This is a genomic window from Lacrimispora sp. BS-2 (assembly GCF_040207125.1).
Taxonomy (GTDB): Bacteria; Bacillota; Clostridia; order Lachnospirales; family Lachnospiraceae; genus Lacrimispora.
The window spans coordinates 3,052,774-3,168,116 of sequence record NZ_CP157940.1; the positions used below are offsets into that span (position 1 = coordinate 3,052,774).

The 115,343-nt window shown below is 44.4% G+C and carries 104 protein-coding genes, 1 pseudogene and 1 riboswitch (2 of these 106 only partly in view); of the genes and pseudogenes, 26 read left to right on the forward strand and 79 right to left on the reverse strand.

Annotated features, from left to right (window positions below; genetic code table 11):
* Together rpoC and ABFV83_RS14395 are read right to left on the reverse strand one after the other, a co-directional pair.
* On the reverse strand, positions 1 to 2,362 hold the 5' portion of the coding sequence (rpoC, locus tag ABFV83_RS14390; protein ID WP_349944741.1) for a DNA-directed RNA polymerase subunit beta'. The gene continues 1,298 nt to the left of window position 1, outside the view; only the first 2,362 of its 3,660 coding nucleotides appear in the window; its start codon is at positions 2,360 to 2,362; the stop codon falls past the left edge of the window.
* A gap of 18 nt (positions 2,363 to 2,380) precedes the next feature.
* Complete coding sequence (locus ABFV83_RS14395; protein WP_349944742.1) at positions 2,381 to 6,277, reverse strand: DNA-directed RNA polymerase subunit beta; 3,897 nt, start codon at positions 6,275 to 6,277, stop codon at positions 2,381 to 2,383.
* Positions 6,278 to 6,487: 210 nt separating this feature from the next.
* On the opposite strand from ABFV83_RS14395, the gene ABFV83_RS14400 reads away from it, so the two are divergent.
* From ABFV83_RS14400 to ABFV83_RS14410, 3 genes are all read left to right on the forward strand, one after another.
* The gene (locus ABFV83_RS14400; protein WP_349944744.1) at positions 6,488 to 6,937 is read left to right on the forward strand and encodes a hypothetical protein; all 450 of its coding nucleotides are present in this window, start codon (positions 6,488 to 6,490) and stop codon (positions 6,935 to 6,937) included.
* 546 nt (positions 6,938 to 7,483) lie between these two features.
* On the forward strand, positions 7,484 to 8,104 hold the full coding sequence (locus tag ABFV83_RS14405) for a superoxide dismutase (protein WP_349944746.1): 621 nt from the start codon (positions 7,484 to 7,486) through the stop codon (positions 8,102 to 8,104).
* A 16-nt stretch (positions 8,105 to 8,120) separates the two neighbouring features.
* Positions 8,121 to 8,561: a DNA starvation/stationary phase protection protein gene (locus ABFV83_RS14410; protein ID WP_349944748.1), complete on the forward strand. Its 441-nt coding sequence runs from the start codon at positions 8,121 to 8,123 to the stop codon at positions 8,559 to 8,561.
* Positions 8,562 to 8,730: 169 nt separating this feature from the next.
* Here the strand turns inward: ABFV83_RS14410 and ABFV83_RS14415 are convergent, their stop codons facing one another.
* The gene (locus tag ABFV83_RS14415; protein ID WP_349944750.1) at positions 8,731 to 10,443 is read right to left on the reverse strand and encodes a cell wall-binding protein; all 1,713 of its coding nucleotides are present in this window, start codon (positions 10,441 to 10,443) and stop codon (positions 8,731 to 8,733) included.
* A 229-nt stretch (positions 10,444 to 10,672) separates the two neighbouring features.
* On the opposite strand from ABFV83_RS14415, the gene ABFV83_RS14420 reads away from it, so the two are divergent.
* From ABFV83_RS14420 to ABFV83_RS14430, 3 genes are all read left to right on the forward strand, one after another.
* Positions 10,673 to 11,536, forward strand: coding sequence for a tyrosine-type recombinase/integrase (locus tag ABFV83_RS14420; RefSeq protein WP_349944752.1), 864 nt, complete (start codon positions 10,673 to 10,675; stop codon positions 11,534 to 11,536).
* Between the two features lie 6 nt (positions 11,537 to 11,542).
* Complete coding sequence (locus ABFV83_RS14425; RefSeq protein ID WP_349944754.1) at positions 11,543 to 12,388, forward strand: tyrosine-type recombinase/integrase; 846 nt, start codon at positions 11,543 to 11,545, stop codon at positions 12,386 to 12,388.
* Between the two features lie 72 nt (positions 12,389 to 12,460).
* A complete protein-coding gene (locus tag ABFV83_RS14430) occupies positions 12,461 to 13,684 on the forward strand; it encodes an ATP-binding protein (protein ID WP_349944756.1) in 1,224 nt (407 codons plus the stop codon).
* 110 nt (positions 13,685 to 13,794) lie between these two features.
* On the opposite strand, the gene ABFV83_RS14435 is transcribed toward ABFV83_RS14430, so the two are convergent.
* From ABFV83_RS14435 to ABFV83_RS14445, 3 genes are read right to left on the reverse strand one after another with little or no spacing between them, the layout of a single operon-like run.
* Positions 13,795 to 14,241 carry a DUF1934 domain-containing protein gene (locus tag ABFV83_RS14435; RefSeq protein ID WP_349944758.1) on the reverse strand — a complete coding sequence of 149 codons (447 nt, stop codon included), beginning with the start codon at positions 14,239 to 14,241 and terminating at the stop codon, positions 13,795 to 13,797.
* 13 nt (positions 14,242 to 14,254) lie between these two features.
* Entirely contained in the window at positions 14,255 to 15,073 is an 819-nt protein-coding gene (murI, locus tag ABFV83_RS14440) for a glutamate racemase (protein ID WP_349944760.1), read from the reverse strand.
* Between the two features lie 23 nt (positions 15,074 to 15,096).
* On the reverse strand, positions 15,097 to 16,161 hold the full coding sequence (locus ABFV83_RS14445) for a D-alanine--D-alanine ligase family protein (protein WP_349944762.1): 1,065 nt from the start codon (positions 16,159 to 16,161) through the stop codon (positions 15,097 to 15,099).
* A 97-nt stretch (positions 16,162 to 16,258) separates the two neighbouring features.
* On the opposite strand from ABFV83_RS14445, the gene spoIIR reads away from it, so the two are divergent.
* Positions 16,259 to 16,915, forward strand: a complete 657-nt coding sequence (spoIIR, locus tag ABFV83_RS14450; RefSeq protein WP_349944764.1) for a stage II sporulation protein R — start codon at positions 16,259 to 16,261, stop codon at positions 16,913 to 16,915.
* Here spoIIR and ABFV83_RS14455 read toward each other — a convergent pair.
* The 10 genes from ABFV83_RS14455 to ABFV83_RS14500 form a co-directional block, all read right to left on the reverse strand.
* Positions 16,884 to 18,080, reverse strand: coding sequence for a TolC family protein (locus tag ABFV83_RS14455; protein ID WP_349944765.1), 1,197 nt, complete (start codon positions 18,078 to 18,080; stop codon positions 16,884 to 16,886). The two genes, spoIIR and ABFV83_RS14455, sit on opposite strands and share 32 nt — an antisense overlap.
* A gap of 3 nt (positions 18,081 to 18,083) precedes the next feature.
* The gene (locus ABFV83_RS14460; RefSeq protein WP_349944766.1) at positions 18,084 to 19,235 is read right to left on the reverse strand and encodes a TolC family protein; all 1,152 of its coding nucleotides are present in this window, start codon (positions 19,233 to 19,235) and stop codon (positions 18,084 to 18,086) included.
* A gap of 133 nt (positions 19,236 to 19,368) precedes the next feature.
* Entirely contained in the window at positions 19,369 to 22,410 is a 3,042-nt protein-coding gene (locus ABFV83_RS14465) for an efflux RND transporter permease subunit (RefSeq protein WP_349944767.1), read from the reverse strand.
* A gap of 12 nt (positions 22,411 to 22,422) precedes the next feature.
* Positions 22,423 to 23,562 (reverse strand): efflux RND transporter periplasmic adaptor subunit, encoded by a 1,140-nt coding sequence (locus ABFV83_RS14470; protein WP_349944768.1) that lies wholly within the window; start codon positions 23,560 to 23,562, stop codon positions 22,423 to 22,425.
* 22 nt (positions 23,563 to 23,584) lie between these two features.
* Positions 23,585 to 24,208 (reverse strand): TetR family transcriptional regulator, encoded by a 624-nt coding sequence (locus ABFV83_RS14475; protein ID WP_349944769.1) that lies wholly within the window; start codon positions 24,206 to 24,208, stop codon positions 23,585 to 23,587.
* Positions 24,209 to 24,355: 147 nt separating this feature from the next.
* A complete protein-coding gene (locus tag ABFV83_RS14480) occupies positions 24,356 to 24,544 on the reverse strand; it encodes a hypothetical protein (protein ID WP_349944771.1) in 189 nt (62 codons plus the stop codon).
* A 15-nt stretch (positions 24,545 to 24,559) separates the two neighbouring features.
* A complete protein-coding gene (locus ABFV83_RS14485) occupies positions 24,560 to 25,234 on the reverse strand; it encodes an FCD domain-containing protein (RefSeq protein WP_054742247.1) in 675 nt (224 codons plus the stop codon).
* The gene (gene ispE, locus ABFV83_RS14490; protein ID WP_349944772.1) at positions 25,224 to 26,129 is read right to left on the reverse strand and encodes a 4-(cytidine 5'-diphospho)-2-C-methyl-D-erythritol kinase; all 906 of its coding nucleotides are present in this window, start codon (positions 26,127 to 26,129) and stop codon (positions 25,224 to 25,226) included. The genes ABFV83_RS14485 and ispE overlap by 11 nt, the downstream gene beginning before the upstream one ends.
* Positions 26,130 to 26,368: 239 nt before the next feature.
* Positions 26,369 to 26,947 carry a (p)ppGpp synthetase gene (locus ABFV83_RS14495; protein ID WP_349944774.1) on the reverse strand — a complete coding sequence of 193 codons (579 nt, stop codon included), beginning with the start codon at positions 26,945 to 26,947 and terminating at the stop codon, positions 26,369 to 26,371.
* A gap of 212 nt (positions 26,948 to 27,159) precedes the next feature.
* Positions 27,160 to 27,942: a DUF624 domain-containing protein gene (locus ABFV83_RS14500; RefSeq protein ID WP_349944776.1), complete on the reverse strand. Its 783-nt coding sequence runs from the start codon at positions 27,940 to 27,942 to the stop codon at positions 27,160 to 27,162.
* 231 nt (positions 27,943 to 28,173) lie between these two features.
* Here ABFV83_RS14500 and ABFV83_RS14505 point away from each other — a divergent pair, with 231 nt between their 5' ends.
* Complete coding sequence (locus tag ABFV83_RS14505; protein WP_349944778.1) at positions 28,174 to 28,875, forward strand: hypothetical protein; 702 nt, start codon at positions 28,174 to 28,176, stop codon at positions 28,873 to 28,875.
* Here ABFV83_RS14505 and ABFV83_RS14510 read toward each other — a convergent pair.
* The 13 genes from ABFV83_RS14510 to ABFV83_RS14570 form a co-directional block, all read right to left on the reverse strand.
* Positions 28,811 to 29,560, reverse strand: a complete 750-nt coding sequence (locus tag ABFV83_RS14510) for a GNAT family N-acetyltransferase (protein WP_349944780.1) — start codon at positions 29,558 to 29,560, stop codon at positions 28,811 to 28,813. The genes ABFV83_RS14505 and ABFV83_RS14510 overlap by 65 nt on opposite strands.
* Positions 29,561 to 29,564: 4 nt before the next feature.
* Positions 29,565 to 30,083, reverse strand: a complete 519-nt coding sequence (locus ABFV83_RS14515; RefSeq protein WP_349944781.1) for a peptidylprolyl isomerase — start codon at positions 30,081 to 30,083, stop codon at positions 29,565 to 29,567.
* 141 nt (positions 30,084 to 30,224) lie between these two features.
* On the reverse strand, positions 30,225 to 32,942 hold the full coding sequence (gene mgtA, locus ABFV83_RS14520) for a magnesium-translocating P-type ATPase (RefSeq protein ID WP_349944783.1): 2,718 nt from the start codon (positions 32,940 to 32,942) through the stop codon (positions 30,225 to 30,227).
* Positions 32,943 to 33,251: 309 nt separating this feature from the next.
* The gene (locus ABFV83_RS14525; RefSeq protein WP_349944784.1) at positions 33,252 to 33,380 is read right to left on the reverse strand and encodes a hypothetical protein; all 129 of its coding nucleotides are present in this window, start codon (positions 33,378 to 33,380) and stop codon (positions 33,252 to 33,254) included.
* A 105-nt stretch (positions 33,381 to 33,485) separates the two neighbouring features.
* A riboswitch (M-box (ykoK) riboswitch) is annotated at positions 33,486 to 33,645 on the reverse strand.
* A gap of 385 nt (positions 33,646 to 34,030) precedes the next feature.
* Positions 34,031 to 34,996, reverse strand: coding sequence for a choloylglycine hydrolase family protein (locus ABFV83_RS14530; RefSeq protein WP_349944786.1), 966 nt, complete (start codon positions 34,994 to 34,996; stop codon positions 34,031 to 34,033).
* A gap of 241 nt (positions 34,997 to 35,237) precedes the next feature.
* On the reverse strand, positions 35,238 to 37,097 hold the full coding sequence (locus tag ABFV83_RS14535; protein ID WP_349944787.1) for a thioredoxin domain-containing protein: 1,860 nt from the start codon (positions 37,095 to 37,097) through the stop codon (positions 35,238 to 35,240).
* Between the two features lie 38 nt (positions 37,098 to 37,135).
* A complete protein-coding gene (locus ABFV83_RS14540) occupies positions 37,136 to 37,300 on the reverse strand; it encodes a DUF255 domain-containing protein (RefSeq protein WP_349944789.1) in 165 nt (54 codons plus the stop codon).
* Positions 37,301 to 37,443: 143 nt separating this feature from the next.
* Complete coding sequence (locus ABFV83_RS14545) at positions 37,444 to 37,980, reverse strand: sigma-70 family RNA polymerase sigma factor (protein ID WP_349944790.1); 537 nt, start codon at positions 37,978 to 37,980, stop codon at positions 37,444 to 37,446.
* A 553-nt stretch (positions 37,981 to 38,533) separates the two neighbouring features.
* On the reverse strand, positions 38,534 to 39,472 hold the full coding sequence (locus ABFV83_RS14550; protein WP_349944791.1) for a zf-HC2 domain-containing protein: 939 nt from the start codon (positions 39,470 to 39,472) through the stop codon (positions 38,534 to 38,536).
* Entirely contained in the window at positions 39,462 to 39,980 is a 519-nt protein-coding gene (locus ABFV83_RS14555) for an RNA polymerase sigma factor (RefSeq protein ID WP_349944792.1), read from the reverse strand. The genes ABFV83_RS14550 and ABFV83_RS14555 overlap by 11 nt, the downstream gene beginning before the upstream one ends.
* A gap of 33 nt (positions 39,981 to 40,013) precedes the next feature.
* Positions 40,014 to 40,448, reverse strand: a complete 435-nt coding sequence (locus ABFV83_RS14560) for a cysteine peptidase family C39 domain-containing protein (RefSeq protein WP_349944794.1) — start codon at positions 40,446 to 40,448, stop codon at positions 40,014 to 40,016.
* A gap of 196 nt (positions 40,449 to 40,644) precedes the next feature.
* A complete protein-coding gene (locus ABFV83_RS14565; RefSeq protein WP_349944796.1) occupies positions 40,645 to 40,998 on the reverse strand; it encodes a hypothetical protein in 354 nt (117 codons plus the stop codon).
* Positions 40,999 to 41,137: 139 nt separating this feature from the next.
* The gene (locus ABFV83_RS14570; protein WP_349944798.1) at positions 41,138 to 41,608 is read right to left on the reverse strand and encodes a phage holin family protein; all 471 of its coding nucleotides are present in this window, start codon (positions 41,606 to 41,608) and stop codon (positions 41,138 to 41,140) included.
* A 289-nt stretch (positions 41,609 to 41,897) separates the two neighbouring features.
* On the opposite strand from ABFV83_RS14570, the gene ABFV83_RS14575 reads away from it, so the two are divergent.
* Complete coding sequence (locus tag ABFV83_RS14575; protein WP_349944799.1) at positions 41,898 to 42,767, forward strand: hypothetical protein; 870 nt, start codon at positions 41,898 to 41,900, stop codon at positions 42,765 to 42,767.
* 64 nt (positions 42,768 to 42,831) lie between these two features.
* Here the strand turns inward: ABFV83_RS14575 and ABFV83_RS14580 are convergent, their stop codons facing one another.
* The 6 genes from ABFV83_RS14580 to ABFV83_RS14605 form a co-directional block, all read right to left on the reverse strand.
* Positions 42,832 to 43,755: a phage tail tip lysozyme gene (locus ABFV83_RS14580; RefSeq protein WP_349944800.1), complete on the reverse strand. Its 924-nt coding sequence runs from the start codon at positions 43,753 to 43,755 to the stop codon at positions 42,832 to 42,834.
* 317 nt (positions 43,756 to 44,072) lie between these two features.
* The gene (locus ABFV83_RS14585; RefSeq protein ID WP_349944802.1) at positions 44,073 to 44,639 is read right to left on the reverse strand and encodes an accessory gene regulator B family protein; all 567 of its coding nucleotides are present in this window, start codon (positions 44,637 to 44,639) and stop codon (positions 44,073 to 44,075) included.
* A gap of 1 nt (position 44,640) precedes the next feature.
* Positions 44,641 to 44,790: a cyclic lactone autoinducer peptide gene (locus ABFV83_RS14590; protein ID WP_349944804.1), complete on the reverse strand. Its 150-nt coding sequence runs from the start codon at positions 44,788 to 44,790 to the stop codon at positions 44,641 to 44,643.
* A gap of 118 nt (positions 44,791 to 44,908) precedes the next feature.
* Entirely contained in the window at positions 44,909 to 46,198 is a 1,290-nt protein-coding gene (locus ABFV83_RS14595; RefSeq protein WP_349944805.1) for a GHKL domain-containing protein, read from the reverse strand.
* On the reverse strand, positions 46,182 to 46,949 hold the full coding sequence (locus tag ABFV83_RS14600) for a LytTR family DNA-binding domain-containing protein (RefSeq protein ID WP_349944806.1): 768 nt from the start codon (positions 46,947 to 46,949) through the stop codon (positions 46,182 to 46,184). Before ABFV83_RS14600 ends, ABFV83_RS14595 begins: the two co-directional genes overlap by 17 nt.
* A gap of 442 nt (positions 46,950 to 47,391) precedes the next feature.
* Positions 47,392 to 48,552: an MFS transporter gene (locus tag ABFV83_RS14605; RefSeq protein ID WP_349944808.1), complete on the reverse strand. Its 1,161-nt coding sequence runs from the start codon at positions 48,550 to 48,552 to the stop codon at positions 47,392 to 47,394.
* A gap of 185 nt (positions 48,553 to 48,737) precedes the next feature.
* Here ABFV83_RS14605 and ABFV83_RS14610 point away from each other — a divergent pair, with 185 nt between their 5' ends.
* Positions 48,738 to 49,625 (forward strand): AraC family transcriptional regulator, encoded by an 888-nt coding sequence (locus ABFV83_RS14610; RefSeq protein ID WP_349944809.1) that lies wholly within the window; start codon positions 48,738 to 48,740, stop codon positions 49,623 to 49,625.
* A 100-nt stretch (positions 49,626 to 49,725) separates the two neighbouring features.
* Here ABFV83_RS14610 and ABFV83_RS14615 read toward each other — a convergent pair whose 3' ends face one another.
* Both ABFV83_RS14615 and ABFV83_RS14620 read right to left on the reverse strand, forming a co-directional pair.
* Positions 49,726 to 50,319, reverse strand: coding sequence for an ATP-dependent Clp protease proteolytic subunit (locus ABFV83_RS14615; RefSeq protein ID WP_349944811.1), 594 nt, complete (start codon positions 50,317 to 50,319; stop codon positions 49,726 to 49,728).
* A 16-nt stretch (positions 50,320 to 50,335) separates the two neighbouring features.
* Complete coding sequence (locus ABFV83_RS14620) at positions 50,336 to 50,728, reverse strand: helix-turn-helix transcriptional regulator (protein ID WP_349944812.1); 393 nt, start codon at positions 50,726 to 50,728, stop codon at positions 50,336 to 50,338.
* Positions 50,729 to 50,939: 211 nt separating this feature from the next.
* On the opposite strand from ABFV83_RS14620, the gene ABFV83_RS14625 reads away from it, so the two are divergent.
* From ABFV83_RS14625 to ABFV83_RS14635, 3 genes are all read left to right on the forward strand, one after another.
* Complete coding sequence (locus ABFV83_RS14625) at positions 50,940 to 51,353, forward strand: GNAT family N-acetyltransferase (RefSeq protein ID WP_349944813.1); 414 nt, start codon at positions 50,940 to 50,942, stop codon at positions 51,351 to 51,353.
* A 51-nt stretch (positions 51,354 to 51,404) separates the two neighbouring features.
* A complete protein-coding gene (locus tag ABFV83_RS14630; protein ID WP_349944814.1) occupies positions 51,405 to 52,316 on the forward strand; it encodes an AraC family transcriptional regulator in 912 nt (303 codons plus the stop codon).
* 134 nt (positions 52,317 to 52,450) lie between these two features.
* Positions 52,451 to 52,690 (forward strand): ribonuclease HII, encoded by a 240-nt coding sequence (locus tag ABFV83_RS14635; protein WP_349944816.1) that lies wholly within the window; start codon positions 52,451 to 52,453, stop codon positions 52,688 to 52,690.
* 67 nt (positions 52,691 to 52,757) lie between these two features.
* Here the strand turns inward: ABFV83_RS14635 and ABFV83_RS14640 are convergent, their stop codons facing one another.
* On the reverse strand, positions 52,758 to 54,143 hold the full coding sequence (locus ABFV83_RS14640) for a sodium:alanine symporter family protein (RefSeq protein ID WP_349944818.1): 1,386 nt from the start codon (positions 54,141 to 54,143) through the stop codon (positions 52,758 to 52,760).
* Positions 54,144 to 54,547: 404 nt separating this feature from the next.
* Here ABFV83_RS14640 and ABFV83_RS14645 point away from each other — a divergent pair, with 404 nt between their 5' ends.
* The gene (locus ABFV83_RS14645) at positions 54,548 to 55,528 is read left to right on the forward strand and encodes a zinc dependent phospholipase C family protein (protein ID WP_349944820.1); all 981 of its coding nucleotides are present in this window, start codon (positions 54,548 to 54,550) and stop codon (positions 55,526 to 55,528) included.
* A 92-nt stretch (positions 55,529 to 55,620) separates the two neighbouring features.
* Here the strand turns inward: ABFV83_RS14645 and ABFV83_RS14650 are convergent, their stop codons facing one another.
* Complete coding sequence (locus ABFV83_RS14650; protein ID WP_349944822.1) at positions 55,621 to 56,205, reverse strand: hypothetical protein; 585 nt, start codon at positions 56,203 to 56,205, stop codon at positions 55,621 to 55,623.
* A gap of 343 nt (positions 56,206 to 56,548) precedes the next feature.
* Here ABFV83_RS14650 and ABFV83_RS14655 point away from each other — a divergent pair, with 343 nt between their 5' ends.
* The gene (locus tag ABFV83_RS14655) at positions 56,549 to 58,072 is read left to right on the forward strand and encodes a BCCT family transporter (protein ID WP_349944823.1); all 1,524 of its coding nucleotides are present in this window, start codon (positions 56,549 to 56,551) and stop codon (positions 58,070 to 58,072) included.
* A 102-nt stretch (positions 58,073 to 58,174) separates the two neighbouring features.
* On the opposite strand, the gene ABFV83_RS14660 is transcribed toward ABFV83_RS14655, so the two are convergent.
* The 5 genes from ABFV83_RS14660 to ABFV83_RS14680 form a co-directional block, all read right to left on the reverse strand.
* Entirely contained in the window at positions 58,175 to 59,014 is an 840-nt protein-coding gene (locus tag ABFV83_RS14660) for a LicD family protein (RefSeq protein ID WP_349944825.1), read from the reverse strand.
* Between the two features lie 101 nt (positions 59,015 to 59,115).
* Entirely contained in the window at positions 59,116 to 60,456 is a 1,341-nt protein-coding gene (rfbH, locus tag ABFV83_RS14665) for a lipopolysaccharide biosynthesis protein RfbH (protein ID WP_349944827.1), read from the reverse strand.
* A 47-nt stretch (positions 60,457 to 60,503) separates the two neighbouring features.
* The gene (gene rfbG, locus ABFV83_RS14670; RefSeq protein WP_349944829.1) at positions 60,504 to 61,580 is read right to left on the reverse strand and encodes a CDP-glucose 4,6-dehydratase; all 1,077 of its coding nucleotides are present in this window, start codon (positions 61,578 to 61,580) and stop codon (positions 60,504 to 60,506) included.
* 1 nt (position 61,581) lies between these two features.
* Positions 61,582 to 62,358 (reverse strand): glucose-1-phosphate cytidylyltransferase, encoded by a 777-nt coding sequence (rfbF, locus tag ABFV83_RS14675; RefSeq protein ID WP_349944830.1) that lies wholly within the window; start codon positions 62,356 to 62,358, stop codon positions 61,582 to 61,584.
* Between the two features lie 23 nt (positions 62,359 to 62,381).
* Complete coding sequence (locus tag ABFV83_RS14680; protein WP_349944832.1) at positions 62,382 to 63,164, reverse strand: glycosyltransferase family A protein; 783 nt, start codon at positions 63,162 to 63,164, stop codon at positions 62,382 to 62,384.
* 378 nt (positions 63,165 to 63,542) lie between these two features.
* Here ABFV83_RS14680 and ABFV83_RS14685 point away from each other — a divergent pair, with 378 nt between their 5' ends.
* Positions 63,543 to 64,415: a Cof-type HAD-IIB family hydrolase gene (locus ABFV83_RS14685; protein ID WP_349944834.1), complete on the forward strand. Its 873-nt coding sequence runs from the start codon at positions 63,543 to 63,545 to the stop codon at positions 64,413 to 64,415.
* A 68-nt stretch (positions 64,416 to 64,483) separates the two neighbouring features.
* Here the strand turns inward: ABFV83_RS14685 and ABFV83_RS14690 are convergent, their stop codons facing one another.
* The 11 genes from ABFV83_RS14690 to ABFV83_RS14740 form a co-directional block, all read right to left on the reverse strand.
* Positions 64,484 to 65,578 carry a MupG family TIM beta-alpha barrel fold protein gene (locus ABFV83_RS14690; protein WP_349948932.1) on the reverse strand — a complete coding sequence of 365 codons (1,095 nt, stop codon included), beginning with the start codon at positions 65,576 to 65,578 and terminating at the stop codon, positions 64,484 to 64,486.
* Between the two features lie 65 nt (positions 65,579 to 65,643).
* Positions 65,644 to 66,318, reverse strand: coding sequence for a GntR family transcriptional regulator (locus tag ABFV83_RS14695; protein WP_349948933.1), 675 nt, complete (start codon positions 66,316 to 66,318; stop codon positions 65,644 to 65,646).
* A gap of 20 nt (positions 66,319 to 66,338) precedes the next feature.
* Positions 66,339 to 66,791, reverse strand: a complete 453-nt coding sequence (locus ABFV83_RS14700) for a DUF3284 domain-containing protein (RefSeq protein WP_349944835.1) — start codon at positions 66,789 to 66,791, stop codon at positions 66,339 to 66,341.
* A 9-nt stretch (positions 66,792 to 66,800) separates the two neighbouring features.
* Positions 66,801 to 68,192: a glycoside hydrolase family 1 protein gene (locus tag ABFV83_RS14705; protein WP_349944837.1), complete on the reverse strand. Its 1,392-nt coding sequence runs from the start codon at positions 68,190 to 68,192 to the stop codon at positions 66,801 to 66,803.
* Positions 68,193 to 68,205: 13 nt separating this feature from the next.
* Positions 68,206 to 68,352 (reverse strand): multidrug transporter, encoded by a 147-nt coding sequence (locus ABFV83_RS14710; RefSeq protein ID WP_115639883.1) that lies wholly within the window; start codon positions 68,350 to 68,352, stop codon positions 68,206 to 68,208.
* Between the two features lie 103 nt (positions 68,353 to 68,455).
* On the reverse strand, positions 68,456 to 69,847 hold the full coding sequence (locus ABFV83_RS14715) for a PTS sugar transporter subunit IIC (RefSeq protein WP_349944838.1): 1,392 nt from the start codon (positions 69,845 to 69,847) through the stop codon (positions 68,456 to 68,458).
* A gap of 62 nt (positions 69,848 to 69,909) precedes the next feature.
* Positions 69,910 to 70,215 carry a PTS sugar transporter subunit IIB gene (locus ABFV83_RS14720; protein ID WP_349944839.1) on the reverse strand — a complete coding sequence of 102 codons (306 nt, stop codon included), beginning with the start codon at positions 70,213 to 70,215 and terminating at the stop codon, positions 69,910 to 69,912.
* Positions 70,216 to 70,422: 207 nt separating this feature from the next.
* Complete coding sequence (locus ABFV83_RS14725) at positions 70,423 to 71,757, reverse strand: 6-phospho-beta-glucosidase (protein WP_349944840.1); 1,335 nt, start codon at positions 71,755 to 71,757, stop codon at positions 70,423 to 70,425.
* A gap of 90 nt (positions 71,758 to 71,847) precedes the next feature.
* Positions 71,848 to 72,180, reverse strand: coding sequence for a PTS lactose/cellobiose transporter subunit IIA (locus ABFV83_RS14730; RefSeq protein ID WP_054740234.1), 333 nt, complete (start codon positions 72,178 to 72,180; stop codon positions 71,848 to 71,850).
* A 94-nt stretch (positions 72,181 to 72,274) separates the two neighbouring features.
* The gene (locus tag ABFV83_RS14735) at positions 72,275 to 73,318 is read right to left on the reverse strand and encodes a M42 family metallopeptidase (protein ID WP_349944841.1); all 1,044 of its coding nucleotides are present in this window, start codon (positions 73,316 to 73,318) and stop codon (positions 72,275 to 72,277) included.
* Between the two features lie 50 nt (positions 73,319 to 73,368).
* Entirely contained in the window at positions 73,369 to 74,256 is an 888-nt protein-coding gene (locus tag ABFV83_RS14740; protein WP_349944842.1) for an AraC family transcriptional regulator, read from the reverse strand.
* A 169-nt stretch (positions 74,257 to 74,425) separates the two neighbouring features.
* Here ABFV83_RS14740 and ABFV83_RS14745 point away from each other — a divergent pair, with 169 nt between their 5' ends.
* A complete protein-coding gene (locus ABFV83_RS14745; RefSeq protein ID WP_349944844.1) occupies positions 74,426 to 75,211 on the forward strand; it encodes a histidinol-phosphatase HisJ family protein in 786 nt (261 codons plus the stop codon).
* A gap of 57 nt (positions 75,212 to 75,268) precedes the next feature.
* Here ABFV83_RS14745 and ABFV83_RS14750 read toward each other — a convergent pair whose 3' ends face one another.
* Together ABFV83_RS14750 and fba are read right to left on the reverse strand one after the other, a co-directional pair.
* Positions 75,269 to 77,386 (reverse strand): glutamine synthetase III, encoded by a 2,118-nt coding sequence (locus ABFV83_RS14750; RefSeq protein WP_349944845.1) that lies wholly within the window; start codon positions 77,384 to 77,386, stop codon positions 75,269 to 75,271.
* Between the two features lie 179 nt (positions 77,387 to 77,565).
* Positions 77,566 to 78,429 (reverse strand): class II fructose-1,6-bisphosphate aldolase, encoded by an 864-nt coding sequence (fba, locus tag ABFV83_RS14755; protein WP_349944847.1) that lies wholly within the window; start codon positions 78,427 to 78,429, stop codon positions 77,566 to 77,568.
* A gap of 178 nt (positions 78,430 to 78,607) precedes the next feature.
* Here fba and ABFV83_RS14760 point away from each other — a divergent pair, with 178 nt between their 5' ends.
* Entirely contained in the window at positions 78,608 to 80,017 is a 1,410-nt protein-coding gene (locus tag ABFV83_RS14760) for an MATE family efflux transporter (protein WP_349944849.1), read from the forward strand.
* On the opposite strand, the gene thrC is transcribed toward ABFV83_RS14760, so the two are convergent.
* A complete protein-coding gene (gene thrC, locus ABFV83_RS14765) occupies positions 80,014 to 81,498 on the reverse strand; it encodes a threonine synthase (protein WP_349944850.1) in 1,485 nt (494 codons plus the stop codon). The two genes, ABFV83_RS14760 and thrC, sit on opposite strands and share 4 nt — an antisense overlap.
* A 302-nt stretch (positions 81,499 to 81,800) precedes the next feature.
* Here thrC and ABFV83_RS14770 point away from each other — a divergent pair, with 302 nt between their 5' ends.
* On the forward strand, positions 81,801 to 82,601 hold the full coding sequence (locus ABFV83_RS14770) for a DNA/RNA nuclease SfsA (RefSeq protein ID WP_349944852.1): 801 nt from the start codon (positions 81,801 to 81,803) through the stop codon (positions 82,599 to 82,601).
* 144 nt (positions 82,602 to 82,745) lie between these two features.
* Here the strand turns inward: ABFV83_RS14770 and ABFV83_RS14775 are convergent, their stop codons facing one another.
* The 17 genes and pseudogenes from ABFV83_RS14775 to ABFV83_RS14855 all read right to left on the reverse strand — a co-directional run bounded on the left by ABFV83_RS14775 (position 82,746) and on the right by ABFV83_RS14855 (position 103,010).
* Positions 82,746 to 83,657 (reverse strand): TPM domain-containing protein, encoded by a 912-nt coding sequence (locus ABFV83_RS14775; RefSeq protein WP_349944854.1) that lies wholly within the window; start codon positions 83,655 to 83,657, stop codon positions 82,746 to 82,748.
* On the reverse strand, positions 83,654 to 84,694 hold the full coding sequence (locus ABFV83_RS14780) for a zinc ribbon domain-containing protein (protein WP_349944855.1): 1,041 nt from the start codon (positions 84,692 to 84,694) through the stop codon (positions 83,654 to 83,656). Before ABFV83_RS14780 ends, ABFV83_RS14775 begins: the two co-directional genes overlap by 4 nt.
* Positions 84,691 to 85,905 carry an SPFH domain-containing protein gene (locus tag ABFV83_RS14785; RefSeq protein ID WP_349944857.1) on the reverse strand — a complete coding sequence of 405 codons (1,215 nt, stop codon included), beginning with the start codon at positions 85,903 to 85,905 and terminating at the stop codon, positions 84,691 to 84,693. The genes ABFV83_RS14780 and ABFV83_RS14785 overlap by 4 nt, the downstream gene beginning before the upstream one ends.
* Positions 85,906 to 86,094: 189 nt before the next feature.
* A complete protein-coding gene (locus ABFV83_RS14790; protein WP_349944858.1) occupies positions 86,095 to 86,919 on the reverse strand; it encodes a deoxyribonuclease IV in 825 nt (274 codons plus the stop codon).
* A gap of 12 nt (positions 86,920 to 86,931) precedes the next feature.
* Entirely contained in the window at positions 86,932 to 87,846 is a 915-nt protein-coding gene (locus ABFV83_RS14795; protein ID WP_349944860.1) for an ABC transporter permease subunit, read from the reverse strand.
* Positions 87,824 to 88,786 (reverse strand): ABC transporter ATP-binding protein, encoded by a 963-nt coding sequence (locus tag ABFV83_RS14800; RefSeq protein ID WP_349948934.1) that lies wholly within the window; start codon positions 88,784 to 88,786, stop codon positions 87,824 to 87,826. Before ABFV83_RS14800 ends, ABFV83_RS14795 begins: the two co-directional genes overlap by 23 nt.
* A complete protein-coding gene (locus tag ABFV83_RS14805; protein WP_349944862.1) occupies positions 88,786 to 91,275 on the reverse strand; it encodes a hypothetical protein in 2,490 nt (829 codons plus the stop codon). Before ABFV83_RS14805 ends, ABFV83_RS14800 begins: the two co-directional genes overlap by 1 nt.
* 5 nt (positions 91,276 to 91,280) lie before the next feature.
* Positions 91,281 to 92,417 carry an ATP-binding protein gene (locus ABFV83_RS14810; RefSeq protein WP_054740242.1) on the reverse strand — a complete coding sequence of 379 codons (1,137 nt, stop codon included), beginning with the start codon at positions 92,415 to 92,417 and terminating at the stop codon, positions 91,281 to 91,283.
* The gene (locus ABFV83_RS14815; protein ID WP_349944864.1) at positions 92,407 to 93,114 is read right to left on the reverse strand and encodes a response regulator transcription factor; all 708 of its coding nucleotides are present in this window, start codon (positions 93,112 to 93,114) and stop codon (positions 92,407 to 92,409) included. The genes ABFV83_RS14810 and ABFV83_RS14815 overlap by 11 nt, the downstream gene beginning before the upstream one ends.
* A gap of 270 nt (positions 93,115 to 93,384) precedes the next feature.
* Positions 93,385 to 95,527, reverse strand: a pseudogene (locus ABFV83_RS14820) (RNA degradosome polyphosphate kinase).
* Positions 95,527 to 97,095: an exopolyphosphatase gene (locus ABFV83_RS14825; protein ID WP_349944866.1), complete on the reverse strand. Its 1,569-nt coding sequence runs from the start codon at positions 97,093 to 97,095 to the stop codon at positions 95,527 to 95,529. The pseudogene ABFV83_RS14820 and the gene ABFV83_RS14825 overlap by 1 nt, the downstream one beginning before the upstream one ends.
* A 59-nt stretch (positions 97,096 to 97,154) precedes the next feature.
* Positions 97,155 to 98,447 (reverse strand): ATP-binding protein, encoded by a 1,293-nt coding sequence (locus ABFV83_RS14830; RefSeq protein ID WP_349944867.1) that lies wholly within the window; start codon positions 98,445 to 98,447, stop codon positions 97,155 to 97,157.
* A gap of 242 nt (positions 98,448 to 98,689) precedes the next feature.
* Positions 98,690 to 99,826, reverse strand: a complete 1,137-nt coding sequence (gene pheA / locus ABFV83_RS14835) for a prephenate dehydratase (protein ID WP_349944869.1) — start codon at positions 99,824 to 99,826, stop codon at positions 98,690 to 98,692.
* A gap of 37 nt (positions 99,827 to 99,863) precedes the next feature.
* Positions 99,864 to 100,625 carry a lysophospholipid acyltransferase family protein gene (locus ABFV83_RS14840; protein WP_349944871.1) on the reverse strand — a complete coding sequence of 254 codons (762 nt, stop codon included), beginning with the start codon at positions 100,623 to 100,625 and terminating at the stop codon, positions 99,864 to 99,866.
* A gap of 54 nt (positions 100,626 to 100,679) precedes the next feature.
* Positions 100,680 to 101,150: a hypothetical protein gene (locus ABFV83_RS14845; protein ID WP_349944872.1), complete on the reverse strand. Its 471-nt coding sequence runs from the start codon at positions 101,148 to 101,150 to the stop codon at positions 100,680 to 100,682.
* A gap of 44 nt (positions 101,151 to 101,194) precedes the next feature.
* Positions 101,195 to 102,706: a cardiolipin synthase gene (gene cls / locus ABFV83_RS14850; protein WP_349944874.1), complete on the reverse strand. Its 1,512-nt coding sequence runs from the start codon at positions 102,704 to 102,706 to the stop codon at positions 101,195 to 101,197.
* A 124-nt stretch (positions 102,707 to 102,830) separates the two neighbouring features.
* On the reverse strand, positions 102,831 to 103,010 hold the full coding sequence (locus tag ABFV83_RS14855; RefSeq protein ID WP_054740247.1) for a DUF4250 family protein: 180 nt from the start codon (positions 103,008 to 103,010) through the stop codon (positions 102,831 to 102,833).
* 406 nt (positions 103,011 to 103,416) lie between these two features.
* On the opposite strand from ABFV83_RS14855, the gene ABFV83_RS14860 reads away from it, so the two are divergent.
* From ABFV83_RS14860 to ABFV83_RS14880, 5 genes are all read left to right on the forward strand, one after another.
* Positions 103,417 to 104,481, forward strand: a complete 1,065-nt coding sequence (locus ABFV83_RS14860) for an ABC transporter substrate-binding protein (RefSeq protein ID WP_349944876.1) — start codon at positions 103,417 to 103,419, stop codon at positions 104,479 to 104,481.
* A 33-nt stretch (positions 104,482 to 104,514) separates the two neighbouring features.
* Positions 104,515 to 105,261: an ABC transporter permease subunit gene (locus tag ABFV83_RS14865; protein ID WP_349944877.1), complete on the forward strand. Its 747-nt coding sequence runs from the start codon at positions 104,515 to 104,517 to the stop codon at positions 105,259 to 105,261.
* Positions 105,254 to 105,835 (forward strand): ATP-binding cassette domain-containing protein, encoded by a 582-nt coding sequence (locus ABFV83_RS14870; RefSeq protein ID WP_349944879.1) that lies wholly within the window; start codon positions 105,254 to 105,256, stop codon positions 105,833 to 105,835. Before ABFV83_RS14865 ends, ABFV83_RS14870 begins: the two co-directional genes overlap by 8 nt.
* A 13-nt stretch (positions 105,836 to 105,848) precedes the next feature.
* Positions 105,849 to 106,697, forward strand: coding sequence for a ModD protein (modD, locus tag ABFV83_RS14875; RefSeq protein WP_349944881.1), 849 nt, complete (start codon positions 105,849 to 105,851; stop codon positions 106,695 to 106,697).
* Positions 106,698 to 106,773: 76 nt separating this feature from the next.
* A complete protein-coding gene (locus ABFV83_RS14880; RefSeq protein ID WP_349944882.1) occupies positions 106,774 to 107,778 on the forward strand; it encodes an asparaginase in 1,005 nt (334 codons plus the stop codon).
* Between the two features lie 78 nt (positions 107,779 to 107,856).
* On the opposite strand, the gene clpB is transcribed toward ABFV83_RS14880, so the two are convergent.
* Complete coding sequence (clpB, locus tag ABFV83_RS14885) at positions 107,857 to 110,445, reverse strand: ATP-dependent chaperone ClpB (protein WP_349944884.1); 2,589 nt, start codon at positions 110,443 to 110,445, stop codon at positions 107,857 to 107,859.
* A 221-nt stretch (positions 110,446 to 110,666) separates the two neighbouring features.
* On the opposite strand from clpB, the gene ABFV83_RS14890 reads away from it, so the two are divergent.
* Positions 110,667 to 110,885, forward strand: a complete 219-nt coding sequence (locus ABFV83_RS14890; protein WP_349944886.1) for a hypothetical protein — start codon at positions 110,667 to 110,669, stop codon at positions 110,883 to 110,885.
* Positions 110,886 to 111,071: 186 nt separating this feature from the next.
* Here the strand turns inward: ABFV83_RS14890 and ABFV83_RS14895 are convergent, their stop codons facing one another.
* Entirely contained in the window at positions 111,072 to 111,995 is a 924-nt protein-coding gene (locus tag ABFV83_RS14895; protein WP_349948935.1) for a LysR family transcriptional regulator, read from the reverse strand.
* Positions 111,996 to 112,166: 171 nt separating this feature from the next.
* Here ABFV83_RS14895 and ABFV83_RS14900 point away from each other — a divergent pair, with 171 nt between their 5' ends.
* Entirely contained in the window at positions 112,167 to 113,441 is a 1,275-nt protein-coding gene (locus ABFV83_RS14900) for an L-serine ammonia-lyase, iron-sulfur-dependent, subunit alpha (RefSeq protein ID WP_349944887.1), read from the forward strand.
* A gap of 425 nt (positions 113,442 to 113,866) precedes the next feature.
* Here ABFV83_RS14900 and prfA read toward each other — a convergent pair whose 3' ends face one another.
* Positions 113,867 to 114,943, reverse strand: coding sequence for a peptide chain release factor 1 (gene prfA / locus ABFV83_RS14905; RefSeq protein ID WP_349944888.1), 1,077 nt, complete (start codon positions 114,941 to 114,943; stop codon positions 113,867 to 113,869).
* Positions 114,944 to 114,992: 49 nt separating this feature from the next.
* On the reverse strand, positions 114,993 to 115,343 hold the final stretch of the coding sequence (prmC, locus tag ABFV83_RS14910) for a peptide chain release factor N(5)-glutamine methyltransferase (RefSeq protein WP_349944890.1). It continues 516 nt past the right edge of the window; 351 of the gene's 867 nt are visible here — the last part of the coding sequence; its start codon lies off the right edge, out of view — the gene reads right to left on this strand; the stop codon is at positions 114,993 to 114,995.

A 115,343-nucleotide genomic window follows, 5' to 3' on the forward strand; every position in this document is an offset into this window, starting at 1 on the left:
GACGTCTGGTCAAATAACCGGAGTCAGCGGTACGCAGAGCCGTATCGGAAAGTCCTTTACGTGCACCGTGAGCGGAGATAAAGTACTCCAATACGTCAAGACCTTCACGGAAGTTGGACTTGATAGGAAGTTCAATGGTGTGGCCAGTTGTATCGGCCATAAGTCCACGCATACCTGCCAGCTGTTTGATCTGCTTATCGGAACCACGGGCTCCGGAATCGGCCATCATGTAGATGTTGTTGTACTTATCAAGCCCGGTCAGCAGGTCATGGGTCAACTGGTCATCAGTAACTTTCCATGTGTCAATAACTTCTTTATAACGCTCTTCCTCCGTAATAAGTCCGCGGCGGAAGTTCTTTGCAATCTGGTCAACCGTTGCCTGCGCGTCAGCAATCAGCTTCGGTTTGCTCTCCGGCACTGTCATGTCGGAAATGGAAACAGTCATAGCAGCTCTGGTAGAGTACTTATAACCGATAGCCTTAATGTCATCCAGGGTTTCCGCAGTCTGAACTGCACCATGAACGTTAATGACCTTTTCAAGGATCTGCTTTAACTGCTTCTTTCCTACATGGAAATCAACTTCCATCAAAAGCTCGTTGCCTGGAACAGACCGGTCAACAAAGCCAAGATCCTGAGGAACGATCTCATTGAAAATGAAACGGCCTACAGTTGATTCTACTGCTCCGGTTTTTACGGTTCCATCAGCCATTTTTTTGCTCACTCTGGCCTTAATTCTGGAATGAAGGGTAACTGCCTGATTTTCATAGGCAAGAATCGCTTCATTCACGCTCTTAAATACCATTCCCTCGCCCTTGGCTCCCGGTCTTTCCTGGGTCAGGTAGTAAATTCCCAGAACCATATCCTGAGAAGGAACTGCCACAGGGCCGCCGTCTGAGGGCTTTAATAAGTTGTTAGGTGATAACAGAAGGAAACGGCATTCTGCCTGGGCTTCCACGGAAAGAGGCAGATGGACCGCCATCTGGTCACCGTCAAAGTCAGCGTTGAACGCGGTACAAACCAGAGGGTGAAGCTTAATGGCTTTACCTTCTACCAGAATCGGCTCAAATGCCTGGATACCAAGTCTGTGAAGGGTAGGCGCACGGTTTAACATAACCGGATGTTCCTTGATTACATCTTCCAGCACATCCCAGACCTCTGTCTGAAGACGTTCCACCATCTTTTTTGCATTCTTTATATTGTGAGCGGTTCCGTTGGAAACCAGCTCTTTCATAACAAAAGGCTTGAACAGCTCGATTGCCATTTCTTTTGGCAGACCGCACTGGTAAATCTTAAGTTCCGGTCCTACTACGATAACGGAACGGCCGGAATAGTCCACACGCTTTCCTAAAAGGTTCTGACGGAAACGGCCCTGTTTACCCTTTAACATATCGGAAAGGGACTTTAAGGCACGGTTTCCTGGTCCTGTTACCGGTCTTCCTCTTCTGCCGTTGTCAATGAGGGCATCTACCGCTTCCTGAAGCATACGCTTTTCGTTGCGGACAATGATATCCGGAGCGCCTAACTCCAAAAGACGCGCAAGACGGTTGTTACGGTTTATGATCCTTCTGTATAAATCATTTAAGTCAGAAGTTGCAAAACGGCCGCCGTCAAGCTGTACCATAGGACGGATATCCGGCGGAATTACCGGAACAACAGTCATGATCATCCACTCAGGCAAGTTGCCGGAATTGCGGAATGCCTCCACAACCTCCAGCCTCTTGATAATTCTCGCACGTTTCTGCCCGGTAGCTTCCTTTAACCCTTTCTTTAACTCCTCAGAGTCCTTTTCAAGGTCAATGGAATGTAAAAGCTCCAGAATAGCTTCTGCTCCCATACCTACACGGAAAGCGCCGTAGCCATATTTTTCTATTTCTTCCCGGTATTCTTTTTCCGATAAGACCTGCTTATACTGCAGTCCTGTATTCCCGGCATCAAGCACCACATAAGATGCGAAATAAAGCACCTTTTCCAGGGTTCTTGGAGAAATGTCCAGGATCAGGCCCATTCGGCTGGGGATCCCTTTAAAATACCAGATATGAGAAACAGGAGCTGCAAGCTGGATATGGCCCATGCGCTCTCTGCGGACACTGGCCTTGGTTACTTCAACGCCGCATCGGTCACAGATAACGCCTTTGTACCGGATTTTCTTATATTTACCACAATGGCATTCCCAGTCCTTGCTGGGTCCGAAGATCCGTTCACAGAACAAACCGTCTTTTTCCGGCTTTAAGGTCCTGTAGTTGATTGTCTCAGGCTTTTTTACCTCACCATGGGACCATTCCAGAATCTTCTCCGGAGATGCCAAACCGATCTTTATGGCATCAAATGTCATTGGGTGGTAAGTTTCATTATTTTCAGGCATGAGCGGTTCTCCCTTCTATTATTCTTCGTCTGAATCTTCAAATTCTGCGTCATCGAACTCCTCAAAAGAATCGTCGATACCGTCTGCTTCTACATCTTCTACTTCCTCTACTTCCTCTACTTCCTCTTCTTCCACAGCTACCAGCTCTGCATCCTTAAATTCCTGCTTCTGGTAACCGTAGCTGCCAAAGGATTCTTCATCCCGGTAGCGTCTGTCACCTTCAATGATGGACCTTAAATCAGTTTCTTCATATTCGGTGCTTTCTGCAATCTGAACCTCTGTATTGTCGTCACGCAGCACTCTTACATCCAGTGCCAGAGACTGAAGTTCTTTTAACAATACCTTAAAGGATTCCGGAATTCCCGGCTCAGGAATATTATCACCCTTGATAATGGCCTCGTAGGTCTTCACACGTCCTACCACGTCATCGGATTTCACGGTCATGATTTCCTGCAGCGTGTAGGAAGCGCCATAAGCCTCCAGAGCCCAAACCTCCATCTCTCCGAAACGCTGGCCGCCGAACTGGGCTTTACCGCCGAGAGGCTGCTGGGTAACCAGAGAGTATGGTCCTGTGGAACGGGCATGGATCTTATCATCAACCAGATGGTGAAGCTTCAGATAATGCATGTGGCCGATGGTAACCGGGCTGTCAAAATACTCGCCGGTACGTCCGTCACGGAGGCGGACCTTACCGTCACGGTTCAAGGGAACGCCCTTCCACAATTCCTTGTGATCCAGATGATCGCCCAGATAATCGATAACTTCAGGCTTTAAGGTTTCTTTATATTTTTCCTGGAAATCCTCCCACTCCATGTTTACATAGTCGTTGGCTACATCCAGGGTATCCATAATGTCGATTTCGTTTGCACCGTCAAATACCGGGGTAGATACGTTAAATCCAAGAGCCCTTGCTGCAAGGCTTAAATGGATCTCAAGCACCTGCCCGATGTTCATACGTGACGGCACGCCCAGAGGGTTTAATACGATATCAAGAGGGCGGCCATTAGGAAGGAACGGCATATCTTCTACAGGAAGCACGCGGGAAACAACACCCTTGTTTCCGTGACGGCCCGCCATCTTATCACCTACAGAGATTTTTCTCTTCTGGGCAATGTAAATGCGGACAGTCTGGTTCACACCTGGAGAAAGCTCGTCACCATTTTCTCTTGTAAATACTTTTGCATCCACGATAATACCGTAGGCACCGTGAGGAACCTTTAAAGAGGTATCGCGGACTTCTCTTGCCTTCTCACCGAAGATGGCACGTAACAGCCGCTCTTCTGCGGTCAGCTCAGTCTCTCCCTTGGGAGTAACCTTTCCAACCAGAATATCACCGGCACGAACTTCCGCACCGATTCTTATGATTCCTCTCTCATCAAGATCCTTTAAGGCATCCTCGCCCACGCCAGGAACATCCCTTGTGATCTCTTCCGGTCCTAACTTGGTATCACGGGCTTCCGCCTCATATTCTTCGATATGGACAGAGGTATAAACATCCTCCTGTACCAGCTTCTCACTTAAGAGAACCGCATCCTCGTAGTTATAACCTTCCCAGGTCATGAATCCGATCAGCGGGTTCTTACCGAGAGCGATCTCACCGTTCTGAGTGGATGGGCCGTCTGCAATAACTTCTCCCTTTTCCACATGGTTGTTCTTAAATACGATCGGCTTCTGGTTATAACAGTTAGACTGGTTGCTTCTCTTAAATTTGGTCAGACGGTAAACATCTTTTCCGCCGTCGGAATCTCTCTTAATGATAATTTCATTGGAAGCAGAACGCTCCACAACGCCGGAATTCTTGGCAACAACACAAACACCGGAGTCTACGGCTGCCTTGGATTCCATACCGGTTCCTACCACAGGAGTCTCTGTTGTCAAGAGCGGCACGGCCTGACGCTGCATGTTGGATCCCATGAGGGCACGGTTGGCATCGTCGTTCTCAAGGAAAGGAATCATGGCAGTTGCAACGGAAAATACCATCTTCGGAGAAACGTCCATAAGGTCGATGTTTTTCCTCTGGAATTCGGAGGTTTCTTCACGGAAACGTCCGGAAATATTCTTATGGATGAAATGGCCTTCGTCATCAAGAGGCTCATTCGCCTGTGCAACCACGAAATTATCTTCTTCGTCAGCAGTCAGGTAAACAACTTCATCAGTAACCACCGGATTCTGGGCATTGGTCTTATCTACCACCCGGTAAGGAGCTTCTACAAATCCGTACTGATTTACTCTCGCGTAAGTTGCAAGGGAGTTGATCAGACCGATGTTAGGACCTTCCGGTGTCTCAATCGGGCACATACGTCCATAATGGGTATAGTGAACGTCTCGGACCTCAAATCCGGCACGATCTCTGGAAAGACCGCCAGGTCCCAATGCGGATAAACGTCTCTTATGGGTCAGCTCTGCCAGCGGGTTATTCTGATCCATGAACTGTGACAGCTGGGAACTTCCAAAGAATTCCTTTACTGCTGCAGTAACAGGCTTGATATTGATCAGGGATTGAGGTGTGATGCCATCCATATCCTGTGTTGTCATACGTTCCCTGACCACACGTTCCATTCTGGAAAGACCGATGCGGTACTGGTTCTGCAAAAGCTCGCCAACAGCACGGATTCTACGGTTTCCCAAATGGTCGATATCATCGGCCGCTCCCACTTCTTCTTCCAGGTGCATGTTGTAATTGATGGAAGCCAGAATATCTTCCTTTGTAATATGCTTTGGAATCAGTTCATTTATATTTCTGTGAAGGGCTTTCTTAAGGGTTTCTTCATCCTCGCTGCCAGCTTCTGCCAGGATTTTTTCAAGTGCAGGATAGAATACTAACTCTGTAATACCCGCTTCCTTTGGATCAAAATTCACAAAAGAAGCCAGATCAACCATTAAGTTAGAAAGAACTTTTTGCTTGCGCTCCACTCCTTCCAGCCAGACAAAAGGAACAGCCGCATTCTGAATATCGGTTGCAAGCTGCTTGTCTACTGTGGTTCCAGCCTCTGCCAGAATTTCCCCGGTTGTGGTGTCAACCACATCCTCAGCAAGAACATGGCCTGTAATGCGGTTTTTGAAATGAAGCTTTTTATTGAACTTATATCTTCCGACCTTTGCAAGATCGTATCTTCTGGGGTCAAAAAACATACTATTTAACAAACTTTCAGCACTATCAACAGATAAAGGCTCACCTGGGCGGATCTTCTTATATAACTCCAATAAGCCATCCTGGTAATTATCGGAAGTATCCTTACCAAAGCTGGCTAATAATTTTGGTTCTTCACCGAACAGTTCAATGATCTCTGCGTTGGTACCAAAGCCCAGAGCACGGATCAGCACGGTTACAGGAACCTTTCTGGTTCTGTCTACACGTACGTAGAAGATGTCGTTGGAGTCTGTTTCGTACTCCAGCCATGCACCCCTGTTGGGGATTACCGTGCAGGCATAAAGCTCCTTCCCTACCTTGTCATGTTCAATGCCATAATATATACCTGGGGAACGTACCAACTGGCTAACAATAACTCGCTCGGCACCGTTGATCACAAAGGAACCGGTATCTGTCATAAGCGGAAGATCGCCCATGAAGATCTCATGTTCATTAATCTCATCTTTATCTTTATTGCAAAGCCTTACCTTTACCTTTAAAGGAGCCGCATAAGTTGCATCTCTTTCCTTGCATTCTTCTATTGTGTACTTGATATCATCTTTACATAATGTAAAGTTGACAAACTCAAGACTTAAGTGTCCTGCAAAGTCTGCAATCGGAGAGATGTCTTCAAAGACTTCCTTTAATCCTTCATCAAGGAACCACTGATAGGAATTCTTTTGAATCTCAATCAGGTTAGGCATCTCAAGCACTTCTTTTTGTCTTGAGAAGCTCATTCTCAGGCTCTTACCGGCTGGGACCGGACGCATTCTGCTTTTCTCCATTGACGTTTCACCCCTGTTTTCTTTCTAATCGTTTCTGTTTTTGGGCATAAATGTGCCTTCAAGGCACACAAATCCACAATAGTGCACATTCCATAATATCATGGGACTGTCAACGTGTCAAGCATTTTTTGCTTGTATTTTCCAAGAAAATGTGTTATACTATTGCAGATAGGCCCAATTTTACAAAATGAACTATTGGAGGTATTCCCGGTGAGCACATTTTTAAACGTATTATTAGTGATTCTTTTCATCGCAGCCGTGGCTCTGGCAATCCTTTATTTTCTCGGAAGAAAGCTGGAAAAGCGTCAGGTGGAACAGCAGCAGGCATTGGAAGCTGCGGCACAGTCCGTATCCATGCTGGTAATCGATAAAAAGAAGATGAAGCTAAAGGATGCAGGGCTTCCTAAGATCGTGTACGAACAAACCCCATGGTATATGCGCCGTACAAAGCTGCCCATTGTAAAGGCAAAGGTTGGCCCAAAGGTTATGACACTGATCGCTGACGCCAAGGTATTCGACGTGCTTCCGGTCAAAACAGAAGCTAAGGTTGTGGTAAGCGGTATCTACATAACCGAGATCAAGAGCCTTCGCGGCAAAGCGGTTCCTCCGGCGCCAAAAAAGAAGAAATTCCTGGACAGGTTTAAAAAGGGCGGTAAGTAAGATATCTGGTTTCTGTATTTACGAATACATCAATACCCGATTTTTAGAAAATGATCTGTATCATAATAAGATCTGTGCAGAATGCCGGAGCGCGATTATAATCGCACTTCGGCATTTTTTGTTAATAAAAATAGAGTTTTCGGTTATGAGATATTATTTTGTCAGTTCTTTGCAGAAAATGGGTTCATGAAAAAGACCTGTCCTGCTTCCTTATATATTAGGAAGAAGTACCGATTGCAATAAGGCCTTTATGAGCATTTATATAATTGCTATTATTTAAAAATTTTTATCAATATCATCCTGTTAATGATATAAAAATATAGATTGCGAGTTTCTTTCAATTTAGTCTTAATCTCACATTAATCTCAATTTAAAAACATATTTTTGGTTAATATAACTACAACAGTTGTTTTCAATTAAATTTTAAAAAACCTATTGACAAACTCATTTTTATAATATACAATTAAGCCACAAGATAGTTAGTTAAAACTAACCAACTATATGATAACCTTTACCAGATAAATTAGCAACGAAAGGAGAATTACTATGTTTAATCAAATACAATTACCCTACGCATATAACGCTTTAGAACCCTACATCGATGCTCTCACAATGGAGACCCATTATTCCAAACATCATGCAGCTTACACCAAAAACTTAAATGACGCTGCTCAGAAGGCCGGTGTTGCAGATAAAGAAATCACCTCCCTGCTCTCTTCTCTGGACAGCATATCCGATGAAGCTCTCAGAAAGGCCATCCGCAACAATGGTGGCGGCTTCTACAATCATAACCTGTATTTTTCAACCATGAGCCCTGACGGCGGCGGAGAACCTGAAGGCCCCCTCAAAGATGCCCTGGAAAAAGCTTTTGGCAGCTTTTCCGACTTTCAGAATCAGTTGAGCGGTCTGGCTGCCGGCCAGTTTGGGTCCGGATGGGGCTGGCTGTCGGCAAACCGGGATGGCAGGCTGGTTCTTTCCGCCAGTGCTAATCAGGACAATCCCCTCATGGAAGGCAAAGGTTTTGTTCCTATTCTGGGCATTGATGTTTGGGAACATGCCTACTATCTGAAATATAAGAATCTCAGAGCTGACTATATTAAAGCATTTTTCAATGTGATTGATTGGAAAGCTGTTGCTTCAAACTATGAAAATATAATAAACAACTAAGAAAAGGAGAAATATAATGAGCAAAAATTTATTTGAAAAACTTAATGAGTATTTGGCCAACCAGCAGGTCATGTATATCAAACTTCATAACCTGCACTGGTATGTGAAGGGTCGCAGTTTCTTTACACTCCATGCAAAGCTGGAGGAATTATATGACCAGACCGCCCAGATCATGGATGAGGTTGCGGAGCGGCTGCTGGCTTTGGGCGGTTCCCCTGTTGCCAGCTTAAAAAAGGCACTGGCTCTCACTTCCGTCAAGGAACTGGAGGATGTTCCTATTTCCTCAGATGAAACCATTAACAGCCTGATTTCGGATGTGGAATATTGGATCCGGGATACAAAGGAAATCGTTAAGCTGGCCGAGGATAATGACGATGGAGCAACCGCAGATCAATTTAACGGTTATCTGGCCGAATACCAGAAGCTTTTGTGGATGCTGAAGTCATATATCAGCTAAATCTTCATAAATCTGAAAATAAAATGCCGCTTCCTAATGTAATTATTTAGGAAGCGGCATTTTTACATTGGATTTCTCATAAAAGAGGGGCCGCTGCCCCAGGTTGATTCCTCAACAATGGTACAGCGGCCCTTGTAAGGCAACTGAAATTATTTCATTCAATAATGAATTAATTCTCTACAAATACATTTTCGATTATCTTGCTGCTGCTAACTTTATAGCAACGGTCATCTCCGTCTTTTGCTTTGGTCTTGCCCTTCTGAACTGTACCAGATGTGTTAACTAATCTGTATTTTGTCTCTACAATACCCTTTTCAGTTTCTGCTTTTTTATCTTTAGCATCAAATTTATAGAATTCGGCAAATGACTTGTCGTTTACTTTCTCAGCTTTGACATCATCCAGGAACTTCTCTGTTGTCAGAAGCTTAATTTCTGTATATTCTCCATTGACTGTTGTAGCCTTGACTACAGAATATTTATCGTCCTTATCAGCCTTTAACAGCATACCTCCAAGGTAATACTTGTCATCATCTACCCCAAATTTACCCTGGCCTTTTGTGCTTCCGGACTTATTGAATAAGAACTGGAAATTATCTCCATCAATGCTAACATTCTGCTTGCCGGTCTTCATAGCACCGTCATTTTCGCCGCCAAAATAGTACATCCTGTATTCTGCTTCCGTGTACAGGCCAGATACATTTTCTTTGAATTCATCTTCTGTATCAAAGTTGTAGTCAGCTAAGTCGTCATCACCTGCAACATATTCAATGTCCGTTGTGCTGTTTCCAACAAACTTAATAGCAACCAGGCCATCCTTCATTACACCATAGGAATCAAACGCATATTTCTTTCCATTAATGGTCTTGATTTCAGATGCAACTAATTTACCATCCTTATCAGCATAGTACCAGTTGTTTTCATCATCATCATAATCATCTTTGTTCAGATAAGAATCAGGCACAACCTGGAACCAACCCTTGGTTACTCTGGCGCCATCTTCCGGGCTTCCATAATATCTGAACCCTCTTGTATATACAGCATTACCCTGGCTGGTAGTAGCAGTGCTGTTTGTTGCTACCGTCTCAGTAGGACTAGCCGACCAGTTAACCCATTCAGCATTCATACGGCCATCTACATCAAAGCTGTATTTTCTGCCGTTAATGGTCTTACCGTTTTCATCCGTCATCTTCTTACCGTTGGTTTTAAAATAGAACCAACGTGTCTGGTCTTCATCATCGAATAAGTTATCGCTGGAAACACCAGGATCATGCACGCCATCATAGCTATTATCAACGATATCCAGATACTCCCACTGTCCAACTCTCTGGGCGCCATCATTTTCATCACCGCAATAATAAAGACCGTCACGCCACTTGTCATCACCAGTTACTCTATCTCCGCTGTCATCAATCCAACCATACAGCATCTTTGCTTCATCATCAAAGATATATTTCTTTCCGTTAATTGTCTTGAAAGAAGCAGTGTTTCCGGTACTAGAGCTCTTATAAGCTCTTCCGTTAGATCCAAAGTAATACCAGTGATTCAGCGGTTCTTCATCATCATCATCGCCGCCGTCATAATCGTCATTCTCAACGGAAACCCACTTATTGGCTACCATAGCACCATTCTCATCTACATAATAGTAGTTGTCATTGTACTCAACAACCATATCGGTAGCCATCTCGCCATCTTCATTAAGATAGAACCAGTTATCTCCTGATTTCTCCCACTTCTCTGTCTCTAAGTCGCCGCTCTTACTGTAGTACACCCATGTACCATTTTCTTCCTGCCAGCCGGTTGCTGCGAAAGAGGACATGGAAGCACCTAAAGCCAGCAGTGCTGCTGTGGATAATACAGCAACTAATTTTGTCTGCTTTCTCATAATTAATGCACTCTCCTTTTTTTCTTTTTGAAATACTCTTCGAAATTCCTAATTGCATTACGAGGTAATTATACTTCTAATATTGGAAATTATCGTAAGCAACATGTACTTTACATGCATTTATTCACTATTTAATGCAGTTTTTTCGAAATTTTCTTGATTTTTTTCTACGTAACATATATACTTATATAAAACTGTTTTTGCATCATTAAACAAGGAGGAAAAAGATATGATAAAAGAAGAAACTGTAACCGGTTCAGAAGCAGAAAATAAAAGTGTCGTCGAGCAAAGCCTTGATGATTTTCAAAGCTATCTGGAATTTAACAACATGTCCTCTAATACCATTCATGTGTATTTATTCGCAGTAAAACAATTTCTTGGTTTATATCATGTGATCAGCCATGATAATCTCATGCTTTATAAATGTTACCTTATGGAACATTATAAGCCCCAGACAGTCAACTTAAGAATCAGAGCTCTTAATTGTTACACAGAGTCTTTACAGCTTTCTTCCTCCAAAATGCTGATGATACGAGTCCAACAGAAAACATTTCTGGAAAACGTTATCAGCCAGGCAGATTACGAATACTTAAAAAAATGTCTGATACGTTCCGGAAACATGCTGTATTATTTTGTCATACGTTTTATGGCAGCCACAGGCGTCCGGGTCAGCGAGCTGGTCCAGATCAAGGTAGAGCACGTAAAACGCGGTTATATGGATATTTACTCCAAGGATAATAAAATAAGAAGAATCTACATACCAAAAAGCCTCCGTGAGGATGCGATGAAATGGCTGCGGCAGATTGACCGGGTGAGCGGATACGTGTTTTTAAACCGCTACGGTGATCCCATTACACCTGCCGGAATCCGGGGCCAGCTTAAAAAATTTACCGTCCTATATGATCTGGATCCAAAAGTGGTTTATCCTCATTCCTTCCGTCACCGTTTTGCAAAGAATTTTATTGAAACCTGCGGGGATATTTCCATGCTTTCCGATATTTTAGGGCATGAAAGCATTGAAACCACAAGAATCTATCTTCATCGAAGCAGCACGGAACAAAAACAGATTGTTAATCAAATTGTGAATTGGTAGGATATTATGTTAAATGAAGAATTGCTGAATGATTTTAAGAAATTTTTGAAGAAAAAGAATTTATCAAGTAATACCATTACGGCCTATGCGGGCAGCGTCCGACTTTTTTTTAGCATGTATAAAGAAATCACACCGGAGAGCCTTCAGCATTATAAAAGCTACCTGATCACCCGCTACCGGCCTGCAACAGTCAACCAGCGGATCTATGCCATGAATCACTTTTCCCGCTTTTTGGCAGAAACTAATGGAGAGGAATATATTTTAGTCGCCTCTTACCATCTGCCTTCCGTGAAAGTCCAGCAAAAGACATTTCTGGATACTGTTATTTCAAATGAAGATTATGAGCTGTTTAAAACGAAATTAAAAGAAGAGAAAAATTATTTCTGGTATTTTATCGTCCGCTTTCTGGCAGCAACAGGCGCCAGGGTCAGTGAACTGATCCAGATCAAGGTGGAGCATTTAAACCTGGGATATCTGGACCTTTATTCCAAGGGCGGAAAGGTGCGCCGCATTTATTTCCCGGATTCTTTATGCAAAGAGGCACTGGAATGGTGCCACGGCATGGGCAAGAAAAGCGGTTTCCTCTTTTTAAATAAAGAAGGACGGCTGATCACCCCACGGGGGATCAATTTTCAGCTAAAGCATCTGGCCAAACGCTATGGGATAGATCCTGATACCGTCTATCCCCATTCCTTCCGCCACCGTTTTGCCAAAAACTTTTTGGCCTGCTTTAACGATATTTCTCTTTTAGCGGATTTAATGGGACATGAAAGCATTGAGACTACAAGAATTTATCTCACCCGTTCCAGCCAGGAGCAGCAGCAGATTCTCGACGAAATTATCACATGGTAGACAATTTTTTAGCTTTCTTATTTATTTTTACAGATTTTTACAGTATAATCTCGAAAAGGAGGATAATATACCATGATAATTTCATTTCGTTTTAGAAACTTCCGTTCCTTTCTGGATGAAACTTTTATTGATATGAAGGCAGTTAATTACAAGGAACACCCAAACCACCTGGTAATGTCAGGAAACAAAAAACTGATCAAGACTCTGGCTATATACGGAGCAAACTCCAGCGGGAAAACCAATCTTTTTCTCGCTTTTGCCAGTTTTCATTCTTTTATTTTCTGGCAGCTCTTTTCAATGGAGGACATTCCCAGGAAACATTTTATGTCGCTGCTGCAGATCAGCTCTTTGGACAAAATCCTTCCATTCCTGGAGGAGGACTCCAATTCCCAGCCCACGGAAATGGAACTTTCCTTTATCAGCGGGGAGCGGGTCTATGAATACGGCTTTTCTGTCCTCAAAGGGAAAATTCTCTCGGAAAATCTGGCAGTGGATAACCATGTGGTATACACACGTAATGCCGATGAGATTACCATTGGACGCCAGTACGAAAAAGTTTTACGTCAAAAGGCAGGAATCCTCCCTCGCGAGGATCGGTTATTCTGTTCTATTTTATCATGCCTGGATATACCCGAAATCACCGCATTCATGGAACCTTTTGAAACCTTTTTTTCGAAGCAGATCGCTTATTACTGTGATTTCCTTGAACCATTCCAGCTTGCAGGTCATCTGATCATGGATGGAAGGGCATACAAAGCCCTCGAAAACCCGGAGGCCCTTAATTATGCATTGGCACAGCTAAGAAAGCTTGGAATCCCGGCTGTAGAATTTATTGTTGAAAAGGGACTTCCTAAGCTTGGATACCAGGTAAAATCCCGGGAAACCGGCCAGTTCCAGATACACTATAGGGACTACACAAAGGTTTCCATGGGCACAATGAAATACCTTCAATTTTTTATACAGGTTTATCATCTGTCCCAAAAAGGTGGTGGTATTCTGATTATTGATAACATATCAAATGAATTTCATCCGACTGTTACAAAATTCTTTATTGATACTTTTCAGCAGGATAAAAACTCAAACATACAGATTATTTTCACGACCTATGATATCTCCATATTAAATAATCAGCAGTTCCGCCGGGATGAAGTAGCTTTTGTGGATATGAACGAATATCAGGAGTCCAGGCTATACACCTTAGCAGACATAAAAGTCCGGTCTGATGCCAGCTTTTCCAAGGACTATCTTTTAGGCAAATATGGGGCAATTCCGCTTCTTAAAGAATGTATTTTCTAAAATAACTGAAAAAGGCATACTGCCAATGGTGATATGATACCTCCAAAGTATTAGTTTTTATATTTAAACTGTATACTTTGGAGGTATCATGTCAATGGCATATGTCTTTTTTAATTTAAAAGGCGAATATCCGCTGTGGCTTTGGAATGAATATCCAACACAATATTGCATTCCGATACATGCTGGTAATTGATATCAAGGGAATAGGCCACCCGCACCTTTAAGCGGTCCTCTTCCTCATTAATCTGGATATCCTTTGTGTTGATCCCGATCATCAGTTCTCCAAAAGGCGTGGCATAGCAGGACATATTTTTTTTATCCTTTTCAAATGTCATGTGAACGCTGGAGCTTCCGCGTTTGATGATATCCAGTCCGGACCCGTGGATCTTAATGGTGTTCTTGGTCACTCCCCCTGTGTCCTCCTGGATCTCGTCATACAGGATATAGTGATTGCCATTTTTCAGGAAATAATCGCCGGCTGTTATCATCTCAACCGAATTGCTGTCATCTTCTGCAATCTGCATCCCCCTGATACTGATGAGAACATCTCTTGTCATAGTAAGAACTCCTTTAGTAATCCTCAATGTTGATTTGTTTTGTCTCTTTCACCTGTCCCGGAAGAATCGAAGCGGCAAAGCTGCTAAACTTCTCTGCCAGGTCACTGACATAGAAACGGTACTTTTCCAGATCACTGCTTTCCTGCCCGCATAAAAGGCCGTTTTCTTCCAAAACCTGCTTTAACTCCAAGGCAGTTTCATAGGCAGGATTTACCAATGTCACCTCCGGCCCCATAAGTCTTCCCACGGTGGAACGTAAAAGGGGGTAATGGGTACAGCCCAGTACCAGTGTGTCAATATATTTTCCTTTTAATTCACTTAAATATCTGGAAGCGATCTCATCAGTAACGGAATCGTGCAATAACCCTTCTTCCACCAGAGGTACCAGAAGAGGGCATGGCTTTCCGGTCACTTCAATATCCTCTTTCATTTCCTTCATCACTCTGGTATATACTCCGCTCCGTATGGTGCCTTCGGTTCCAATGATACCGATCTTCCCGTTTTTGGTGGCCTCTACGGCGGTTCTGGCCCCTGCATGGATCACACCAAGAATGGGAATGTCCACTTCCTTTTCCACAGCCTCAAGAGCGCAGGCAGTGGCCGTATTGCAGGCTATCACGATTGCTTTCACATCCTGGGTCATGAGAAAACGGATGATCTGTCTGGTAAAACGGACCACCGTGCTGCAGGATTTACTGCCATAGGGCACTCTTGCCGTATCACCAAAATATACAATTCTTTCATCAGGCATCTGCCGCATGATCTCGCGGGCCACCGTAAGCCCGCCTACGCCGGAATCAAATACTCCTATGGGGGAATTTCTGTCTGCCATTAACTTTCCTCTTTCCTGCCCTGCTATACCCGGTTGCGGCCCATTGCATGCTCCAACAGCCGGTCAACCAGTTGGTCCTTATTTATTCCAGACGCTTCCCAAAGCATGGGATACATGCTGATTGCAGTAAATCCGGGCATAGTATTGATCTCATTGAATACCACAACGCCGTCCTTTTTCACAAAAAAGTCGACCCTTGCCAGGCCATAGCCGTCTACTGCCTGGAAAATGGCCTTAGCGGCTTCTCTTACCCGCTCTGCTGCCCCCTCCGGCAGAACCGGATCTACAACCGTTCTGGAATCAGAGTTATAATACTTTGCATCAAAATCATAGAATTCCGCTGCCGCAAGGATCTCTCCTACTCCGGAAGCTTCCACCGGCACGTTTCCGCCTCCAAATACGGCACATTCGATTTCCCGTCCGACAATCATCTCTTCTACCAGAATCTTGCGGTCATGCTTTGCGGCCTCTACCAGTGCCTCCCTGAGCTCTTTGCCGTCATTTGCCCGGCTTACTCCCTTGGAGGAGCCTGCATTGGAGGGTTTCACAAACACCGGGTAAGAGAATTTTTCCTCTACCTTTCCAACAACTGCTTCTATATCCTTTAAGTCATGGCGCATCACCGGCACATAAGCTGCCTGAGTGACTCCTAAATCCTCTACAACGATCTTTGTATATAATTTATCCATGGAAATTGCAGAAGCCAGTACTCCGCAGCCCACATATGGTATTCCCGCCAGTTCAAACAGCCCCTGAACGGTCCCATCCTCTCCAAACAATCCATGAAGCACCGGGAATACCACATCAACCCTGACGATTTCCGTCTTTTCCCCATCGATCAGGATAACGCCACCCATGGTTGCATCAGGAGAGATAACAGCAGAGACCGGGCCCTCTTTCCATGTGCCTTTTTCTATATCTTCTACTGAGTCTGTCTTAATCCAGCGGCCCTCTTCTGTAATCCCAATTAAAACTATATTGTATTTTTCTATATTAATATGGTTAATAACATTGACCACCGACATACAGGATACAATATGCTCCGATGACTGGCCGCCGAATAGTACAACCGCAGTTTTTCTGTCCATTTTGCTCTCCTTATTAATTTCTCAAATTTACAGTGTTTATATTATAGCACATATGGTAACAATTACAAATAGATTCCAGAAAAAAGGAGGAACCCCAATGAAACAGAAACGCGATTTATTTCTATGTATTACCTGTCTTCTGATTGCATTTTTGCTTACCTTATCAGACGGAAGGCAAAAGGATGAAGCTCTGGCCGCACGGATCGCACCGGAAATCCTGCGCTTTCACGTGCTTGCAAACAGCGACAGCTCAGAAGATCAAACCCTGAAATTAAAAGTGCGCACCATGCTGCTCAATTCAATATATGAGGACCTTGGCGAAAAAGCATCCCTTGAGGAAACAAAAGACTATGTTCTTTCCCATAAGAACAGCCTGGAAAGACAGGCAGAACACTACATGAAAAAACTGGGATATGATTATCCCGCACATATGGAACTGACCAATTGTTACTTTCCTACCAAAACCTACGGAGATATGGTATTTCCCTGCGGCAATTACGAGGCTGTCCGGGTAAAAATAGGGGAAGGAAAAGGACGCAACTGGTGGTGCGTCCTTTATCCTCCGCTTTGTTTCACAGATTCTTCTTATGCGGTTGTACCGGATACTTCCAAAACAATACTGAAAAGCTCCATGGTTGAATCTGATTATAAGAAAATCAGCCAGGAAAATCCGAAGATCCATATCCGTTTCAAGCTGGCTGATCTGCTTTCCAAGCCGGAACCTACTGCTCAGAAGACGTTACAAGCCCCTTAACCGCCCACTGGTAGGTATTATATGCCTGATACAGGGTGTTATAAGCGCTTTGCTTTTCTCCCTCTGCCTGTGAAAATGCCATCTGGGCCTGCAGATAGTTTATTTTGCTCAGCATGCCCAGCTGATAGGAACGGTCTGCCTTTTCCTTTTCCAGCACCGCCTTTTCATAAGCGGTGGAGGCAGCATCATAGGCGGTTTTCGCCTGAAGGATTTCCTGATAATAGGACTGCATGGTAACCGTAAGATTCTGCTCTTCCTCTGAAACGCTGGCTTCCTTATTCTTTACGCCGGTGGTGGTCTTGCCCGAAGCCCCATGGCGTTTATCGATCAGGTCGTAATTATTTCCCATGGCCTTTGCCGTATCTGCTGCCAGATCCAGGGTAGAAATTACGGAAAGATCTAACTGAGGGACTGCTCCGATCTGGACTTCCCCATCCGCCGGATACCCGGTCATCAGGCATAAGGAACGCTTCAGTCCGTCAATGGTGTTATCAAGCTGGTCAAGAGCTGCCTGGGCTGCCAGTACCCCTTTATTGGCTGCCAGAACATCTGCTTCTGTGGCCATGCCCTGTTTCAGGCTTAAGGACTGGGCCTCATAGCCTGCCACGCTTAAATCCAGCGCTTTTTGAACCATGGCGCGGTTAGCCAGAGCGCTGTTATAGCCTATCATGATCTGATCTGCAGCAGAAGAAAAGGTCTTTGAATAGCGGTCAACGCTTTTATTAACTCCTGAGTTAATGCGTTTGATTCCGTTATTCAGCATCTCGGCCCTGCCATCCAACATCTTAACCGTGGCCTTTAAGGCTTCGTATCTCTCCTGCCCTTCCTTACTGTCTGCGGCACCTGAATCTTTCATCGCCTGGGCTTCGTCATTAAGATCACGGATTTGCCTTCTCATTTCGTCATAGACATACTGCTGATTGCTTAACTCATTTCCTGCCGAATCGGCAATGTTCTTAACATCAGGGTTAAAATACCTTACCAAATCGGAAAGCTCATCAAATTCTATGGTCTGATCGTGGAGCCTGTTCCATGTTTCCTCTGCCATCCCGTCAGGAATGACAGTTCCCGTACTGCCGGGTCCGGCTGCCCCGTAAGCCGGCAGAGCAGCGGTAAGGGTGAAGGCCACTGCCATGCAGGCAGATAAGTAACCTTTCTTTCTCATATCTTATAAACCTCCTGCCGAAGCCAGTCCGTTCACTGCATTATCATAATTCTGTACCGCCTGGAACAAGGCAAGCTCTGCTGTCTTTATGGCAAGACTTTTTGTGTCATATGCATTTTTCTGCTTCAGATAATCCAGTCTGCTTAAGGCACCAAGGTCATATTTCCTCTGGGCAGTATCCATATTTTTGCTTTCCAGGGCAAGCTCTGCTCCTGCCTGGTCATATGATGCCTTTGCCTGCAGAACCGCCCGGTAGCGCTTTGTTAAATCGGAACCAATATTCTGCTCATTGTTTGCAATCGTCCGGTTCAAAGTCTGTTTCGTCACATCCCCGACGGCATTTTCCAGCTTTCTCTTATTGATTTTTAAGGTATAGCTGTTACCCAGGGCAGATTCCTTATCAGTGTCCGGGTTCATGGCGGTAATGCGTTCCATATTTACAGCCGGAATTTCAAGAATCTCCGGTACATCGTTGTATTTCCAGCCCAGCATGACGCAAAGCTTCTGCCTGGTTTCTTCAACAGAAGACGTCAGCTTATCAATGGAAGCCTGGGTGCTCTGAACACTCTCTAAGGCTCCCAGCACATCCGCCTGGGTTGCCATACCTGCATTTTGCCTTACCAGAGTGGACTGGTAAACAGCCTCTAAAAACTCCAGGCTGCTCTTTGCGCTTTCCAGCTCATATTTCTGCTGAAAATAGGCAACCATAGAGGACTGGGCCGTTGCCACCAGATTGGCTTCCTCCTGGTCATAGGTCAGCTGATATACCTTTAAATCCTCCACATTGGTATCTGCCGAGGCTTCCGCCCGGTTGGCACTGGCCGCACCGCTTGCATCAGTCATCGGGTCATCTCCGGTAATCATGTTTCTGTAATCGTTTGCCGCATCACGGTAATATTGGGCATTCTGGTCACTGGTGATCCGGTCATCCTTTTTCTTGTCATTAATATCCAGCTGGTTTTTCTGGACCGTCACATTATATTCACGGATCAGGCCAGCCAGTTCATCATATTCCATTACATTGTCCCTAAGCCTTGCCCACTCTTCAGGGGTTCTTGCAAACTCCGGGCTGCCGGCCCAGGCTGTTGCAGCCGGTCCGGAAACAGTCAATGCTGCTGCAAGGCAGTATGCAAAAATATGTTTCCATTTTCTCATCCTTAATCCTCCTTAACTGGGATTTTTATGCTATATACCTGTCATTATTTTATCATATCACGCTTTGAGCATGAAATCCACTTTCTTCCAGAAGGGAACCGGATTTTCCGAAGGTCCGGCCCCCTGCTGACTTTTAATCCGGCAATATACTCTTATCCGTCTTACCGCTCATAAGGGAATAATATATTGGAAGCATGAGCAGTGACAGGATGGTGGAAGCTGTCAGACCGCCCACATTTACTAATGCAAGCCCCTGCATGGTCTCCCCATTCTTTCCGATGGCCATTGCCATAGGAACCATGGACACTACTGTAGTAAGTGTTGTCATGAGAATAGGGCGGAGTCTGGTAGCTCCTGCTTCGATCAGGGCAGTGCGTTTATCCATGGTTGTGCGGTACTGGTTCACCGTATCCACATAAAGGATTCCTGAGTTCACCACCGTACCGATGAGCATCAAAAAACCAAGAAGTGACGGCATGCTGATAGCAACTCCTGCAGCCGCCAGGAATCCAAAGGAACCGATCAGGCTGAAGGGGATGGTCGTCATGACCATCAGTGAGAATTTGGGAGACTCAAACTGGGCCGCCATAACAATGAAGATCAGGAATACAGCCGTAGCGATCGCTTTAAACAGGCTGGTAAACTCCTCCTGCATGGATTCATCCTCACTATTCTTTGCCCTTGTAACGATATCATTCAAATACTTATTTACAATCTTTTCATCAATATCCTTTTTTGCGGCTTCCTTATCCTTTTTCGTTTTAACTACATCGGTAAAGGAGCCTGTAATGGTAACCATGTATTGTTTGTTCTTCCTGTTAATTGCGGAAGGACTGTCTTCATAACCGATATCAGCAATATCTGTAAGTGCCACAGAGCCGCCGGAATTGTTTGGAACCATGATTCCCTCCACCTTATCAAGGGTATCATAGGAATCCTTAGGGTATTCCACTTTAATATCAACTTCCTGGCCTGACACCTCCATGGTGGCCGCCTTGGTACCGCTCAGCATGCTGTTTAATAAGCTGCCCACACTGGCGGGAACAACGCCTTCTGCAGCTGCCTTTATAGGGTCAATCCGGACCTTTAATACAGGTGCTGCATTCTCTAAGTCTGAATGGACTTTGATCAGCTGGGGGCTATCGATCAGCTCCTCTACCATCTGATTTGAAACACTTTTCAGTTTATCCAGCTGGGAGCTTTGAAGGATTACCTCAAAATCACTTTTGCTGCTCATCTCGCTCATGGAGGAGGTGGACTCTACCGTAACATTGCAGTCAGGAAGCTGGTTCATCTCCTTTTTCCACTTGTTTACAACCTCCTTGGTGGACAGCTTACGGTCCCCCTTTAAGTAAGCGGTCAAGGTTCCCTTCTTACCTCCGCTAAAGCTTAGGCCGCTCCCTCCATAGCTTACCATATAGGACTTTAAATCTTCCTCACTGGTAACAATATCTTCCAGCCTCTTTAGGATTTTATCCGCCTCTTCCACCTTAAGCCCAGGCTTCATTTCCGCAGAAATGGTGACCGTTCCCTGATCTACCTCGGGCATCAGTTCAAACCCAAGCCTGGCAGCCAGGGCAATGGAAGCGATCAGAAGCAGAACCGATACGATCATAACCATGGCACGTCTGTTAAGCAGCCTATCCACAATCCTGCGGTAACCATTCTGCATTGCTTTTACAATTCCTCCCATGGGAGAATTTTGCTTTTCAACAGGGCGGAACCGGCTGTAGCACAGGGGGACAATGGTAATGGCTGAAAGCAGAGATGCCAGCATACAAAATACAATCGTATAGCCCAGAGGCTTAAAGAGCTGGCCTGTAAGGCCTTCCAAAAGCGCCAGAGGAATAAATACGACACAGGTGGTAATCGTGCCTCCAAGAATGGACTGCAGCACAACTCCGGTTCCTTCCAGCGCCGCCTGAATATATTCCCTAAATCCGGTGCCTTTTTGGGATCGGAAGCAGCTCTCCATAACCACAATTGAGTTATCTACCATCATACCTACACCAAGAACAATACTGCTCATGGTGATAACGTTTAAGGAAAAGCCCATGGCCGCCATTAAGATCAGCGACACCAGAATGGATACCGGAATGGAGCTTCCTACAATGAGAGATGCCTTGATATCTCCAAAGAACAGGAAAATAATAATCATGGAAATGATAACCGCCATGATCATGGTATTCTTAACACTGTTAAGAGCTGATGTAATCTGCTCACTGCTATCGTCAACAACTATGATATCCAGGTTGGGATATTCCCTTTTTAAAGTTTCAATGGTCTTTGTCATTGCCCTGGAAACATCCACCGCACTGTTTTTCTGCTGTTTATTTATGGATAAGGTAATGGTATCCTCCCCATTATACCGTCCGATGGCTTCCTGTTTTTCTGAGGTTTCCGAAATATCGGCAATGTCCTCCATATAAATGGTCTTTCCCTCGCCAGCCACGACCGGGACCTTTTTAAGGCTTTCAATGTTCCCTACTTCTACACCGGTACTGACAGATAAATCACGCTTGCCCACTCCCGTATTTCCTGCCGGGTATGTAAAATCAGCTGCTTTGATGGCCTGGCTGATGGAATTCATGGTAAGATGATATTGGTTCATCTTTTCCGGAATCAGCCGGACGCTCACATAGCCCTTCTGGCCTCCGCTTACACCTATGCTTGCAACGGAAGATATTTTCTCAAATTCCGGTACGATCTTATCGTTCACATAGTTGTAAAGATTATTCTGGGATGGGTCCTTTACAGCCAGAGTCACCACCGGCATTTCATTGATATTGAATTCCATAACGCTGGGAGTTTCCACATCGTCAGGGAGCTTAACATTATCCATCTTCTTTTTCAGATCCGAATACGCCTTATTCATATCCGTACCATATTCATACTCCAGCAGCACGATGGAGACATTCTCCTGGGAGCTGGACTGAACATTTTTAATACCGGACAGGGTACCTACGGCCTCTTCCACCGGCCTGGTGACCAGGTCATTCACATCCTCCGGGTTGGCTCCGGCATAAACGCTGCTGATCAGCAGCATTGGAAAGTTCATTTCCGGCGTCAGCTCCATTTTAGAAGACAAAACAGAGGACAAACCGAATACAAGCAGGCACAATACTGCTAAGACGGTGGTTACGGGCCGCTTTAAAACGCCTTTTGTGATTCCCATTTTACCGCCTCCTTACTGTGCAGGGCCGGAAGGCTCTGCTCCAGTTCCTTCTTCTGCCGTATCTTGTGCTGTCTGGGAATCGCTTTCATTCCCGCCTGCAAGGGTAACCTTGGAACCATCATACAATTCACTGGTCCATGTGGTCACTACCTGATCCTCGGCAGTAATGCCGCTTTGGACCTCCATGTACTCATTGTCCGCCAGTCCTACGGTCACTGCATTCTTCTTAAGTGATCCATCTGCATATGTATAAATGAACGGGTTCCCGCCCTCATAATAAACGCTGTCAACCGGAACTGTCAGTACATTCTCTGCTCTTTGGGCGATTACATAAAGCTTTACGGAAGTACCCGTAGCCAGCGCATCTCCATCCGGAATGGAAGCTTTTACTTTAAACAGGCCGCTTGCCTGATCAATCATTGTGCTCACTTCCGTAATGGAAGCCTCATGATCGGTTCCATTCTTTTCTACCCTTATGGAATCTCCTGCCTTCAATCCTCCTACAATGCGTTCCGAAACATAAAAGGTCAGGGATTTCCCGCCTTCCCCTGAAATAACGCAAAGGGTGGTCTGAGGGGAGACCATATCATGAACGCTGATGTTAAAGCTTTCCACACGTCCTGCAATGGGAGCCGTCACCTGGCTGCTTTCCATCTGGATCTTATATGCGATCTTGGCATTTTCATATTGAAGCCTTGCCATCTCCACTTTATCAGACAGAGACTGATAATCGGCTTCCGCCACATCACCGGCTGCATAAAGAACCGAATAACGGTCCAGATTTTTCTTGGCGTCTTCATAGGTAATTCTGGCAGTTTCCGTAGCGATCCGTGTGCTTTCCACCTGCTTTGTGTCAATAACACAGAGAAGCTGGCCCGCAGATACTACATCGCCGGTCTTAACTCCTACACTTGTAACTTCCCCCGCTCCAAGAGGCGTAATATGGACAATGCTGTCCGGCTCAATTGTTCCGATCAGCTCATTGCTTATCTCAATGGTCCTGGTCTCAGGTTCTTCCACAGTTACTGCCGGCGGAACCTCTGCCACAAGCTCTTCCTTCTTTCTTTCCAATATTCTAGGAAGAGTCAGCCCTGCCACGGCTGCTACAACCACAACCGCCCCTGCAATGATGAATGCTTTTTTCTTAGTCATAGTAACTCCTTATCTGGCCATATTAAGATTGTAATGGTTGTTTACGAATTCCATATTGCAAAATTTCTAATTTTTCCTGGAAAAGTTTCTTAATTTTTTCTTCATCCTCCGGATGATGGTAGTACCAGCCCATGCAATGAACCAGTTCAAAGAAAATCATGGACACCAGTTTTCCAAAAGTCTCAATGCCCTGATCTTTAAAATCAGATGTATCGATGGAGCGATACATGACCTCCTGCAATTCCCGTTGGGCCTGAGTATTTTCATGACATAAGCAGTGAGTTGTACCAAACATTTTTTCACTGTCAACAATGTTCTTGACCAGCCGTAATACATTTTCCTTCGTACTTGCTATGCTGTATTGCAAAAATGATTCCGCAGTCTTCCATATATCGCCGTTATTTCTTTCGGCGCAGTTCACCCAGCCATTCTGAAATTTTTCAGTAGCATCTTCAAAAATATATCCAAGGACATCACGCTTATCTTCAAAATAAGTATAAAAGCTTCCCCTTGATATTCCTGCAGTCTGGATTATCTTGTTAATAGAAACCTTTTCAAACGGTACCCTCGTGAACTCTCCCACCGCGGCATCGCGGATCGTTTTCTTTTTCGCTGCCGGAAGATTATAAAACCGCTCCGTTGGCATTTTTTCTTCTCTCCTTTCCCTTTTCTATGTGAATCTTTCGTCCACACAAAAAGGTGACAATATGTCACTTATTATAATGACACGTTGTCACCTTGTCAAGAAAGGTTATATTTATTTAATAATTTTTCCAATTCTGTTTATGATTAACTATTTCCTGTCCAGAAGCTCCTTTAAGGCTTCATCACTCTCTTCAATCCATACATCCTCTTCCTCTCCATTGAGACCGAGAAACTGGGCAAGAGTTTCGTTTGTGCTGCTGTTATTCCATTCTTCAATAAAATCATCAATGGCTTCAAATTCTATCTCACCGGCCAGATACTTTTCCTTAAATGCCATAAAATACCTCTCTTCTTAATCCTGTTCTTTGATATTCTTTGATACGGTAATCTCCTGATTATCAATATGCTCCCGCATTGCTTCCTTGGCTTCCTGTACCTTCCGCTGTCTGACTGCCTTTAATATGTTGTCATGTTCCAGCAGAAGAATCTGGCGTTTGTCCTCATCCTTGATATATTCCAGGCGGTAACGGTACATCTGCTCTCTTAAATTATTGATCATCTGCACCAGCCTGTCATTGCAGGTACCTTTATAAATCACATCATGATACGCTTCATCCGTCTCCGCAATATCCATGGCATTGCCCTCTTCAACGGCCGTCTTAAATTCCTCCTGCTTTCTTTCAAGTTCCTCTACGGCCTCCGGGGTCATTCGCTGGCAGGCCAGTTCAATGGCCAGCTCCTCTAAGGATCTGCGGACCTCAAGTACATCCCTTAAGCTCTTTTCCGAAATCTTTGCAACCTCGGCTCCCTTTCTGGGCACCATTAATACAAGCCCTTCCAGTTCCAGCTTCCGGATGGCTTCCCGGATAGGGGTGCGGCTGACTCCAAGGCGTTCCGCAAGCTGAATCTCCATAAGGCGCTCTCCCGGTGCCAGTTCTCCTTTTAAAATCGCCTGGCGCAGCGTGTTAAACACTACGTCCCGAAGCGGCAGATATTCATTCATATTAACCTTTAAATCATTGCTCATTTGTAACCTCCCTGGTATTATAAAAATTCGTCAGATAAACCTGTTTTGCAAGGCTCTTTGCCTCGCCGTATCTCAATTCCTCATAAGCCCTTTCTGCGGCTCTGGGACTGGTAAAAATGCCAAAAACCGTGGGACCGCTTCCGCTCATTAAAGCATTTACAGCTCCCAATTCTTTAATTTTGTCCTTAATCTGTGCAATCACCGGATATTCCGGAATCGTAACCGTTTCAAGCACATTTCCCAGCCGCTCTGATATCTGGTATATGTTGTGGTTTCCAATGGCTTCGATTATTCCGTCAATATCCGGATGGTCCTCTTGACCTAATGCGGATAAATCCAGATGTTCATAAACGAACTTCGTGGATACGCTGACCCCGGGCTTTACTATGAGCACCTGGCACTGGGGCATATCAGGAAGGGGAGTTAATATTTCCCCGATTCCTTCGCTCAGCGCAGTTCCTCTCATCAGACAATAGGGAACATCTGCTCCGATCTTTACCCCCCGTTCCATCAGCTCTTCTCTTGTCAGGCCAAGCTGGAACATCTTATTGACTCCGAATAAAACTGCCGCCGCATCGCTGCTGCCTCCGGCCATGCCTGCAGAAACAGGAATGAATTTATTTAAGTGAACACGGATGCCGTGAAGGACGTGAAACTCCTCCATAAGAAGCTTGGCGGCCTTATAAACCAGGTTGTTTTCATTCACCGGAAGATAATACAGATTTGTCACAACCTCAATTCCCGGAGTCTCTTTTAAGTAAATATCGATCTTATCATAAAGGCCTACGGTCTGCATGATCATTCGTACCTCATGGTATCCGTCTTCCCGTTTTCTCAAAACATCAAGTCCCAGATTAACCTTTCCATATGCTTTTAACCCCAGATGTCTTATCATAGGCAAACATCCCTCACTTTTTATTCTTTAGGATTGTATTTTTGCATTATTTTGTATACAGTATTTAGTATATAACGAAATCAGAAAAAGTACAAGAGGTTTATTCCCTAATATGTTTCCTGCATTGTTAAATTTTCATAAACAATGTTAATAGCCGCTTGCTCCTTTTTTTGAACAAACGGCTATGTAAAATTCTGTGGCAGTGCTGCTCTTCTTCTTATAGCTCTCTCATTTTTATTTCAGAGAAATTCCTCCATCTCTTTCTCCATCCGTCTTAAGGCTATGGCATACTTCTTAAATTCCTCTGCTGCCAGTTCCTTCTTCTCTCCCTTATAGCAGATACGGTGCTCCATACTGGCCCATAAGTCCATGGACATGGTGCGGAGCTGAATTTCTACCGGATAGTATTCCATGCCATCGGTGTGATAGACAGGAACTCCAAAAACAATGTGAAAGCTTCTATATCCATTGGGCTTTGGATTGGCAATATAATCACTTTCTTTAATAATCACAATATCCGACTGCTTCTTTAACAGGCAGACAATGTCATAGATATTCTTCACAAAATAGCAGATGACCCTGATTCCTGCAACATCCGTCAGACAGTCTCTGGCCGAATCCACGCTGGTCTCATATCCGTTCTTTTCCAGCTTGTTCTCAATGCTTTCCTTTTGCTTGATTCTGTGCTGGATATGATGGATGGGGTAATTCTGGTTCTTTCTCCTGTAATCATTATTCAGCACATCCACTCTCACACGGATGTTTTTAAGCGCATCCTCATAGGGCTGAATAAAACAGAGATACTCTTCTTCAGTCATATTCCACCTCCCAGGCATTTCCCTGTCACAGTTATTAAGTATATCTTTTTTTTGTGTCTATATGGTGTCCATAGTATATCTTTTTAGAAATCGCTTTTCAGATTTCTGATAAAAGGCAGTGCTCTTTACTGCCGTCCATAAAAATTTCCTCATACGCAAAAAACAGCCGGCCGGGGATACATGGGCGATCCCCGGCCGGCTGTTGGCAGGAATTATTCCTGCCCTTCTTGCGTTTCTTTTACATTTGTTTCCTCGTTCTCAGGCATCTCTTCCCCATGCTCATCACCCTTTGCCATCAAAATGCTGCTCACAGATTCTTCCTCATCTGAAAACAACGGCCTTAGCTCGTCCCTCTTTTCCTCCTCCTTAGGAATATACTGATCAAATACAGGAGTCAGGATATAGGAATTGATAAACGCCAGCAGCGGAAACCCGAACAGCATGAATATCATCAGCATCGGCGGTATCATAAATACGAATCCTGCCGCCAGCAGCACCCCATCAATGGCAATCAGCCCAATGGTGCGGAATAAATGGCGCAGGGACATAAAAAAGGCATTGAAAAAGGTGCGTTTTACTGTGTTGAAAAATCTGGCCTGAAGCGGGAAAATATACGTAAAAATAGCCGCATAAATAAGAGCCATTGCCAGGAATACGGTAACCATTACCGTCCGTAAGGACCCGGATCCTGTATACAGTCTGGTAAAGAAGTACATATCGACCCCAAGGATCATTCCCACTGCTAAAAGGATAAGCCATATTGCCGTGGACTGTTTAAAATTCTCTTTAAATGACTTAAAAAAAGAACGGATGGTATATCCATCGTCATCTCTTGCAAGCTTCAGGGTTACATAATATACGGCTGTAGTAGAAGCTCCTATGGTAAAAATAGGAATGCTGCATATCAGCCACAGAATATTTAAAATGATCAAATCTCCAAATTTACCGATAAACCGCCATACCGGATTATCATAGTTAAAAAAGCCAGAAAACATATGTTCTTCCCCTTCTCATAGTGGCATTAAAGGATATTATAGCGGATTTGCCCTTAAAAAGCAAACGTTCTTTCTTTTTTCACCAAAATTTCATTTTTATTTTAATGAAAATCCGTCGTTGTGTGATATAATGAGCTTGCTCATCGGCGTGAACGGTGAATGTTGATCATGAACCGCAGGTTCATGATATAATTAAAAAAGTACCTGCAATAACAAAGAAAGAGGTAAATTATGACCCCATACGAAGACAAAACCCTGAAAGACTCCCTGCGGGAGGAACGGGACAAACTAAAAAATATGAGCCTAAAAGACAGGCTCTGGTACATCTGGGAATATTACAAGATCCCTATCATCATTGCCGTAGTGGCCGTAGTCCTTATCTCTTCCATCGGATCAGCCGTGTATAACAACCGGTTTGAAACCGCTCTTTCCTGCGTCATTTTAAACAGCAGCCCTGCAGGTGAAGCCGATTCCGTAGATGATTATTTTAATCAGGGCTTCCGCCAGTACATTGACCTTAAGGAGGATGTAAAGATCGATGTGGACTACTCCATGTCCCCCACCTTTGATGAATCCTCCATGAATGAGTTTACCTATGCCCAGCTGGCTAAAATTACCGCCATGATATCCAGCAAGAGCCTGGATGTTATGATTGGGAAGCCGGATACCATAGACCACTTCGGCGAAATGGGCGGATTTATTGATTTAAAGGAAATCCTCCCTGCCGACGTTTACGACAAGGTAGAGGAGAACCTCTATTTTGTAACCAATCAGGAGACCGGTGAAAAAACGGCCTGCGGAATTTTCATCAGCAGTACTGATTTCCGCGAAAAAACCGGTCTTATTATAGATGATCCGGTTCTTTCGGTCATGAGCAATTCCACTCATACAGACACAGCCGTGGAACTGATCCGCTATGTGTTCGGGCAATAAGCCGGAACCCCAGATCTTCTGCCAGTTTTATTGACGCAAGGTTCCGTTCATCAATCCTTGCATAGATTCTTTCTGAAATAGCCAGAGCAGCATAGGAAAGGATTGCCATACAGGCTTCCTTCCCATATCCCTGCTGCCTGTATGAGGAAAAAATGTGATATCCCAGTTCCACCGGGGTATCATTATTTTTTATTGCGCTTAAAAACTCTTCCTGCCCGGTAAGCTCCATGTTGGATATCCCTGCCTTTCCCACAAGCCGTCCTGTAACATGGTCAACTATGGCCCAGATACCGTACTCATAAAAAACGTATTGATGTCTGATATAATCATTCAGGGTTTCTTCCTTTAAAAAAAGAGCTCCCGACTTCCCGGCCTCAGGCTCATCCGGTATATCGGCAAAGTCCCGGGAGACAAATTCCCGGATTGTCAGGCGCGGGGTTTTGACAATATTCCACGGAAGTCCCTCTCTTCTCCGGACGACCCGTTCTAAAAACACATCGTCAATGTCCTTAAGATCCTCCACCACATAGGCGGCAGGCGCAAGGTTCTGGTCCGTCCGCCTACTGTCCCATAAACCAACAACGGCCCTGCCTTCCGCAAAAGCAGAACGCAGGGCCTCATGATCGTCGGATATGGTCACCTGGAAAATCTTTCCTTCTACTGTGATTTCCCGTTCCCAGTTCATTGGTTTAGCAGGTCTCTGGTTCCGGATATTCTTCCCCAAAGGTTTCCACTGCCATGGACTGGATCTTCTGCTCTTTCATGGGGCGGTCATTGTAATCTGTTTTCACTTCGGCGATTTTGTTTACAATATCCATGCCCTCAGTGATCTTACCAAATGCAGCATAGGAACCATCCAAATGCGGCGCATCCTTGTGCATGATGAAGAACTGGGAACCTGCAGAATCGGGATGCATGGCTCTTGCCATGGAAAGCACTCCCGCTGAATGCTTGAAAGCATTGGAAACGCCGTTCTGGCTGAATTCTCCCTTAACGGAATAGCCAGGGCCTCCCGTTCCGCTTCCTTCCGGGCATCCGCCCTGAATCATAAATCCATTGATAACCCTGTGGAAGATCAGCCCGTTATAAAAGCCTTTCTTTACCAGACTGATAAAATTATTTACTGTGTTTGGTGCAATTTCCGGATAAAGCTCTGCTTTCATCACATCGCCGTTTTCCATTGTAATCGTTATAACCGGATTTTTCATGTTTTTCTCCCTTTCTACTTTCCTGCCCATGTTCTTTGGGCATAAAGGTATGCCTGACGCATGTTGCGCCAGACTCCGCATATGGCTATATTTTATCAAATCCTTATGCGTTTGTATAGCCCTATTTCAATGCTAAAAATCCTAAAGCAGTTCCCCATATCTTCTGACAAAAAGCTTTTTAAAAATAGTCACCAGAACCATATACAGGAGTATGGTCAGCACCAGCCAGGCAAAGTATACGGGCGGCAGCGCAGCCAGACCAATTGACAGACCAAGACCGGTAAAGGGGATGATGGTCAGAACAGCAATTCCGGTAAAAGTGAGCAGCGTCACCGGCAGCGACGCACAGCTCTGGATAAACGGTATTTTCGGCGTACGGATCATGTGTATGACAAGGGTTTGGCTCCACATGGATTCCACGAACCAGCCTGCCTGGAAAACGGCAATATAGTACGCCTGCATCGCCGGGTCAGTAAGCTGGTGGAACAACTGCCCGCCGCTCATGGCCGGGCATATGATGAAATACATCAGCAAGTATGTTGTGACATCAAATACTGAGCTTGTGGGGCCTATCCATACCATGAACTTGCCTATAGAGGAAGCATCCCACTTTCTCGGCACAGCAAGAAATTCTTTATCCACATTGTCCCACGGAATCGCTGTACAGCTTAAATCATAAATCAGGTTAAGCAGTATCAGATGAATCGGCATCATCGGCAGAAAGGGCAGAAAGGCGCTGGCCGCCAGCACTGAGAACATATTTCCGAAATTGGAGCTTGCCGTCATCTTGATGTACTTGATCATGTTGGCATAGGTTATGCGGCCTTCGATAATCCCTTTTTCCAGCACCATCAGATCTTTTTCCAACAGGATAACATCGGCAGATTCCTTGGCAATGTCCACGGCCGTATCCACTGAAATGCCTACATCGGAAGCCTTCATAGCCGCTGCGTCATTTATGCCGTCGCCCATATAGCCGACACCGTGGCCGTTATTCCGTAAAACTGTAATGACGCGCGCCTTTTGCTGTGGAGACAGCTTAGCAAAAACACTTACTTTTTCAGCAGCTTTCCCTAAGGCTTCGTCAGTCATGTTCTCCAAATCAGAGCCAAGCAAAATGCGGTCAACCGAAATGCCCACCTGGCGGCAGACACAGCGCGTCACCTTGTCGTTATCCCCGGTAAGGATTTTCACATCTACCCCATGGGCGTTCAAGGCTTTTACCGCTGCAGCCGTAGATTCCTTCGGCGGGTCAAGAAACGCCAGATAACCCATCAATACCATTTCCGATTCATCGGCTACAGAGAACGCGCCTACGGGAGATGGATTGGTCTTTTGTGCCACGGCGATGACACGCATCCCATCCTCATTGAGTTCATCCACCTTTTTGAGAATATATGCCCGGATATCATCGGTCAGCGGCAGAACCTTTCCCTCATATTCAGCAAAGCTGCAAATCGACAGCATTTCCTCTACCGCACCCTTTGTTATCATCTGCGTTTTGCCGTTTTGCACCACTACGCTCATGCGGCGGCGTTCAAAATCGAAGGGAATCTCATCCACCTTTGTAAATCTGTCCGTAAGGCCGCGCAGCTCCTCCACGGCATCCTGTTCCTGCTGTGTCCGCTCAATGATAGCAATGTCCATGAGGTTTTTAAGCCCTGTCTGGTAATAGCTGTTAAGGAACGCATGGCGCAGTACCCGCGCATCTTCCTGGCCATGGATGTTTAAATGGTACTCAAGCACTACCTTATCTTGTGTCAGCGTACCCGTTTTGTCTGTGCATAAAATGTCTATGGAACCGATGTTCTGTATGGAGTTTAAATTCTTGATAATTGTCTTTTCCTTAGACATAGCCACCGCACCTTTGGCAAGACAGGTGGTGACAATCATCGGCAGCATTTCAGGTGTAAGCCCCACCGCAATGGAAAGAGCAAACAGGACGGCTTCCATCCAGTCGCCTTTGGTAAAGCCGTTAATAAACAATACCACCGGCACCATCACCAGCATAAAGCGGATGAGCAGCCATGATACCGAATTTACACCTTTTTCAAAACTGGTTTGAACAGATTCTTCGCTGACATTTTTCGCCATGCTGCCAAAAATTGTATCATCACCCGTTGCTACTACTACACCAATTGCGCTGCCGCTGATAACGTTAGAACCCATAAAGGCAAGGTTCGGGCATTCGGTCACAGTATCGTAACCGTCTCTGCCGGATTCAGGAAGTTTCTCCACCGCCTCGCTTTCACCGGTCAGGGCCGACTGGCTGACGAATAAGTCTTTGGCATGCAGGATACGCATATCAGCAGGAATCATATCGCCTGCCGCAAGATGCACAATGTCACCCACCACTGCATCTTCAAGAGGAATTTCCTCTTTTCCGGCCTCCTGCCTCTGGACGCAGATGGTGGTCTTAATCATTTTCAACAGGCTCTCTGCCGAGTTTCCGCTTCTTGTTTCCTGAACCAGCCGTAAAACACCTGATATCATCACCATTGTCATAATAATAATGACGGTCATGGGGTCGGCATCTCCCGGCTCCGCTAAAATAATATCAGTGAAAGCCGATACCGCCGCCAGCCCGATGAGGATAGCGGTAAATGGATTGATAAATGCGGTGCAGATGCGATGAAACAGGGACTTCTTTTTACCATGGGTAACCTTATTATCACCATATTTCTCGCGGGAAGCCTCCACAAGGGCATCATTTAACCCCTCTTGAGCCGTCCCCAGCTTGTTCAGCAGAATATCCGTTTTAGAAGCGGCGGCAAAGGTAAGTCTGTCGCTCACCTCATTGCGGCGTACCATTTCTGCGAGCATTTTTTTTGTTTCTATACGATTGTTTTTGTTATTCATTGGTCTGTACCTCCATTTCTTGATTTTAAAAAGATGGTTGGAAGCACAGCCCATAACTGATGAGCTACATCACTTTTTATGGTAACGGAACAGAAACCACGTTTTCATTCCATAACCTTATATGTTGCTGCCCGTCAGGATCAGGGCTGCCTTGACTTCCGGTTTCCATTCCGTTCACCTCGCTTATCTTTGAAATATCTATATAAAACCCTAACAGGGTGTTGCCGAGTATCTTAACGCCCAAAAAAGGGCATGAAAAAACCACCGTTCAGAAAACGAAACGATGGCATAAGGAGATATCCGGCCGGCCTAAATGCCAGCAGGTGTATCAATTTTAAGGCGGCCGCGGACACGCAGCTGCCATGCGCCCTCATAAAAAAGCGCCTTCCTAATATTGCCATCATTTAGATATTGTTTATAACTACTGCCACTGTCCATGACCTCACCTCCTTACAAAAAAAAATCCTCTGTTAACGTTTCATAATGACAACGATAACAGAGGATATATCCTCATACATACAACGCCTGACTGCTCGAAAAGCGTTTTCTCGCCATCGTTCAAGTTTTAGCTTCACAGGGCGATGAAGTTACGTTATTCCATGCCTTGGATTCGACATGGACTGTTTAACCTTCTCATAGTGTCTCCACTACTTTGCGGCAGCAACCCGTATCCCTGTGGTAGCCTCACCTACCGAAACGGAAAAAATTATTCCAAAAACAGTATATTTCCATAGTTCTGATTTGTCAACCCTTTTTTTACAACAAGCATTGCCTGATTTTCTGCAAAAATATCAAAACCCATTTGTCCCATCGTTCATACTTTGTTTAAATTTCATTCAAAAACCTTTTACATAAACAACATGATTTCTTCATGTTTCATGGATATACTTAAAACATGAAATACAAATTGCTTATAAGATTTTTTTCATAATACTCGAGCTGGTAATTTATTATCAGCTCTCCTCCCTTTTTGAAATAACTTTTGCATGGCGTATTGCATGACTGGGTCTTTAGATCAGTCATGCAATACGCCTTTTTTCTTTGGCCATGCCTTTTATCAATTAAGCTTTTGCTGTTCCGGCTTGCTTCTATAATCCTCCCAGATTCACAAGCTCCGGAAATTGGTTGCAATTCCCAAAAAGGCTTGCTGATTCTACCTGTATATTGTCATAGGTTTTAAAAAAATATTCACAGGTGGTCGTATTGATAAAGGCCGTATATTTGGTGTAATCATAAGAATTCCGGCTTGTTACGACTGCTCCTTTTGGTATGGAAACGCTCTCCATAATATGAACGCATGAAACAACCGCTTCCGTACGGCTTTCAGGTGTTGGAATAAATGATTTTAAATAAGCGATCCTTACAAAACGCTCTGGAGATGTATACCCTCCCGGCAGAGACTGGGTACCTCCTGCCTGTCCAAATGGAGTCAGTCGGACGCTCCCCCAGACAGCCTCTTCGGACTGATAGGGAGAGGCCTCCATGTAATTTCTTAAGTTCGTCATATGCCACTTGAAATCAGGACTGTTAGACATGACACCAATCGGATTTGTTATTACTTCCATTCCTCTTTCTGTCTGCTCTATGACAACGCATTCCCCGCTGCGGTCTACCGCCATCCAGTGCAGCGGAGCTACCGTCTGTGTCAACGGATCTTCAAGGCCAACGATTGAGATGGTCTTCAGTAATTGCCGTAAATCATCTATATCCGCGCATCTTCCCAAAATATAATGAAGGAAATCTTTTGAAGCGATTTGTTCTCCTGTCCCTGAGTCCCTCCCGGCATCATATTGGGCATAGCCTGCAAAATAAAGAACGACTGCCGCAAACCCCATTTCATTGACCCCGTCAAAAAATCCAAGTTCCCCCTCCAGTTCCTGTCCAATGCCGATAAAACAGTAGATATTACGGATTTTTTCCTTGCTTAATGCATTATCCCATTCATAATTCTTTGGAACAATGTAAAGATGAGGATCAATATCATAAGAAAAATCCATATTTCTTCCCAAAAAGGTTTCCCCTTGCCGGGATCTCAAGGTAAATGCCGTGCACATATAAACTACCTCCCATATTGTAAATTGCTTACTTATTTATATGGGGGCCTGTGGTTTTTATGTATGTAAAATAGGGTGAAGATCAAAGGGACTGCCATAAATAGTCTTACTGGAAAAGATGTACAAAAAATGAGCTTTGATTGGTTTTAAAATTCATTTTCAAAGCTCATCTTCTGCCAAAAGCACTATTTTATTATATAATCTGCCATCACAAATTTCTTTTGCAGTTCCAATTTACAGGCTACAGGGATTGCATTACTTTTTTTAATTCAGCCATGCCTTTTACAGGCTTCAAACAAGCCCCATTGCGGCATACATAATAGCTGGTTCCCTCAGACGGAATCGGATAATCCGCTGTAAACGGAGCGGCTTCTGCCAGGGCTTCCTGGTTCAGAGAAGTTTTTAATATTACACTTACATCAGGCGTCCGGCTTCTTTGCAGCCCCTGTATTTCTTTTAATATAGAATCCTCACCGGAAACACATACAATTTCCGTAGACGGATAAAGGAGGCTTTGGAATGCCAGCAGGGAAAAGCAGTAGTTTGCAGAGCTTTTCTCCACTTCCTGCGTCAGATAAGAAACCTGCTTTTCAAGGGTGGTCTGCCATTTGATTTTCCCGGTCAGATGATAAAGCCTGCTTAGGACATAAGCCGCCACAGAATTTCCTGAAGGAAGCGCGCCGTCATAAAGCTCCTTTGGACGGCTGATCAGCTTATCCCTGTCGTGGGCATACATATAAAAGCCTCCCTGAGCTTCATCGAAAAATAGTTCTAGCATCTTTTCTGAGATTTCAGAGGCAATGTTTAGATACCTGATATCAAAGGAAGCTTCATAAAGCTCCAGCAGGCCAAAGGCATAAAACGCATAATCATCAAGCTGCCCGTCGTGAACTGCCTGGCCCTCCCTGTAGCGGATAAAGAGCCTGCCCTTATCAGAGGTCAGATACTTCTCGATAAACGCCTGCGCATTTTTTGCCGCATCGAGGCACCAGTCATCTCCCAAAACCTCATATGATTTTGCAAGTGCTCCGATCATAAGTCCGTTCCAGGAAGTCAATATCTTATCATCCGTATGAAGGGTTGTCCTTGTTATCCGGTAATCATAAAGCTTTTTACACAGATTTTCCAACTTTTCACTGCTAATGCCGTAATTTTCATTTTCAATGAGATTGGGAATATTCTTTCCCTCAAAATTGCCCTTTTCCGAAATTCCAAACCATTTGCAGAATTCATCTGCATCGTCCTTAAGGACCTGCTCGATCTCTTCCTTCCGGAACGTATAAAACTTCCCTTCCACCCCTTCGCTGTCAGCGTCCTGACCACAGTAAAATCCACCCTGCTCATCAGTCAGCACCTCCCGGACGTATCGAAGGATTCCCCTGGATACTCTGGCATAAAGGCTGTCTTCCGTTATGGCAAAAGCTTCCGCATAGGCATACAGCAAGAGCGCATTGTCATACAGCATTTTCTCAAAATGAGGTACCAGCCATTTTTCATCGGTGGAATAGCGGGAAAAGCCGCCTCCAATGTGGTCATAAATACCGCCCCGGTACATCTGCCTAAGAGTCTTTTCCGCAGCAAGAAGAGCGTCTTTATCTTTTTCAAAAAAGTGATGTCTTAAAAGGAAAAGAAGATTGTGAGGCATGGGAAATTTAGGCGCCCTTCCAAAACCTCCCCATCTCTTATCAAAGGACCGTTTTAGCAGATCCGCAGCTGACAGAAACATTTCCTTTGCAGGTTCCCTGCCCTCATTATTAACAGAAGTCTCTTCTTTGTTTAAATATCCGGTTATCTCATCTCCCGCTTCCAGAAGCTTATGTTTCTCATTTTCCCAAAGCTTCCGGATAGAGGTCAAAACATCCAGAAGACCGGCGGAACCCCATCTTGAATATTTTGGCAAATAAGTCCCGGCATAAAATGGTTTTTGTTCCGGCGTCATAATGATCGTAAGAGGCCATCCACCGGAACCGGTGAGCGCCTGGCAGACCGACATGTATACGGAATCAATATCCGGCCGCTCTTCCCTGTCAACCTTTATGGCCACATAATACCTGTTAAGAATTTCCGCTGCTTCCTGGTCCTCAAAGGACTCATGAGCCATGACATGACACCAATGACAAGTCAACTATTGCAGACAAGTTACGAATACCCAATAGATAGGAAAACAGGCTTGTCTTCTTGCCTTGCTTTCTCAAATGCTTCCTCTCCCCATGGATACCAGTTCACTGGATTATAGGCATGCTGCATCAGGTAAGGGGATTTTTCTTTGATTAATCTATTGGGTATTTCTTTATGATTGTCCACGTGGCCACCTCCTTTCAAAATTACATATATTTTTTAGCGTCCTGTATGAAATTTATTTTTATTCTGATATCGTCTCCATTTTCATATTATATTATACTTTCCAAAATGGTACGGTGCAAGCTGCTTCTATTCTGTTTATTTACCTAAAAATACTCATCTTTAAGTAACTTAATTAACTTTTTCCTTATACGATTTACATATTGCCTGGATATCCCGAACTTCTTAGCTATCTCAGCATCTGTTTCTTCATTAAATATCATGGAATAAAATATTTGATATTGTTTCCCGTTTACCTTTAATAGTAATTTACTTAAATCTTCTTTAATCACAATATCTTCATATTCCGATTGTTTGCAATATAGACTGTCAAAATATTCTTCCTCTACTTCAACCTTATTATCAAAATTTCTTCTACTTTTTTTATACAATTCATAAAACCTGTTTTTTATGGCTTGACTCAAAAAACGCACACATTGACCCTCATCCTCGTAATATTCCATCTTGTTTACGGACTCAAGAAGACAAAGTACCAACTCTGCATATGTATCCTCTTTTTCATCTTTATATAAAAGACGAACGTACTTTTTAAGTATAGGTTCCATCTTGTCTAAAATTAATAGAAATTTTTCTTTGTCACCGCCTTTAAATTCTTGTATTAGTGTACTTAGTTTATCTCCCATATTTTTCTTCCTCCTAAAAGGAAAAAAGAAAAAAAGGAAGTAAATGTAAACCTCGACAGGATTAAATATTTTTGATAACGATTTAATTGTATATGAAAAAAACAACTAATTTTTTTTGATGTAAAAAATAGACTTATTACTGACAAAATTCCGTCATTATATACAAACTAATTAGATTTAAATCTATATTTTTCACTTATAATTCATATTTTTTCTTGTTTTTTCGTTAAACTTTTCTTGTTTTTTTAAAAACACACGAATGTTTAACCAGATAATGCTTTATCCAGGTCTATGGATCAACAAAAAAACTCCTGTATGTCAACATGCAGACAGGAGTAAAGAACAGTTATGTCGTCGAATTTAATAGCCATTCTATTAGGCCGAATTAAACAAGTATTTTTAATATGAAGTTCCTGGAGAAACGCTTAGGAGGCGTATGAAAATATTTGTTCTGAAAAAGGCGTTTTTTATGCATCATAAAATTTCCACCAAAAAAAGAGAATGCCTTCGGGGGCATCCTCTTCCTTGTCAAGATATAAAGACCATAGATTACTTAATTATCATCTAAATATAAATTATAAATTAATTTTTTACTTATATCATCAAATCTAAATTCTAATTTAATTTTACCTGGATACCTTACTCCATGCAGTGTAATATCAAAGGCATTTTCTTCTCCTGTAATCGGGGCTGCATTATTTTCTAACACCCTGTCTTTTTCAGTTAAGTACTCCATTTCAGGCAGTACCATAGAAAATTGTATTTGAACATTGGTATTAATTAGATTACTGTATTTCTTATAATGATATTCTAAATTTTCTGCAGCTTTCGGAATTTCTGCTGGGAAGAAATTGTTATAAACAGCTTCATACTTTATTATATCCCTATCCACATCTAAATATTTTTTTATCTTATTTGTTTGAGACTCTAATGGGGGAACAATTAAAAATATTGTAATAGTTATAATTAAACTCAAAAGCAATGCTGTGATTTGCAGTAGGATATTAAAAATGAATTTCCGGATATAATGTTGTGTATTATCTTTTTTAATAATACTATATAGCTGTAATATTGCTATAAGGACAGGTGATAATCCTATAATAAAACAAATAAGATAGAAAAAGCTAATGCCAGGTGTATAATGAAGCATTGGGTACTTTATTGAATATTCTTTAAACATAAAAATAACACTTATAATTATAGCAAGAACTGTTATTGCGATTGAAATAATATTAAATGCCGTTAGTATCTTTTTCAAAATATTATTTTGTATGCTTTGTTTACTTTTAGACAGCAGATCTTTTTCAAACATTCTTTTTTTGATTTCCGCTTCAGAAGGAATAAGGGGCTCTATTTTTTTTGTAATACTATCCAGATATTTTCTGCAATCGCTGCATGTACTTATATGTTCATTAACAATTATCTTACTTTCTTCGCTGCACAAATCTTCTGCATATAATGGCAGTAAATCCTTAATAACTTCACATTTCATTACCAACATCCTCCATTTCACTAATCATATCATGCAGTTTATTTTTGGCTCTGTAAAAATTTACACGAACCCAATTCTCCGTTTTTCCAAACTGTTCTCCAATCTCAGAGTAATCTAATTCTAAAAAAAGCCTTTGAATAATTATTGTTTGATAGGGTTCCTTTAAATGCTGAATCATATGAACAATCTTTAAAAGCTCCTCTTTTTCTATAAGATCATCGATTAGGCTGTTTTTCTCCATATCTGTGTAATTTTCTTCAATGAATTCTAAAGGTACAACATTTTTACTCCTTTTTAAATAATCAAAAAAGAGATTTTTAGCAATTTGGCAAAGCCATACCTTAAGCTGGCAGTCCCCTCTGAAGCCAGCTAATGAAATATACGCCTTTACAAATGTCTCTTGTGTCAATTCTTCTGAAACATGATAATTCCCTGATAGCTTCAATAAAAATCTGAAAACTTCTCGAACATACTTTTGGTATAATACTTCGAATTCTTTATTTTCCATATAATCACCCTTATGCTGATATGACGATAAAAATCAAAGTTTGTTACACTGATTTATAAATTTTTTAATAATCAATAAATTACCCGTAAATATATTCATAAATACAGCTTTATTAATCTTGACCATGCCTTTGGCCGGATCGGCTGCTACGATATATTTTTTTCGTATTTTATATATTACAACAAAATGAAAAATATTTTCTGAAATTTCTAATTGTACTATGCATGGCAACATTGTTTTATTAATTTCATTAATATTATCTACACAATATGCTTCTACATCGTAATTTAAGAAATTTGCAGTTTCATACATTTGAAGAAATGACGTTCCTGACTGATTATTATAATCCATTAATTTTTTTAGGCCATTCAGATTATATATATTACCATAAAATTGAAAAATTGCAGATAATGACGCAACGCCGCAGTCCATCTCTTCTTCTTGTTTTACTAAAATATACTTTTTCATAATAGTCTCCACTTCGCTGCCTCATTACGCTTGTATTCTCTATAATTATACTACAGGCTTATTCAAAGCGTTATGATTTGAAATTAAATAATTTAAGAAGCGCATCGTAATGATGCGCTAATGTAGTCAATAAATCATTTGGTTATAAACAAAGAGTCAAGCGGATATTCACAATCCGCTTCGCTACTTGATTCGGTTAAATTGATGAGCCGGTAAAATTCCAGATAGCTGTATAAGCAGCTTTTCTAACAGGAGTATCTCCACCATCCATGATATCAATTATGCTGGCGTGAGAAATAAGATAGTTCTTTACATCATCACCTATGAAAGGAATGATCTTACTTAAAATATCAGCCTTATAATAAGCAACTGCATGAGCAAAAATTTCCTGTCCAATCTCTAATTCCGTCATACCCGTAACAATTCCTCTCTGAATCTGAGCCTGCGCTTCACCTAAGCAATTAGCCTTCTTACGGTATTTGGGATCCATTTTTAAGTGTGCGTTTCCGCCTTTTATTTTGCACATTTCCTGAATTGATAATTTTTTCATTGTATAATTCTCCTTTCGTGTTATTGACTACACTATTTAGAAAGAAAAACTATTATATATTGTAAACCAAACATATAAGTTATTAAAAAATGAGCAATGTCAAGCGGATATTCACAATCCGCTTCGCTACTTGATTCGGTTAAAATCCGGATTTATTATCAATATCATTCTGCAATTCGGTTAAAATCTTTTTAAGAAAATTAGGTAATTTTGCCCCCATGCGTCCAGCGTTTTCCAAAATTGACAATAGCTCATTAATAATTAACCAGACAGAAACCAGGAGTGTAAATATTGATGTATATTTATAATTGACCCCAATCTCACCGGCAAATTTATGTAACATAAAGTCAGTACTAATTGACACCAGAATTATTAGGATATAACTGACCTTTTTGTAAATCCCAATGATACTTTTTTTACTGCTCCACCCATATTTTTTATTATTAGGGTGTTCTATTGCTTCCTTTTTTGCTGCAAGCATTCCCGAAATATAATCCAGTATCATTAATATCATTAATAGAATCATTGCCGGAAATAATAAACTGCACTTATCCATAATCCATGTGCCGATTATACCAGTTATCCCCATTTCTAATTTTTTCTTATCCATAAAGCACTCTCCCCCCATACAATTTATTCCATAGATAAAACACCCTGATTTAACATTGACCTATTTAAAAAGTTTTTTTATGCAAATAGCAGGATTTTTACTCATATATCTATTAAAAAGTATTTCGTTCCTATATGTAAACCCCGTTTTAAATACATTAGTTCATTTTATTGTTTTCGTGATCTTCGAATAATCCTTTCGGGGAAAATTTGTCTTTTCATAGTATAATTGTCATCTAAAGATGAATAAGATATGGTATTGTATAAAAGTATTATCTTAGGAGGCCGCCATGAAATATTTACATTTTTCTAAGAAAGCAGTTGCTATCCAGTTTTCGTCCGTACTTTTGCTCCTTCTTAGTTCCTGTTCCCAAAGCAGCAGCGCTTCCATTGCGCCTTCCAGTTCTGGATCTTCCTCCATCGTACTTGATTCTTCCCAAACACCAAGTGAAAAATCACTGCAGCCCTCCCCGGGTTCAGGCGCTGCAGAAGATCAGACCAGCAGTACAAAATCTTCAGCCCAAACGTACATGATGTCAGTCTATACAGAAGCACCCAATAAAAACAGTTCAATTAAAATTCAATATCCAAGTTTCTCCGGCAATGGTTTTGATGCGTTAAATGCATTGATCTATAATAAAGTTCAGAGCTTTGCCAAAATTGATACATCTCTATTCTCAGGCGATACCGGTTTAACCATTGATTATCAATCCGCAGTTACACTGCAAAACAGCAAAATAGTAAGCATTGTCTTTTGGGGTTCAAGCTATATCGAAGGCGGCGCATATCCGGTCAGTGACCTGATTACCCTTAATATAGACTTACAGTCTTTGAAAGAAATCACTCTCAAAGATTTGTATACAACCAATGCAGACTTTAAAAAAGTATTTTTTAATAAAGCTTTTTTCCCGGAGAATCCGATAACCTCATATGACAAAGCCAGTTTCCCGGAAATGCTCAGGCTTCAATCGCCGGAATACCAGACAATCGACCCATTTAGCATACCGGATAACGTTTCCTGCTTTCTTAAGCCTGATGGAATTGTACTAAGTATGCCTGCTGTACACGCAACCGGAAGCGATCATTTCGAGGCCCAGCTTAAATACAGTGATATACAGCAGTTCTATCTGCTCAGTCAAAATTATTGGGAAAATAAATAATCGGCCAAAGTGTTTTACCTTTGACCGATTATTTACGTTTAGAGCATTATGTAAACTACTGCTTTTAATTTAATGTATTATACCAATAGGTTGCCTGATTTCCCCGTGTCTGATCTTGTGAAGCATTTGCCGGCCTTTCGTAATTGTGCAGGAATACACAGGCAAGGTAATACGCACTTTCTGTAGAACGGGTAAACTGTGTGAAAGACATATTATATTTAGAAGTAGCATAAAACTGCAGACCCGCACTTACCTCATACAGAATACGTTTTAATTCACTGTCCATATCAGCAACCGGCAATTTGTTGCTCTGCGCCCAGTTTATATAATTTGTTGCCGGTGTCCATTGGACTAAGCCAAAACCTCCGCTCATGTTATTCTCTTTTAAACTCTGCCAGATACCTGGATTAATTGTACTTTCTGTCTGCATATTTCCAAGCATACCGCAGATAGCATTTTTCGTCCAACCCTTACCGCGTAAATAATTCAGGATATATTGGGCGTTCACGGCCATTTGACTCTGTGTCAGATAACTATTACTGCAATATATAGTTCCATTGCCAGAAGACGGATAAGTATTATAACCAAAAAGGAACTGCCAGGTGGTGGGACCGATAATACCATCGGCCGAAATCCCCATTTTCTTCTGGAAATTTTTTGCAGCAGTTACAGAGTTAGGGCCAAAAGCACCATCCACAGTAATGGTTTCAAATTTGCTTAACAAATACTGCGCTGCTCTGGCTGCGTAGTTGTTGGTTCCATTCTGCACCGTGACAATCAATGCAGATAAGGTGCCCGCCCCTGCGATCCCGTCAGCCGCAAGGCCCTTGCTCTTCTGGAAATTAGTCACAGCAGTTTTGGTACCTGAACCAAAACTTCCGTCTATCGTGAGAGAATACCCTTTAAAAGTCAGCAAGCACTGTAAAGCGCTCACATTTTTCCCTGAACTGCCGGTCTGTAAAACAGGCCATGCTGGAGTTGCTGCCATAATTTTTACCTTCTTTCATAAATTAATTGAAGCACCTCTAAAATGTCGCGCGCCGTTTCAGAAGAGTCTTCTACAAGTTAGAAAGAAAGATTTATCCAAAATAGAAACCCCTCGTACAAATTTTTTGAATAAGGAGCCGTTGTAAAATGGTGTGATCAATTTCTTTGAACTAAAAACAGAAACAAAAAATTATAATGACCTTTTTTAACATAATATAATTTCCTCCATCAAAAAAATCATTTAGTTAAACGCCCTGTAACATAGCCTCTAACTAAATGATTTCTTTGATAAAGTGATGAAACTGTAAAAAGAAATTATTAATGCCATTCCTTATATTTACCAATAAGCATTGTAATAACCATTAAAAGAAACGTAATCATTATTAAAAACAGATATTTATCATTTTTAAAAATCAGAAATACAATGGCTAATGCAGCATCTATCAGCAAATATTGTTTGAGTTGCTTCTTAAAATATATTTCTTCACTTCTATCTATGGGCCGATTCATATGCTTTACCGGATACAACACCCATACTGCCACAATAAAAGCAAATAAAAGCAATATGGAAAATAGCATAGGCACAGCAATGAGTTTAACCAGCAGCAGAATTCCTGTATATGTAATGTTAGATAATATCAAGCAATATGAATAATGTTTTAAATGCATCCCTCCCGCATAAGACCTTAATGGTATAAATATTGCCAAAAATAATAATCCTTCAAGCAGCATATGCCCTAGGACCGCTATCAAAATACTAATTAGGAAGCTTAACGAAACTTCTAACCCTGTCTGAAAGCCGTACTCATATACTTTCCTTTCTTCTTCTTTCACTACTCCTTTGCATACAACATAATTTGTTAGTCTGACTGCAAGCTTTTGCATGTTAAAATTTTCTATACTCTTTTACTTCATCTGGCAACTTTGGCTGGTGAAAAATATATGCACATTGAGTACTCACTCCTAAAGCCACCATATGTACTGCAAATAATGCCATAACATTAGCTACCGTGATTTTAGCACTTAATTTTTTCATATCCTTCATCCTCTCTTCATACATTAATATGGTTAAGTTGTTGACAAATCGATTATATCATTTAATAACTTCCATTTGCCCCACCTGCCATAATTACCGGTTTTGCTGTCAAAATTAATTATATATTTAAAATAACTGTCAGGAAAAATACTCCGTTCTCTGTATCTACATTTACAGATCCCTGATATTTCTCCACTGTCTTTCTAATAAAGCTCACACCATACCCATGTCTGGCATTTTCTGTTTTAGTTGTTTTTAAGTTCCCCCTGTCATCCCATTTCAAGGTATGATTGTAAGGATTTATAATAACAAGTACAAAAGCCGCCTTTTTTACCCTCATGTATATCTGGATGGTTCTCTTATGTTCCTCACATGTTTTTGTTGCCTCTATGGCATTATCCAAAGAATTTCCTAAGATAATGCTCAAATCACTTTGCTGAATTGGTATGTCTTCCGGAATAAAACTCTTGATTTTAAAATCAATTCCCATTTTCTTTGCATAAGAATATTTAAAATTGATCAATGTATCTATTACATTGTTTCCGCTATTCAATATCCGTTTTTCATCTTCTGAAGATATCTGAAGCAAATGATTCAGATCATTAATAGCTTCCTGATTTCTGCCATATTTTACATTCTCTCTTAGCAGTATTAACTGATTGATCAGATCATGTTTTTCTTTATAAAAATTCTCCATGGCCCTTTTTTGTTCATCCGTATTCATCGCCAATAATTCAATCTGCTGCTCATAAATAATATTTTCTTTTTGTATTACAAAACTCTCGGCAAGTTTTTCATAGATTTCAAAGATTATTAAATTTATAAACAGAATTATATTGAGTGCAACCATAACGGCCATTTTATGGCTATTTCCTCCTAAAATGAAAATGTTATGTACTACAAAAGCACTGCTAAAGGGGATAAATAACATAAGTAAATAATAAATGGCTGGGATCATTGTTTTATCCTTTGAATTAAATCTTATGCTCATTATGCTGACTAACATTATTACAATTAATTTAGATATGACCGAACCCAGGGTAGTAAACTCCGTATTTCCAACTGGTAATAATTTAAGGAAATGATAGCAAAGTAATTCTATGATCATCCAAACCACATATAAAAGCACTACATATAAAACTTTTTTATTCCCCGCCTTATGAAAACCAATAACAGCAATAAGTGAAACTAAAACAACATTTATCACAAAAATCCATATGGAAGCGTTTCCGCTACCATGTTCTGCTATAACCTGGTATATATAAAACAAACACCATATAAATATATTAGACAGTCTGTTTTTCTTTTTTTCAAAAAAAGCAGACAAATATTTGTATACAATCCACATTGTTATAAATGCCATTGTTATATCAAATAAAATGTCTATATAGTTATACACTAATTTCATCTTTCAGCAATCTCCCATAAATTTGTCCAAAGCTTTTTTGTCTTTCTTCACTTATTGGCAGTTCTTGTCCATTTGCTATGATTACGCTTGTCTTTGTACGCGCTGCAATGTAATGATAATTTACAAGGAACGACTGATGTATCCGCAAAAATGGAATCTTGCCTGAGTACATTCGTTCTTCAACTGCATTAAGTTTATCGTTAAAAATTTCTATTCCTCCAGGTCTTATATGAATCTGTACCTGTCTGCCTTTACTTTCAAAATAAACAATATCACTGCAAAGGATCTTATACTCCTTATTTTTATACTGAAATGGAAAGTAGACCTTTCTACTGCATATCCTTTCATTTGCTGCTAAAAATGTTTTTATAAAAACATCCTGCTGAATTGGTTTCTTTATAAAGTCAAATACATCTAAGCGAAATAATTCTATTAAATATCGATCATAGCTTGATACATAAATAATTAACAGGTTTTGATCCATTTTTCTAATATTTTGAGCTGCTAATATACCACTTTCCCCCTTCATATGAATATCTAAATAGAGCAAGTCGTATTGTGATTCATTTCCCATAGCTTTTTCCAGATCTTCTCCGCAGTAAAATGCATCAATATCTATAGGTATATGATTTGTCTTGCTTACATCCAAAAGCATTTTCTCAATTAAACTTACAACCTTATTTTCATCATCACAAATAGCGATTTTTATCATAACAGCCACCCCTTTTTGTACAATATCTCTTCCACTCAAGTACTGATATTCCCCTCATATAACTTCCGCACGTTGTATTTGTTCCTTCTTATTTTATTTTTCTATAATATCTGATTAAATTGCCCATTTTCCTTATATAACGTGATTTTTTTTCATTTGTGACGGGTTTTGCACATTCAATTCAAATTATTTTATCTTACCACCAAAAGATTAAACTATATTTTACCTCATATATTGAAGCCGGAGGTATGCACAGGTAAAATAAGGAAGGCAAAGCCGCCATCCACGTAAATACCTTAATTGTCCAAAAGAGTTTTTATTAAAAGCAAAAAAACGCCACTTGTCAGGCATAATATGCCAACAAGCAGCGCTTTATAAAAATCTATTATAGGAAAACCGGTAGCAATGACTGGTATACATATTGGACCGGTATTAGGTATTACCGCTCCTATTTTGCAATATTTCAAATGACGATGATTTCTTATTTGTTCTTAATACGGTTTACCTGTTCAACCATTATGATCATGACTGCTGCAAATATCATCAGGTAATAGGGGTATAACCGGATCGTCACGTATTCCGCTATGATTCCCATGAGAAGAGGCATAAGGGCTGCACCCACGTATGCACATGCCATCTGGATGCCCATAATGGCCTGTGATAAATCCTTGCCAAAGTTCTCCGGGGTCTCATGGAGCAGGCAGGGATAAACAGGCGCACAGCCCATTCCGATTAAAATAAATCCTGCACACAGAAACAGGTTTCCCTGAGCCAGTATGATTACCAGGATACCCAGGAGGATAATTCCCTGTCCTATGCGGATCATTTTTTTATCAGATAATCTCATGGCTGCGAAACCATTTAAAAATCTTCCAAAGGTGATGCCGAAGAAAAATAAAGAAGCCCATTTTGCCGCCGCATCCGGCGAAATTCCTTTTTCCATAACCATATAGCTGCTGCTCCACAGTCCTGCGGTGGACTCAAAGGCACAATAGCAGAAGAAAGCAGCAAGCACAGGCTTTGCTCCTTTCAGCCCAAGCAATTCCTTTATGGTTACGCGTTTATGCTCTCTGGTTTCCTCTTCCGATTCCTGGTGGCTCTTCTTCCAAAAAGGCAGAGAGAAAATCAGTATACCGGTTAATAGGATCTGAATTACAGAAATGGAACGGTATCCCATGAACCATGGCATGCCGCCGGTCAGAAAATACCCCATAATATACGGCCCCATGGTAGCCCCGATTCCCCAGAAACAATGAAGCCAGCTCATATGCTTAGCCTTATAATGAATCGCCACAAAGTTATTCAAGGCAGCATCCACGGAACCAGCACCTAATCCGTAGGGGATCGCCCACAGGCACAGGGACTGAAAAGAGGGAGAAACGGAAAAGCCCCATAAGGCTGCGGCTGTCATTCCAACACTGGCAGCCGTTACTTTACCCGTCCCAAATCTCTTAATAAGGCGGTCGCTGTTTAAGCTTGAAATAACAGTACATCCTATTATAATAGTAGAAATAATACCGGCATAAGATAGGGGAACATTAAGCTGCCGGTACATGGTAGGCCACGCGGACCCCAGCAGCGAATCCGGTAATCCCAGACTGATAAAGGATATGTAAATAATGACGAGCAATAAGGATAACATATATTTTCCTCCAAAAAAGTAATAATCTGTGGGCAAAGCTGTGCAATAATCATTTGCTTTCCATATCACATTTTGATATTATAACATGGTATATCAGTATTTTCTTATATAATACTATTAAAATCTGATACCATTGTATGATTTTCTCATCGACGTTTCTCATTGAAGTCCAGGAGGAGTTTGTTTTGGAGCCCTATTTACTGTCGTCGCAAAAACAGGATGTGAACCACGGAACCATCCTTTCGCCCTATGCGCTTTACCACTGTATCTTACCAACAGTTATGCCTGACGTATTGCTTCACTGGCATGTGGAAGCTGAAATTACCATTATTTTAGAAGGAAGTGCAAATTATAAAATCGGGAAAGAAACCTTTCAATCCAGAAAAGGGGATTTGATCTTCGTACCACCCAACACCCTTCATTCGGTCAAGCCTTTGCCGGGCAGCACCCATATTTCCGATACTTTGGTCTTTCATCTTGATATGCTGGGATATTCTCTTATGGATCAATACAGCTTAACCTATCTCCAGCCCATACATAATGGTTTTATCCGGCCTCTTTCCCATATGAATCAAGACCATCCCTTTTATCCTGAATTTTATGAATGCATGAACCAGATTTTCCTTTGTGTAAAAAATAAAGATGATTATTTTGAAATGATCTTAAAAGAGAAGCTGCATCATCTTTTTTACCTGTTATTTCAACATCAATGCTTTACAAATACAGATGCTGCATCTCCCACCCATGCACATATGGATAAAGTAAAGAAAGCGGTAAAATATATTCAGGAAAATTATCAGGAGCCAATCTCCATCGGTGAATTGGCAGACTTATGCCATTTCAGCAAAACCCATTTCATGAACTTTTTTAAACATGCTGTGGGAATTACCTGTGTGGAATATATGATTCAGCACCGTCTTAAAATAGCAGCCAACCTTTTAAGGACAACAGGGCTGTCCATATCAGATATTGCTTTTGAAAGCGGCTTTCGCAATCTGTCTAACTTTAACCGAAAATTCAAGAGTTATTATCATATGACTCCTTTTGAATACCGCAGGCAGTGGATCATCTGATCTGATCTGATTTGATTATCATCTAACCTGAGAAAAACCCGCTCAACGGCTGACCTGTCAGGCCCTCCGCAGGCGGGTTTCTTATTTCAATATTCCGGTATCATCTGCGGCATAACAGAATTTCATCAATTAAGCCATATTCTTTTGCCTCCTCAGCCGTCAGATAATGATCCCGTTCCATATCTTCCTCAACTTTTTTAAGGGGCTGGCCTGTAAGCTCACTGTATATCTTATTGAGCTTTTCCTTTGTCTTTTCAAGCCAGTCACTATGGATTTTAATATCCGTGGCCTGTCCCTGCAGCCCCCCGGATATTGACGGCTGATGGATCAGTATTTCACTGTTTTTAAGGGCAAAACGCTTTCCTTTTTTCCCAGATGCCAGGATCAGGGAGGCCGCACTTCCTGATTGGCCTATGCTGATGGTGGAAACATCGCATCTGATATTGTTCATGGTGTCCATAATAGCGAACCCGTCCGTTACAGACCCTCCTGGGCTGTTAATATACAAGTGAATGTCTTTGCTGCTGTCAGCGGATTCCAGAAAAAGCATCTGGGCTATAATCAGGCTTGCCATTTCATTGGTCACAACGCCGTTAAGCATGACAATGCGGTCATTCAGCAGCCTGGAAAAAATGTCAAAGGACCGCTCGCCGTGAGATGTCTGTTCAATTACCATTGGAATAAGATTGCTCATGTAAACCTCCTGACTATTATGCGGCCATATCCATGATTTTGTTGAAGCGGCTGCTGAGATTGATCACTTGATCAGAGGAATTGCCGCCATACATTCTCCGGTATTTCCCCGGTGTCAGACCGTAAATCTTTAAAAAAGCCCTTGAAAAGGATTCCTGGGAAGCATACTGGTATTCCAGGGCGATATCAATAATCGGCCTGTCTGTCCGGGCAAGCTCTCCCGCAGCTTTCTCCATCCGCTTTTTAGTGATATATCTGGTAACCGATTCTCCTGATACTTTATGAAAAATTCTATGATAGTGATATTTAGACAGATAAGCTCTTTTTGCAAGATCATCAAGGTCAATTTTACGATTTAAATTTTCATCAATATATTTAAGTGAATCCTTTACCTTTGAATGATAATCCATATACCTGCTCCTTTCCCAAAACATATTATCATTATATACTCCTTTTGAAATTAATTCTTGATAATCTTTGCTTAAATCCAGCTTTTTCTTTTCATTATATATCCGGAAGGTTTCCCTCCATACCCATATGGACTGTGGAATTGTACAGAGGGATATGATATGATAACGGCAAGGGAAAATTCATATAAGCCAATAAGGAGAAACGATTAAAGTGAACTTTAAAATAACTGATAAAATAAAAAAAGAAGATGAGGAAATCATTTACCAGGGCTTACTAGATTATAATTTAGCCAGAATTGAGGACAAAAATCCAAGGGATTTAGGAGTCTATCTGCGGGATGAGGCGGAAGAAACGGTTGGGGGACTGATTGGAAATACACACGGCAACTGGTTGTTTGTAAAATATTTATGGGTCAGCGAAGACCTGCGGGGTCAAAATATTGGCAGTGAGCTTTTAAAACAGGCGGAAGAAACAGCAAAAGAGCGTGGGTGTCAGTACGCATTTCTGGATACTTTCAGTTTTCAGGCGCCTGCCTTCTATGAAAAGCACGGATACAGGAACGTGTTTGCACTGGAAGAATACCCTGTGACAGGAAAACGCTATTATTTTACTAAAACTTTGTAAATGCATTTCTTAATGCCACTTGTTTTATAATCGGGAAAGGATGAAAAACCATTGAAGAACGTTCATAGAATCGAATTTCATACGGGAAGCAAAGAAGAATTATTTCCTGGTTTTACGTCAGATTTTCCATATACTGCCTCCTGCTCCCAATTGGATCAGTTTATGGGAGGTTTTGTTCCATGGCACTGGCATAAAAACGTGGAACTGTTTTATATGGAAAGCGGGAGAATGGAATATTGTACACCAAAGGGACGAATGATATTTCCCGCAGGTTCCGGCGGGATGATCAATTCCAATGTGCTTCACACGGCAAGGCCACAGGCGGAATCAGAAAAAAACCTTCAGTTCCTTCATATTTTTGATCCTTCTTTCATAGCCGGCCAACATGGAAGCCGGATCGAGCAAAAATACGTTACGCCGATTACCGCAGCCACCCAGGCAGAAATCTTTGCCTTATATCCGGAAGATCCGGAACAGGCGAAAGTTATAGATGTCATTCGTGAATCTTTTCACCTTTCCGAACATGATTTTGGATATGAAATAAAGCTGCGGGAGGTCTTATCCGACATATGGATCCAGCTTCTCCAGATATCACGTCCTCTGCTGGAAGAAAAGGGGAATTCCAGCAAAGCAAATGATAAAATAAAATCAATGATGGTTTATGTCCATGAGCATTATGGGGAAAAAATATCAATCCCAGAGATTGCTGCCGCCGCTTTTTCCAGTGAACGGGAGTGCTTTCGGGTATTCCATGACTGCCTGCATACGACACCGGTGGAATATATCAAAACCTACCGTTTACAAATGGCCTGCCATATGCTGGCAAACAGCAGGGAAACGATAACCTCTATCAGCCATGCCTGCGGATTGGGCAGCAGCAGCTACTTTGGAAAGGTCTTTCGGGAGTATATTGGCTGTACGCCCCTGGAATACCGCCGTAAATGGCAGGATAATAACATATAACGGCAGAAATAATATATTTATTTAAAAAATATTGCACTATAATGATACCTGTAGAGGTGATAGGGCAATCTTTTTAATTTTAAAGTCATTGCAGTCACCATATAATCACTGTTTTTCACAATGGAGGGTTTGTAATGATAAAACTGAACATCTTGGATATGGATAGCTTTTTACAAACAGTAAATGCATGCAGTGACGCGGTTCATTTGCTGTACCCGGACGGAAGAAAAGAAAATATCAACAAACACCATGGACTCCAGATGGAGCTGATGCATCAATACAGGGAAAATAAAAACTTCTTGTGTCTTACCCTGGATATTCCTGCTCCAAAGGATTATATGAGCATTATCTCCTATTACGCAGGAGATTGCTGATCATTTGCTTGCAACTAATTCATCATAAAGGGGTCTGACCGCTATGCAGGTCAGACCCCTTCCCCTTTTACAGGCGGGTGCTTTTCTGCGCCCGCTTTTCTGCTTTTCCAGGAACCGTTACCTCCTTCATCAGGAAAATAATTGCGATGATATTGGGAAGCGCCATCAGCCCATTCCAGATATCGGAAAATTCCCACACAGTTTCCAGCTTTGCCATACACCCAAGAAAAACGGCCCCCAGATAAAGCAGGGTATAGACCTTTCCTCTTAAAATGCGCTGCAGTATGTAAAGGGATCCCCGTCTTTTTAAGCTCTCCGCCAGATATATGGCGGCCTGACGGCCCAGATAATACCATGCAATAATAGTAGCAAATGCAAAAATCAGCATGGCTCCTGATACCACATATTCCCCAAGCGGCCCTAAACGTTTTGAGAAGCAGAAGGCAGTCAAAACCGCTCCGTCATAGCCGGAACCGGCAGCATCCCCATCCGTCATGCACAGGATCACAAAGGCGGTCATGGTACAGATCAAAATGGTATCAAAAAACACTTCAAACATGGCCCACATTCCCTGCTGCTCTGGTGTCGTATCCTCTGCCGCACCGTGAAGGACTGCCATGCTCCCAAGTCCTGCTTCATTGGAAAATACTCCCCTGGATATGCCGTACTGCAGGCTTTTGCTGATTTGGTAGCCCGCAGCTCCTGAAAATACGGAAACCGGACGAAAGGCATCCTGAAAAATGCATTGAAAGATATACGGGATCTTATCGTAACAGGACATGATCACAACCATGGAAAACAGCATATAAGCGCCGGCCGAGATAGGAATAAGCCGCTCAGAGACAAAAGCAATCCTTGCGATCCCACCCAGAACCACCAATAATACAATTCCAGTCAACAGGATACCAATAGGAACCGGCGGTATGCCAAAGGAATATTCCAGAGTTTCCGCAATGGAATTGGACTGGACCATGCTTCCCATTCCAAGAGAAACCATGATACAAAGAAAGCTGTATATCATGCCAAGTACCGGAAGCTTAAGCCCCCGTTCCAGGTAAACCATTGGCCCGCATATCCAGGCGCCGTTTCTGTCCCGGTAGCGGTACCGGATACCCAGCATGGTCTCCGCATAGCCTGTCATCATACCGATTGCAGCAGAAACCCACATCCAGAATATGGCTCCAGGTCCACCGGCCGTAAGTGCGGTGGCCACACCGGCAATATTTCCGGTCCCAATAGTAGCCGCCAGAGCCGTACAGGCTGTCTGGAATTTTGTCACTTCACCTTTTTCTTCCACCTCATCCTCTTGTATGCTTCCAATGGTATGTTTCCACCAAAAGGGGAATTTTCTAATCTGAAAAAAACCTGTTTTTAACGTAAAAAAGACTCCGGTTCCCAGAAACAGAACCAAAAGCCACGGCCCCCACACCAGCTCATGTATACGATGTATCATAGAATCAGCTCCCGAACGCTCTCTTTAACACTTATTCAACCTGGCCGGGTAGTATGAAAATTTCCAATGATTTTTTCACAAAATAAAATTTCCTGTGGTATAATCTCCATATAAGCAATGAGCAGTGCGAATTAGAACACAGAAAAATTTTCGTCGTGCTTGCACGTAAGAAAATTCTTCTGCGTTCTAATTCATAGGGCGAATGCCCGTGAGCGAACGAATCCGCAGGATTCGCGAGCTGCACTGCGGATTCGCGAGCTGCACTGCGGATTCGCGGACTGCACTACGGATTCGCGAGCTGCACTGCGGATTCGCGGACTGCACTACGGATTCGCAGACTGCACTGCCGATTCGCAGACTGCACTGCCAATTCGCGAACTGCCAAAAAATGCGAGGTGAACAATATGCCTGGTTTTACCACTCACTATCTACTGGGAGTCAAAGTTTTTAATGACATGAAAAACACTCCATTAAAGCGTATAATCTCCAAATACCGATGGCTTTATCAGCTTGGTCTCCAGGGACCGGATATTTTTTTTTACAATATCCCCATTCTCCGCCACCGGGATTACCGCAATGTAGGTTCCTATATGCACGAAAACCATGTACATGATTTTTTTGTTTCCTGCTTAAACCATTTATCCCAGATCGAGTCCCGGCAGCAGAGAGAACAGGCCATTTCTTATATGAGCGGCTACTTCTGCCATTACATCGGGGACTCCATCTGCCACCCTTATGTGTACGGAAGGATTGAATATGACGTTAAAAACTCCGGAAACTATCATCACGGGCTTCATGCCATGCTGGAAAATGATATTGATGCATTGCTATTGATGAAGTACAAAAGGAAAAGGCCATCTCAGTTCAATCAGGCGGCCACCATCTGTTTAAACGGCCAGGAGCTGCAGTTCATCTCCGGTTTTTTGTCTTTATGCATCAATGAAGCCTACTATCCCCTAAATTACCGGAATAATTTCCGGGTAACCTCCCGGATGGTATCCCGCTCCATTCTGGCTATGCGCTTAGGGTGCCGGACTCTTGCCGATCCTTCCAGCCGTAAGAAAAACAGCCTTGAATTTGTGGAATCTCTTTTCCTGCGTACGCACCTTGCCTCCCGGAAACTGGTTACGGACATTCCGCCGGATCCCGTTGTCACCATGAATTTAAATCATGAAACCTGGTGTAATCCCTGGAACCGCCGCCTTGCATCCCAGGCATCTTTCCCTGATCTCTTCTATCAGTCCATGGCAAAATGCAGTGACGTGTTCTTTTTACTGAACGAGGAACTGACTTCGCCGGTTCCACTAAAGAACCTGGATCACAATAAGCTTTTAAAGGAGCTTGGCAATTATTCCTACCACAGCGGGCTGGCGGTTGATCAATAACAGATAGACGGCAGGGAAACAATAAAAAACATGGATAAGGAGTGATTTACAAACCATTCCTCATCCATGTTTTTTTATCCTGTGTTATAAATCTATTGATCTGACTCTGAGCTTTCAGTATCCGTCTCCTCATCCTCAGCGGTGGTCTCCATAATAACTGCACCTTCCTTTGGAACAATCTTTTCATCAGAACCCTTAGGGATGTCCATATCTACCAGCCAGTACTTCTTCTCATTCATCGCATAATCAGGCATCACGATAAGATGCATATCATATTCCTTGAAAAATCCGCCATAAGAAGTAGCGCTTGACTTTTCAAAGGAAAAATCCTGCATAGCCGCCTCATCGTTTATGTATCGAACCGCTGCATTAGCAAATACAACTGCTTCCTCAGGCGTGGTTCCTTCTTTTACAATCAGCGTCAAATCGATGCGTTTCTTTTCCGGATCTTCCTTTTCTACCATGTAATTGATGCTTAACGCCATAGGATATTCTTCGTTGTCTACGAATTCATCATCCATATCACTTCCAATCTGATCCCAATCCAGAACAATCCCCTGCTGAGTTTCAAAAACAGGCTCTGCAGGACCTCCGGAAGAAAGAATGTGGCTTTCCGTGCAGCCCGTCAGTAACATTGCCGACATTGCACATATCATAAGAGCTTTGTTCTTCATCATAATATCCTCCTTATTGAACATCTAACATTATATCGGATGTAATCCATTTTTTGTAGTGGTTTCTGCAAAATGTCAGAAAATCTTCACAAATACGTCAGTGTTTTTGTTGAAATCAATGCCTTGTTTTTCCTTTTTCATGCCATGTTCTTTTGACTTTATGATTTATTTTGAAAAGTGTTTTCTGCATATCCCTTATTATTGCGCAATTACTTCTCCATTAGATCCAAACCATTTTGTTCAAATAATCTTCTCATTTAATTCTTGCATTTTCTGGTTATCCATGATATTATGTTCAATATCAATAATAATTTTATTTTTTTGAACATTTTAGGAGGCTATGTACATGGACCACAATGAGAAAAAAGCTTTGTTTAAAAAGCTGGACTGGATAACGACCCTGATTCCTTTTATGAGCATCATTCTTTTATGCCTTGTTTTCACCATATATCCCGGTAAATCTGCAGATACTCTGGCAGCTATCCGGTCTTTTTTAGGCGATGAGCTGGGTAGTTACTACCTAATTATCGGACTTTTTACCTTCTTGTGCTCCCTGTATATAGCTTTTTCCAAATACGGTACCATCAAGCTTGGAAACCTGGAAAAACCCCAATATTCAAATTTCAAATGGGGTACTATGATGTTTACTGCCGGTCTGGCTGCCGATATCCTCTTCTATTCCCTTTGTGAATGGATCCTCTACGCAGGAGAACCTCATATCACGGATCTGGGAGCCATGCAGGATTGGGCTTCCACCTATCCTCTGTTTCACTGGGGCCCTATTCCCTGGAGCTTTTATGTGATATTGGCCGCAGCATTCGGCTTCATGCTCCATGTTAAAAAACGGACAAAGCAAAAATACTCGGAAGCCTGCCGCCCCCTTTTAGGGAAGCATGTAGACGGCATTTGGGGAAAGCTTATTGACCTGGTTGCCGTATTTGCTTTACTGGCCGGCACTGCAACCACATTTTCCCTGGCAACTCCCCTTCTTTCCATGGCCATCAGCAGGGTGACCGGCCTGCCGGAATCCAGTTTATTGACCATTGCAATCCTGGTCATTATATGCATCGTTTATACTATTACGGTTTATTTCGGTATGAAGGGCATTGCAAAGCTGGCTGCTTCCTGTACATACCTGTTCTTTGGTCTGCTTCTCTATGTACTGATCGGCGGAGGAGAAGCCAGATATACCATTGAAACAGGGATCACCGCAGTGGGTAATCTAACGCAGAACTTTATCAGCCTGTCCACCTGGACCGATGCCCTGCGTACCTCCTCCTTCCCGCAGAACTGGACCATCTTTTATTGGGCTTATTGGATGGTATGGTGTGTCGCCACTCCTTTCTTTATCGGGGCCATCAGCAAAGGGCGGACCATTAAGCAGACCATCCTTGGAGGATATTTCTTTGGAATCTCAGGAACTTTTACTTCCTTTATTATATTAGGAAATTACAGCCTTGCCCTTCAGACAAAGGGAGTGCTGGATGTGATGGGCATTTATTCGTCCACAGGAGACTTGTACCAGACGATCATGGCAATCCTTGAGACCTTGCCATTTGCAAAGCTGGGGCTGATCCTTTTAGCAATTACCATGGTGGCTTTTTATGCAACCAGCTTTGATGCCCTGGCCCTGGTGGCTTCCACTTACTCCTATAAGGAGCTTCCCGAGGATGCTGAACCGGATAAACATGTAAAGCTGTTCTGGTCCGTGCTATTAATGCTGTTTCCCATCGCTCTTATATTTTCCAGGAATTCCATGACCAATCTGCAAACGGTTTCCATCATTGCAGCATTTCCTATCGGAATTATCATACTCCTGATTATTTTCAGCTTTTTTAAAGATGCAAAGGAATATTTAAACCAGCAATAAAGGTAGTCAGGCAACTTCAAAGACAAGAAAATCCGCATTGAAATGACTTATTATAAGCCTGATCAATGCGGATTTTTATATTGCATCTTCTAATAGCTGCATTTAGTGATATATTTTAATTTCCATGCTGGAATGGGAGGGCACCCGTTGCCCCTCCGGAGGAAGTTTCTTATAATCACCGTAGATCCAGGTAAGAACCTCATGCCAGCCCTTTGGGGCCATCAGCCTGGTATCTTCGAACTCCAGATCAACGGTTTCTTCACACCATTCCTTTTTCAGCGTCACATAAAGATAATCCGGCTGGTAGTTGCTGTAATACCTGAGGCTGCTTTTTCCCTTCTGATCCTTGACCGCTGTCATATGCTGCAGCTTTCTCAAGATTTTCATTGGAATCAATTTTCCCAAAGCTGACAGCCCGCCGACAGCGATTTTATTAACCAGGCTGTACTTCTTAAAATCCAGCCGGTAACGGTGGCCCATGGCCATACCGTAGATCACGGTATGAAGAAGGCGGGTAATTGCAGAAGCTGCCTTGCCTTCAGGAAGCTCATCAATGGTGAATAAGTCTACCCACAGATGGTTTAATCTCCCTTCATAAAACCTCATCTCTTCCGAGTCTTCATGCGTCTGGCTGTTTTTATATATGATCCTTGTTGCAAAATCATAAAAAGCGGTTCCGCCTCTTAAATCCTTTGGTTCAAGAAGTTCCATTTCTTCCGGAAGTTCCCGGCGCACTACCTTTAAAAAAGCATCATAATTGGAACGGGTAAATGCTACATCCGCGTCATCATCCCAGGGAATAAAGCCTTTGTGCCTTACCGCGCCTAATAACGTTCCTGCATCCAGAAGATATTTAATCTTGTATTTCCGGCAGATACGGTCAATTTCCTTTAAAATAGCCAGGTTCGCCTGATGTACCTCCGTTAAATCGTATTCCTTCATGTTTCCTCTTTTCCGCCCACGTTCTTTGGGCATAAAGGTATACCCGCAGGGTGTTTCCTCTTTTCCGCCCGAGCTTCCTGGGCATAAAGGTATAAAACCTTTTACAGGCTCAGTGCCTCCTTAATGGTCTTTGCCATAAAGTCGATCATTTCATCAGTCATTCCCGGATACACTCCTACCCAGAAGGTATCCTCCATGATCCGGTCGGTATTAGTCAGCTGTTGGGCAATCCGGTATCCTTTCCCGGACTCTCTCATCTGGTCAAAACAAGGGTGTTTTGTCAAATTACCGGCAAAAAGCATCCTTGTCTGAATGCCCTTGGATTCCACATACTGTACCACCTGATTCCTGCTTACGCCTTCCCTGCAGGTTATCAAAAAGCCGAACCAGCTTGGCTTGGAGCCCGGGCAGGCCTCAGGAAGGATCAGCTTGTCAGAAACCTCTTCCAGACCTTTGTAAAGGCGGTCAAAATTATGGCGTCTTCTCTCCACAAAAGATGGGAACTTTTCAATCTGGGCGCATCCAATGGCTGCCTGCATGTCAGTGGCTTTTAAATTGTAGCCAAAATGGGAGTAAACATATTTATGGTCATAGCCAACAGGAAGTTCCCCGTACTGGCGGTCAAACCGGTGTCCGCATAAGTTGTCACGTCCGGAAGGACATACACAGTCACGTCCCCAATCCCGGAAAGAACGGATAATTTTATTTAACAGGGAGTTGTTCGTATAAACCGCGCCTCCCTCTCCCATTGTCATATGGTGAGGCGGATAAAAGCTGGAGGTTCCTATATCACCGATGGTACCGGAGAAACGTTCTTCCCCATCTATCGTATAAGTTGTTCCCAGGGCATCACAGTTATCCTCTACAAGCCACAACTGGTACTTATCACAGAATTCCTTAACCGCGGAAAGGTCAAAGGGATTTCCCAGAGTATGGGCAATCATAACTGCCTTGGTCTTTTCAGAACGGGCAGCTTCAAGCATATTCACATCAATGTTATACTGAGGGATGGTAACATCCACAAATACGGGAACCGCCCCATACTGGATCATCGGTGTCACTGTAGTAGGAAATCCGGCTGCTACGGTGATCACTTCATCACCGCGTTTTATCTGGCGTTCCTTTAAAAGCGGCGATGTGAGGGCCATAAATGCTAGTAGATTCGCCGATGAACCGGAATTCACAAGGGAACAGAACCTGACTTTTAAATATTGTGCCAGCTTTTTCTCAAATTCATCAGTATACCGCCCGGATGTAAGCCAGAACTCCAAAGAGCTGTCCACCAGGTTCACCATTTCCTGATGATCGTATACACGGGAAGCGTAAGAAATCCGGTCTCCTTCCTTAAACGGAGCCTTCTGATTGTGGTAGGTGCTGCAGTATTCCTTTACCAGAGAAAGGATTTCCTCCCGCGCCTCTTTTTCTGTCTTGTTCTCAAACATTCTATATTTTCCTCTTTCCTGCCAATGTTTTTTGGGCAGAGCCCGTATTAATTGAAAAATTCCTTTATCTGCAAGTCCATGAATGGCAGCATATCTGCCTTATCCAAATAGGCCTTGGTCCATTCCACGGTCTTTTCCACCGCTTCCTTTACTCCATATCTGGGACACCAGCCAAAAATACTCTTGATCTTGGAACAGTCTAACTTTAAGAAGTTGGCTTCATGAGGGCCTCCTTCAAACTTGTCTATCCACTTTATTCCCTGGCCCCAGGCCTCACAGAACAAATCTGCCAGCTCTCCTGTAGTCACGCAGTCTCTGTCATCAGGGCCTACGTTATAATATCCCTGGAACTTTGAATCCTTATACTGCTCCATTGCAATCGTCATATAAATAGCCAAAGGTTCCAGCACATGCTGATACGGCCTTGTTGAATGGGGATTTCTTACGATGATGTCCTGCTCTGCCGCTGCCGCCCGGATACAGTCCGGAATGATTCTGTCATTGGCAAAATCCCCTCCTCCGATCACATTGCCTGCGCGGGAGGTGGAAATGGACACATGTCCGTCGGAAAAAAAGGACTTGGCATAGCTGTGGGTCACCAGCTCAGAACAGGATTTACTGTTGGAATAAGGATCATAACCATCTAATGGGTCGTTTTCCCGGTATCCGTACTCCCATTCCTTATTTTCATACACCTTATCCGTTGTAACATTTAAAAAAGATTTAACCGAAGGGGTCAGACGAATGCATTCCAGTACGTTGACCGTACCCATGACGTTCGTCTCATAGGTGTAGACCGGATCCTTGTAGGAGTCCCTGACAATTGGCTGAGCAGCCAGGTGAAACACGATTTCCGGCTCCTCCTGTAAAAACACTTTTTTTAAATGCTCCAAATCCCGGATATCCCCAATTACGGAATTTATGGTATCAGAAAGCCCCATTACTTCAAACAGGTTTGGGTCAGTGGAAGGCATGAGGGAATACCCCGTTACCGATGCACCGGCCTTTACAAGGAGCCGGCTGAGCCAGCTTCCCTTAAAGCCTGTATGCCCTGTGATCAGAACCTTTTTTCCTTTATAAAAATCACAAAATTCGTTCCACTTAATACTTGTCCAGCTTGTCATGTCATTTCTCCCAAATCTTCCATGGCGCCTGTCCGGACTGCCATAAATCTTCCAGCTTCTTCATTTCCCGCTGAGTATCCATGCACTGCCAGAAGCCATTGTGATGGAAGCTCATAAGCTGCCCCTCTGCCGCCAGGCTCTGCAATGGTTCCCTTTCAAATACGGTGGTATCATCTTTTAAATAGGAAAATATCTCCGGATTTAAGATCATGAAGCCTCCGTTGATCAGGCTGTTATCCGCCTCGTCCTTTTCTCTGAAGGAACGGACCACATCGCCTTCGTCAATATCCAGAACTCCTTTTAGCTGGGCGATATTGACAGTAGTCATGGTAGCAGTTTTTCCATGGTCCTGATGGAATTTTAACAAAGCTTTTAAATCCACATCGCAGACTCCGTCTCCATAGGTCATCATAAAGGGCTCATCGCCGATGTAAGGCTGGATGCGCTTAATACGCCCGCCGGTCATAGTATTTAACCCCGTATCCACCAGGGTCACCTTCCATGGTTCCGAATAATTGTTATGTACCTCCATCTTATTGTTGGCAAGATCAAAGGTAACATCTGACGTATGAAGAAAATAATCCGCAAAAAATTCCTTTACAACATACTGTTTATATCCAAGGCAAATAACAAAATCGTGAAAGCCATATTGGGAATAATATTTCATAATATGCCACAAAATAGGCTTTTCTCCGATTTCAATCATTGGCTTCGGCTTTAAATGGCTCTGCTCACTGATCCTGGTACCAAAGCCTCCCGCTAATAATACTACCTTCATCACTTCATCCTCCAAATGTTCTTTTATTCATACTCTTTATATGCTTTCCGGTAAAAATACATCAACACCTTTACAACCGGTCCCGGCCACATCTTTGAAAACATATGGGCCTCTTCCCTGACACGGCTGTTGTCCGCAATACATGCCTTTGTCGTAGCCTCCCCGTGAACCCTGTAATACAGGATCGGCTTTTCTACGCTGATAAAACGTCCCGGCAGCCCGGATAACTGATAAAGCGTGTCCCAATCCAGGGCAAACTGATAGGGAGAGGTGAAAAGAGATTCACCTAACCTTTCCTTATTATATGCGCATGCAGGACAGCAGATGGAATTGCCAAACATCAAAGCGCCTTTTTTAACCCAGGTCAAGTGGCTGATACGACGAAAACGCAAAGGAAGCCTGAGAAAACGTTTGATAAACTCCACCTTTTCAAAGACAGCGGGCTGATTCCCCCTGATTACTGTATATCCTCCCGTAAACAGCGTCATGTCCGGGTATTTTTCATAACATTCCAGAAGCTTCTTCACATAATCCTTCCGGTATAAATCATCCTGATGGGCGATGGTAACAAAACGGGCGGAAGCCATATTATAGGCAAAGTTCCAGTCTTCCCGTATATTGCTTTTCCCATTCCGCACAAACAGCGGGACTTCATACTTGTCCGCCATTTTTTCAATATAAGGGCTGGGCGTTGATGTGCATATTATGACCTCCGATTTAACGCTTTGTTTCAAAAGAGAATGGAGGCAGGCTTCAAGATATGGCGAATCCTTATATGCACAGACCGCAAATGCATGTGGTTTCATATTTTGTCTCCTAATAAATCAAACGGATATGCTTGCATATCCAGTTGACGCCCCATGAGGCGGGGCATTATTATCTGGCTATGATTATACCATAAAAACCGCAAAACATTCCACCATATTCATTATTTTGAAAGAATTTAACTATCAGGCTGTAAACCTGAAATTTTTGCAGTATTTTGCAGAATGGAGAAAGAATTTTGTTTTATCAGAAAGGTTATATGTAAGGATTGTAAAAAGGATGGGAAGAAACCTGATGAAAGATATGAAATCTGATGAAATTAGGGTTCTCCTGCCCCTCTTCATTGACGAACCGGCTTATTTAGGATAAGCTAAGTATAAGAACAAAAATACTTGACTAGATAAAGGAGATTACCTGCCATGAGCATCCGACTGATCGCCTCCGATATGGACGGCACCCTTCTAAACCCTCAGACCAATATCTCAAAAGCCAATGTAGATGCAATCCGCAGGCTTGAGCGCACCGGCATAGAATTTTTAATCTGCAGCGGACGGGATTATCAAGAAGCAAAAGCCGTTATGGATGCCTGTGATATCACATGCAGCTACATCTGCTTAAGCGGGGCTGCCGTATACAGTCAGGATGGCGAAACTCTGAGCGAGATTCCTCTCACCTCTCAGAATCTTGCAGATATTGACCAGATCCTGACTGAGCAGCAGGCGGATATGGATATCCTGGCTTCCAGCGGGCGGTATACCACTTCCACGAAAGAACGGAAAATGAATGGGCTATACTCCTTTTTTAAAAATAAATTCAGCTCTCATGGTTTTGTTTCTCAGGAACTGGAAGCTGCCATACAAAGCCGGATAGAATCCACGGCCTTTATTTCTTCTCTTAAGGAACTTCCTGAGGGGGATGCTGTATTTAAAATATGCAGCAACGGGCTTCCTGTCCATAAGGCTGCGGGATTAAAGGAAATTTTTGCAGACTATCCGGATCTGGCTGCGGCCTCCTCTTTTCCTGACAATATTGAGCTGACCAACCATGCCGCCCAGAAAGGGCCGGCCCTAAAAGCCTATGCAGAGCGCAAGGGGATCTCTCTTAAGGATGTGATGGTGCTTGGAGACAGCGATAATGATTTATCCATGTTCACACCGGAATTCGGTTGGACCGTTGCCATGGAAAATGCCATGGCATGCATCCGGGATGCGGCAAAATACCACACCAGATCCAATGCAGAGGATGGAGTCGCCTGGGCCATTCATAACCTTGTGTTTCAGGAAAATATATAAAAGCAAACAAAAAAAGCCGGAAGAGACAGATGGATACCTCTCTGTTTCCTCCGGCTTTTAAAAGCAAATCACACTTCCGTAAAACCAAACAATTTCCAGGGCTTAATATAATCAAGCAGCACCAGTTCATAATCCGGTATATGGCCGATCACATTCTTTCGTCCGTCATTGGGCATATCCTTTAAAACAACGTGCAACTCTCCCTTATAACGGGAATAGCCGTCATTTAAGATCACAACATCTCCCCGTTTTAGATCCCTGGTATTGGCCGGGGGCACTGTCTTGTCTGCAAATGCTACTCTCGGCCAGGTGGACCGAATCATATATTCGCTGATATCGCCTCTGATCACATGCTGCCGGTCAAAGTATAAAATCTCCCGCTCTGTTTCCGTGAGCTCCTTTTCCAGGCGAAGGCCAAACATCAGCTTTCCGGGTGTTACCGAGGCACAGGCCTTTAACTCCTCCTCAGATGCATAGGCGTTGGCAATGATCACATCATCTACCAGGCGGGTCGCAAGCAAATGCCGTACCTGGGCATCCACCGGCAGGCCCCGGTGCATCTCCAGAGTACACAATCCCTCATTCACCGGCCATGGGCCATAGGTATTTTCATTGTTGCTGGATACGAAAGCAGCAACCTTAAGGCCGTGCTTTTTCATTTCCCGGTTGCAGTAATCAAAATGTTTCAGGCTGATTCCCGTATATTTCTGAGGATAAAAGTTATGGCAGGTAATGATTCTTTCCGGCACCGGATGATGATTCATAACATTTGCCACATAGCTTGGATCGGTACTGGCATTCAGCTCGATCTTCAGCCCCTCTTTGTTATAGCTCATGGCAGCTTCCTTCATTCCGTCAAACCCTTCATCCAGCCGGATCCCGTCTGCATGCATTTCCTTAAAAGGGGCAAGGTTATCATAGGAAGCCCCAAGCGCTTCAAAAACAGGAGGCGCCACATCAAGGATTACCTCCATCCCGGACTCATGAGCCGTATCGATCATATCACGAAATTCATTGAATAGCTCATCCTTGTTTTTATTCCCCACGCTCAATAAGCAGGTAAAAATCCGCTGAAACCCGTATTTACCGGCCAGCCGGATATATTCCTTATCCCGTTCCGGAGTGGAATGCTCCGGATACAGGGAGATACCAAGTCTTCCCATCATGAAACTCCTTTCCATTTTGCTGCCCGTTTTTCCGGGCCTAAAGGTACACCCGTAGGGTGTTTCTATGTGGTTATTTCAATTATCTTTTCAAAAGGGTTATTAAATTCTCTGATATATACGACCGGGCTGCCGCTTTTGCTCACAATGGTGCTCTCAACCATAATAATCGGAGTATTCAGCTTTACATGAAGCAGGTTAATATATTTTACAGGCACCGTAGTAGGAAGAAACTTCTGTGTAACAGAGCCTTCATCAATGTATCCTTTCAGATCCAAAAGCTTATTTAAGTTGTTGTAATCATTGTCATTGATCAGGCTTTGGATCAAATAAATTTCCTCAACGCTTAAAGGCTTTCCATTCTTCCGGTTTAACCGCACGATCCGGATCATCCGGTCCTCGGAACCGATTTCCAGACAGGAAGCCACCTTTTCGTCGGAAAAGCAGGAGCTGAAATAGATCACATTGTAATCATAGGTATCATCCAAAGGCTTATTTAAAGTTTCTGCCGATGTGTTTTTTTTCATCAGCCTTTGGTCTGCAACAAAAGTTCCTTTATTTTTATCTCTATATAATACTCCCTCTTCCACCAGTTCATTTAAAGCATTGCGCACGGTCATACGGCTGGCATTATACCGGCTGGCCAGTTCCCGTTCTGATGCAATAGGGGTATTGACAGATGCATCCTTAATTTCTTCCATAAGGTCCTGTTTAATTTTCTGATATTTAGGAGCCCCCATTGTATCACCTCTTATCACTTTTAATTCTCTTTTGCACGTTGTCCCTTTATAAAGCTTTCCATGGACGTAAGCATCCGGGAAATCCTCTTTTTTGAAGCTTTTTGATAGAACCAGGAGACAACTCTATGGTTTAAGGAGTAGGAAGTACTCTCCCCCTCAAATTCCTCCCTGTAGTGTACCATAATGTTTCCGTCTTTGCTATCTTCGATCTCATAAAATATAAAATTTGTCCCATGAGAGGTGCGAAAACCTGCCTCATAGCAGCTGGGAGAGACAAACTGCTTGATCACCACATCCACATTGTTCTCCTGCCCCATCTTGTTTTTCATCTTCTTTTTATATCGAAAACCGGAATATATCTGGTCTGGATTTACTTTTTTCCCTGTGGCCTGGCTGATATCATAGGCAACCGAGGCCGCCAGGGCATTGAAGAATTCCTTTGCCTCTACGTTCAGTTTTTGATTTACTTCCATATGTCTCTCCTATTTGCCAGATTCAAAACCGTTGTTTTTAAGCAGCTCCTGATACCAATAACCCGACTTTTTTATGGTTCGTTTCTGGGTCTCCAAATCCAGCTCCACAAGCCCGTAACGGTTCTTATAAGCATTGAGCCATGACCAGCAGTCCACAAAGGTCCACACATGATATCCAATGCAATTGCTGCCTTCTTCTATCCCCTTATGAAGCCAGGTCAAATGCTCCTTATAGAACTCAATGCGGTAGTCATCCTGTATCATACCGTCTGTCTTAAAACGTCCCTCATTTTCCACGCCCATGCCATTTTCAGTGACCATCCATTCAATGTTTCCATAGTTATCACGAATATTGAGAGCAATGTCATATAAGCCTCTGGGATAGATTTCCCAGCCCCTGTATGGATTCATCCGTTTACCAGGCATATCATAGATATCAAAATAATATTCCGGCGTAAACGGAGCTGCCGGATTGGGAAGACTGGCCTTTGCGCAGACACGGAACGGATGATAGTAGTTTACTCCCAGAAAATCCACCGTATTTTGACGGATAACCTCCAGGTCCTCCCTGGAAGTATCCGGCAGCAATCCATGCTTTTCTATGAGCGCAACCAGTTCCGGATCATAAGTCCCCTTTACGGCAGGATCCAGAAAACTCTTATTCTGGAACAGCTCGGCAATCTTTGCCGCCTTCTGATCCTCTGGATGGGAACTTCTGGGATAAGCCGGGGTCAGGTTTAAGACAATCCCGATCTTTCCTCCCTGCTTCATGCTGTGATATTCCTTCACCGCTAAAGCGCTGGCAAGAGCCGTATGATAAGCCACTAAAACCGCCGCTTTGGGATCCACCTTGCAGGGATAGTGATAGCATTGCAGATATCCGCATTCCACATGGACGATGGGTTCATTAAAGGTAAACCAGTGTTTAACCAGATCCCCAAATAAGTTAAAGCAGGTCCAGGCATATTCCTTATAATAATCCACGACCTTTCTGTTTTCCCAGCCTCCCAGCTCCTGCAGCTTTACCGGCATATCAAAATGATACAGATTCACAAACGGTTCGATCCCATTTTCTCTTAATTCAAGAAACAGGCTACGGTAAAAATCAGCCGCTTTCTCGTTCACCTCACCATATCCCTCCGGAAACAGGCGGGACCAGCTAATGGATGTCCGAAAAGAGTTATGGCCTGTCTGCTTCATCAGCTGAATATCCTCTTTATAATTCCGGTAAAAGGAAGAGGTAATGCCCGGGCCAACGGCTCCATGAAATTTATAGCTTTCTTCCTCATACCACAAATCCCAGATATTTTTTCCTCTTCCATCATCTTCTGCACCTCCCTCACACTGGGTGGCGCTGGTTGCACTTCCAAAGTAAAACCCTTCCGGAAACTTAAGTCCCATATCTTATACCCCCTTATTTCCTTTTCTTTATCAGCATGACTGCACCCAACAGTACAAATATCAGACCAACAGTCATATACATGGCAGGGGATGGAAGCTGGGGTGATACAGTAATGAACAGACAGCCTATGGCGATTAAAAATATGGTCCAGCTTTTCATGAAACTTTCTCCCCTTCTTTCTCTGCTAAACTTAAGAACTGCCAAATCAGTTCTGTCAGGACATCCCCTGTGAACTGGTCTGGCAGCTCCTTCTTAATCTAAGTTACGATTCGTTCTTCATCTTATTTGCCATAATTACAAATGGTGTCCAGATGGCAAAAGATATAAACAGATTAAACAATGATACAATCGCCGCCATTATGCTTCCGCCTGTTGCAAGGAAGGCGTAGATGCCTGCAGGCATTACCCAAGGTACCGCTACGAATACCGGAGGGATCAGGCCTATGGCAGTTGCGCCGTATGCGATAGCCGCACATACCGGAGGAACGATCAGCCATGGAATCAAATATACCGGGTTCAATACAATAGGCATACCGAAGATGATCGGCTCATTGATATTAAATACACCCATGGGCCAGGACAGCTTGGCAATCGCTTTCTGGTCATCCCTCTTGGAAAACAGGAAGATTGCAATGATAAGTCCTAAGGTAATTCCGGAACCGCCCATCTGGCAATAGGCATCAAAGGAACCACGTGTCCATAAGTATGGAAGGTTCGCAGTGCTCTGGTTGGTGGTAAATGCCTCAATGTTCTGGTTTAATGCCGTTAAGTAGATTCCATCCATAATAGGTGCCAGTACGTTGTGTCCATGGAGACCAAAGAACCATAACAGCTGGATCAGGAATACCATGAAGATTACGCTGAAGAAGCCCTGTGACAAGCTGAGAAGCGGCCTCTGGATATATCTTAAAACCATTTCATTGATGGTAGAACCTGTTGTGGATACGCAGATCTGGGTTAAAATACCTGCAGCATAAATGGCGATCACACCTGGGATAATTGCTGCAAATGCTTTGCTTACTGCCGGCGGTACGGAATCCGGAAGTTTGATAGTCACTTTCTTCTGCATCAGCTTTATGTAAATCATGGTACAGATAAAGCCCATAATCAATGCGGTAAACAGACCGCCGGAACCGGTATATCCGGAACCTAAGTATCCCCAGCCGCTGACTCCGTTTAATGCAACACCGCCGCCTGGTGTGGCAGCCACATCAAGTCCAAGACCTTTTAACTGGTCAACAGCAGCCGCTGCAATACCTGGAAGCTCATAGTCGAAGGTAGCGCTTTGTCCCATACAGGTGACTAAGCTTGCAAATGCGATGACTCCGCCTGCAATGGCGTTTACATCGTAGGTTTTTGAAAGATTATAGCCCAAGGCAAAGACAAATGCCAGAGCCAGAATTACGATAGAACCAAAATATACGTTACCGTTGACGCTGATGATCGGGTTCATAGCCTGAACAAAACCGGTCATACCTGCCTGATTTGGAAGGTCTCTTAAAAATACATTAAGCAAAACTGCTATGGAACCAACCATGGTAATTGGCATGATGGCAATAAAGGCATCACGAATGGCAACCAGATGTTTCTGGGAACCAATTTTAGCTGCGATTGGCATAAATTTTGCTTCCATGAATGAATTAAATGCACCCATAACTTTCTCTCCCTCTTTTATCATCCCCTAAACCATTGGAAAGGGGAGTTTCTTTTTCATACCTACCCGTTTAATGTTTCCAGCGCCTGATCCAGTACCTTGGCGCCGTTCATTGTGCCGTAAGCCATCATATCGATGACAAGCACAGGTTTCTCATTTTTCACTCTCTCGTTCATCTTCTTCTCCAGATAACGAACCTGAGGCCCCAATAAAATAATATCTGCTTTTTTCACTTCCTCAACGGATTCAGCATCTCCCACCGCCCAAATGGTGGCCTCCACACCTTTTTCTGATGCTGCATCTTGCATTTTTTTTACAAGCATGCTTGTCGACATTCCTGCTGAGCAAACTAATAAAATATGATACATCCTCGCACCCCTTTCTGTGGTCTAGACCACTTCTTCTTACCCATATAATACTATATCATATGCAAAAACACAAGCAAATTCTAAAATAAAAATAAACTTTTTATTTAATAATCGAAAATTCCCCCTTTGTCCATACATTTTCTCCGTTATAACGCCAAAAAAATTGCTGTGAAACAGACCTTTTCAGTCAATTTCACAGCAATTCTCTTATTCCTGCCTTTCGTCTCTAAAAAATTGGGGGAGGTATTTTTTATGGGCCTCCAGTAATTCCTCAATGACAACATTGGCGTCATGATCGCTTGCACAAAGGGGATTCATGTTAAGAGCCGTCACTGCCAGATCCCGGTTTCCGGTGACCGCCGCTTCGCAGACCAGGCGCTCAAAGGTCTTGATGGTTTGTATGGTCCCGTTAATCTGAGGCTTTAACTCGCCCACAGCAATGGGCTTTGGACCGCCGCTTGTGATGATGCAGGCGGCTTCCACCGCACTGTCTGCCGGGAGATTTGTAATTGTCCCGTTGTTGCGGACGTCTACATACTGGATATCACCGGTATTATTATGCAGGGAGCAGATTAAGTTGCAGGCAGCATCGCTGTACCTGGCGCCGCCTCTCATCTCCAGCTGCTTTGGCTTTACATTCAGATTCTCATCCCTGTACAGCTCAAACAGTTCCTCTTCCACCTTTTTCACCACTTCCCCCCGGACCCGGCCTTCCTTGTATTCCTTAAGCTCTTCTTCCAGCTGCTCCCTGGTAAAGAAATAATAGTTGTGATAGGGGCAGGGGATGCAGTGAAGTCCACGGATAAACTCCGGCGAAAACGGCAGGGTGGAAAAATTCTTCATGGAAATGGCATCCTCCGCGCTGATGTTCTGATATATTTCCAGGATTTCTTCCAGTCTTGACTGCCCATCCACAAATACATCCGTTGCAAAAATATGGTGGTTCAAACCGGACAGCTCCATAGTCACCCGCTCCGGCTCCACATCTAACAGTCTGGCAAAGCCGTTCACCATATTGACCGGCACATTGCAAAGGCCGATCACCTTCTTAAAATCCGTATATCTTAACACAGCCTCAGTGATCATTCCCGCAGGATTGGTAAAGTTGATCATCCACGCCTCCGGGCAAAGCTCTTCCATGTCCTTTACAATATCCAGAATCACCGGAATGGTCCGGAATGCTTTGAACATACCGGCTGCTCCGTTTGTCTCCTGGCCGATCATGCCGTGGCTTAAGGGAATCCGCTCATCCTTGATTCTTGCCTCTAAAAGCCCCACTCTCATCTGTGTTGTCACATAATCTGCATACTTTAAAGCCTCCCGCCTGTCATAGGACAAAATTACCTTCATGGGAAGCCCTGCCTTTTTTACCATGCGCTGTGCAAGGGCACCTACGGTCTCCAGCTTTTCCCTTCCCTCTTCAATGTCCACCAGCCAAAGTTCTCTTACAGGCAGTTTTTCATAACGTTTGATAAACCCTTCCACCAGTTCCGGCGTATAAGAGGAGCCACCCCCAATGGTAACGATTTTGATCCCTTCCATAATCTCTCTCCTTTTCCTGGATTGTAATAAGCCTTCTTACTCCTGAGATAGTATCAGTGTGCAAGAAGGCTGTTTTTGATAAACGCTTATTTACTTTTCAATGGCATCCTTTAAATCCTTGATCATCCGGTAAAGGTTTAAGACCTCTGCCGCCTGATCCTTTGCCATCATAGCCATGGTCAGATGATCCTGGGCATGTACCAGAATAATGTTTACCTCAACAGGATTGCCCTGGGCCTCCTGCTGGATCAAGTCGATCTGAGACTGATGAGCGGATCGCATCTCCGCCTCCGCCTCTTTTAAGTACTTCTCCGCTTCCTCAAAGTTAAATTCCCTGGCAGATTCCATCGCCATCATGGAAAGCGATTTTGAATTTCCTGCGTTCATAATGAGCTGAAATGCTATAGCATAATTCTCATCCATGGTATACTCCTCCCCAATGTCAAATTTGCCTATATACTAGCACAAGCATTTTTCTTTTGCAAGAGAAAGTAAAAAGAGAAAAGGAAAAAATTTCTTAAGGTCTGCCGGAAAACGGAAGGCCAATATACCCTTCAATCAGCTTTAAAGTCTGTTCTAAGCCTTTCTCATGGGTCCGTTCTGTTCCATGGGAGGCATGGACTCCCGGGCCGATCAAAGCGCCCCGGATGTCATGTCCGCCCCGGATGGCGCTTCCCACATCAGAACCATAGTGAGGGAATACATCAACCGCAAAATCTAAGTTTCTTTCCTTTGCAACGGCTATGAGGCGGTTTGTCATTTCATAGTCATAAGGCCCGGTGGAATCCTGGGCACAGATGGATACCTTTTTTTCATCCCCGGTTAAGTCATCCCCCAAAGCCCCCATATCCACGGCAAGAAATTCCTCTATATCCCCGGGAATCCAGCTTGCGCCATATCCCACCTCTTCATAATTGCTGATCACTATTTTAAGGGTCCTTTCCGGCTTATGCCCGGACTCCCATAAATCCTTTAATACTCCCATAAGGACTGCCACAGAAGCCTTGTCATCTAAATGGCGGGATTTGATAAATCCGTTTTCCGTATGGACAAACATGGGATCAAAGCTGATGTAATCCCCAGGGGATATTTCAAGCTTCTTTACATCATCGGCGTTGTCTACCAACTCATCCAGGCGTATCTCCATATTTTTTGCCTTCCTCTCAAGAGTTTTGGCATTGTCATAGGTGTGGACGGATGGCTCTTTTGTAAGAATGGTCCCGGTGTAGGTTTTACCGGTTCTGGTGTGTATTTTGCAGTACATGCCTTCAATGGTCTCCATCATGAAACCTCCTACCGGCACAAGGGTGAGCATCCCCTCCGGAGTGATGGAACGGACCATGGCTCCTAAGGTGTCCACATGGGCGGATAAGCCTAAAACCTCCTGTTTTTCTCCGGGAACCTTAATGATAAGGCCGCCCTTTTTGTTTAAAACGGAAGAATAGCCGAATTTTTCAGCCTCCTCCTGGATCGCTTTTATGACTTCCCTGGTATAGCCGCTGGGACTTGGAATATTTACGATCTTTTCTAAAATTGATGTGACATATGACATTGTCTCCATGGTGATCTACCTTCTTCTTTCTTCTTTCTTTTTTTCTTTTTGTGTTCTTTTTACTGTGAATGCAAATTCCTGTATTGGCTTGGAGTACATCCATAGCTTCGTAAAAACAGCTTGGAGTAGTAGCTGAGATGATTAAAGCCGCAGGCAAGTGCAACCTGGGTAATGCTGTCGGCAGTGTCTTTTAAAAGGCCGCGGCTGACTTCCAGCCTGTAGGAATTTAAAAAATCAATGGGGGACTGCTGCAGAAATCGTTTAAAGATAATACAGCATTTGCTCCGGCATATGCTGCCGGATGCCGCAATATCAGACAAGGACAGCTTTTCCCCATAATGCTGGTGAATAAAGGATACCATATCCTTCTGGACCGATAGATCCGAACCTCCCTGAACCGCGGTTTCCGGGGATATGGCTTTACAGCGCTCACAGAGCCGTTTCCATAACGCAAGTATGATCCCTACCACCTCGATCTCATAGGCAACGGCTGCATGCTCCTTTGAAAAATAAACCTGATCGAGCAGGGCTGCCGTTTCCCGTCCCTCACTGCTTAAACCATCAAAATAAATATATTCCATGGCCTGATTTTCCATAATTGGCACTATGTATTTCTGGAAAAGCAGCTTATTACCGGTAAACAACTGAGGGTGGAACAGAATGCAGATAAAATCACAGTCCTGGCGATTGCAGGAATAGCCATAGTGCATCTGTCTGGCATTGACCATGAGGCAGTCATCCTTTTTCAGCAAAATCCTTTTTCCATTTATATGGTAATACATCTGACCTCTTAAAATACGGATAAATTCCAGGTCCTCATGCCAGTGGCAAAGGGCCTTCCTATCTGGATAATCTGACAACCTGTCCCTCTGGATGTAAAGGGGAATTCCCATCTGATCATAACGGACGATTTCAGAGGCATCCTGCATGACATTGGTATCCATCATCAAACTTTCCTCACTTTCTCTAAATACGATTGTTATAATAAATAAAAATAATTGTGTTAGATAAGTGGGTCTTGGTGTATTATCATTATATCATATAAACTCTAAACCGGCAAAGCAGGTTAAAAGAAAAATTCATTCGTATACGAAAATGAGGTTGGAGGAACAGAGCATGCTGTCAGATTATCATATACACTCTTATTTCAGCGATGATTCCCAGTGCCCTATGGAAGAAATAGTACAAAGAGCAATTCTTTTGGGACTTAATGAAATCGCATTTACAGAGCACGTGGATTATGGGGTAAAAACAGACTTAAATTGTGATTATGAAAATTATTTTAAAGAAGTAGAAAAAATGAAAGAAAAATACAAAGGGAAATTGTCCATAAAAGCAGGAATTGAATTCGGGGTCCAGACCCACACCATCCCCCTTTTTCAAAAGGATTATGAGAAATATCCCTTTGATTTTATCATTTTAAGCAATCATCAGGTGGGCGACAAGGAATTCTGGAATTACCAGTTTCAGGAGGGAAAAAGTCAGGAAGAATTTCAAAAAGATTATTATGAGGCGATCTATGAGGTTGTACGAAAGTATAAAGATTATTCTGTCCTTGGCCATCTGGATATGATCAAAAGGTACGACACTTACGGGGAATACCCGGACAGCTGTATTATGGATATGGTGGACAAAATACTCCGCCAGGTGATTGCCGATGGAAAAGGAATTGAGGTCAACACCTCCTGTTTCCGGTATGGTTTAAAGGACTTAACCCCATCCAGAGAGATTCTGAAACGTTACCTTCAATTAGGAGGCCGCATCCTTACCATTGGTTCTGATACCCATAAATTTGAACATTTGGGAGCCTACATTCCGGAAGTAAAAGGAATGTTAAAAGGCCTTGGATTTAAACAGTTCTGTACCTTTGAGAACATGGAGCCCATTTACTGGGATTTATAAGAATAAGGTGCTGTCCCGCAAACAGGACGGCACCTTTCTTTTTTCACATCTGCTTCATTACACTTCGAAGATTAAATCTCCGTAGCTTGGCATTGGCCAAAATTCTTTATCTACTATCATTTCCAGCTTATCGGCAGGGGTACGGAGAGCCGCCATGGCAGGTACTACCTCGTTCCGGAAAGCATTTGCCCGTTCTTTGTTCCCTTCCATTGCCGAGCATTTCTCGTCGGCATCTGTCAGGGCGGCCAGGGCTATTTTCATATCGGACAGATAAGCACTCACCTCTATGAGAAGCTCTTCCTGAACGCTGGTATCGGCTGCCGGACAGGCTGATTTTACCTTTCCCAGGGAATCTGCCAGCAGGGAGGCATATTTTACTGCAGAAGGTATGATCTGTTTTCCGGCCATATCGATCATGGTTCTGGCCTCAATGTTAATGGCTTTGCTGTAAGCCTCATATTCGATCTCAACCCGGGATTCCAGCTCAGCCCTTGTGAATACCTTAAACTCCTCAAACATCTTAACCGATGCATCTGTGGTAAGAGCAGGAATCGCCTCAACCATTGACTTAAGGTTTGGAAGCCCTCTTCTTTCTGCTTCCTCTACCCATGCCTGGGAATATCCGTTGCCATTAAAAATAATCCTTCTATGGGCTGCCAGCTGCTCTTTAATCATGTCATGGACTGCTGTTTCAAAATCAGCCGCCTTCTCAAGGACATCTGCCGCTTCCTTTAACGCCTCAGCCGCAATGGTATTTAAAACCACGTTGGGAGAAGAAATGGAATCAGAGGAACCGACCATGCGGAACTCGAACTTATTGCCCGTAAATGCAAAGGGGGAGGTTCTGTTTCTGTCCGTGGCATCCTTGGATAAATCCGGCAAGGTTCTGACTCCTGTTTTTAAGGTGCCGCCCGCCTTGGAACGGGTAGCCTCTCCGGTGCTGCAAAGCTGATCTACCACATCCTCCAGCTGTTCGCCGATGAATATGGAGATAATGGCCGGCGGTGCTTCGTTTGCACCCAGCCTGTGGTCATTTCCAACATCAGCCGCGGACTCCCGGAGCAGATCTGCATGGCGGTCAACCGCCTTTAAGATACAGGACAGTACCAAAAGGAACTGGATGTTCTCATGAGGCGTTTCTCCTGGATTCAACAGGTTGATTCCATCATCAGTGGTTAAGGACCAGTTGTTGTGCTTACCGGAACCATTGACTCCGGCAAAGGGCTTTTCATGAAGCAGACAGTTTAATCCATGACGGCCCGCCACCTTTTTTAAGGTTTCCATTACCAATTGGTTATGATCAACGGCCACGTTTGCCTGTTCATAGATGGGAGCCAGTTCATGCTGGGCGGGAGCGACTTCATTATGCTGGGTTTTTGCCGGTACGCCCAGCTTCCAGAGCTCTTCATTCACTTCCTTCATGTAAGCCGCGACCCTCTCACGGATGGAACCGAAGTAGTGGTCATCCAGCTCCTGTCCCTTTGGAGGCATTGCTCCGAACAGGGTGCGTCCTGCATAGATTAAATCTTTTCTCTGTAAATACTTTTCATGATCAACCAGAAAATATTCCTGCTCGGCGCCAACAGAAGGAATAACCCTTTTTGAGGTGGTATTTCCAAATAATCTTAAGATTCTTAAAGCCTGCTCGTCGACGGCTTCCATGGATCTTAAAAGAGGTGTTTTTTTATCAAGAGCTTCTCCTGTATAAGAGCAGAAAGCGGTGGGAATGCAGAGGGTAACGCCGATGGCATCTTCTCTTAAGAATGCCGGGGAAGTACAATCCCAGGCCGTATAACCTCTTGCTTCAAAGGTCGCCCTTAAGCCTCCGGACGGGAAAGAAGAAGCATCCGGCTCTCCCTTTACCAACTCCTTACCGGAAAACTCCATAATTACCTTTCCTTCCGATGTAGGGGCGGAGATGAAGGAATCATGTTTTTCAGCGGTAATGCCGGTAAGAGGCTGAAACCAGTGGGTGTAGTGAGTTGCGCCTCTCTCAATGGCCCAGTCTTTCATGGCATGGGAAACCACGTCAGCAATCGATGGATCCAGTACTGCACCATCCTCAATGGTTTTCTTTAATTTTTTAAAAACTGATTTTGGCAAGCGCTCTCTCATTACGGTTTCGTTAAATACATTCCTACCAAACAGTTCAGCAACGTTTACAACTTCGCTCATAAATTTTCCATCCTCCCATATTTCGATAAGTCAAACTGCCTTTATAGTCTCCTCACGATCTGAATATGCACATAAATCAGAAAAGGCGTCCTCCCGGTATAAGGAGAACGCCATCGTTCTTAAATTAAGTTAAACCATTTTTCCCAAAAAATCAAGTACTTTTTTGAAAAATATTTTACTTAAGCTTTTCCAACGGAGCCAAATAATTCCATTTTCTCTTTCACGGTTGCTTTGATGGCCTCTGTACCGGGAGCGAGAAGCTTACGGGGATCAAAGCCCTTGCCTTCTAAATCCTTGCCTGCCTCAATGTATTTGCGGGTGGCCTCTGCAAAGGTAAGCTGGCACTCCGTATTAACATTGATCTTTGCAACGCCAAGGCTGATGGCTTTCTTGATCTGGTCTTCCGGGATGCCTGTCCCACCGTGAAGTACTAAAGGCATGTCACCTACTTTATCCTTGATGGCAGCCAGGGTTTCAAAGCTTAAGCCTGCCCAGTTTTCCGGATATTTTCCGTGAATGTTGCCGATTCCTGCTGCCAGCATGGTTACGCCTAAGTCTGCAACCTGCTTGCACTCATCGGGATCTGCGCATTCGCCCATACCCACAACGCCGTCTTCTTCGCCGCCGATGGAGCCGACCTCTGCTTCAAGGGAAAGTCCTTTTTCTGCACAGACCTTTACAAGCTCCGTGGTCTTTTCCACATTCTCAGCGATGGGATAATGGGAACCATCAAACATAATGGATGAAAATCCCGCTTCAATGCACTTATAGCATCCGTCATAAGAACCATGATCCAGATGAAGTGCTACGGGAACAGTGATTTTTAATTCTTCGATCATGGCTTTCACCATAGCTGTTACGGTTTTATAGCCTGTCATGTATTTGCCAGCGCCTTCGGAAACACCCAGAATAACCGGGGATTTCAGCTCTTCGGCTGTCTGTAAAACAGCTTTTGTCCACTCAAGGTTGTTGATGTTGAACTGTCCAACTGCGTACTTTCCGTCTCTTGCCTTTTCAAGCATATCTTTTGCTGAAACTAACATATCACGAACCTCCATTTAAATTTTTTCTCGTACATCTTTATATTATATACCATCTTATCCTATTTGGAAAGAATAATTTTTCCAGATTGTCATTTTTATAACAAACTTACATTTTGCTTTTATCATAACTATGCTTTATAATGGGGACAGGTTCCAAATACATAATAGGAGATTTTTTATGAAACGAAAGATGAGACACGGCATTTTTCGCCGCCCAAGCTCTGAAACTACAGAAAAGCAGGAACGCCAGGAAAAACCTGAGATGTTTTCCCGCAAACAGCTGCGCCAGTTGATCTTTCCCCTGGTCATAGAACAGATACTGGCTGTTTTTATGGGAATGGCTGATATCATTATGGTAGCCTCCTGCGGTGAGGAAGCCGTATCGGGTATCTCCATCGTGGATACCATAAACGTCCTTTTGATCGGATTGTTCGGGGCAATGGCTGCAGGAGGTTCTGTTGTGACGGCCCAGTACATTGGCCGAAAGGATGAAAAAAATGTTGCCAGAGCCTCAGGCCAGCTGTTCCTTGCCGTTGGCGGGCTTTCCCTGGCCATTATGGCAGTGACCCTGATCTTTAACGGGCCGCTTCTAAGACTTATCTACGGAGAAATCGGCCAGGAGGTCATGCACAACGGGAGAATTTATTTCTACATATCCTCCCTCTCCTATCCGTTCCTGGCATTTTATAACAGCAGCGCCGCCCTTTTCAGGACAGCCGGAAACTCCAAGGTATCCATGCAGGTCTCCCTGGGTGCCAACCTCTGCAATATCGCAGGAAATTTTCTGTTAATCTACGTGTTTCAAATGGGCGTTGCAGGCGCCGGGCTTTCCACCCTGTTTTCCAGGATCCTGTCCGCTGGGGTCATGCTGGTTCTTCTTAGAAAGCAGAATCATTTCCCCGTGGAATTCCGTCTGCGCGCAGATAAGAACATGCTTCGCCAGATCCTCTATATCGGCATTCCAAACGGCCTGGAAAACAGCATTTTCCAGCTTGGAAAGCTTTTGCTGTCCAGTCTGACCGCCAGCTTCGGTACCATGGCCATTGCTGCAAATGCGGTTGCAAGCACCATCTGCGGCATGGAAACCATCCCTGCCAGCGCCATAGGCATCGCCCTGGTAACGGTGGTGGGACAGTGCGTAGGAGCCGGAGAACTGAAACAGGCCCGCAAATATATGGGAAGGCTTTTAAAAACGGCATATATCTGTCTGTGGATATTAAACCTTTCCATTATACCGTTTTTAAAACCCATATGCGGACTGTTTCATCTGTCCGGTGAAACAAGCGCCCTGGCCTTTAAGCTGATGCTTTACCACAGCATCTGCTGCATGATAATCCATCCTCTGTCCTTTTGCCTGACCAATGGCTTAAGGGCTGCCAATGACGTCCGTTTTACCATGACAGTTTCCATCTGTTCCATGTGGATCTGCCGGATTGTCATGGCTTACATATTAAGCCTCTATTTCGGCCTTGGCCTTATGGGAATCTGGATCGCCATGACCATTGACTGGCTGGTGCGCGCCATTTTCTTCTCCACCCGTGTCTTAAGCGGAAAATGGTGCCGGTATGCCAACCGGAATACCCATTAGCTTAAAAAGCTTTCAACCGCTTCCTTCATCTTATCCCCATCGCATTCTGTATCGTGGCGTACAGGCGCGGTGCGGATTTCTTCTACTGCCTGGGGTACGGGAACCCTGGATATCTTTGACAAATGATCGATGATCCGGAATTCATCCGGCTCTTCCTGTTCCCCTTCAATGGCTTTCAGAACGCTTCCCGCAAACTTATATGGACTTGCCGTGGAGGCAATGATATTCTTCGTCTGATCCTTTGTCTCCGCCTTGTACCTGTCATAGACGCAGGCTGCAACACCAGTATGGGGATCGATCAGATAGCCGGTATCTTCAAAAACCTTCTTAATGGCTTCCCCGGTTTCCTTTTCTCCTGCAAAGCCTCCCTTAAAATCTTCCATAAAGCCCTTCATGCCGGCAGTTACCGAATAGCTGCCTTTATCGCCCAGCTCCTTCATAAGGGCTGCATTGGCCTTAGCATCGCATCCTGCGCTTAAATAGATGAGACGCTCCAAGTTGCTGGAAATCAGGATATCCATGGACGGAGAACTGGTGAGAATAAAATCCCGGTTCCGGTCATAGGTTCCGGTCTGGAAGAAATCATAAAGAACCTTATTTTCATTGGAGGCACAGATAAGGGTCTTAATGGGAACACCCATCTGCTTTGCTAAGTAGGCAGCCAGAATGTTTCCAAAGTTTCCCGTAGGTACGGTCACATTAATTTCTTCTCCGTCGGAAATCTCTTCACAGGCAAGGAGCTTTGCATAGGCATAAACATAATATACCACCTGGGGAACCAGCCTTCCGATGTTGATGGAGTTGGCTGAGGAGAGCTGAAATCCCTTTTCATCAAGCCTGCGGGCAAACTCTTTATCCCCGAATATCTTTTTGACCCCTGTCTGGGCATCGTCAAAGTTTCCATGAATGGCAGCCACATGGGTGTTTTCACCTTTCTGGGTCACCATCTGAAGCTCCTGGACCCGGCTTACGCCATCCTTTGGATAAAATACGATGATTTCCGTTCCCTCCACATCGGCAAAACCTGCCATTGCAGCTTTTCCCGTGTCTCCGGAGGTGGCAGTAAGAATCACGATTTTATTTTTTACCTGGTTCTTTTTTGCCGCAACGATCATCAGATGAGGAAGAATGGAAAGCGCCATATCCTTAAATGCAATGGTGCTTCCATGGTATAATTCCAGATAATAAGCCCCGTCAGCCTTAGCCAGAGGAGCGATTTCCTCTGTATCGAATTTGCTGTCATAGGCCCGTTCAATGCAGGTCTTAAGCTCCTCAGAACTATAATCCGTAAGATACAGCTTCATGACTTCATAGGCTGTTTCCTGGTATGTCATTGCCGACAACTCTTTCATGGACTTGTCAAGCTTTGGGATAAAACACGGCATAAACAGGCCGCCGTCATCTGCCAGCCCTTTTAAGATTGCCTGGGAAGCCGTTACACCGGTCTGGCCGCCCCTTGTACTTTGATAGGATATTTCCATGGTATTTTATTCCTTTCCTGCTCTCATAAATATAATTTATCGGAACTTGCAATGCAAGCTTTCATAAAAGGGCTGCCTTTTAGCCCATCCCTCCGATTACCAGAAGCATTTTTGCTTCCGATAATATTAATGGATCAAAACCTTGCCAGAATTGTAGCATACTTTTTTTAACAGCGCAAGAAAAAAGGGCGAAAAAGTTTTCATATAACGGACAGATGTATTCACTATAGAGACAGAAGGGTTCCCTTTTTATTCTCTGTGTGGTAAAATACCCTTTGATGCAGAAAGGAGAGACAGCTTCATTGAGATACGAACACATGATGACAGGAACCTTTTTAAGCCGCCCCAACCGTTTTATTGCCCACGTCCTGATCACAAAAGAGGGCCATGGGGAAGAAGAGGTAATCTGTCACGTTAAAAATACAGGACGCTGCCGGGAGTTACTCCTCCCCGGCGTCAGGGTGCTGGTGCAGTTTCATCCGGAAGCCACAGCCCTGGGAAGAAAAACGGAATACTCCCTGATCGGCGTATGGAAAGAACGGGAAAGAGGCGGGCCGCTCCTCATTAACATGGATTCCCAGGCCCCCAATCAGGCGGCTTATGAATGGCTGCAATCCATCCGGGAAAATCCGCCCCTGCCTTTTCATCAGGCAGCGGAAACGCCTTCCATTTTAAGCCCCACAATAAAAAACATCAGACGGGAAGTCACCTATGACCAGTCACGGTTTGACCTTGCCTTTCAGGCGGTGCTGCAGGGAAGCTGTGAGGGGAAACAGGAGGAAATCCCTGCATTCATGGAAGTTAAGGGCGTCACTCTGGAGGAAAGCGGCCTTGCCATGTTTCCCGATGCACCCACGGAGCGGGGAGTAAAACATATACAGGAGCTTATAAACGCTCACAGGGAAGGGTATGAAGCCTACATCCTGTTTGTCATCCAGATGAAAGAGATGGAAGCTTTTACCCCAAACAAAAAAACCCATCCGGAATTTGCGGAAGGGTTAAAAAAAGCCAGGGAGGCCGGTGTCCATATTTTAGCTTATGACTGTGCCATTACGGAGGATTCCATTACCTTAGACATGCCCATTCCGGTATATCTGGCCTGATAAATGAAGAGATTTCCCATCCCATCAAAAAACCTGCTGACAAAAAGTCTTGGCTTTTGTCAGCAGGTTTTTGTGTATGATTTTTCAGTGAGATGATTATTGAGTCAAGCAGATATTCGCAATCCGCGGTCCTGCCTGATTCAGTTAAAATTTCCGTCCCCCGCCCCCCATGGTATGTCCTGAGGAGGTATGGGTGGTACTCCTGCCGCCGGAGGAAAGACCGCCGCCGCCATGGCCTCCATTCCCCTGGTTCCGTGGAATTATCATATGGGTCACGGTCTTGTTCACCAGATGGTCGTACTGGTCCGTATACCGGAACTGACAGTTTGCACGATAGGCCATCAGCGAGTTACTGGCCCAGCCCCTTTCCTTTTTCATGGAATACCGGCTGGTCACTGCCCCGCAGGCAGCCGCCGCTGCAATGAGCCCGATGAGAGCTGCCAGAGCAGCCTCATACCACCGGATGCTGCGGTAAACGCTTATTTTTCCGGTCTCCTTATCGTAATTATACTGTCCTCCGGGAATCCCTGCCTTATAATATTTGTTCACGCCATCCAGAAAGCTTTGGACACAGGCACCGTATTCCTGACTGCTTACCTCTTCATAGGCGGCATCCAGGATGGAATTCCAGCGTTTATCCGTTAAAAAGCGGTTCATTTTTCCTACGGGAAGGATGTAAAGCTCCCGGTTATCCATGTCTATCAGGAACAATACTCCGTTATAATCCTTTCCAACACCAAAGGCTCCTCTTATGTAAAAATCCTCTGCATATTCCCCGGCTGTCTTTCCGCCTGCCCGGTCTGTGGTCGTGATCACCACATCCATGTTCATCTCTTTTCTCATCGCCTGGATCTGAGATTCAAACGTATCTATTTCCTCCCTGGAAAAGAGTCCTGCTTCATCATAAACCCGTTTTTCCCCGGAAACACCTTCAGGGCTCCCGCTTTTGGCAAACGCTTTCATGCCCCCGGAAAAAAAGATCAAAAGCAGAAGAACCATGGGCAGTAAAACAGCTATCCTGCATATCCGAAGAAACAATCCCTTTGTTCTAATCATATCAGATACCCCACAATCAGCATGGCAAAAAATACGGGCAGGAATATTTCAAGAAACAAAAGCATCAGCTTATTCCGGTCCACAGGAAGCTTGCCGCATACCTTACCGGTCTGCCCGTTCACTGTAAAATAATACATCTGGTCCTTTGGTCCGTCATGGTAGGTAAGGGTCCATACAGGCAAAAGGGCATACTCCCACTTTTCTTCCTCCAGATGGACGGATTGATTCTGAACTCTCACAGAATCATAGGATGTGATGCTGTTTTTTAAGGACTCCCCGGCAAACTGGCGCACCTCAGACTTTACTTCCTCAGAAAATTCCTGCTCTCCCATATCCCGCCGTTCTGCCACAAAGCCGGAAAGGAACCCCATGGTAAAGGGCTTCATTTTCTCTGTTTCATAGGGCAGTACGCCCTCCACCAGCTCCCGGTTGGATTTTTTCAAGGCATTGCGGGGCACGAATTTTACAGGCATAGTCCCTTCCCTGCGGACATCATAGGTCTGGGTTTCCGTATAGCGGCGGTCGCCGCTTACCCAGACCCGCAGACGGTCCGCTTTTGCATCCAGGCTTCCCTCCGCCCGGCAGCTGTAAAGCATGTAAGGAAAATATACGCCGGAGATTTTCTCGATCTGGTCTTCACTGTAAAAAGCCTTTGGAACAAACCGTTTCTTTTTCATCCATTGTTCAAAAATTTCCACAGCCCGCTTCTTCTCCATTGCAAATGGAATCACATAATCCGGATGGAATTCTCCGGAAAGCCTGCCTGAGAGGATTACCGGATTATGGCAATAATAGCAGAAGGTCGCAGCAGTGGTCTCATCCGTTACGATCTCGGCGCCGCAGCTGGGGCAGGTATAAAGCACAGGCTCTCCGCCCTCCTTTTTCTTTCCTGCCTCAGGCTCTTTTTGCTCCCCGTCTGCAGTTTCTTTCTGAGTGAATTCTGATAAACAGTATTCACAGGCATACTTCTGCTTTTTCGGATCAAAGATAAGCGGTCCGCCGCAATTAGGACATTTATAACTTATGATCTCACTCATGGTCTTGGTTTCCCACACTCCGAACAAAATCTGCCATTGTTTATAGTTTTACATTCACAGGTCCATGGTCCTGCCTGCTTTGGATTTCCGCATTCCGGACAGAATTTTCCTGTATTCACACTTCCGCAGCTGCAGGTCCATGGGCTCTCTGAAGAACTTTGTGCCTTACTCTCTCCGCCTGCTGCCGTCTGTTCTCCGGGATTTCCCTGCTGGCCCCGGTTCATCTGCATCTGCTGATAGTTGGCGCTTGAAGCTGCACCCATAAAGCCGCCACCGGCATTCATTCCCATACCCATGCCCATAAATCCTGCCATGGAACCATTGGCATTGCTTCCTGCCGCTTCTAAGCCTCTGGCTACTGCTCCCTGCACATAGCCCTCCCTGACACCCGGATCGCTTAACATGGCTCCCTGGTTGCGAAGATGGATCAGCTCCTTGGATTCCTGGTCATAGGAAATGCTTGCGATTCCTACAGACTGGATCTCCATTCCTCTCTGGTCCTTCCACTGGTAGTCAAGGACATCGGACATATACTGGCCCAGCTCTCTTCCTTTGGAAGCCACATAGGAGATACGTATGCCATCGGCAGACATCTGATTGATGGAAGACTGAAGAGCCTCTAAAAATTCAGATAAATACTGGGCGTTGATGTCATCTACCTCAACACGGGAAGCATTTTTCGGTATGACCTCCGCATAGAACAGCAGAGGGTCCGTCACTTTGATGGAATACGTTCCGTGAGCCCGTAAAAACAATTCCGCATTATAAAACTGGTCAAAATAATTAATGGGATTCGGAGTACCGAACTTGATCCCTTTAATCTCCTGCAGATTAATGAAATATACCTTCTGGGAAGTAGGAGTCTGACCACCAAAACGAATCCGGTCAAAGGATTCTTTTATGGCCTCATCAAACTGGCCGTTAAAAAGGGAGGGGAGGGAAGAGTTTTTTACGGTAAAATAGCCTGGTTCCCCGGTGTAGTCGATCACTTTTCCTCCATCTACCAAAATCATGAACTGGTTGGGGTAAACATGAATGATAGAACCATCGGAAATGGTATAATCCGTGCTCTTTGTATTGGATCCTTTTCGTATCTTCACTCCGCTGGCAAATACGGTCTGATCTCCCATGCTGCCTGCTTCTATCACTTCAAGCCACTGATCTGCCAGTGAGCCTCCTACTGCGGTAGTAAGCGCCTTAACAATTCCCATGTTGCTACCTCCTCAACAAATTTATTTTCCCTATTATATCATGAACCTGCGGTTCCTGATCGTCATTCGCCGCCCGCGCCGGTGAGCTTGCTCATCTTCGCTTTCTTTCGCTCATTATACTACACAATTTACTGGTTGGCTATACTGTTTCTATCCTTCGCCACCGCTATGCTATACCGCTTTTCATATTTATATAGCACGCATCATGGCAATTTCTTTGGCATACCCGGAAAGATCATTGGGTGTCTCCAGATAAAAGGGAAGGCTCTTTAAAGCCGGGTGAACCGTCATCCGCTTCAGAGCCTCAAATCCGATAAAGCCTTCTCCGATCTTTGCGTGGCGGTCCTTATGGGCCCCAAGAGGATTCTGGCTGTCATTTAAATGGATTGCCTTTAATTTATCCAGTCCGACGATCTGGTCGAACCGGTTTAAAACTCCATCCAGGTCACCGGCAATATCATAGCCTGCATCCCATACGTGGCACGTATCCAGGCAGACTCCCATATGGTCCTTTTGCTCTACCCGGTCCAGGATCTCCCGTAACTCCTCAAATTCCCGTCCTACCTCGCTGCCCTTGCCGGACATGGTTTCCAAAAGGACGGTGGTATGATGTTCCGGAGTCAGAATCTGATTGAGCATATCTGAAATATAACGGATCCCCGCCTCTGTTCCCTGTCCCACATGGCTTCCCGGATGGAAATTGTAGCAGTTTCCGGGAGTATATTCCATCCGGTCCAAATCATCCTTCATGGTGTCTCTGGCAAGGGCACGGAGCCCTTCATCCGCGGAACAGGCATTTAGAGTGTAGGGCGCATGAGCCAGAATCCTGTTTATTCCATGTTCCCCGGCAAAGGCCAGGAAACGGTCCACATCTTCAGGATTCATGGCCTTAGCCCTGGTTCCCCTTGGATTTCTTGTAAAAAACTGAAACGTGTTGGCATCAATCTTCACAGCCTCCTTCCCCATGGCAAAATAACCTTTTGAGGAAGACAGATGACATCCGATCGTAAGCATATAAGCCTCCTGTCATTTTATTTTTCTTATCTTATTCCCTTTGGCCGGACTGATGGCATTTACGGCGATGAACATGAACATGGCTGCCAGAGCCAGCTGGATGAAGATGCTTAAGACCACCCAGTGTTCCATGATAAAGTTATCCGGATGGGGACCGAACCAGCTGTTTAAACTCCTTACCACCTGATTATCCCCTGTCTGGCCGTTGATCATGGCATAAAAAGTAGCCACCGGGTTTAACAGGAGCAGGTACAAACATGCGCCGGAATTGGTCTGGTCAGCCATGCCGCCCACGGTCATGGCATAAGTGCTGCTCATATTCATCCTGGCCATGGACAATGCAAAAGCATTGATCGCATAGGTGCCTGCGGCAATGAGAACCAGTACCCCATAGCTTACCACAGTGGCAATGGTGGAACGCTTGAACAGGGTGGAAAAACAGATTCCCATGCTTCCGCAGAGAAGGGCAACTGCCAGGTAGCACAAAAGCAAAAGTAATACGTCGTAAATCATCACGCCCCCATACACAAAGGATACGGCCAGAAGGGGAAAGCTGGACATGATCATGAGAAACATAGTACTAAAGGATGAAGTAAACTTTCCCCATATGATATCCCATGGCTTTAAGGTGGTGGTGAGAAGAAGGTCAAGGGTCTGGCGTTCCCTCTCTCCGCTGATGCTTCCTGCTGTCAGCGCCGGCATGATGAACATCAGCATCACAAATTCCACAGCAGCCACGAATACATACAAATTGGTAAAGGAAGAATACTGGATTTCCGCAGTGAGCTTTACCCTCTCCACCACGGAATACATATTAAGCAGAATCACCAAAGCCAGAATCGTATTAAAAATTGCCAGGATCAGCGCCAGACGGAAGCTTCTGGAGCTGACGGTTGTCTCCCTCTTATAAACCGGATTCAATTTCATGTACAAGCACCGCCTTTTCTTTATCATGATCCGTAATCTGCATAAACAGGGATTCCAGACTTCCCTGCTCTCTGCAGAACCCATGTACCAGCACATCGGCATCCACCAGCTGCTGCAAAAGAATGGCCTCATCCTGTTCATCTCCAATGAAATTCACCCGAATGTCCTCTTCCTTTACCGCTATGGTCTGGACGCAGGGCTGGCTTTTTAAGATGGTCAGAGCTTTTTCCTTATTTCCGAGAACAGAGATGATCAGAGGATTGGAAGCATTGACCCGGCGCAGGATCTCCTCCATGCTGCCGCTTAATATCATCTTCCCCTGGTCAATGACCCCAATGTCAGTACACAGCTCGGAAAGCTCGGAAAGCACATGGGAGCTGATGAATATGGTCTTTCCCTGCTCTTTTAATTCCTTTAAGATTTCTTTAAATTCAAACCTGGTTCTTGGGTCCAGCCCTGAGGCCGGTTCATCAAGGACCAGCAACAGGGGATCGTGGATCAATGCCCTCGCCAGGCAGAGCCGCTGCTTCATTCCCCTTGATAAGCTGTCTACGTAAAAATTCACCTTATCCTCTAACCCTACCTGTTCCAAAAGGGTCATATACCGGGTCCTGCCCTTAAGCCCGTCAATCCCGTAGCAGGAGGCAAAAAATTCCATATATTCATTGACTTTTAAATTATCATAAACGCCGAAAAAGTCCGGCACATAACCGATCTTCAGCTTTAATTCATGTAAGCCCCCGGACACATCCACTCCGTCGATCATCACCTTGCCGCTGTCGGCAAAAAGAAGCCCTGTCATGATCTTGATGGTGGTGGTCTTTCCCGCTCCGTTAGGCCCTACAAAGCCATAAAGGGATCCTTTGGGAATATGAAGATCCAGGCCGTTTAACGCATGGAATTTTCCAAACTTTTTCCGCAAATCCTTAATTTCTAACATCATTTATCCCTTCCTGCCACAGTCAGCATTGGCAGAGTCACATACCAGTTATTCTCAGCCGCATTGTCACATACATATTTCACGGTCAGCGTGTTGCCGGGAGACAGATAAGGGGTAAGCTCCCAGGCTTTATAAACTGTTTTATCTGGTTCCATGGCATCGTAATTTCCCGTATCATGATTATAGAAATAAATATTTCCCTTAAAGATGGTGGTATAGTAAAAGTTTTCGCTGTTTAAAAACTCATCAGACGGGTTTTCAAAGATCAGCTTTTCCACCTCCAGATCATTACCGAGAAAATACTCCAGGGATACCGGGTCCACGCCGTAAATGGCGTTGGCTTCTGCATAATACTGCCCGCTTACCACTGTAGGGGTCTTCATAAGGGCAGAACGGGAGGTCTCCCCGTCTTTCTTTGTCTTTACATTAATGGTAGACGTAAACATGGACATGCCGTAGGTTTCATAATTTCCCCCGGCAAGGAACTGGCTGTCGGACTGATCTTTGCTGAAAGCCACAATCCTGGCTTCCGGATTATAGAATGAGGAATATTTATCAAGGTAAAAGCTTAAAATATTGGTTCTTGATAAAGCCAGCATGTAAGCAGGATCCTCAATATCCGCTTTTGGATATTGATAGCTTCCCGTCACCCGGGCAGATACCAGGAAGGAATTATTGATGGGATAGTTGATGACAGGAAGCCCGTCAAGATTTACGGCCTCTCCCGGCTTCAGTTCATCAATGACCACCATTTTCCCGTACATCAGGATTCCCACCTTTTCTACCTGGAAAGGATATTCATTGGTCACAGTGCCGTATACCTTTCCTTCAAACAGGGTGATGTCCCCGATCAGGCCCTTATGCTCTTTATTAAGGGTTCTTTTCTTTAAGGAATAATATTTGGAGGTAAAAGCTGCTGCGTTCTGGACCGAAACCCTGGTATCTTTATCCCCATAGGATATCTTCACCTTATAGTCCTCATTCCCTATAAATCTGGGAACCGGCTTCATCTCATAGGAACTGCTTCTGGTAATGGGAAGCAGATCATATGACGGATCAAGGGCAATGGTATATGCCTTGTTATAGGGCGTCCTCATGTTGATATAGGTATATTCGTCTACATAGTCTTCCGTGGTATCCAGAATGGTTGCATAGGTAAAAAAGGTATCCTTAAACCTGGTTCCCATTCCCATTAAATATACCACTGCCGAAAAGGCCAGGGACACCGTCACAACCGCGGTCCGGTAAAACCTTCTCCGTTCCTGCTTCTTCAAAAACAGGTACAGTACCGGTCCCACCAAAACAATGTATCCCAGAATCACTACGGAATAAAGGGCCAGGTTCGGCAGTTTATCTACATTTCCGGTATTTAACATATTCTGAACGGACCAGAACTGGCCGGAATTGCCGCTGTAAAGGTAAGAGGACAAATTATTCAACTTGGCTTCTCCTAAAAGCGCAGTGAAAAGCTTATCCACATAGGAACGCTGGACCTGGCAGAAAGAAGCGATGTCCACAAAATCATAGGCAGCCACGCCTACCTTTCCTTTTCCCTTTGATACGGAGGTAAGGACCGGGAATTCATCATTGGACAGAACTCCGGTTCCTCCTTTTAAGGATACATCTGCACAAACCAGATTCATGAAGGAATCTCCCGGACCGTTGGAAGAATATTCCACTCCCATGTCCACGGCTTTTTCCGATGGAGGAGCATAGTCCTCCTCCAGGATATCGGACCGGAATGCATAAAGGGTGTCATCCACCCTGCTGCCGGTTCCAAGAAGTAAGGTTCCCCCCTCCTTCACCCATTCCCAGATTGCAGATACCTGGTCTGATGACAGCCTTTTGGTATCATAATCCGTAATGACCAGTACGTCCAGAAGGTCCAGCCCAATGACGTTATCCGGCATCTTTTCTGTATCCATCTCAAAGGTCTTGATCCTGACAGAACTGTAATTCACTCCCACCCCGTCCATATAGGACATGGCCTCCGGCTCATCGGATAAAACTCCCACAAACAGTTCCGCTATATCTGCCGTAACATTCATTTTTAAACGTTTGCGGATCAGCTCTCTTCCCTGGGAGTCCAGAAGCTTTACATAAAGAGTATCTGCCCTTCCCACCGGAATATCCAGGGATTCCTCCGAGGCTTCAAAGGCCTTTAAGGAAACCGGATACTCATACTGGTAAATGTCATAATCAGATTCCATGGCAATGGCCTGGACCGTCCCATGAAATTCGGAATCCAACTGGTTCTTTAGCGAAAAATTCACCGGTACGTAACGTCCGCTTTTTGCATTTCCCTCATAGCCGTAGGAAACATCCATGGAAACGCCGGAATTAAAAGCTGCATAATTTCCGTCTGTATAGGAATTTCCTGCCTCCATTCCGGCCGTTGTTTCATATGACATACCGAAAGCAGGCAGCGTTACGCTGCCTGCTATGGTGACCGCCATGGCACAAATCAGGGATACTTTTCTGAATTTCATTTCTGTCACCCTATCTTTCCAAAGTTCTCTTTATTGATATCAAAATCCACCTGCAGCTTAATCGTAAATACGGTTCCGGACAGATCACTGGTCACTTGAATGGTTCCGCCGTGCATATCCACAATATTCTTTGCAATGGCAAGGCCCAGCCCCGTTCCTCCCGTGTTGGTGGACCGGGACTGTTCCACGCGGTAAAACTTATTGAAGATAAGAGGCAGCTCTTCCTCCGGGATCACATAACCATAATTGATCACCTGGATCGTAACCAGTTCTTCGCTTCCATGGACCTTTACCAGGATGCGCTTTCCATCCGCACCGTATTTGATGGCATTGTTGATCAGATTGTCAAACAGACGGGCAAGAAGGTTGCCGTCTGCCGAGATTATTTGGGCGGGAACATTGCTTTGTAGCTCATAGGAAAGATTCTTATCCACAAAACTGGGATAAAATTCTTCCAGAAGCTGACTTAAAAGCTTCACCACGTCCACCTTGGCTACGTGCATGGAGATCTTTCCATAGTTCAGCTTTGTAAATCCGAATAAATCCTCAATCAGCTTTTCCAGCCGCTTTGTCTTTACGTATGCAATCCCTATGTACTTTTTCTGGACTTCCGGATCAAGCTTTGTTTCTCCGGACAACAATTCCAGATACCCGATGATGGAGGTTAATGGAGTCCTTAAGTCATGAGCAATATTGGTGATGAGCTCGTTCTTGGTCCGCTCCGCCTCCCGTTCCTTGTCCATGAGACCTCTTAAATCTCCCACCATCTTATTTAAACTGGCTGCCATGACGGAGAATTCATCATCTCCCTCAATGTCAACCGTAATATTTAAATCTCCCTCGGAAATGCTCTGCATGGCATCAGAAATCCGGCTGATATAACGCATGGACTTTTCCTGGAGGAGGAGAAAGGTGACCGTAAATATTCCGATCCCGAAAATCACATAAATCAGGATCACCACCACATCAAAGGAGGTGAGCATCTCCACAAATGCATTATCCCTTTGTGTGTTTCTCATGTAGGAGGCTACCAAAGATACATTGGTCACCAGAAATATCTCGATCAGGACCGTGACCACTGCACTGTAAAAAATATTGGCAATGACCCGGGTATGAAAACGGCGGTTAAGATCACTTTTCAATTTTGTATCCTACCCCCCAAACAGTGGTGATGATTTTGTTCTGTCTGGTATCTTCCTTCATCTTACCCCGCAGCCGTCTGATATGTACCATTACTGTGTTGTTGGCCTCATAAACCTTTTCATTCCACACCTTTTCAAAAATCTCATCGGTACTGAACACTCTTCCGGGATTGGAAGCCAATAAGTAGAGGATGTCAAACTCAATGGGGGTAAGCTTGATCTCTTCCCCATAAACAGTCACCTTATGGTTATCCTTGTTAATGGTCAGTCCTCTTATGGCGATTTCATTCTTAGCAGATTCGTTTGCCGCACTGTTGGGGTTTAACTGGGTGTAACGGCGAAGCTGGGATTTTACCCGTGCCGTCAGCTCCAGGGGATTAAAGGGCTTTGTCACGTAATCATCAGCCCCGGTTCCAAGTCCCAGAATTTTGTCCAGATCCGTGGACTTGGCGCTGAGCATAATGATGGGAATGTTATTGGTCTCCCGTATTTTCTTGCACATTTGCAGGCCATCCATTCCTGGCATCATAATGTCTAAAAGAACCAGATGGATCTGGGTCTTTTCCAGAATTTCCAGTCCTTCTTCCGCATTATTTGCTTTATGTACTTTATATCCATCACTGACCAGATAAATCTCCACTAAGTCTGCAATTTCTTTCTCATCATCCACAACCAAGATGTTTATTGTTTCGGACATGAAAAATACCTCCCTTGTCGTATGTATATATAAGGTTCAGCGGTGCATTCATAATTTGGCTGACGCCAAATTATTCATGACGGGCGTTCCGCCCTATAGAAACACTTGCACAGTTCGTGCTTAGTGAGCAAATTCCCACGCACGAACTGTGCAAATGTTTCTGCACCGCTTAGACTCTTATCCATTTTACCACAAGAAAGGTATCTTTGCCTTACTATTTTCTTACAAAAAAGCTATAATTCGGTAACTATGGGGAGCCTTTCCTCTGGCTTACCCCTGACTTTCCGTAGGAATAAATACCCGGCTGCCTACTGGATCTGATTTGCCAAGCTCCGCCTTAACGCTCTGAATGGCCTCTTCACAGAACTGTTCCTGGCTGTTGACCAGAACCTTGCCCCTTTTATCAGGTTTTTCATAAGTTCCGTCGGATTTTAAGATATGGGCCTTCACATTATCCTGAAACTGCACCTTAAGGACATGAAGAATCTGGTCTGTCAATATTTCATCCTCCACAGGAAACATGATCTCCACCCTTCGGTCCAGGTTTCTTGGCATCCAGTCGGCGCTTCCCATATAAAGCTCCGGGCTGTTGTCATTTTCAAAATAAAAGATCCGGGCATGCTCAAGGAAATTTCCAACAATGGAATGAACCGTAATATTTTCGCTCAGCCCCGGGACTCCTGCCTTTAAGTCTGCATATCCCCCGGACAATTAATTCGATCTTTACTCCTGCGCAGGAGGCCTCGTAAAGGGCCGCTATGATCTCCTTGTCGCAAAGGGAATTCATTTTGGCCATGATATGAGCGGTTTTCCCGTTTTCCGCATTTTTTGCCTCCCTGCGGATCATCCTTAAGAACCTGGCCCGCAGCCAGATGGGTGCCAGCACCAGCTTATTCCAGTGAAGAGGCTCGGAGTAGCCTGACAGCATGTTAAACACTGCGGTGGCGTCTTCCCCGATCTGAGGATTGCAGGTCATGAGGCCAAAATCCGTATAAAGCTTTGCCGTGGAATCGTTGTAATTTCCTGTACCTAAGTGGACATAACGGCGGATGCCATCCTCTTCCCTTCTCACCACCAGAGTGATCTTGCTGTGGGTCTTTAAGCCCACCAGCCCGTAGATGACATGGCAGCCGGCTTTTTCCAGCTTTTTTGCCCAGTTAATATTATTTTCCTCATCAAAGCGTGCCTTTAATTCCACCAACACCGATACCTGTTTCCCATTGTCAGCGGCCTCTGCCAGAGCGGCGATGATGGAAGAATTTCCGCTGACCCTGTAAAGGGTCTGCTTGATGGCCAGGACCGACCGGTCACTGGCAGCGGTCTTTACGAAATTTACCACAGGATCAAAGGTCTCGTAAGGGTGGTGAAGTAAAATGTCGCCTCCCCGGATGTTGGTAAATATGTCATCTTCATTCATAAGCCTTGGAACCTGCTGGGGAATATAGGGAACAGCCTTTAAATGGTCAAAGCCTTCCATTCCGTACATCTTCATGAGAAAGGTCAGGTCCAGAGGGCCTGCGATCTCAAAGATATCTGCGGAGCTGATGCTTAACTCCCGCTTGAGTATTTTTAACAGGCGTTTATCCATCTTTTCTTCCACTTCCAGGCGGATGGCCTCACCCCACTGACGTTTCTTAAGCTGCTTTTTGATTTCCTCCAGAAGGTCCTCTGCTTCCTCCTCGTCAATGGTGAGATCCGCATTTCTCATGATGCGGAAGGGATGGGCGGTAATGACATTGTAATTTAAAAACAGGCTGCCAATATTCCGTTCCATGATCTGTTCCAGCAAAATGACGGCCCGTTCTCCTTTTTTCCCTGTGGGCAATTCCACGATCCTTGGAAGAACACTAGGCACCTGGACCATGGCAAATTCCAGTTCCTCTTCCCCGCTCTTTTTCTGAAGGAGAGCCGCGATGTTTAAGGATTTGTTCCGGACCAGAGGGAAAGGCCTGGAGGAATCCACAGCCATGGGAGTGAGCACCGGATACACATTCCTCTCAAAATAACTGTCCGCATAGCTTCCCTCCTCTTCGCTTAGATCCTCATGGCACTGGACCACCCGAAGCCCGTTCTGTTTTAATGCAGGAAGAAGGGAACGGTTATAGGTGGAATACTGCAAAGCCACCAGCTCATGAGTCCGCCCGCTGATCCTTTCAAGCTGCTCCGGCGGCTTCATGCCCGCAATATCCGGCTTTGTATATTTGGCATGAACCATATCCTTAAGGGAGGCAACGCGGACCATATAGAATTCATCAAAGTTGGAGGCGGTGATGCTTAAAAATTTCAGCCGTTCAAAAAGAGGAAGGGTCTTATCTCTCGCTTCGCTGAGCACGCGGTAATTGAACTCGATCCAGCTCAGTTCCCGGTTTACATAACTTTCAGGGTTGTTGTATATCTCATTGGTGTCTGTCATCAGGATAACCTCCTCTTCTGTTTTAATATGGGCCTTATTCCGAATATCTCTTCAAAAAAATCTGCTTTCTGGCGGAATGCCACCGCTTCCAGGGTGATGTCGCCTTCATAGGAGACCGTCACCACCAGCTTTCCGTTCTTTACGCTCATATGGCTGTCTGACAGCTTCTGCTTGTGGCTGCGGTCCATGGAATTGGCCAGCCTTAAAATAGCTGTCAGCTTTCCCACAAGTAAGAGGCTGTCCTTTTGTGGAAATTCTCCCTTAGCGTTCCGGAACACCTCTTCACTTATATGGATCCGGTTATAATCAAATTCCACTCCATTGTAGCGGACCGCATTGGCAATGATCTCCCGTTCCATATGGGACAGACCGATGATTTCCGTTGACATGATGATATGGTAGGCGGATTCGCTGGGGTTTCTCATGCTGATAAATTTACCGCAGGCGTGAAGGATGGCGGCAATCTGCAAAAGCAGCCTTTCCCTCTTTCCCATTCCGTGGTATTTCTTCATGCTGTCGAAAATATCAAGCACGTATTTTTCCATACTGACTGTGTGGGGACCATGGCATTTATAGCGCTTTGCCATGTTGCGGGAGGCCGCAAGAATGTCCTCGGAAAAATCATGGTTGAATTTTACCGCCTTTGTCTCTTCCGCATATTCGGCTGCAATGCTGTCGCAGAGGCGGATTCCAGGAATCCAGAAAAGCTCTGCCCTGGTCAATTCCAGAACACGTTTAAAGATGATGGCCGCCGGAATCAGGAGAGACGCGTATTCCGCATTGACTCCAAACCGGTCCTGAATCTGGTCTAAAGACATTTCCACAATTCTTTCATAAAAAAATGCAAATTTCTCCGCAGTGACCCGCTCCACAGGCTTTCCAACCTGGCTGTCCCTGGACAGATAAAGGATGCTCTCTCCGATCCCGATCAGGTTTTTGATCTCCCTGTCCTTTAAGTAAACCTTGCGGAATGTGTACAGTTCATTATCCACCATTTCTTCGATCAAAGTATTCTGCGTCTGGTTGTCGGTCTGTACGGTCCCCATCATTTCCCGGATCCTTAAGACGCCTAACATCAGATTATGGGTGGAAACAAGGGCATCCCGGTCAAACAGAGAAACCTGCATGCTTCCAAAGCCCACATCCACAATGGCGGTTCCTTTTTGTATGATCTTATGGAATTCCGCATCCTTTGAAGCAATGGCCTTATAGCTGATAAAGCGCTGCTCAGAGTTACTGATGACCCGCACTTCGATTCCGGTCCTCACCCGGATCTGATCCAGGACGATCCGGCTGTTTTTCGCTTCCCGCAGGGCGCTGGTGCCATAGGCCCGGTAGCCGATCACTTTATAGGACTCCATGATGCCGGCAAAATCCTTGATGACCTGGCACATTTCCTCCACCAACTCGTAGCTGATCTTTCCATCGTTATAGGTGTCCCTTCCAAGGGCAATGACATGGCGGACATGGTCCACCTTCCGGATTCCGGCTTTAGCAGAAATCTCATAGATACCAAGCTCCAGTTCAAACGATCCCACATCAATGGCGGCAAATAATCTTATTGCCATACCTTTCCTCCTTACTGCCCATGAGCCGGGCAGCTTCTTCTATATTCCACTTTATCATTTTAATCATTTGTTCCCAAAAGGTGTGTGATAAACTGGCTTGCCGTTCTGCCGGATAAGCCTCCGTGGTTTAATTCCCATACATTCGCTTTTGCATACAATTCTTCCAGAGGCATGTTTACATCACTGCGGGAGGCCAGCTCCCTTACGATCTCCTGGAATTCCCTTCTGTCCGGCGAGCCAAAGTAAATGCTCACTCCGAAGCGGGCCACCAGGGAAAGCTTTTCCTGGACGGTGTCATTATTATGTAAGTCATCATCCAGCTCCCTTTTGTCACTGAATTTTTCCCGTATGAGATGCCTGCGGTTGGAAGTGGCATAAATAAGCACATTGCCCGGCTTCTTCCCAAGGCCGCCTTCAATGATTGCCTTTAAATACTTATACTCCAGTTCAGAATCCTCAAAGGATAAGTCATCCATGTAAATAATAAATTTGTAATTCCGGTCCTTTACCTGCTCCTGAACCTTTGAAAGAGACTTGAACTGATGCTTGTAAACCTCGATGATCCGAAGCCCCCTGTCATAATATTCATTGAGGATTGCCTTGATGCTGGAGGATTTTCCGGTTCCGCTGTCACCGAAAAGCAGAACGTTGTTGGCGGCGCGGCCGCTTAAGAATGCCTCCGTATTTTCAATCAGCTTCTGCTTTTGCAGCTGGTAGCCGATGATGTCATCCAAATGGACGTGTTCAATGCTGGTGATGGGCAGTATCTGAGGTTCGCCCATTCCATCTTCTATGCGAAAGGCTTTATTAAGGCCGAACTTCCCCACCCCGAACTTACGGTAAAACTCTGTTACCTCAGCAGCAAAGTCCCTTTCATCCCTTGCCTGTTCCAGGGCAACAGCCAGGGCCACGATCTGATCCCTGATCCTCTTATTATAGATCTTGCTGGTGCCGTCTGCCGTCCGGTAATGGGAAAGTGCGGTCCATATCCCCCTGCCCTCCTCATGGTTTAAACAGTCCAGCTTTCTGATGTCATAATCGAACAACTCCTTAATGACCCGGAAATCGTGGGCAGCCAGTTCATTTAAAGTCCCTTCAATAGGGCCTAGGATCTCACAGGAGGTGCTGTAGGCATTTTCATTGTCAGCCAGGCAGAAAGCTAAAAAACAATGCCAGAGATTCCCCTCAAAGCCATAGGAAGCCGCCAGCTCTATAAGCTGACCGGCACAGGCATGGGAATCCGGCATTGTTTCTGTTTCAGGCCGCTGGTCCAGGCTCAAAAGTCCGGCCGTCTTGTCAAAAAGTTCACAATGTTTTAAATTACGGTACAAAATCAATTCCTGGGATTTCATAATCTGCCTCCTAAATGGGTCAGGCGGATATGTCTGCATATCCAGCTGATTCATAAACTCAAGGTTAAAAGACGTTTTCTTTCAACCATCCTCTTTTTTGTAAAACAATAAGAAACACGCTTTGCGGGTTTCTTATTGTTTTCGCGGCAGCCGCCGGGCGAACATGCAAATATGTTCATCCGGCCTGCAGCCCGTATAAATTCAGGCACGGCCCGATCACCAGAACGAACCTATACAAGCCTTTAATAATTTCCCAAAATCCTCATGTTGCTTCCCTCTTCGGATATTCCCTTTAGGGCATTCTGAATGGAGGCATCACTTAAATTCCCCTCAATATCTATGAAAAACCGATATTCCCAGTTTCTTCCCAGGATGGGCCTTGACTCGATCATCATCATGTTGACCCCGTTATAGATAAAATTACCCAGCATATTATAAAGAGAACCGCTCTTATGGGGCAGTTCAAAGCTTATGCTTATCTTGTCCGCATTTTCCCGGTATACCGGCTCCCTTGACAGGATGATGAACCGGGTCGTGTTGTTTTTATTGTGGTTGACAGAAGACTTTAAAACCTTCAGTCCATAAAGCTTCCCTGCGGTCTCGCTGGCAACCGCCGCCTGGGACGGATCTCCATCCTCAAGAACCTTTTTAGCAGCCACGGCAGTATTTTCCACACTGATCTGCTTCCAGCCCCTGTTGGCATTTAAAAATTCGGAGCACTGCATAAGAGCCTGGGGATGGGAAAATACCGTCCGGATGTTCTCCTCCTTTGCCTCTGAAAGTCCAAGCAGCGCATGGTCTACGGGAAGAAAGGTTTCCGCCACAATGTAATTGTGGTATTTTATGAGCAGGTCATAATTATGAGTGACAGCACCTGCCGAGGAATTCTCAATAGGCAGCACCGCGTAATCCGCAGTTCCTGCCTCCACCTCTTTCATGGCATCTTCCCAGGAATCCACATGGCGGGCATCTGCATCGTCTCCAAAATATTTTAAGGCCGCCTCGTGGCTGTAGGCGCCTTCCACTCCCTGATACACCACACGAACCTGCTTTACAGGAAGGTCCTTTACCGGACGGAAATCATTTTCCGTTTTCAATCCATGCTCCGCCATAAGCCTGTACTGTAAATGGCGGCTAATGGTCATCATCTGGGTGAACAGCTCCCTTACCGCCTGTTTATGGAATTCATCCTCCACCATAGCGGTCACGACCTCAATCTTCTGCTGTTCCCTTTCCCTGTCATAAACCTGTTTCCCTGTTTCAATCTTATATTCCGCCACCTGGCCGCTAAGCTCCAGCCGCTTTTCAAATAATGATACAATCTCACGGTCAATCCCGTCAAGCTGTTTTCTGATCTCCTGTAAATCCAATGTCTTCATAGGTATTATCATTCCTTTGTCTTATCTGTCTGTGTGCTTAAGCTTTGTCTGAAAGCTTTCCCTGGCTTTTAAGCTCCGCTTCCAGCATGGTCTTTATCTGATTTTCTACATAGGCTCCGGGGAATTTCCGAAACTCCGGTTCCAGCTCCTTTGTATAAAAGGGACTGCCAAATTCAATGGTCACCTGGGAGGAACGGATGCGGGGAAATTGCCGTTCAAACACCTCTGCAGTTCCGGATATTGCCACCGGCACTACCGGGCAGCCGCTTTTTTCCGCAATTTTAAGACTTCCTTCCTTAAATGGAAGCAGGTCAAGGGGATTTTCCTCCCGGTTTCTGGTACCTTCCGGAAAAATCCAGACGGAAACGCCTCTTTTTACCTGATCAATTCCTGTGAGAATGGTTTTTAAGCCTTCCTTTAAATTCTTCCTGTCAAGAAACAGGCAATTGACTAACTTCATCCAGGTGGAAAGGAGGGGAATCTTCTCCATCTCCTTTTTTGCCACAAATCCCATAAGGTCCGGAACCGTCACATAACCTACAAGAATATCAAAATAGCTTCTGTGATTTCCCACATACAAAACGGCCTGGTCTGCCGGAATATTCTCCTTTCCTTTCACCGTGATTTTCACGCCGGCCATTTTAAGGAGGATACTAAAGATCCATTGAACCACCGCCAGGCTCTGTATATCCCGCCGGCGGCGGTCCTTTTTACCGGTCAGACACATAAAAGCCATGACCGGAATGCTTAAAATCAAAAATAAAATGACTGTTGCTGCTACAAGAATAAAACGTATCATTGGTCTAGCCCTCCATTTCATCTATTATATAAAATGGCGACTTTAATTACAATACTACCTGCCTTTCTTTTTTGTAATTTGTTCAAACAACAATCCTGTGGCAAACCACAGCGGTGCAAAATCCAGACGGATCAGCCCGTCAATGTTGGTGTTTCGTCCCGTATAATCCCAGGGGCATATCCCTCTGCCCCGCAAAAGGGTACCGGCAAAGTATTCCGCCACAAAAATGAGAACCATGTAAAGAAATCCATGGCGGATGGCCAGTTCCGCTTTCTTTGCCGCAAATCCTGAACCGGGATTTACCCACCGGTCAATAAGATCTCCAATGGGGCCTAAAAGCGCTCCGCATCCATAGATGGGAAACATTAAAAGAGAAGTCTGCCCCATAAGCCGCCAGTCCTGGCGCAAAATGGATTCCGTGGAGGTAAAGATAACCTCCAGGCACCAGCCTGTCACCCCGCATTTGCAGAAATCAAGTGGCAGCTGTTTTAAGTTTAATTGTGATAGTGTCTTCATATCCTCCATTATGCGCCGGTTATGGACTTATTATGTTCTTCTGTAAAAGAATTCTATAAAAGTGGGGATAACAGCCTGCTTCCCTGTTCCTTGATCCGGATAAAAAGGCTTCTCTCCTCATACACCTCTCTTGTGATCTCTTTGCACACCTTTAAATCCTCCAGGAACAGTGCTTCCAGCCTGCGGGTGGTCTCCTCATCGTAAATTACGGCATTTACTTCAAAATTAAGCTCAAAGCTTCGGATATCCATATTGGCAGTGCCGTAAGAGCTTACTTTTCCATCGGTCATGACCCCCTTGGAATGGAGAAACCCGTTTTCATAGGTATAGCATCTGGCTCCGGCAGATATTAAATCTCCCACATAGGAATAGGAAGCCCAGTAAACAAAAGGATGATCCGGCTTACATGGGATCATGAGCCTTACATCCACACCGGAACGGGCAGCCATCTGCAACGTGGAAAGTACGGCATCATCAGGCACAAAATAGGGCGTCTGGATGTAAATATGATCCCTGGCCTTTGAAAACAGGCGGATATAATTATCCCGGATCTGACGGCTCCTTGCATCCGGACCGCTTGCAATGATCTGGATTCCAACATATTTTTCCTCATTATTTATGTCAACCACACCCAGTAATTCCAGGCATTTTCCATCTTCATCTTCACAAAAATACTTCATATTTCGAAACAGGTTCTCTCCTGTGGCATAATTCCAGTCCAGTGCAAAACGGATCTGAAGGCTTAGCACGGAGCCTCCCTGCAGTTTTAAATGAGTATCTCTCCAATAACCGAATCTGGTATCCTTGGAAATGTATTCCCGGCCGATGTTAAAGCCCCCTACATATCCGACCCTGTTGTCAATGACCACGATCTTTCTGTGGTTTCTGTAGTTTACCCGAAGCTGCAGCCTGCCAAGTATGGGCGGAAAAAAGATTCCCACCTTTACCCCGTTTTCCTTGAGCCGGTTCCATTTGTTCTTTGGCATGAAACGCCCTCCCATGCCGTCGCAGAGAATACGCACCTCGACTCCTGCTCTGGCCCGCTCGATGAGGATGGGGACCATGGAATCAAACACTTCATCATCCTTAATAATGTAATACTGCATATGAATGAAATGGGCCGCATTGGAAAGCTCCATTCTTAAATCCTTAAACTTTTCCTCACCGTCAGTAAATATCTGGGCAGTGTTGTCAACGGTCAGCACTGATCCGGAGGTTTCTAAATTGTACACCACCAGATCCGCATAGTCACGGGACAAAGAGGATACCAGGCTGATGTCATGGCTTTTTAAAAATTCCTCCTGGTTTTTTGCGGAGTAACGTACCCGGTCTTCCACTTCCTTAATCCGGAACAGCTTGCCCTTTCGCATATCCTGGCCCAAAAGCAGATAAACAAGAATGCCGAATACGGGAACAAAATACAGGGCCAGGAGCCAGGTCCAGACCGCTTTGGGATCACGACGCTGGAAAAACACGATGATAATTGAAAGAATCAGGTTGATATAAATCAGATGATCGATCAGCCAGTTCCAGATTTCAACTGTCTGTAAAAAAACTGTTTCCATAATAAATCCCTCCTGTCTAAGCGGTCACTATCCGCTTTATTTGTGCAGGCAATGAAGATGGTTCAAGCAGCTTTTGCAGGGTATCTGATTGCAGAAAGGGCCACCGCCGATGCGATGACCCTTATTATACAAACTGATTTCTCTCCCTGTTGTAATGATAATCAATCGCGGCCAGAGAAAGGGTCAGATCCTCTTCCCGGATCCCAAGACTATGGCAGCATTCCTCCAGAGAAGGATAATAATCTCTTAACTGAGTATTGACATAGCTTAGCAGCATCACTGGATCTTTAGGTATGTTAAACATTTTTTCCTCCTGTTATGCTATTATTAGTGCATACTATCATATAAATCCATGAGTCCGCAGTGGAAGCTGATAAAACCGCAGGTTTTATCAGCTCACGGGTATTCGCCCTATGAAATAAGGCAGGGAAAGATTTTCTTATGTGCGAGCACAACGAAATTTTTTTCCTGCCTTATTTCGCACTGCTCATTGCTTCATGAACATTCTATCATAATTTTTCCCAGTTGTGAATCTTTCAGAACAGGAGCCGCAGAATTTTCATGGAAAAAAATTCCGGGGCATTTTTCTTGCCTTAAGACTGGTCTTGCCCCTTTAGGCTCCAAAATTCTTGACAAGCCCTGGAAGCAAACGATATAATACCTTCAACGGATATTATTATAAAAATATATCGGGAAGGAAAAAAATTATTATGTTAAAAAAGTTAACGTCTCTCGCAACTGCATTTCTACTACTGTTCAGCCTTACTGCCTGCAGCGGAAAGACTCCGGTGCAGACCTCTGCCGCCGCAAGCGAAGCTGAAAAAGAGACCCCTAAGCCGGTGGAAACCACCCTGGAGACCACATCTGAACGTGCTGCCAAAGAAAGACCTGAGGCAAACATGATTCTGGTAGGCGGATTTCTAAGTATCGGCGCCGTCAACCTGCTGGAAGCTGACGAAGCCGGAACCTCTCTTAACCAGTATAACTGGACCCTTGCCACCGCTCCTGACGAGGCCAGCGCCAAGCTGTTGTCAGGAGAAGCTGATATTGCCGCAGTCCCTACCAATATGGCTGCTACCCTTTACAACAAGTCTGAGGGAAAGGTGGTGATCGTGGCTGTCAACACACTGGGCGTCACAAAGCTGATGAGCACCGATGACTCCATCAAATCTCTTGACGATTTAAAAGGCAAAACAGTATACGGAAGCGGACAAGGTTCCATTCCTGAATACACCTTTGACTATGTGCTGCGTCAGAACGGGATTGAACCGGGTGTGGACGTGACCGTTGAATACAAACCAGGGCATGAAGAGGTATCTGCCCAGATGTCGGCTGGCAATATTGAAATCGCAACCATCCCCATGCCTTCCGCAGCACAGGTGGCGGCCAACAATCAAAATGCCCATGTAATACTGGATTTGACAGATGAATGGAACAAACTGGATACCAAGGCCCTTATTTCCCAGGGCTGTGTTGTAGTCCGGCGTGACCTTATTGAAAAACGGCCTGAGGTTTTAAAAAACTTTCTGACAGATTATGAGTCTTCCTGTAAGGCCGTTCATTCTGATCTGGAAAAAACATCTGAATTATGCGAAAAGTTTGGAGTATTGAAAAAGCCCATAGCCATGAAAGCCATACCCGAATCCCATCAGGTATACATTGCCGGACAGGAAATGAAGGATGGCCTGGAGCCTTTCTTTGAAGTTTTATTTAAAGCGAATCCAAAATCTGTAGGCGGAGTTCTTCCGGCGGAAGACTTCTACTACCTTCCATAGCCTATGAAAGGCCTGTTTCGGCAAATTGCCGTTTTGTTATTCTGGCTGGGGGTGTGGCAGCTTCTCTACATAGCCGTCGGACAAGCCGTTCTTGTGGCCGCACCGGCTGACGTCATATCCAACCTGTTGGATATGATGAAGACCAGAGACTTTTATATTACTGTAATTCATACGCTGCGCAACATAATTGCAGGCTTTTCCAGTGCGATGCTTATTGGCATCGCACTGGCTGTATTTACCTATGCCATACCTGTTGTACGGATTCTTATTTCTCCTTTCATCTCAGTGATGAAGGCCACGCCGGTGGCTTCCTTCATTATCTTAGCCCTGGTATTTATGAAATCGAAAAACCTGCCCATTCTGGTATCATTTTTAATGGTCATGCCACTTGTATGGGGAAACATGACGGAAGCACTCCTTGCGGTGGACAGTAACTTACTTGAAATGTCCCGGATGTTTCAAGTCCCCTTTTTATCCCAGCTGCGCCGCATTTACCTTCCCAGCTCCATTCCCTATTTCCAGGCTGCCTTTCAAACCGGATTTGGCTATGCCTGGAAATCAGCCATAACAGCCGAGGTCATGTCTTCCCCAATGCTGACCATTGGCCGCAACATGGCTGATGCAAAGGTTTACCTTGATACATTGAACCTCTTTAGCTGGACCCTGGTGGTGATCCTGCTCAGCATTGTTACTGAAAAACTGGCTGCCGGCGGGATCCGGCTGTGGCTGAACCGGCACTTTCCGCCGTTACATACAGAAGGAACAAGCTCCTATGATTGAATGCAAAAAAATATCCAAAACTTTTGGAAAAACAACAGTATTGAAAGATTTTGATTATATTGTGGGAGAAACCGGACTGCATACGGTGACAGGTCCATCCGGCCGCGGAAAGACCACCCTTGCCCGTCTGATCATGGGATTGGAAAGACCTGACTCAGGAGAAATCCTTTATAAGGAGGGGATCCGAATCTCACCGGTCTTCCCGGAAAACCGTTTGATTCCCACTCTGACATGCCTGGAAAACGTGGAATATGCCGCAAAGAACAGGGCTAAAAGCCGGGAAATGCTCCATCGTCTAAAGCTGGGCGGATGGGAAGATGCCTATCCCGGTCAATTATCCAGCGGCATGAAACGCAGGGTGGCTCTGGCCCGTGCACTGGCCTACGGAGGAAATATCCTGATTCTGGACGAACCTTTTGCAGGCCTGGATGCAGCATTAAAAAGCTATGTACTTGAGCTTTTGCTTTACCATGGAAAAACCATGCCGGTCCTGCTGTTTTCACACGAAGTTGCCCTTGTTAAACCTGTATCCCATCATTTTTTGGATTTGCAGATGCTTCCAAAATCCTATTGAAAAGGAGAATCCTATGTTTTTTACCTGTGCGGAAATTGATCATTTCATCGAGGAAGATGTACCATATATGGACCTGACCAGCCACCTTCTGGGCCTTGCAGAACGGCCGGGCAGTATTACCTATTTCACCCGGGAAAGGGGGGTGGTGTGCGGTACCGAGGTGGTGGAGCAAATGTTCCGCCGGCTGGACATCCGGACAGAGGAAATCATTGCCTCAGGAGAAAGGATTGAAGCCGGACGTGTGCTGATATCAGGCTCAGGCTCTGCCAGACAGCTTCATACTGTTTGGAAGGCCGCCCAAAATGTACTGGATCACTGCAGCGGAATTGCTACGAAGACGAGGAACATGGTGGATGCAGTCCAAAGCGTAAATAAAAACATGATGGTCCTGACCACACGCAAGAGCTTTCCAGGCGCTAAAAAGCTGAGCGTTCATGCCATACTTGCAGGCGGCGCCATACCTCACCGGCTGGGACTTTCTGAAACAGTGCTCATCTTTGAACAGCACGTTTCCATGATCGGGGGGTATGAAGAACTAAAAAAAATGCTTCCAAACATGAAAAAACAATGTCCTGAGAAAAAAATCCTCATTGAAACCAATGATCCGGAATCAGCAAAAGAATTCCTTTCCCTTGGAGCTGACGGGATACAGTTTGATAAGATGAGCCCAAAGGATATAAGCCATGCCGCCGCATCCATCAAACAGCATTATCCCCAATCCATACTGCTGGCCGCAGGAGGGATTCATCCTGGAAATGCAATTGAATATGCAAATACCGGAGTTGACGGCATTGTTACCACAAGCCTTTATACCGCTTCCCCCCTGGATATTGGCGTCAAAATCAGCATAAGGGATTGTTAAGCAAAAGTATCCCTGTACGAATGAGGAAATCAGTGTTACAATCAGATATTGAAATCCTTTAGGAGGTATCCTGTACATGAAAAAAATACTTATGCTTGGAACAGGGGGCACCATAGCCTGCAAGCGGAGCGACAGTGGTCTAAAGCCTCTCCTCACCACTGACGAAATCCTTTCCTATGTTCCGGAAGCGTCAGCATTCTGTCAGGCAGACTGCCTGCAGATACTCAACATAGACAGCACCAATATGCAGCCAGGCCACTGGCTTACCATGGCAAAGGCTATTGAAACCCATTATAAGGAGTACGATGGCTTTGTCATCTGCCACGGTACGGATACCATGGCTTATACGGCCTCTGCCCTTTCCTACCTGGTCCAGAACTCGGAAAAGCCCATTGTCATCACCGGTGCACAAAGGCCCATTGATATGGAGAATACCGATGCCCGCACCAATTTATCAGACAGCCTCCGGTTTGCCAGCGAGTCTAAGGCCCATGGCGTTACCATTGTATTTGACGGAAAGGTCATTGCAGGCACCAGAGGAAAAAAAGAGCGCACCAAGAGCTACAATGCCTTCTCCAGCATCAATTTTCCTTATATTGCCGCCATCCAGGATGGGCATGTGCTGTTTTACGTAGATGACAAGGCTTCCTCTCTTAGGCAGGTACAGTTTTTCCATAAGCTGAATCCTCACGTAGCATTAATGAAGCTGATTCCTTCCATGGGCTCTGATGTTCTGGATTTTTTGGCAGAGCATTATGATGCGGTGATCATAGAATCCTTTGGCGTGGGCGGTCTTCCCTCCTATGATACAGGTGATTTTTATAAGGCCGTTAAAAAATGGATCTCCCTTGGAAAAACTGTGGTCATGGCCACCCAGGTGACCAATGAAGGCAGCGATATGTCCGTATACGAAGTAGGGCATTCCATAAAAAAGGAGCTGGGGCTTTTAGAAGCCTATGACATGACCCTGGAAGCCACTGTGACAAAGCTCATGTGGATCCTGGGACAGAGCAGCGACGAAAAAGAGATCCGGGAATTGTTTTACCGGACCATTAACAGAGATATTCTCTGGCAGGCATAACAATACGGCGCTGCAAAACAGATGAGCGGTCATCCCTTTTGCAGCGCCTTTTTTAATATGCGTATTATGTCTTACCTTTTATTCCAGATAGGCAATCAGCCTCTGACCGTCTTCCGATACATCGATCACGATCACATTTCCCGGCCGGACCTCATCTCCAAGGATGATCCTGGCCGCCAGGGTTTCCACATGCTTTTGCAGGTAACGTTTCAGCGGACGGGCTCCGTATACCGGATCATAGCCCTGTTCCACCACAAACTCCTTTGCCTGGTCAGTCAGTTCCAGCCTTAATTCCTGGTTTCCAATCCGTTTATTTAAGTCCGCAAGGAGCAGGTCAATGATTCCTGCAATATTTTCCTTTTCAAGAGGTTTGAACAGGATTATTTCATCAAGACGGTTTAAGAATTCCGGACGGAAATGGTTCCTTAAATCATTCATTACCATTGCTTCCGCGTCTTTCCTGATCCTTCCGTCCTCATCAATGCCCGTCAGTAAATACTGGGAGCCGATATTGGAGGTCATAATGATGATGGTGTTTTTAAAGTCAACGGTTTTTCCAGAAGAATCTGTGATCCGTCCATCGTCAAGGACCTGAAGCAGTACATTAAATACATCGGGATGGGCTTTTTCTACCTCATCAAAGAGCACCACAGAATAGGGCTTTCTCCTGACTGCCTCCGTAAGCTGGCCGCCCTCGTCATAGCCCACATATCCTGGAGGGGCTCCGATCAGCCTGGATACGGAATGCTTTTCCATGTATTCGCTCATATCAATTCTGACAATGTTATTTTCATCGTCAAACAGGCTTTCTGCCAAAGCCTTGGCAAGCTCGGTCTTTCCCACGCCGGTAGGTCCTAAGAACAGGAAGGAGCCGATGGGCTTTGTAGGGTCCTTGATCCCTGCCTTGGAACGGATGATTGCCTCCGTAACCTTTAATACCGCCTCATCCTGGCCGATGACCCTCTTATGAAGCTCCTTATCAAGGTGAAGGGTCTTATTTCTTTCCCCTTCCGTCAGTCTGGCTACGGGAATTCCCGTCCATTTGGACACGATTCTGGAAATCTCATCTTCTGTCACGCTCTCATGAACCAGGCTCATATCCTGGTTCCTTACCCGTTCTTCCTCTTCTTCCAGTTCCTTTTGAAGCTGGGGAAGCTTTCCGTATTGCAGCTCAGCCGCACGGTTTAAATCGTATTTCTGCTGTGCTGCCTGGATCTCCCGGTTCATATTTTCAATTTCTTCCCGCAGGGAGGATAACCGTTCTACGGAAGCTTTTTCATTTTCCCACTGGGCCTTCTGGGAAGCAAACTCATCATGAAGCTCTGCCAGTTCCTTCTGAAGCTCTGCAAGACGGTCCTGGCTTAAACGGTCGGTTTCCTTTTTTAAAGCAGCCTCTTCAATCTCCATCTGCATAATACGCCTTGAAAGCTCATCAAGCTCTGCCGGCATGGAGTCCAGTTCTGTCTTTATCATGGCACAGGCTTCATCCACTAAGTCAATGGCCTTATCCGGCAGAAAACGCTCGCTGATATAACGGTCAGACAAAGTCGCCGCCGACACCAGGGCAGAGTCCGTGATTTTTACTCCATGGTAGACCTCATACCTTTCTTTCAGTCCCCTTAATATGGAAATGGTATCCTCCACCGTAGGTTCGTCGACCATGACCGGCTGGAACCGCCGTTCCAAAGCCTGATCCTTTTCAATATACTGGCGGTATTCATCCAGTGTGGTAGCGCCGATGCAGTGAAGCTCGCCTCTTGCAAGCATGGGCTTTAACATATTGCCCGCATCCATGGAACCTTCTGTCTTGCCTGCCCCTACAATGGTATGAAGCTCATCGATAAACAAAATGATCTGGCCGTCGCTCTTCTTCACTTCATCAAGAACTGCCTTTAAACGTTCCTCAAATTCTCCCCGGTACTTGGCGCCTGCTAACAGTGCTCCCATGTCAAGGGCGAACAGTTTTTTATCCTTTAATCCATCCGGCACATCACCCCGGACAATCCTTTGGGCCAGGCCTTCTACTACGGCAGTTTTACCGACTCCAGGCTCACCGATTAAGACCGGGTTGTTCTTCGTCTTTCTGGAAAGAATACGAACCACATTCCGGATCTCGCTGTCCCGTCCGATCACCGGGTCCAATTTCTGGTCCCTGGCCCGCTCCACCATATCAAAGCCGTATTTGGTAAGGGTATCGTAAGTGGCCTCCGGGTTGTCATTTACAACCCGCTGGTTTCCTCTTACCGTGGAAAGAGCCTGTAAAAAGCTTTCCTTAGTTATGCCATAACTTCGGAACAATTCCTTTACCGCCTTAGATGGCTGCTTTAGCATGGCTAAAAACAGATGCTCTACGGAAACGTATTCATCTCCCATGGCCTTTGCTTCATCCTCGGCGCTTATTAAGACCTTATTTAATTCATTGCTGATATAAAGCTGTCCTCCCCTGACCTTGGGAAGTTTTTCAATTGCCTGAGCTGTTTCATTTAAGAACTGCTCTTTTTGTATATTCATCTTGGTAATGAGCTTCAAAATCAGGCTGTCTTCAATGGTGAGAAGACTGTACAGCATGTGTTCCTGTTCTATTTGCTGGTTCCCATATTCATATGCAAGTTTTTCGCAATTCTGGACAGCTTCCATAGATTTTTGCGTAAATTTATTGATGTTCATAATAGCTTCCTCCTTTTTCTCCGAATATGTAAAAATATTGCTTCACCTGTTCTATATGTAATATAACAAATAGTTTTTCATGTGTCAAGATATTTTTCTCCGGATTCCAACAGAATTCAAACAAAAATCATGCAGTTTTCTTCCCTGCATTGTGTTCCAGACCCCTCGCCTATACTCAAAGCAGTGATCCTTATTTCCTTAATTCAGGAGGTGACGCTTTTATGAAAAATCTTTCCCGCTGCAGGCCGATACACCAGGGAGCAGCAGTAACTGCTGTTTCCCTGTTTTTTTTGCATCCACAGTTCCCATTGACAGCTTTGCCCACACAAAGGATGTATTATAACCCAAATTCCGATGGCCTACTCGGACTTATGGCTGTAAGCCGGGTTGTTGATGGCTCTTATGTGGCTGCAAACGGGCGCATGGATGAAATCAGGTAGTTCGCTGAAGGAATATGCAAGCATATTCGCCTGGCTCATTGCCTGCAAAAAAAGAGCAGCGCTGCTTAAGAAACAGGCACTGCTCTTTTTCTGTATTCATGATTCCGGTTTTTAACCCTTCCTTGTTTCTAACCTCGGTGCATTTATTTTTCGGTTCAGTATATCATACCCAGACAGTCAGTACAATTATTCTTTTGGAATGTCTGAAGGGGCGGTCCCTGCGCACTCCTGCTCCATTCTTTGAACCAGCTCAATAAATGCCTTCATCTCCCTGCTGATCCATTTATCCCTGTGATAGACCATCTGTCTCCATGTCTGCAAGTGAAAATCCTTCATTTTAAGAGGCGTTAAAATTCCCTCCTCAATATCCCTGCAAATGGTGAACTCCGGTAGAAAAGAGATTCCCGCATTGCTGCGAAGAAGCTTGATGATGAATTCCGTATTGCCGATTTCCAGAAAGGGATGAACCTTTTTTCCGTAAGCTGCCAGGTACTGTTCCAGCATAAGCCGGTAACTGGCATCCTTTTCCGTAAGGATCATTGGCTGTGAAATGACCTGGTCAATGGTAAGACCTGGTTCTATTCCAAAGGGATGGTTCTTGGAAGCGGCAAAAATAATGTCTTCAGGCTCTTCCATCACCTTTACCCATTTTGAATCATACATGCGTTTATCAAGGAAATACACCAGGTCAATGGTATTATGGTTCATCATGGTAAGAAGAGCCCCAGGGGAATCCACCACAATGCTTACGGTGGCCTGGGGATAAAGACGGTGGAACTCCTGTATGAGAGGTGGAAACAGGGTGGAACAGATAGATTCTATGGTCCCGATCACCAGCCTTCCCGTAAGCTCCGAAGATACGGATAAAATGTTTTTTGCATGGTTTAAGTTCTTCACCACATCAGCCGCATATTCATAAAAAGTTTCCCCCTCATGGGTCAGGGTCGTCTGCTTCCCGATCCTGTCAAACAAATGGACATTTAATTCCTTTTCCAGCTGTTTGATCTGTACAGTGACAGCTGCCTGGGAATACCCCAGCTTTTCAGCCGCCTTACAAAAGCTTTTCTTGTTAGCCACCTCTAAAAATGTCTTTATTTCCCGAAGCTCCATCATTAAAACTCCTTTCTTCAATCAATTTAAAAATATTAAACGTTATCTTAAAAACATTAAATTTTACATCCATGTTTTTATATGGTACATTATAAACGAAGAGAAATCAATGCTTATTTACAGGCTGTTTTTGAAAATTAATAACAATTTCAGAAAGGAATTGATGTTCATATGGAGAAGGCAAGTAATAAATACCGTGCCTATGTGCAGATATTAAAGGAAGAACTGGTTCCAGCCATGGGATGTACCGAACCGGTGGCCCTGGCTTATGCTGCTGCAGTGGCCAGAAAAACACTGGGGGAAATGCCTGACAAAGTGGTGGTGGGCGCCAGCGGAAGCATTATTAAGAACGTGAAATCCGTGATCGTTCCCAACACAGGCCATTTAAAGGGCATTCCTGCGGCAATAGCGGCAGGGATTGTGGCGGGGAATCCGGAAAGAGAGCTGGAGGTCATTGCAGAGGTCTCGCCGGAGCAGATGATACAGATGAGAGATTTTATGAAGGAAAAGGAGATCACAGTAGAACACCTGAACCAGGGGATTAATTTTGACATCCTTGTTACCCTGTATAAGGGTGCTTCCTTCAGCAGGGTGCGCATTGCCAATTACCACACCAACATCGTTCTCATTGAAAAGGATGGAACCATACTAAAGTATAAGGAAACTGCTTTAGAAGAAGAGCCTCTGACTGACCGGAATTTGCTCAATATGGAGGATATCTGGGACTTTATCAATACCGTGGACATCGACCACATCCGGGATATCCTGGACCGTCAGATCCGGTACAACTGGGCCATTGCCGAAGAAGGGCTTAAGGAAAACTATGGTGCCAATATCGGCAAGGTACTCCTTAATAATTCCGGAAATGACCTGGCCGTTAAGGCAAAGGCAATGGCGGCGGCAGCTTCCGATGCCCGCATGAACGGCTGCGAACTTCCGGTAGTTATCAATTCCGGAAGCGGAAATCAGGGGATCACCGTTTCCGTGCCTGTTATGGTATATGCAAAAGCGTTAAAGGTCAGTGATGAAAAAATGTACCGGGCCCTGGCCTTATCCAACCTGGCCGCCATTCACCAGAAAACCCCCATCGGCAGATTATCAGCCTATTGTGGTGCCGTCAATGCAGGAGCAGGGGCCGGAGCCGGAATTGCCTATCTCTGCGGAGGCGGCTATGAGGAAGTCATCCATACCATAGTCAATGCCCTGGCCATTGTTTCCGGGATTGTATGCGATGGAGCAAAATCCTCCTGCGCCGCAAAGATCGCCTCTTCCATTGAAGCCGGGATTTTGGGTTACAATATGTACGTGCAGGGCCAGCAGTTCTTTGACGGCGACGGGATCGTCACCAAAGGCGTGGAAGCCACCCTTAGAAACGTTGGAAGACTGGGGAAAGAAGGGATGAGGGAAACTAACGAAGAGATTATCCGGATCATGATAGGGGGATAAGAAGAGTCTTCCAAAATTTCCCATATGGTTCCATTACAGCTACAATATAGAAGGGGGCGTTGCAAAATAGATGTAAAAATCATCTATGGAGCAGCGCTCCTTTTTTACTCTAAAATACGAATGGCAGGTTCCGAAGAACCTGCCATTCATGGTATAATAAGATATGACTAGTAAATTAATATACCAAAGGAATTATACCGAATTATCGGGAGTTTATCAACTAAAACTTCCTCTTTTAGACTTTATCCGCTACATTACTTAACGATCTTAAAGGCATCTCCATACATTTCCCACTCAAGAGGTTTGTTTAAGAAGTAATTCTCTTCTTTCAGGAATTTCCTTTGAGCAATTGTTCTGCTTAAATCTTCATGGGTTCCATTTAAGAATCCTTTGCAAAGCTGGAAAGCACCGTAAATCCGGTATTTTTACGCCTCTTCATTCAGCTTGCTTAAGCGCACAGCCTGGTCTGCCGCAATGAGAGAATCCAGAAGTTCCTGAATGCCCCCATCCATAATGGAATCGATCTTATAAAGAGTAAGCTTGATCCTGTGATCCGTTACACGGCCCTGAGGAAAATTATAGGTCCGGATCTTTTCGGAACGGTCTCCCGTACCGATCTGGCTTCTTCTTTCCTCTGCCTCTGAATTCTGCCGTTTCTCCAACTCCAGGTCATAAAGCTTGGAACGCAACAACCGAAAGGCCTTTTCCTTATTCTGAAGCTGTGACTTTTCTGTCTGGCTGTAAATCACGATTCCTGTAGGCATGTGAGTCAGACGAACGGCTGAGTCGGTCGTATTTACACACTGTCCGCCGTTTCCGGAAGCACGCATTACATCGATTCTCACATCCTTATCTTCAATCACTATATCAAACTCTTCTACCTCAGGCATAACTGCCACGGTAGCCGTGGAGGTGTGGATTCTTCCTCCGCTCTCTGTCTCCGGTACCCGCTGTACCCGGTGAACGCCGCTTTCGTATTTCATCTTGGAATAAGCGCCCTTGCCTGTAATCATGGCAACCACTTCTTTAAAACCGCCGATTCCGCTTTCATTGACGCTGATCAGTTCTACCTTCCAATGATTGCTTTCCGCATAATTTACATACATGCGGTAAAGCTGGGAAGCAAACAGGGCCGCTTCGTCACCGCCTGCTCCGGCACGGATTTCCAGAATTATATTCTTATCGTCATTAGGGTCCTTAGGTAAAAGTAAGATCTTAAGCTCCTGCTCCAGCGCCTCGATCTGCTTCTTGGCATCGGATAATTCCTCTTTTGCCATCTCCCGCATCTCCTCGTCGCTCTCTTCCTCCAGAAGAGCCAGGCTGTCTTCCACGGTCTGCTTTGCTTTCTTATACTGGGTATAAGTCTCTACTAAGTCTGCCAGATCCGCCTGCTCCTTCATCAGCTTTCGAAACCGGTTCTGATCCTCTATTACGGAAGGATTGTTAAGCTCCTGCATCAATTCTTCATAATGTATTAAAATATCATCTAATCTATCAAACATTGATAACCTCCTGAAATTCGGGGAAATGACTGCCATAAGTCCGCAGTGCTCATTGCTTTCGTGCACAGACCACGCGGTCCAGCCCCACCGCATCCTTGACTACCCGGATTTCTTCAAAGCCGGCGTCCTTTAATAAATCGTTTACAGCCTCTCCCTGGTCATAGCCGATTTCAAAATAAACTGCTCCTCCATGAACCAGATGATGGCGGCTTTCCAACGCAAGCCTTCTGTAAAAATACAAGCCGTCTTCCTTCCCGTCAAGGGCCAGCATGGGTTCGAAATCCCGGACTTCCGGCTGCAGTCCTTCTATTATTTTTGTTGGAATATAGGGGGGATTTGACACGATCACATCAAATTTCTTCTGATCTTCTAGTGAAGCAAATAAATCGCTTTCTATCAG

Excerpts from the sequence above, each read along its gene's own strand:
- ABFV83_RS14830 (WP_349944867.1), bottom strand. The coding sequence starts at position 98,447 with ATGAAATCCCAGGAATTGATTTTGTACCGTAATTTAAAACATTGTGAA.
- modD (WP_349944881.1), top strand. The coding sequence starts at position 105,849 with ATGTTTTTTACCTGTGCGGAAATTGATCATTTCATCGAGGAAGATGTA.
- murI (WP_349944760.1), bottom strand. The coding sequence starts at position 15,073 with ATGGCAGACAGAAATTCCCCCATAGGAGTATTTGATTCCGGCGTAGGC.
- ABFV83_RS14615 (WP_349944811.1), bottom strand. The coding sequence starts at position 50,319 with ATGAGCAATCTTATTCCAATGGTAATTGAACAGACATCTCACGGCGAG.
- ABFV83_RS14605 (WP_349944808.1), bottom strand. The coding sequence starts at position 48,552 with ATGTTATCCTTATTGCTCGTCATTATTTACATATCCTTTATCAGTCTG.
- ABFV83_RS14685 (WP_349944834.1), top strand. The coding sequence starts at position 63,543 with ATGAGCATCCGACTGATCGCCTCCGATATGGACGGCACCCTTCTAAAC.
- ABFV83_RS14595 (WP_349944805.1), bottom strand. The coding sequence starts at position 46,198 with ATGAAATTAGTGTATAACTATATAGACATTTTATTTGATATAACAATG.
- ABFV83_RS14555 (WP_349944792.1), bottom strand. The coding sequence starts at position 39,980 with ATGGAAAATAAAGAATTCGAAGTATTATACCAAAAGTATGTTCGAGAA.
- ABFV83_RS14455 (WP_349944765.1), bottom strand. The coding sequence starts at position 18,080 with ATGAGAAAGAAAGGTTACTTATCTGCCTGCATGGCAGTGGCCTTCACC.
- ABFV83_RS14895 (WP_349948935.1), bottom strand. The coding sequence starts at position 111,995 with ATGGAGCTTCGGGAAATAAAGACATTTTTAGAGGTGGCTAACAAGAAA.
- ABFV83_RS14785 (WP_349944857.1), bottom strand. The coding sequence starts at position 85,905 with ATGGGAATTGTTAAGGCGCTTACTACCGCAGTAGGAGGCTCACTGGCA.
- ABFV83_RS14510 (WP_349944780.1), bottom strand. The coding sequence starts at position 29,560 with ATGAACTGGGAACGGGAAATCACAGTAGAAGGAAAGATTTTCCAGGTG.
- ABFV83_RS14730 (WP_054740234.1), bottom strand. The coding sequence starts at position 72,180 with ATGGATGAGAATTATGCTATAGCATTTCAGCTCATTATGAACGCAGGA.
- ABFV83_RS14795 (WP_349944860.1), bottom strand. The coding sequence starts at position 87,846 with ATGAAATTGAATCCGGTTTATAAGAGGGAGACAACCGTCAGCTCCAGA.
- ABFV83_RS14705 (WP_349944837.1), bottom strand. The coding sequence starts at position 68,192 with ATGGGACTTAAGTTTCCGGAAGGGTTTTACTTTGGAAGTGCAACCAGC.
- ABFV83_RS14445 (WP_349944762.1), bottom strand. The coding sequence starts at position 16,161 with ATGGACAGAAAAACTGCGGTTGTACTATTCGGCGGCCAGTCATCGGAG.
- spoIIR (WP_349944764.1), top strand. The coding sequence starts at position 16,259 with ATGAAACAGAAACGCGATTTATTTCTATGTATTACCTGTCTTCTGATT.
- ABFV83_RS14525 (WP_349944784.1), bottom strand. The coding sequence starts at position 33,380 with ATGGACAGTGGCAGTAGTTATAAACAATATCTAAATGATGGCAATATT.
- ABFV83_RS14590 (WP_349944804.1), bottom strand. The coding sequence starts at position 44,790 with ATGAAAAAATTAAGTGCTAAAATCACGGTAGCTAATGTTATGGCATTA.
- ABFV83_RS14815 (WP_349944864.1), bottom strand. The coding sequence starts at position 93,114 with ATGTCCGAAACAATAAACATCTTGGTTGTGGATGATGAGAAAGAAATT.
- ABFV83_RS14750 (WP_349944845.1), bottom strand. The coding sequence starts at position 77,386 with ATGAGCGAAGTTGTAAACGTTGCTGAACTGTTTGGTAGGAATGTATTT.
- ABFV83_RS14870 (WP_349944879.1), top strand. The coding sequence starts at position 105,254 with ATGATTGAATGCAAAAAAATATCCAAAACTTTTGGAAAAACAACAGTA.
- ABFV83_RS14720 (WP_349944839.1), bottom strand. The coding sequence starts at position 70,215 with ATGTATCATATTTTATTAGTTTGCTCAGCAGGAATGTCGACAAGCATG.
- ABFV83_RS14690 (WP_349948932.1), bottom strand. The coding sequence starts at position 65,578 with ATGGGAAGACTTGGTATCTCCCTGTATCCGGAGCATTCCACTCCGGAA.
- prfA (WP_349944888.1), bottom strand. The coding sequence starts at position 114,943 with ATGTTTGATAGATTAGATGATATTTTAATACATTATGAAGAATTGATG.
- ABFV83_RS14900 (WP_349944887.1), top strand. The coding sequence starts at position 112,167 with ATGGAGAAGGCAAGTAATAAATACCGTGCCTATGTGCAGATATTAAAG.
- rfbG (WP_349944829.1), bottom strand. The coding sequence starts at position 61,580 with ATGACAAGCTGGACAAGTATTAAGTGGAACGAATTTTGTGATTTTTAT.
- ABFV83_RS14430 (WP_349944756.1), top strand. The coding sequence starts at position 12,461 with ATGATAATTTCATTTCGTTTTAGAAACTTCCGTTCCTTTCTGGATGAA.
- ABFV83_RS14580 (WP_349944800.1), bottom strand. The coding sequence starts at position 43,755 with ATGGCAGCAACTCCAGCATGGCCTGTTTTACAGACCGGCAGTTCAGGG.
- ABFV83_RS14880 (WP_349944882.1), top strand. The coding sequence starts at position 106,774 with ATGAAAAAAATACTTATGCTTGGAACAGGGGGCACCATAGCCTGCAAG.
- ABFV83_RS14565 (WP_349944796.1), bottom strand. The coding sequence starts at position 40,998 with ATGAAAAAATTATCAATTCAGGAAATGTGCAAAATAAAAGGCGGAAAC.
- mgtA (WP_349944783.1), bottom strand. The coding sequence starts at position 32,942 with ATGAATAACAAAAACAATCGTATAGAAACAAAAAAAATGCTCGCAGAA.
- rfbH (WP_349944827.1), bottom strand. The coding sequence starts at position 60,456 with ATGTTTGAGAACAAGACAGAAAAAGAGGCGCGGGAGGAAATCCTTTCT.
- ABFV83_RS14480 (WP_349944771.1), bottom strand. The coding sequence starts at position 24,544 with ATGGCATTTAAGGAAAAGTATCTGGCCGGTGAGATAGAATTTGAAGCC.
- ABFV83_RS14790 (WP_349944858.1), bottom strand. The coding sequence starts at position 86,919 with ATGCTTACGATCGGATGTCATCTGTCTTCCTCAAAAGGTTATTTTGCC.
- ABFV83_RS14620 (WP_349944812.1), bottom strand. The coding sequence starts at position 50,728 with ATGGATTATCATTCAAAGGTAAAGGATTCACTTAAATATATTGATGAA.
- ABFV83_RS14570 (WP_349944798.1), bottom strand. The coding sequence starts at position 41,608 with ATGGATAAGAAAAAATTAGAAATGGGGATAACTGGTATAATCGGCACA.
- ABFV83_RS14530 (WP_349944786.1), bottom strand. The coding sequence starts at position 34,996 with ATGTGCACGGCATTTACCTTGAGATCCCGGCAAGGGGAAACCTTTTTG.
- ABFV83_RS14560 (WP_349944794.1), bottom strand. The coding sequence starts at position 40,448 with ATGAAAAAGTATATTTTAGTAAAACAAGAAGAAGAGATGGACTGCGGC.
- ABFV83_RS14735 (WP_349944841.1), bottom strand. The coding sequence starts at position 73,318 with ATGGAGACAATGTCATATGTCACATCAATTTTAGAAAAGATCGTAAAT.
- thrC (WP_349944850.1), bottom strand. The coding sequence starts at position 81,498 with ATGGAAATATCCTATCAAAGTACAAGGGGCGGCCAGACCGGTGTAACG.
- ABFV83_RS14545 (WP_349944790.1), bottom strand. The coding sequence starts at position 37,980 with ATGGGAGATAAACTAAGTACACTAATACAAGAATTTAAAGGCGGTGAC.
- ABFV83_RS14855 (WP_054740247.1), bottom strand. The coding sequence starts at position 103,010 with ATGTTTAACATACCTAAAGATCCAGTGATGCTGCTAAGCTATGTCAAT.
- ABFV83_RS14745 (WP_349944844.1), top strand. The coding sequence starts at position 74,426 with ATGCTGTCAGATTATCATATACACTCTTATTTCAGCGATGATTCCCAG.
- ABFV83_RS14420 (WP_349944752.1), top strand. The coding sequence starts at position 10,673 with ATGATAAAAGAAGAAACTGTAACCGGTTCAGAAGCAGAAAATAAAAGT.
- ABFV83_RS14775 (WP_349944854.1), bottom strand. The coding sequence starts at position 83,657 with ATGATTAGAACAAAGGGATTGTTTCTTCGGATATGCAGGATAGCTGTT.
- ABFV83_RS14700 (WP_349944835.1), bottom strand. The coding sequence starts at position 66,791 with ATGGAAGTAAATCAAAAACTGAACGTAGAGGCAAAGGAATTCTTCAAT.
- ABFV83_RS14800 (WP_349948934.1), bottom strand. The coding sequence starts at position 88,786 with ATGTTAGAAATTAAGGATTTGCGGAAAAAGTTTGGAAAATTCCATGCG.
- pheA (WP_349944869.1), bottom strand. The coding sequence starts at position 99,826 with ATGAAGACATTGGATTTACAGGAGATCAGAAAACAGCTTGACGGGATT.
- ABFV83_RS14660 (WP_349944825.1), bottom strand. The coding sequence starts at position 59,014 with ATGAAGGAATACGATTTAACGGAGGTACATCAGGCGAACCTGGCTATT.
- ABFV83_RS14425 (WP_349944754.1), top strand. The coding sequence starts at position 11,543 with ATGTTAAATGAAGAATTGCTGAATGATTTTAAGAAATTTTTGAAGAAA.
- ABFV83_RS14805 (WP_349944862.1), bottom strand. The coding sequence starts at position 91,275 with ATGAAATTCAGAAAAGTATCCCTGATTTGTGCCATGGCGGTCACCATA.
- ABFV83_RS14395 (WP_349944742.1), bottom strand. The coding sequence starts at position 6,277 with ATGGAGAAAAGCAGAATGCGTCCGGTCCCAGCCGGTAAGAGCCTGAGA.
- clpB (WP_349944884.1), bottom strand. The coding sequence starts at position 110,445 with ATGAACATCAATAAATTTACGCAAAAATCTATGGAAGCTGTCCAGAAT.
- ABFV83_RS14840 (WP_349944871.1), bottom strand. The coding sequence starts at position 100,625 with ATGATACGTTTTATTCTTGTAGCAGCAACAGTCATTTTATTTTTGATT.
- ABFV83_RS14640 (WP_349944818.1), bottom strand. The coding sequence starts at position 54,143 with ATGATACATCGTATACATGAGCTGGTGTGGGGGCCGTGGCTTTTGGTT.
- ABFV83_RS14505 (WP_349944778.1), top strand. The coding sequence starts at position 28,174 with ATGACCCCATACGAAGACAAAACCCTGAAAGACTCCCTGCGGGAGGAA.
- ABFV83_RS14645 (WP_349944820.1), top strand. The coding sequence starts at position 54,548 with ATGCCTGGTTTTACCACTCACTATCTACTGGGAGTCAAAGTTTTTAAT.
- cls (WP_349944874.1), bottom strand. The coding sequence starts at position 102,706 with ATGGAAACAGTTTTTTTACAGACAGTTGAAATCTGGAACTGGCTGATC.
- ABFV83_RS14860 (WP_349944876.1), top strand. The coding sequence starts at position 103,417 with ATGTTAAAAAAGTTAACGTCTCTCGCAACTGCATTTCTACTACTGTTC.
- ABFV83_RS14495 (WP_349944774.1), bottom strand. The coding sequence starts at position 26,947 with ATGACTGAAGAAGAGTATCTCTGTTTTATTCAGCCCTATGAGGATGCG.
- ABFV83_RS14500 (WP_349944776.1), bottom strand. The coding sequence starts at position 27,942 with ATGTTTTCTGGCTTTTTTAACTATGATAATCCGGTATGGCGGTTTATC.
- ABFV83_RS14515 (WP_349944781.1), bottom strand. The coding sequence starts at position 30,083 with ATGAAAAATCCGGTTATAACGATTACAATGGAAAACGGCGATGTGATG.
- ABFV83_RS14890 (WP_349944886.1), top strand. The coding sequence starts at position 110,667 with ATGAAAAATCTTTCCCGCTGCAGGCCGATACACCAGGGAGCAGCAGTA.
- ABFV83_RS14650 (WP_349944822.1), bottom strand. The coding sequence starts at position 56,205 with ATGATGAAGAACAAAGCTCTTATGATATGTGCAATGTCGGCAATGTTA.
- ABFV83_RS14550 (WP_349944791.1), bottom strand. The coding sequence starts at position 39,472 with ATGAAATGTGAAGTTATTAAGGATTTACTGCCATTATATGCAGAAGAT.
- ABFV83_RS14485 (WP_054742247.1), bottom strand. The coding sequence starts at position 25,234 with ATGAGCAATGATTTAAAGGTTAATATGAATGAATATCTGCCGCTTCGG.
- ABFV83_RS14465 (WP_349944767.1), bottom strand. The coding sequence starts at position 22,410 with ATGGGAATCACAAAAGGCGTTTTAAAGCGGCCCGTAACCACCGTCTTA.
- ABFV83_RS14845 (WP_349944872.1), bottom strand. The coding sequence starts at position 101,150 with ATGGAGGATATGAAGACACTATCACAATTAAACTTAAAACAGCTGCCA.
- ABFV83_RS14460 (WP_349944766.1), bottom strand. The coding sequence starts at position 19,235 with ATGAGAAAATGGAAACATATTTTTGCATACTGCCTTGCAGCAGCATTG.
- ABFV83_RS14585 (WP_349944802.1), bottom strand. The coding sequence starts at position 44,639 with ATGCAAAAGCTTGCAGTCAGACTAACAAATTATGTTGTATGCAAAGGA.
- ABFV83_RS14405 (WP_349944746.1), top strand. The coding sequence starts at position 7,484 with ATGTTTAATCAAATACAATTACCCTACGCATATAACGCTTTAGAACCC.
- ABFV83_RS14825 (WP_349944866.1), bottom strand. The coding sequence starts at position 97,095 with ATGGCAATAAGATTATTTGCCGCCATTGATGTGGGATCGTTTGAACTG.
- ABFV83_RS14780 (WP_349944855.1), bottom strand. The coding sequence starts at position 84,694 with ATGAGTGAGATCATAAGTTATAAATGTCCTAATTGCGGCGGACCGCTT.
- ABFV83_RS14410 (WP_349944748.1), top strand. The coding sequence starts at position 8,121 with ATGAGCAAAAATTTATTTGAAAAACTTAATGAGTATTTGGCCAACCAG.
- ABFV83_RS14740 (WP_349944842.1), bottom strand. The coding sequence starts at position 74,256 with ATGATGGATACCAATGTCATGCAGGATGCCTCTGAAATCGTCCGTTAT.
- ABFV83_RS14695 (WP_349948933.1), bottom strand. The coding sequence starts at position 66,318 with ATGGGGGCTCCTAAATATCAGAAAATTAAACAGGACCTTATGGAAGAA.
- ABFV83_RS14715 (WP_349944838.1), bottom strand. The coding sequence starts at position 69,847 with ATGGGTGCATTTAATTCATTCATGGAAGCAAAATTTATGCCAATCGCA.
- ABFV83_RS14575 (WP_349944799.1), top strand. The coding sequence starts at position 41,898 with ATGAAATATTTACATTTTTCTAAGAAAGCAGTTGCTATCCAGTTTTCG.
- ispE (WP_349944772.1), bottom strand. The coding sequence starts at position 26,129 with ATGATAAGACATCTGGGGTTAAAAGCATATGGAAAGGTTAATCTGGGA.
- ABFV83_RS14655 (WP_349944823.1), top strand. The coding sequence starts at position 56,549 with ATGGACCACAATGAGAAAAAAGCTTTGTTTAAAAAGCTGGACTGGATA.
- ABFV83_RS14680 (WP_349944832.1), bottom strand. The coding sequence starts at position 63,164 with ATGAAACCACATGCATTTGCGGTCTGTGCATATAAGGATTCGCCATAT.
- ABFV83_RS14475 (WP_349944769.1), bottom strand. The coding sequence starts at position 24,208 with ATGCCAACGGAGCGGTTTTATAATCTTCCGGCAGCGAAAAAGAAAACG.
- ABFV83_RS14760 (WP_349944849.1), top strand. The coding sequence starts at position 78,608 with ATGAAACGAAAGATGAGACACGGCATTTTTCGCCGCCCAAGCTCTGAA.
- ABFV83_RS14415 (WP_349944750.1), bottom strand. The coding sequence starts at position 10,443 with ATGAGAAAGCAGACAAAATTAGTTGCTGTATTATCCACAGCAGCACTG.
- fba (WP_349944847.1), bottom strand. The coding sequence starts at position 78,429 with ATGTTAGTTTCAGCAAAAGATATGCTTGAAAAGGCAAGAGACGGAAAG.
- ABFV83_RS14535 (WP_349944787.1), bottom strand. The coding sequence starts at position 37,097 with ATGGCTCATGAGTCCTTTGAGGACCAGGAAGCAGCGGAAATTCTTAAC.
- rfbF (WP_349944830.1), bottom strand. The coding sequence starts at position 62,358 with ATGAAGGTAGTATTATTAGCGGGAGGCTTTGGTACCAGGATCAGTGAG.
- ABFV83_RS14635 (WP_349944816.1), top strand. The coding sequence starts at position 52,451 with ATGATAAAACTGAACATCTTGGATATGGATAGCTTTTTACAAACAGTA.
- ABFV83_RS14435 (WP_349944758.1), bottom strand. The coding sequence starts at position 14,241 with ATGACAAGAGATGTTCTCATCAGTATCAGGGGGATGCAGATTGCAGAA.
- ABFV83_RS14725 (WP_349944840.1), bottom strand. The coding sequence starts at position 71,757 with ATGGAAGGGATCAAAATCGTTACCATTGGGGGTGGCTCCTCTTATACG.
- ABFV83_RS14710 (WP_115639883.1), bottom strand. The coding sequence starts at position 68,352 with ATGAAAAGCTGGACCATATTTTTAATCGCCATAGGCTGTCTGTTCATT.
- ABFV83_RS14470 (WP_349944768.1), bottom strand. The coding sequence starts at position 23,562 with ATGACTAAGAAAAAAGCATTCATCATTGCAGGGGCGGTTGTGGTTGTA.